Below are 86,517 nucleotides of genomic sequence, written 5' to 3' on the forward strand. Positions count from 1 at the left end.
GGTGTGCTTGCCGGCCATGGCCTCGTAGTCCTGCTGGGACGCGTACGAAAGGATCATGTACTTCATCGAATCTCCTTGATCGTGGGTCCTTCAGCGGAGACGTCGGAGCCGGGACGGCGTACCGGACATCATGCCCCCGGGTTCTTGTCACGTCACGGTGTGCGGGACCATCGGAGGCGTGCCTTACACGACCACCGCCGACGGTGTGAAGCTGTCCTACCAGGTACGCGGCGACGGGCCGCCTCTCGTGCTGCTGCAGGGGCAGGCCAACGACCACCGCTGGTGGGATCCCGTACGCGCGGATTTCGGGGCCTATCAGAGCATCACCTTCGACTGGCGGGGCACCGGCGACAGCGACAAACCGGACGTGCCGTACACGACGCGGGGGTTCGCCGCCGACGTGGCGGCCGTGCTCGACGCGGTGGGTGTGGGGCGGGCGCACGTGTACGGGACCTCGATGGGCGGGCGGGTGGCCCAGTGGGTGGCGGCCGATCATCCGGCGCGTGTCGGGGGGCTGGTGCTCGGGTGTACGTCGCCGGGTGGCGTTCACGGGGTCGAGCGGAGCAACGACGTGCGCAAGTCACTGGTGCAGCCGGACCGGGAGGCGGCCAGGCGGGCGGTACTGGAGCTGATGTACACGCCTGGCTGGCTGGCCACGCATCCAGGGCCGCACTACACGACCGGCGACCCCCGGATGCCGGCGCATGCCCGGCGGCGGCATCTGGCCGCGAGCGCGGGGCATGACGCCTGGGACGCGCTGCCCGGCATCGCCGCGCCGACCTTGATCGTGCACGGGACGGACGACGTGTTCAACCCGGCGGCCAACGCGCCGCTGCTGGCCGAGCGGATTCCGGGGGCGGAGCTGCGGCTCATCGAAGGGGCGCGGCATGCTTACTTCGAGGAGTTCAGGGAGGTGGCGAGCCCGATGGTGCTGGAGTTCCTGGCCGGGGTCAGCCCGCTGCTCGGGTGAGGCGGGCCGCCAGGGCGCGCAGGTGCGCGGTCAGCTCGGGTGGCTCGTGCACCTCGAACTCGCAGCCCAGCGTCGTCAGCCGGAAGGCCAGCCAGTCGAGGGTGTCGGCGTGCATGCGGACGCGGCAGGCCCGCTCGCCGATCGGGGTGACTTCGCCGAGCGCCCTGACCACCTCCGTGACGGGTGCCCGCAGCGTGACGACGGCCTCGTACGTGGCCGCCAGCGAGTAGAGCTGGTCCGCGACGTAGGCGGCGGCGTCACCGGCGGGCGGTTCGCGCGGCACGACCCTGGCACCCGTAGCCCGCACGTCGTCGATGCGGTCGATGCGGAAGATGCGCCAGTCGTCGCGGTCGTGGTCGTGGCCGAGCAGATACCAGCGCCGCCCGGCCGCCACCATCCGGTGCGGGTCCACCAACCGTCTGGTGGTGGTGCCGTCATTCGTCCGGTACGCGAACCGTACCCGCTCCTTGTTAGCCACCGCCGCCGCGAGCGCGGTGAGCCGCCCGGGGTCGACCTGGGGGCCCTCGACGGCGGGCATCGGCACCGTCGCGCCGCTCAGCGCCCTGACCCGGTAGCGCAGGCGGGCCGGGAGCACCTGCTCCAGCTTGGCAAGAGCCCGTACGGACGCCTCCTCGATGCCCTGCACCGGATGCCGGGCGGCGGTGGACAGGCCGACCGTGATGGCCACCGCCTCCTCGTCGTCCAGCAGCAGCGGCGGCATGGCCGCACCCGCGACCAGCCGGTATCCGCCGGCCGCGCCCATCGTGGCCTCGACCGGGTAGCCGAGGTCGCGCAGGCGCTCGACGTCCCGGCGTACCGTCCGGCGGCTGACCCCGAGCCGGTCGGCCAGCTCGCCGCCCGGCCATTCGCGCGGGGTCTGGAGCAGCGACAGGAGGGTGAGGAGGCGGGAGTCGCTCATGTCTTCCAGAATGCCCGACATGTAGGACAGGTTCTGACCTACTCCCGGAATAGCGTCGTTCGTAGGCATTCGCTTCCGCTTCCGTTGGAGGAAACCATGACCGTCAACCCGATCCCCGAGGGCTACACCACCATCACGCCGTGGATCATCTCCCAGGACTCGGCCGGGATCATCCGCTATCTCGAGACCGCGTTCGACGCCGTCGAACTGGGCCGGGTGACCGACGCCGAGGGGCGCGTCGGGCACGCCGAGGTACGGATCGGGAACGCCATCGTGATGCTGGTCGACGCCAGGGCCGGCGCGGCGCCCACCCCGGCCTTCCTGCGCCTGTACGTCCCCGACGCCGACGCCACCCACCGCCGGGCCGTCGAGGCGGGCGGGACGTCGGTCACGGAGGTCACGCACCTGTACTGGGGCGACCGGGTGGGCCGCGTCCGCGACCCGTTCGGGAACCTGTGGTGGATCCAGACCCGCATCGAGGAGGTCTCGGAGGAGGAGATGACGCGCCGGATGAGCGACCCGGAGTTCACGAAGGCGATGGAGTACGTGCAGAGCGCCCAATTCTCCGTGTGAGCCAGACGATTCCCGGGATGGGGAAGATCATGAGGTAGAGGTTCGGCGCCCACCAGGTCAGGTCGAAGTCGCCGCGCAGGGTCCAGAACGCGATCGCCATCAGCCCGGAGGCCATCGTCAGCACGAGCGACACCAACATCAGGGGCGGGCCGGTCGGCTCGTTCCGGCGGAGGAGGATCAGGCTCAGGAGGCCGGTGGCGCTGGCCGGCAGGTCGATCCAGAGGAACGACCAGTTCCAGGCGATCATCATGGGGTCGGCGTAGTCGGCGAACGCCCACTCCGGGGGGATCAGCCCTAACCCGGTGATCGCGAAGTAGACCACGAACCCCAGGTCGGTGACCAGCATCAGCGCCTTGGTGACGGGCAACACGGCCTTGGTGTCCGGTTCAGGGACGGGTGGCACGGTCGATCTCCTCCATGAGGTAGCGGCGGGTGCGCTCGTGCAGCGCGGGATCCGGCTCGCCGAGCCCGAGCAGCCTGACCGCCCACCACCCGTCCACGGCCAGGCGTACGGCCGTCGCGACGGCCGGGTCGATGCCGTCGTCGACGAGCCGCGCCTGCCAGGCCGCGAACCTCTCCCGCAACGGCTCCAGCCCGGCCGGATCGACCAGCACCCCGGCCAGCAACGCGGCGGTGACACGGTCGGCCGGGAAGTCGTGGACCGTGTCGTCGGCGGTGCGGCCGACGGCTGCGGCGGCGGTGTTGGGGTGTCGCTCGGGGATGGTGGCCGCGACGTAGGCCCGCAGGAAGTCGCCGGGGCGGTCGCCCGCGCGGGCCAGCGCGTCGTCGAAAGCCTCGGTCAGCCGCCGGACCATGCCGGCGACCAGGGCCTGCTTGGTGGGGAAGTGGTAGAACAGGCCGCCCTTGGACACGCCCGCCCGCTTGGCGACGGCTTCGAGGGTGAGGGATTCGGCCCCATCGGAGAGCAGCACTTCGGTGGCCGCGTCGAGCAGCCGCTCCTTGGAACTGGGTCGTGGCACGCCTATTACTGTACCGGCTGACCGGTACAGTTGATTCGACGCGGATCCGTGGGGTTGCTACCTTGGCCTTCATGTCCAGCCCCGAGGCATCAAGACGCTAGCCACCGGTCGTCCGGTGGCTGCTCCGCGCTGCCGTCCCGCCTGTCAGGCCGGGGCGACTTCGTTCGCGCCATCGGATCTGTGGATTTCGTAGCGCCCGGGTGACGCGTCGCACTTCGCGACCGCGTACCGGGCGCCTCGGCGCGGCAGGACGACCTACTCCCCCGCCGGCTGCTTCGGCACGGCGAATCGATCTCGCCTTCCGCCGAGTGCTTCGGCACGGCGGGTTGATCCCGTCTCCTGCCGGATGCCTCGGCGCGGCGGGTCGATCTTCACTCCTGCCCGCTTCCTCATGTCGATCCACGACGTGGTCGCGGAGTTTTGTCATGCCTTTCGCTGTTTACCTGCTCGGACTGGCGGTCTTCGCCCAAGGGACGTCCGAGTTCATGCTGTCCGGGCTCGTGCCCGGCATCGCGCGGGACCTGCACGTGTCCATTCCGGCCGCCGGGCTGCTGACCTCGGCGTTCGCCGCCGGGATGGTGGTGGGGGCGCCGCTGATGGCGGTGCTGAGCCTGCGGCTGTCCAGACGGTCCGCCCTGCTGACCTTCCTGGTCGTCTTCCTGCTCGTACACGTGGTGGGCGCCCTCACCACCAGCTACGAGGTACTGCTCGTCACCCGCGTGCTGGCGGCGCTGGCCAACGCCGGGTTCCTGGCGGTCGCCATGGCCACCGCCATCGGCCTGGCGCCCCCGGACGCCAAGGGTCGCGCCACCTCCATCCTGCTCGGCGGGGTCACCATCGCCTGCGTGGCGGGGGTGCCCGGCGGTGCGCTGCTCGGTGAGCTCTGGGGGTGGCGGTCGGCGTTCTGGGCGGTGGCCATCGCGCTGGTGCCGGCGATCGTCGCGGTCCTGAAGTCCGTACCGGCTGCTCGTGGCGTCCGCGAGAGCGGGGCGCGAGACGAGCTGCGAGCGCTGCGGCGGCCCCGGCTGCTGGTGCTCCTCGCGCTGGGGGCACTGGTGAACGGGGGTACGTTCTGCACCTTCACCTACCTCGCGCCGCTGCTCACGGAGGTGAGCGGGATCGGGACCGCGTGGCTGCCGGGCATGCTGGCGCTGTTCGGGCTGGGGTCGTTCGCCGGGGTGACGATCGGCGGGCGGATCGCCGACGTACGGCCCACGCTGTTGCTGGTCGTCGGCGGGCCGGCCCTGGTGACCGGGTGGGCCCTCTTCGCGGCTTCGGCCGGAGCGCTGGTGCCGGCCGTGGTGCTGGTCTTCGTCCAGGGCACGCTGTCGTTCGCGGTGGGCTCCACACTGATCTCCCAGGTCCTGTACGCGGCCACCGACGCGCCCACCCTGGCCGGCGGATTCGCCACGGCGGCGTTCAACGTCGGCGCGGCACTCGGACCCTGGCTGGGCGGGGTCGTCATCGGGGCCGGGTTCGGTTTCCGCGCACCGGTATGGGTGAGCGCCGGCCTGGTGGCGGCCGCCCTGGCCGTCGCGGCCGCCGCCCATCTGCTCCCCCGCCTGACCCCGCGCCTGGCCCCGGCCGACCTCCCTTCTGACCCCGCGCCTGGCCCCGGCCGGCCTCCCGTCTGACCCCCGCCTGACCCCCGCCTGAGCCACCTGCCTCTCCACCGGGCTCATCGCCGGTTCGACCATCGGCGCCAGGAGCCACACCCGGCCCAAAACCCGGTGGAGGCAGGGACACGGCCTGGGGCACAGTGAGGACCATGGAGCTTGCCGCACATTTCCACCGGGAAGTACGCGCATTCCACGACGCCGCCCGTCAGGCGGCCGACGACGGCGACGCGCCCGCCGTACCGTCATGTCCTGATTGGACGATGTCCGACCTCGTGGGTCACCTGAGCGGGGTGCAACGGATGGTGACCGCCGTCATCAGGGACCGGCTCAAGGGGTTCCCCGACCCTGCCCAGCTCATGGCCGGCGAGTTGCCGGCGGACATGACGGGCTGGCCCGCCCCCGACCGGTCGCCCACCTTCGGGCCGATCCCGCTCACGCTGCTCGACTGGTTCGCCGAGGGGGCGGACCAGTTGGAGCGGCAGTTCCGGGAGCGCGAGCCGGGTGAGTTCGCGTGGACCTGGTGGGAGCAGGATCAGACGGTCGGGTTCTGGCTGCGGATGCAGACGATCGAGGCCGCCGTCCACCGCTGGGACGCCGAGCTGGCCATCGGCGCGGCGCGGCCGATCCACGAGGAGATCGCGGCCGACGCGGTCACGCAGACGTTCGAGGTCATGGCGCCCGCGCGGCGCTTCCTGACGCAGGCGCCGGCGGGGGCGGGCGAACGGTTCGGCTTCCGGCGTACCGATGGGCCGGGTGAGTGGGTGGTGCACTTCGACGGGGAGCACGTGCGGCTGGGGGACGGCGGCGCGGCGGACGTGGAGGCGGCCGGTACGGCGTCGGACCTGATGCTGTTCCTCTGGCACCGGCTCCCGGCCGACGAACTCGACGTCCGAGGCGACAAGGCTCTGCTCGACCGGTACTTCGTCCTGGTTCCTCCCGTATGACCTAATCTTGCGGCATGCAGGTCAGGGACGTGAACGGCACCCAACTCGCCGTCCTCACGCCGGCGTCGGGCGGTTTCCCCCGGCACAGCCACGACGAGTACGTCATCGGCGTCAACCTCTGCGGGCGTGAGCGGGTACGGCTGGACCGGTCCTCGTTCGAGGTCGATCTGGACGAGGTGACGGTGTACAACCCCGGCCAGGTCCAGTCGTGCACCACGCACGCTCCGGAGGGGGCGGCGTTCACCTGTGTGAGCTGGTACGTCCCGCCATCCACCCTCACCGCCCTGACCGGAGGCCCACCACCGGACTTCGAACGCCCGGTCGTACGAGCCCCACGTCTCCGCGCCCACCTCCTGAAGACCGCCCACGACCTGACCGCGTACGAGGCCGGACCGCCGGCGACCTCCCCTGGCCCGGCCACGTACGGGACCGGATCGGCGGAGGCCACGCCGGATCTGGGTGTGACCGGGTCGGCGGAAATCCCCCTCGGCCTGACCGGGCCGACGAACCTGACCGCTTGGGATACCGGGCTGACGGAGGAGCGGCTGACGCTCGTGCTCCTCCGCCTGCTCGATCTGATCTCCGTCGCGGCCCGCCGGCCGGCCGATCTTCCGGCGGCCGGGGACGCCAGGATCGCCGCCGTGCTGGATCGGCTGCGCGGCGATCTGACCAGCGCGCCGCGCCTGGCCGACCTCGCTCACGAGGCCGGGATGTCACGCGAGCACCTCGTACGTTCCTTCACCCGGGCGACCGGCTGCCCGCCCTACGCCTGGCATCTGCAGGCCCGCCTCGCGGAGGGGCGGCGCAGGTTGCGGCGCGGTGAGCCGGTGGCCGAGGTGGCCCATGGGCTGGGGTTCGCCGACCAGGCGCATTTCCATCGGCACTTCCTGGCCGCGTACGCCATCACGCCCGGCCGCTACCGGGCCATCAACATCTGACAAGACTCCTCGGGGTCCGGCCGGGAGAGTGAACGTCATGTCCGAGATCTTCATGCTGGCCTTCTGGGTGGGGCTGGTGTTCAACGCGGCACCGGGCGCGGTGTTCAGTGAGTCGTTGCGCCGGGGTGTGCGGGGCGGGTTCCGGCCGGCGTTCGCGGTGCAGGTGGGGTCGCTGGCGGGGGACGCCGTGTGGGCGTTGCTGGGGCTGGCGGGCGTGGGCGCGCTGTTCACGGTCCCCGTCCTGCGTGTCCCGCTGACGGTCGTCGGGTGCCTTCTGCTCGGCTGGCTCGGCCTGACCGCCCTCCGTGACGCCGCCTTTCCCCGCCCTTCTACACCCACGGAACCGCACCCAGAGCCGGCCACGCAGGCCAACAGCGCCCTGGAGGGGGCCGTTCCTTCAGGCGCCAGGCCAGGGGACGGCGGGCCCGAGGGCGGTCGTCCGGCCCGTGACGTGCGTGGGGACGGCCGCCGGGGAGCGCTCGTGGTGGGGGCCGCCATGTCGCTGGGCAACCCGTGGAACATCGTCTACTGGTCGGGAGCCGCTGGGGCCGTCAGCTCCGCTTTGGGCCAGAGCGCGGGCCTGGGCGCGCTGGCCGTCTTCTTCGCCGGATTCATGACCTCCTCACTGGCCTGGTGTTTTGTCTCGGCCGGCCTCATCGCTCTTCTGCGCAGGGCTCTGCCGCCGCTCGCTGTACGGCTGCTGGAGGCGGGGTGTGGTGTCGCACTGCTCGTATTCGCCGTCCTCCTCGCCATCCGCCTCGCGTAGGCCGCTCCGACTCGCACGGGGCAATACGGACCGCATAGGGCGACCCGGCTCACGCAGGGCGATCCAGACCGCACAGGCCGATCCGGGCCACGCAAAGCCGACCCGGACCGCTCAGGGCGACCCGAGCAACGCAAAGCGGGCCAGGACCACGCAGGGTGATCCGGGCCCGCCAGAGCGACCCAGCCGCGCAAGGCGGCCCAACCAGGGCCTTCCTGATCATGTTCGATGGGGTGCGTCTTTGGGTCAGGAGGGTGACTGCCAGGAGGATTTGATCAAGGCTCGCTCCGTGGCGACGAGATGGGTGGCCGCAGCAAGCCAGGCCCGTACGTACCGGTCGGAGCCGGAGTCGGTCAGTCGTCCGAAGACGTCCCGTTCGCGTCGGTCGGCCTCCGAAGTGAGCGTCTTCGAAAGGTCGGCGGCGGACCGGAAGCCGGAGCGGCGGAGCGACACCTCCTGAGACTTGAAGTCACCGCTGCGCCCCGACTCCGCAACGGCGCGGCGGCCACCGGCGACGGCCAGCTCGACCAGGCGCCGGACCCGCCACAAAGGTGCGCCCGCCAACGGGTCCGTCTGGCCGCCCTGGCCCGGTGGTGTGATGGCGTCGGGTGGGGGAAGGTGGGAGCCCTGGAGGCGGTCGTAGCCCAGGTCGGCCCGGCCCTGCCAGTCGTCGGGCAATCTGAGAGTCGCCTCGGTGTCCGGTACTGGTCCCACCGCCAAGGGCTGCAGGGTGGCCGCCCGGTCGGGTTCGACTCGGCCCACGACCCGTACCCGCAGTCCTGGCCGGGAGGCGAGGCGCTGGAGGTTGGCGACATGGGCGAGGTCGGGGTGCCGGCTCGCGGGTACGAGGTGGATCAGCGGTCCGTCCGTGTCCTCCCCGTCCGTGAGCTCGCGGGCCAGCACGTGGTCCCCGGCCGCCCCGACGATCACCAGGTCGCAGCCGACCGGCTCGCGAGCCTCGTCCGCCGTGTCGTCCTCGCTCCAGGCCGCCCCGGACAACCGGGCTCGGGCCGCATCGCTCAGCGGACGTGCGAACAGGGCGGCCATCGGGCCCTCGGTCCACGGCATGCCGCTCACCGGCGTGGCGCGTACCCCACTGCCCGCCCCGAGACGGCCGTCCGGCGAGACCGTGGCGCCGGCGATCAGCAACCCGGCCCTGGCGAGTTGGGCGTGGCTGAGCATGGCCGTTCCGATGGCGATGGTCGCGGTGCCCGCGCCACGGGCGCGCGCCGACCCGCCGGGGCGCACGTCGGAGACGGAGAACCAGCGTCCGTCCGCCGTGACGACATGGGTGACGACGCCACCGTATCCGGTGGCGCTGATCACCGGTTCGCGGAAGACGCCGTAGACGCGGAGGCTGCCGCCCTGTTCGTAGTTCCGGCGAACGGTGCCGATCAGCGCCGGGTCGGCATCGGCCGCGGCCAGCCGGCCCGCGATGAGCAGGAGTTCGCGCAGTGCCGACACGAGGTCCGTGAGCCGGTGGCCGCCGTGCGCCGCACGCGCCGACCGCAGCCCACGCACGACGCGTACGGCCGCCGCCTCCGCCCTGGGCAGCCCCGCCAGACGCGCGGTATGGGCGGCCCTGAGCAACTCGGCCTGCGGCACCGCACCGGCCGCGGGCACCCCGGCAGCCAGCACGGCCGCCCCGGCCGCCCACAACCCGGCCCCAGCCGCCACCTGAGCCGCACTCGGTGCGACAGGCCCCACGACTTCCGTCTGAGCCGAAGCCGCTCCCACGGCCTCCGCCGCCGGCTTCCCACCGGCGATCGGCGCTGCACGCCCCTCCCCGGCTGTCGGCGTCCGGCCGATTCCGGCAGGCGCGTGCGGCTCACCGTCTGCGGCGGCCGGCCGTCCACCGATGCCGGCCGCCGGCTGCGCGCCGATTTCAGCGGCCGGCTGTGCGCCGGTTTCAGCGGCCGCGTGGCCACCTCCGGCGGGCGTGACGCCGCCCGCCGCCGGCCCGCCACCCATTCCGGACGGAAGGGGCGAGTGTCCGGTGCCGGCAGGGTCGGCCAGGGGTGGCTGCCCCGTGCCCTCCTCAGCGGCCGGGTCGGCCACCGGGCAGGCGCTCAGGACGGCGGCCCGATGCAGACACCGGGGTGCGAGCAGGCAACTGCACCGTACCTGGTCCTCCTCCGTGATCATCCCGAGTGAGAGCGTGACCACGGCGTCCTCGCCGCACTGGATCCGTACCCCCTCCCCTTCCACGACCTCGACGGGAAGAGCGGCGTACTGCTCGACCGCCGCATCCAGCTTCTTCCGCAACCGGGAGGTGAGCCCCTCCACGGCGGCGGCGACCACCTGCGGCGCCACGGGAGGCAACGGCCCCCCGTGCTCAGAAACGTCTGATGGATTCACCGGTTCTCTCCGCGAAGGCGATCGCCCACCCAACGGGCCAGGGCGAGCGGGCTGAGGGCGGCGACCGGCATCCCGGCCGCGACGAGTTGCTGGGCGACGGGCAGCGAATAACGCGGTACGCCACTGTCGTCCAAGGCGGCGCACCCCAGCAGGTGCACGCCGGACCCGGCCAGCGCGCGTACCTCACCGAGCAGGCCGCCGATCGGATAGCCCTCCTCGAAGTCGCTGACCACCACGACGAGCGTCCGGCTGGGCACGCTCACCAGCGAGCGCGCCTGGGCGAGCCCGGCGGCGATGTGCGTACCGCCGCCCACCCGGACTTCGAGCAGCAGTGAGAGCGGGTCGGTCACCTGGTCGGTCAGGTCGATGACCTGCGTGGAGAACGTCAGGAAGTGGGTGGAGAGGGTGGGCACCCCCGCCAGCACGGCGGCGGTCAGCGCCGACCAGATCACCGACGCCTCCATCGAGCCCGACACGTCGACCACGAGGATCAGCCGCCAGTCGGCCTCCTGCCTGGACCGCGTGCTGAACACCGGCCGCTCCGGCACCACCACCAGCCGCCCGTCCTCAAGGCGCCGGCTGTGCTGGAGGTTGGCCCGCAGGGTACGCGGCAGGTCCAGCCGCCCACCTGGCCGGCGGGTCGGGCGCGGGTTGGCCAGCCCGGTCAGCGCGGGCCGCATCTTCGTCGCCAGCTCGCGGGTGAGCTCGGCGACCAGGCGCTTGACGAGGGGCCGCAGCTTGGCCAGCTGGTGCTCGGGCAGGCCGCCGGCCATGGACAGCACCGAGGTCAGCAGTTCGACGGACGGCCGTACGGAGGCCGGGTCCAGCTCCGCCACCACATCGGTACGCCCCGCGTCGGCGGCCCTGGCCAGCACCTCCTCGCGTACGTCGGTCCCGAACAGCGCCTCCAGCTCCTCCGCCCATTCGCGGGCCGTGGGGAACGACTCGCCCTGGCCGCCTCCGTCCGGCGATGCGAAGTCGTCCGAGCCCTCGCCGCGTCCGGCTCCGTACAGCTCGTCCAGGGCTCGTGCGTAGGCCCGGGCGCTGGACGGAAGCTGGTCGGACTCCCGTCCGAGCAGCAGCCGCCAACGATCGACCGGTCCCAGCCGCCGCGCCTCGGCCCTTTCTCGATCCGGCCGCCCGCCATCGTCCGGACGGTCGTCGGTGAGATCCTCTGCGCTGTCCGGCACCTCGGCCATGGCCAGGCCGAGTGAGCGGAGGACGGCCAGGCCGGCGCTGTCGGCGGCGGTCCAGAGGCCGAGCAGTTCGGGTGGCGCGGTGAGCACCACGTCGAGCCGGTCTCCGAGCCGCTCCGACACCGTCCCCAGCAGCCGGGTACGCGCCGCCGGGGTCAGCGTGTCGAACCCGCCGCGCAACGCCGGCAGCCGATCGAGGAAGCCCTGGTCGGCGAGGTCGTCGATGCGGTCCATGAGCGGGTCGAGGGCCGCCGGCGCCGCCTGGAGCAGGGGCCCGGCGGCCGTCAGTACGCCGGTGAGCAGGCGGCTCAGCCGGCGGCGGCCGTCCTGGCCCGTGGCGTTGTCGATCCAGCCGGCCGCCCGCGCGCCGAGCTCGTCGGCCCCGTCCAGGTCCAGCAGGACCCGCGCCGCCAGCGCCGCCCCCTGCATGAGCGGCGACGCCGTACGCGCGAGCTCCCCCAGCGTGTCGTCCATCCGCAGCCCGAGCCGGTCTTCGCCCGCCCGGGTGGCGAGCGCGACCAGGGCGGCCGCGTCCTCGGGATCGTCGCTGCCCGCGAGGCCGGGCAGCGCGCGTACCGCGGCCTCCATCAGGGTGCCGCCCAGCTCGGCGGCCTGGTCGCGGCCCTCCGGCGTGGTGCCGGGCAGGTGCTCGCGGCGGAGCGCCTCCAGCAGGTCGAGGGCGTCGAGCAGTTCGGCGAACGTGGCGGTGGCGGGCAGCGCTTCCGCCGCGTCGCCGAGCCGGTCGGCGACCAGTTCGGGCAGGTCGCACCGGGCCGCTCCGCGCAGGTTGTCGAGGATCAGCCGGCACGTGGGCCCGCCCGCCGCCGACTCCCTCCGGTACGCCTCCCGCAACGTCCCCGCCGCGGCCTGGGCGAGCGTCACACCGCGGACGCCCGCCAGGTCCAGCAGCGCCGGCACCGCCGGGGTCCAGGAGAGCCGCCACTTGGTGCTGAGGGCGGCGGCGTCACCCGTGCCCGCCACCTCCAGCGGCTCGCCGTAACCGACTCCGCAGACGAGCAGGCGCTGCAGCAGGATCTCGCGGCGGGAGTCGAGGTCGGAGCGGAGCGGGTCGAGGCGTACTTCGCGCCGCTCCGGGTTGTCCGGGCCCGGCAGCCGCAGCTTGGTCAGCTCGGCCTCGACCGCGGGGCCGAGTCCTGAGCGCGGGGTGCCGGGGGCGGTGCGGCCGCGTTCCGTACCGACGAAGACCGTGTCGAGGGCCCGCGCGAGTGCCCGGCCCCGGCCCAGGGGTTCGCCCTGACCGAGCACGGTGGTCATCGCTTCGAGCAGTTCGCTCCGGCCGGGGGCGGGCAGGCCGCGCAGCCGTGCCAGGTCGCAGGCCAGGCGCAACGTCTCGACGGCCTCCCCGGTGCCGGCCGTGTGGCCGGCGGCCCGCATCTCCCTGCACAGGTCGGTGATCGCCCGGGCGGCGCCGTCTCTGACCCGGTCGGGATCACCTCCGGCTTCGAACACGGCCTGCTGCCACCTGGGGTCCCGGATGCCGGCGGGGTAGCCGGATCGGGAGTCGAGCAGGTCGAACGCATAGGGGACGAGCGAGGTCACCGGCTGCGCCGTCGCCGGCTTCGACGGGGAAGCGGCGTCCGTCGCGGGAGCGGCGGTGGTGCCCTCAGCGGAGGCGGTTCCCGCTGGGGCAGCGGTTCCCGCCGGAGTGGCGGTTCCCGCCGGAATGGCGGTGAGCAGGGCAGGGGCGTGGAAGGCGCCGATCACCGCCACGACCCGCCGCCCGTCCGCAGCCGCCCCCGCGATGACGCGGCGCATGTGGGACTCGCGGGCCAGATCCCGCTCCTGCACACCCCCACCCGTCTCCGCGTCCCTGCGCAGGGCCCAGCCGACGCCGAGCGCCGCCCGGCGTACCGCTTCGGGCTCACAGCCGGGAGCGAGGACCTCCACGGCCCTGTCCCACATGTCGTCGCCGTCGCGCCCGCTCGCGGAGGCGGCCAGCGCGTCGGCGAACGAGCTCCGCCGCTCGGATTCGCCGGGCGAGTCCGAGCGGGCCGGCGCCGCGTCCAAGGAGGCCGGCGCTACGTCCGAGGGGACCGGTGCCGCGTCCAGGGAGGCCGGTGCCGCGTCCGAGGGGACCGGTGCCGCGTCCGAGGGGGCCGGCGCCGCGTCCGAGGGAACCGGTGCCGAGTGCCAGCCCGGGTCGCCCAGGGGAAGGTCGCAGCACAGCACCTCCACTCCGCGCTTCCACGCCCACCGGATCGCCACCAGCTCGGGCGAGAAGTCGGCGAACGGGTAGAACCCGAGCCCGCCCTCCGCGTTCGTCCCGGCCAGCGCGACCGGCGCCACCGTCTCGGGCGCGGCGAGGTGTTCCAGCCACGGCTGGAAGTCCGCAGGCAGCTCGACGCACACCACCTCGGCGTCCGCGGCCTCCAGCAGCTCGGGCAGGACCGCGGCCAGCGCGGGACTGTGGTGCCGGACCCCCAGCAGGTAGGGCCGGGCGGACGCCGCCAGAGCGGCCACCACCCGCCGAGGGTCCTCCCCGACAACGCCCCCGGTCAACGGAGGTTCTCCCGCAGGTCCCACAGCCGCCGCCACATCGCCGACCCGTCCTCGGCCCGGCGCCGCACCGGCCCGTCCCAGTAGCCGAGCAGCCGTCCGTGGTCGGCGGGGTCGTCCTTGCGGACCACGCCGAGCAGGTGACCGGGCACCAGGTCGAGCACGTCACCGGCGGGCAGGTAGGCCACCGCCACCCCGAGGGAGGCGGCCACCTGCACGGCCTCGGCCGTGGACATCACCGTGCCGGGCCGCTCCACGTCCCAGCCCTCGTCGGACCGCCCCGACCGCAGATCGCGGAAGACGGTCACCAGCGCCTCGATCACGGCGTCGTCCACCCCGAAGGCGGCCCCGGCCCGCTCCACGACGGCCGTGGCCTGCCGCCGCACGAGCGAGGTCTCCGCAGCGGCGTCCGCGATGGGGCCCACGGTCTCGAAGTTGAAGCGCCGCTTCAGGGCGGCCGACATCTCGGAGACGCCGCGGTCACGCAGGTTGGCCGTGGCGATCACGGTGAACCCGGACGCCGCCGCCACCTGCGCGTCCTCGCTCCCGGCCAGCTCGGGCACGCTGACCCGCCGGTCGGACAGGATCGACACCAGGGCGTCCTGGACTTCGGGCAGGCAGCGGGTGATCTCCTCGACCCTGGCCACGCGCCCCGACCGCATGGCGGTGAGCACGGGCGAGTCGACCAGCGCCGTCCTGCTCGGGCCCTGGGCCAGCAGCAGGGCGTAGTTCCAGCCGTACCGGAAGGCGTCCTCGGTCGTGCCCGCGGTGCCCTGCACGGTGAGGGCGCTGGTGCCGCACACGGCGGCGGCCAGCAGCTCCGACAGCATCGACTTGGCGGTGCCGGGCTCGCCGACGAGCAGCAGCCCGCGCTCGCCGGCGAGCGTCACGACGCACCGCTCCACGAGCGCCCGCTCCCCGACGAACTTGGCCGGCACCCGCAACCGCGCGGGCAGGCCGTCGGCGCGGCGGTCCTTGGGCAGCTCCAGCGTCTCGTCGCCGCTGCCGCACACGAACGTCACCACCGCGCGCGGCGTCAGCACCCACCCGGGCGGCCGGGGGCCGTCGTCGTGGGCGGCGAGGAACGCCAGCTCGGTCGCGTACCGCTCCTCGGCCGCGAGCACCTGAGGAGCCGCCTGATCTTGAACCATGGTCATGGGGAAAGTCCTTAGGAAGTGAGAAGGGGGCTCAGCGCCGACGTCCGCGCTTGACCTGCAGTTGCTCGAACCGGGGTACGTCGCCCGCACGCACCCGCCCCCAGGCCCTGGCGTAGAGGGCGGCGGCGGGTTCCATCGGCACCAGCGGCGCGCGGCGGTCGGCGGAGGCGCGGAACATGGAGATCTTCCACTGCTCCACGGGCAACTGCGGGGTACGGAGCTCGGTCCAGCCACCGGGCAGGAAGAGACCGCGCCCGGCCCGGCTCCTGACGGCCTCGACCACGAGGTCGGTCGCGGCCAGCTCCGCGCGGGCGGCCTTCATGCGGGCGGGCTTCCACCCGGTCCACCTGGACAGGTTGCGGTCCGTCGGATCGGGCATGGCCAGCAGCATCAGGTAGACGGCCGCCGCGTCGCCGCCCAGCCCGTGTGTTTCGGCCACCTCGGCGACCAGCTCGGGCACTGAGCGCGTGGGGTCCTGCGGCCACCACGTGCCGTCGGCGTCGCGCTCGCCCGCCTTGGGGTCGCCGGGGTCGGCGAGCAGCGCCTCGAAGCCCGGGTCGCGGACCGTGCGCAGGGCCACCTCGGTGGGGAACGGCTCCTCCTCGGTCGCGAGCAGGGCCTTCAGGTAGGGGTCGTCACCGTGGAGCAGCGCGGTACGGATGCCGGGCGCCGGCCGTTCGTCGTAGGTGGCCAGGATGACCGAGCCGTACCGGACGAAACCCTCACCCGTCTCGGTCGGCTCTCCCGCGGCCTTGCGGAAGCCGGGCAGGTCGATGTAGCGGTCGAGGTCGAGCATCAGCTCGGGGTTGGCCAGCCGGTCGCGTACCGCGGCCAGCGCCCCGGGCAGCGCGGCCCTGATCGGGTCGCCCGCCGGCAGCCGGTGGGACAGCCACGACACCGTGGACACGACCATGGTGAGCGTGCTCCCGGTGAACCCGGTCGCGTTGTCGTCGGCCGGCCGCACCCGGTCGCCGCTGACCTTCCACACCAGGTCACGGCTCAGCTCGGGGGTGCCGGCCGGGTCGATGACCGCGCGCAGGGCCGAGCCGGCCTCCTGGCCCACCCGCAGGACGCGTACCGCCTCGCCGAGCAGCCATTCGGGCACCGCCGCCTGCCGGCCGACCTTGGCGTTCCACACCTCGGCCGCCGCGGCCACGTCGGGGCCGTCGGTCCAGAGCCGCGCGGGGTCCGCGGGCAGCAGGGCGGAGACGACCGCCCACCGCACCTCGGCGTCGAGGCCGCGGAGCTCGTCGCGGACGACGACGGTGTCGGCCACCTTCACGCCGAGCAGCGCGCGGTCCTCCTTCGTGAGGAAGTTCCGCTCGTATCCGTCCACCCGCGGCAGTCCGGCCACCACCAGCTTCGCGGCGGTCTCGGACAACCCGGTCAGCCGGGCGAACTCCGCCGCCGCCTCAGGCACCCACGGCGCCGGGCCGCGCGCGTCGAGCTCGGCCAGGAACGCCTGAGCCCAGCCCGCGTCCCTGGCCGCTCCGACGGGATCCGAGGACTTGACGGTGTAGGGCGCGGGCACCTCGAACCGGCCTGCCGGGTCGTGGAACAGGGCCGTCCACGTGGTGCCGGAATTGCCGTAGTCGAGCACGTTGATGAAGGCGATGAACGCCCCGCCGCCCAGCGGAAGCAGCCCGATCCACGTGCCGGTCTGCCAGCTTCCGTCGGGCTTGACCATGTGCCGATGGTCGAGGTGCACCGTCATCCGGCGCCACCGGGTGGCGTCGGCCGAGACCGGCAGCGCGCGAGCGTGCAGCTCGCCGAGCAGGGTGCGCAGCACGGCCCGGTCGTCCTGGCCCGTCGTCGCGGCGGTGGCGCGGAAGACCAGGGCCTCGGAGTGGTCGAGCGCCTGGTCCCAGCGCAGCGCCGCCGCGCCCAGCACGGGCAGCTCCAAGTGGAGCCGGCCGGGACCGGCGGGCGGCTGATCCTCGGCCGACAGCGCCTCGCCGATGGCCCTGATCTGCTGGAAGACGCCGTCGTTGTCCTCCAGGTGCCAGGAGTAGCTCGCGTAGCGGCCCAGCCCGCTGAACGCCTGGTCGACCGCCTCGTCGGGCGGCCCGGCGGGCGCCTGCTCGCGGTGACCGCCGGCCAGCGTCTCGGTGAGCCTGGTGACGATCGCGCGCAGCGACTCCTGCTGCTGGGCGGCGAAGCGGGCGATCCCGGCGATGCCCGCCACCAGCCCGTCGTGGCTCACTCCCGGCAGCAGCGCGCGAAGCTGCGCGGGCAGGTCGTCGCCGTCGGACTCGGCCGCCTTCAGCAGCGCGGCCGCGGTGTCGCGGTCGATGCGGCGCAGCACGGCGGAGCCTTCGGCGTCGCGGGGCTCCAGGTAGTTCCAGTAGCGCACCGGCGGCAGCATGATCGTGCCGGTGGCGAACGTGCCGGGCGTCCGGTCCGTCTTGACCGTGGCGGTGACCACGCCGTCGGGGTCGACCAGGAGCAGCCGGTAGCTCCCCTGGACGACGGCGCAGGCCCGCTCGGCGCCGGGGAACCTCAGTCCGCGGATCGGGGACTCGGAGTCGGGCGGCACGGTGACCGTGGTCCCGGCGAGGTCCTCGCCCCGCCTGGACCCGTCGGGCAGCCGGATCGTACGCCAGCCGAGCATGCCGCCGACGGGGGTGCCGATGGGGGTGGGCGCGTCGGAGGGGGCGGGCAGCAGCCAGCCGCCGAGGAACTTGCTGCCGTCAGGTGCCGCGCGCAGCGCGTCGGCGAAGAAGCCGGGCATGGTCCTGCGGCCCTGGGCGCCGGTGACCGGGTCGAACTCGTACCAGCCGGCGGAGTCGTGCTCGGAGCCGTCCCACGACCACACCCAGTAGGAGGTGCCGTCGGTGAGCACCGACCGCTCCTTGGGGACCGCCGTGTCGCCGCGGTGCAGCACGCCGTGACCGGTCGTCCGCCCGCCGCCGGGCAGCGCCAGCGTGGCGGCGTCGTTGTTGCGGTACCAGTCGAGTTTCGTGCCTCTGGTGCCGTTGTCGCTCTCGATCGGCCGGAGCCGGTCGGGGGCGGTGTGCCAGTAGCCGCGCAGCCCTCCGTCGAGGTCGCGCGACTGCCAGTAGACCAGCAGCTCGCCGTCCACGTAGTGGCAGCCGACGTCGCTGTAGCGGTCGTTGGCGGGCACGCGCAGGTCGTGGGTGAGTGCGGTGCCCTCGGGGCCGAGCACCCGCACCTGGGTGGAGCCGGACACGATCAGGTGCGGCCAGGCGTCGGCGACCACCAGATCGTCGACGTCCTTCCTCGGTACGAGGTTAGCCGCCGCGTCCTCCCAGGCCGGCCAGCTCAGCTCGTCGATCAGCCCGGTCCGCAGCGTGCGGGCGAGCACCTCGGCGACGTCGGCCGTGGCGGCCTCGCGCACCTCGTCTTCGGCCAGCACCAGCGCCTCGCCCGGCAGCCAGGCCAGCCGCGCCATGGCGTCGGGCAGGTCGGGCAGCCCGGCGGCCGACGAGCGCCGTGCCACTGCGCGCATCCACTCGGCCAGCATCGGCCGGCCGCCCGGGGAGCCGGCCAGCAGCCGGATCGTACGCCGGCCGCTGTCGTTGTCGCCGCAACCGTCGGCGGCCCGGCGGAACGCGTTGCGGAAGCGGCCGTCGGCCTCCAATGCGACCAGGTCGCGCTGGTCCTTGCCCCGCGCCCAGTTCTCCAGCCACAGGGAGGAGTGGTCCTCCGGGTCGGCCACCGGGATCTCCAGGGCGAGCAGCAGGTCGAGCAGGTCGACCTCGCTCGGCGCCCACAGCGGCCGCCGCCCACTCTCGGCCAGCTCGGCCCGCACCTCGGGGGCCAGCCGTTCGATGACCGCTTCGAGCTTGGGCAGGCGCGGCGGGATCCCGTAGGCGCTGTTGCGCGCGGTCAGGTAGCGCGACAGCCAGCCCGCCACGCCGTCCTGCGGCCGGGCCGCGCCGGTGATCAGGTCGTCGAGCGCGCCGGACGACTCGACGATGTCCAGCCAGACGGCGGCCAGCTCGTGGTCTCTGGCCTCGGGGACGACGTCGAGGAGCGCGGCGCGTACGGAGGCGTCGTTTCTGCCCAGCGCCGCGATGGCGCCCGCGTGGGCCTTCCACCAGCCGGTGGCGGCCCGCAGGGTGGCGGGCAGGGTGAGCAGCTCGCTGAGGTAGGCCTGCTCGGTGGCGTCGGCGTCCTTGCCCGCGGCGCGCGCCAGCTTGCGCAGGTCCTGGGCCATCTGGGCGGACGGCGGCAGCCCTCCCGCGGTGCGCCGCAGGCACAGCCGGGTGAACCGGTCGAGCGCCTCGTCGCCGGACAGCCGGGCGGCCAGCTCCTTGGCGTATCCGGACAGCACCTTGACCGGCAGCGCCCCGGCCAGCGCGTATTCGAGGAACACGGCGTCGAGCCGGTCTTCGTCGAGTTCGAGCCCGTGCCGGGCCTCGGCCTGGCGGGCGTGGGAGAAGAGCTGACCGGCGTAGGTGGCGTTCTCGACGCCGATGAACACGCGCCCGGCCTGTTCGTAGTAGGTGGGCAGGAAGTGCGGCACGGCCGCGGCGAGCCGGCCGGCGATCGCGTGGTAGGTGTCGAGGGCCGCCTTGGGCTTCGACTTGGCCTGGCGGGCGGCGCGTTCGAGCTCGGGGACGATGGCGAGCGCCGCGTGCCCGTCCTCGGGGTGGTGCACCAGGATCCATTCGGGGAAGCCGAGCGAGCGCCGCCGGCCGAGCCCGACCACGGCGGGCTCGCCCTCGGGCGCCAGCCCGAGGAACCCGGTCGCCAGGTCTTCGGCGGCGAGCAGCTCCTCGGCCACCAGCCGCACGACCACGCGGTCGTCCAGCCCGGGGTGCCGGTAGGCGCGGGCCACCAGCGGCACCGCCCGGTCGCCCGCGTCCGGGGTGCCGGGAGGCAGCACGGCCCCGGCCTTCAGCAGTTCCTCGGTCGTGTCCACTGCCGGCTGCTCGCTCATGACCCCTCCTCGACCTGACGCCCGGCGTAGAGCGCCGCGGCCATCCGCATCCCCTCGGACCACGCGACCGGCCCGACCTCGCGCAGCGGCAGTGTCCTGCCGTCCTGGTCGTGCCAGGTGAGGTTGCCGGTGTGGACCTCGCTCTCCCAGTAGGGCTCGCCGATCCAGACGGCCGCCTCGGCGATCCGACCGGCATCGCGTACGCGGCACGTGGCGTAACCGCCGGACACCCGGTAGCCGAGCTGCGTGGCCCTGGCCGCCAGCCCGAACCTGGAGACGAACTTGCCGCCGGCGAACTCCGTCACCGCGCTCGCCTTCTCCCCCACCTCGGCGGGCTTGCGCCAGATGGCCCGGTGGATCTGCTCGACCTTCTGCGTCACGCCCAGCTCGGCGGCGAACTCTCGCAGGTCGTCGAGGTCGGGCAGCAGCACCGGGTGCGGCAGCGTCACCGTCTCGGGCGACAGCCGCACGGTCTCGCCGTCGAGGTTGACCATCCGCAGCTCGCCCGAGCCGCTGGCGTCGCGCAGGAACCCGACCTCGTCGGGGTCGTCGCCGACCACGGCCAGGTCGCGCAGCGCGGTCTGCCACGCGTCGTCCGGCCACACCTGGGCCAGCACCCCGGTCGGGACGGGCAGGGACGACACCATCCAGGTGTCCACCTGGGCCACGCACGACGCGGCGTGCCGGTCCAGCCACTCCGCCAGCCGTCGCAGCCGGTCCACCTCGGGATGCTCACGCAGGGCCTTGGGCAGCGATTTGAGCCGCCGCCCCGCCGCGCGCCCGGAGGTCGGCCTCGCCGCCACCCGGCCTTCTATGAGGGCGACCTCGTATCCGTCGCCCGCCGCCAGCCAACCCACAGCGCCTGCCTTTCGTGGTCATGGAAATGCGGACCCCCACGGCTCCCGCCGCCCGCGATGCGCGGAACGTTAGCGGCCTCGACCGACAAACGAAGGGAGTCGGGAATCCCGCGGCTCACCGTGATCGACCGGCCGGCCGGGCCGGCGGCGGCAGGGGGAGAGGGGACGCTCCATGCCCGAGCATGCTAGGGCCTATCACTCCAGTGCCACGAATGACACATTTCGGGCACCAGCTAGCGCAGCAGCGGCAGCCGGCCCGTGAGCCCCTCGACCAGGGCGCGCGGGCCGAACAGGCTGACCGCGAGGTAGGAGGGCTCCTCCGTGCGGGCCAGTTCGGCCAGGTATTCGTCGTAGACGTTGGTGCGCTGGGCGAGGTTCGCCATGTCGCTGACGACCAGTTCGGACAGGGCGGCGGCGTCGTTCCTGATCCGGCCGACGATCGCGGCGGGGGCGGCGAGCACCGTGCAGCCCGTCCACGGCAGCCCGGCGTGCGCCAGCCCGGAGGCGTCCACGCCGCCGGACCCGACGATCGCCGGCACGGAGACGCCTACGGAGGCGGCCAGGCAGGCGGCGGCGTTGGCCTGCAGGCCGCGCGGCAGGTCACGGTCGATGATGATCGCCCACTTGACCGTGAGACTCTTGGTGGGCAGGTCGGTACGGCGTTCGAGCACGTTCATCGTGGGATCCCTTCTCCGAAGTTCACCCAGCAGGCTCACACCGCAGCCGTTATATCACCAACTCCATGACCTGATTTCCGAAGGAAGTTCGGAAAATCGTGCCAGGATACGTATGTGGACGAACTTGATACGGCCATACTCACCGAGCTGCAGCGCGACGGCCGCCAGACCAACCGGGAGCTGGCCGAGCACCTCGGCATCGCCCCCTCGACCTGCCTGGAGCGGGTGCGCTCACTGCGCGAGCGCGGCGTCATCGAGGGCTTCCACGCCGAGGTCAACCTCGACGCGATCGGCCGGCCCGTGCAGGCGCTGATCAACGTACGCCTGCATCCCAAGATCCGCGAGGCCGTCGAGGGCTTCCGCGACTACGTGGCCGGCCTCCCCGAGACGCTGGCCGTGTTCGTCGTGTCGGGCGGGGACGACTTCATCATCCAGGTGGGCGTACGCGACGCGGGCCACCTGCGCGACTTCGTGCTCGACCACGTGTCGCGGCACCGCAACATCGCCGACGTACGCACCTCGCTGGTCTACGACCACATCCGCAAGACGTCGGTCGAGGTGCTGCCGCCCGAGAAGCCCTCGCGCCCGCGCACCGGCCGCAAACGTTAAATAGGTGGTGGCCGAATGGCGCGGTAAGTACGGTTGTGGCAGGTCAGCGAGCCCGCGGCTCACCGTTCGTTTCGACTACGGCGAGGCGATGGCACCGGGGCACCGTCCTGTCCCCAGAGCCGCGGGTTCGCTCCCTACCGGGTGGCGAACTCGTCGACGGCCTCGAAGATGGCCTTCCGCATCGCCTCGCTGCCGGTGTGCCCCGAGTCCTCGATGACGACCAGCTTGGCGTCGGGCCAGGCCTGGGCGAGCTCCCAGGCGGTGATGAGCGGGCCGCCCATGTCCTGGCGGCCGTGGATCAGCACGCCGGGGATCCCGGCCAGCCGGCCGGCCTCGCGCAGCAGCACGCCCTCCTCCAGCCAGGCGCCGTTGGAGAAGTAGTGCGAGCAGATCCGGGTCATCGCCATGACGGCGTCGGCTGGCCGGTCGCTGTAGGCGTTCGGCTTGCCGTTGGACTCCATCGAGATCACCGCGTCCTCCCAGGTGATCCAGTCGATGGCGGCCTTCTCACGGACCTGGTCGTCGGGGTCGGACAGCAGCCGCGCGTACGCCTTCAGCAGATCTCCGTCGCGGTCCTCTTCGGGGACGCCCTGCCTGAAGCGCTCCCACGCCTCGGGGAAGAAGCGGCCGACGCCCCGGTAGAGCCAGTCGATCTCGGAGCGGCGGGTGGTCGTGACCGCGACGATGACCATCTCCGAGACCCGCTCCGGATGCGCCTCGGCATAGGCCAGGATCAGGGTCGACCCCCACGAACCGCCGTACAAGAGCCACTTGTCGATGCCGAGGTGCTCGCGCAACCGCTCCATGTCGGCGATCAGGTGGCGGGTGGTGTTGTTGGTCAGGTCGGTGGCCGGGTCACTGGCGTGCGGCCGGCTGCGGCCGCAGTTGCGCTGGTCGAACAGCACGATCCGGTAGCGCTCCGGGTCGAAGGTACGGCGCATGTTGATCGAGCAACCCGATCCGGGGCCGCCGTGGACGACGAGCGCGGGCTTGCCCTCCGGGTTGCCACAGACCTCGTAGTAGACGAGATTGCCGTCGCCGGTGTCGAGCATGCCGTGCTCGTAGGGCTCGATCGCGGGATGCAAAGGGACTCCTCTCCAGAATGTAACAGCGCTTCAATATAGAGGAGTCCCTTCGCCACGTGCTAGCCGACCTTGGAGGACGCAGCCGTCCAGGCGTTGCACGAGGCGGGGTCACCGGAGGCGAACCCGCGCTTCATCCAGTAACGACTGTTGGCCGCCTTCGGGATGATGGGCGGCTTCCCTGGGGGGGTTGCCCTGGATCAGGGTCACGAGTTCCTTCCAGTCCTTGGTGGAGCGACCCTTCAGCGGCCAGACGCTCTTCAGGAAAGCGGCGCCCAGGCACTCCGACTGAAGCGTCAGTAGAGCGGGTTCGCGGTGAGCGTGGCGTCATTGATGGGATATGACGTCGTTTCAGCGGTGGCCGTTCCAGCCGAGGGGGCCATCAAAGCGGCAGCCAGTGTGGCTACCGGTAGAAATTTCACGAGGCGTGACAATAGGGGCATTTGGCCTCTACAGCAACGCGGTAAAGAGGGCTAGATCCAACTATGAAGTAATTGAACCACCACTAAGGGTACTGATCGCAGCGATAAGCAGATCATCCATCTAGTGGGGGAGCATCATGTACAAGCAGGCCATTGCCGTATTCACCGCCACCTCCGCCGTTCTGGCGGCGAACGCCTGGCCGGCGCGGGCGGACGGCGGGAACACCGCCCTCGCCGCGCAATGCAGTAATCGCGATGCCATCAGCATCAACGTGTCGCCGCCTCCGCCATTGACGGGAACCGTCCGGGCCGAGGACATCAGAGGGCTGCTCCAATCGATGGTCGCGGGTACGTCCCTGCAGGGGTTCTTCTCCCCTGGGCTGGACATGCCGGACGTCGGCCTGGACGCGCCGGCGGCCCCGGGTCTCGCGCCGATCGCCCCGCAGCCGCACGCGACCCCGGGCCTGGCCCCCTTGGCCCCGCAGCCCTATGCGGCGGCGAGCCCGGGGGCTGACGCGGCGGCGCCCGGCGAGCTCTCCCCTGCCCGCACCATGCTGCAGGACCTGGTCAGGCGGGCGCTGGCGTGTGTCGGTCAGCCCGGCGCCGCCCCGGGCACGATGGCGATGCCGCCCTTCACCATCCCGCAGTTGCTCGAAGCCCTGGTCACCACCCCTCCGGCCGCCTGCGCACCGGCCACGGCCCCGGCCGCCTCCACCCCCGCCGCCGCCGGCGCCCCGGTAGAGGCTCCTGCCACCCCGGCCGCGAGTCCCGCGTCGGTGCTCGATGCGCTCGGCGTCCAGCGACTGCTCGACACGCTGCTCACCCACCCGGCGGCCTGCGCGAACCTCGCGCCGCCGGCTCCCGGCCCGGCCACCTCGCTGCTGGACGCCATCGGGATCACGGGCCTGTTCCACGAAATGACCGGTGACTGACTCCGGCCGCCGGCACTACCCTCGTGCACCTGTGACAGGGGACGAAGGGAACACGACATGGCGGACAGGCACCCCGTACTGGCCCGGCTCGACCCGCTGATCGGCCGCTGGACCGTCAAGCTGAAGGTGGACGGCATGGGCAGCGGGTGGACGGAGTTCGCCTGGCAGGACGACGGGATGTACCTGCACCAGCGTTCGGGCGTCGAGCCACTGCCGACCGCTCCCAAGGAGTGGCGGGAGGACGCGCCGTCCTCGACCACCTCCGTGATCGGGCTCGACGACGCCTCGGAGGAGCTGACCATGCTGTACGCGGACGCGCGAGGGGTCCATCGCGTGTACCGGATGACGCTGGCCGACGGCGTCTGGCGGATCTGGCGGAACGCGCCGGGGTTCTTCCAGCGCTTCCACGGGACGTTCAGCGACGACGGCGACACCATCGACGCGCGCTGGGAGATGTCGGAGGACGGCGAGAACTGGCACGTGGACTTCGAGCTGACCTACACGCGGTAGGACCCGGGTTCGCCGGATCTTCAGGGGGAAAACTGGGGTTATGAGGCTTTCCCTCGCGGGCGGCGTCGTCGCCAAAGCCGCGCGCCGGTCGAACGAGTAGCTCGATGGGCTGGACGGAAGCGGACGTCGAGCGGGCGCACGAGCGCCTGCTCGAACTGACCGCCGGGCTGCCCGGCGTGGTGGCCGAGGAGGCGTACGGGCACGTCGCGTACCTGCTGGGCCGCAGGCGGATCGCGTGGCTGTTCATCGACCACGGGGGCGACGGACGGCTCGCACTGTGCGTGAAGGCGCCGCCCGGCGAACTGGAGGCCCTCGTCGCCGCCGATCCGGCCCGCTACTTCCGCCCGGCCTACGCCGCCGGCTGGGTGGGCGTCGAACTGCACACCGTGACCCCGGACTGGGCGGAGGTCGGCGCGCTCCTGGAACAGGCGTGGCGCATGCTGGCCGGCCGCCGCGAACGCACCGCCTACGACGCCGAACACCCGTAGCGCGCGAACGGTCACGGGCGCCGGGCGTACACCTCGATTTCGATCTTCATGCGGGGGTCGGAGAGGCCGCACACGAGCATGGTGGCGGCCGGGCGGACCGGGCCGAAGCACTCGCGGAGGACGGGCCAGCAGGGCTCGAAGTCGGCGCGGTCGGGCAGGAGGTAGCGCACGCGCACCACGTCGGCGAAGCCGCACCCGGCCTCCGTCAGCGCGGCGCCGATGTTGCGCAGGCACTGCCGGGCCTGCTCCACCACGTCGTCGGAGATCGTCATCGTCGCGGTTTCCCGCGGTGCGCATCGAGATCCACGAGATGACCACGGCACCACAGCTGATCGCGCTGCGCGAGCGGCGGATCGACGCCGGGCTGCTGCGGGAGCCGCCGGAGGACGAGCCGGAGCTGGGGTTCGCGACCGTGCTCACCGAGCCGTTCGTGGCCGTGCTGCCGGCCGCGCACCCGCTGGCGGCGCGGCGCGCCGTCGAGGTCGCGGAGCTGGCCGGTGAGCCGTTCGTGCTGCTGCCGCGCGCGGAAGGCCCGCGGCTGCACGATCGCATCGTCGCGATCTGTGCGGCCGCGGGCTTCGTTCCCCGGGTGGCGCAGCGGGCGGTGGAGTGGCAGACCGTCTGCGGGCTGGTCGAAGCCGGGCTGGGCGTCTCACTGGCGCCCGCGAGCATCCGCCGGATCCGGCTGAAGGGGGTGGCCTTCCGCCGGATCGTGCCCGGCGCCCGTACGAGTGTGGCCGTCTCGTGGCGCGGGGATGATGAGAATCCCCTGGTCGCCGCCTTGCTCAGGACAATTGATCAGGTCGGCGGGCCGAGGGCGACGGGGAGTTCCACCGGGCCTTCGGTGATCAGCGACGTGGAGTAGACGATCTCGTCCTCGCGTACCGCCAGCCGTAGCTCTGGGAAGCGGGCGAACAGCGACGACAGCGCGATCCGCGACTCCAGCCTGGCCAGCGGCGCGCCGAGGCAGAAGTGGGGCCCGCGGCCGAACCCGAGGTGGGCCTCCGGCTCGCGGGCGATGTCGAACCGCCCGGCCGCGTCGCCGAACCTGGCCCGGTCCGTACCCGCGCCGCCGATCGAGACGATGATCGGATCACCGGCGGGAATCGTCGTCCCGGCCACGTTCACGTCCTGTATCGGATAGCGGAAGAGCACGTTGATCACCGAGTTGCGGCTGCGCAACGCCTCCTCGACCACCTGCGCCCAGGAGTCGTCCTTCCGCGCGGCGGCCAGTTGCCCGGGGTCGGTGCACAGGGCGACGATCGTGTTCGCGATCAGGTGCACGGTCGTCTCGTGCCCGGCGATGAGCACCAGCCACAGGATCCACAACATCTCGTTGTCGGAGAGCCGGTCGCCGTCGTCCTCCTGCGCCCGGATGAGGTCGGTGGTCAGGTCGTCACCGGGCTCGCCGCGCTTGCGCTCGATGAAGGCGGCCAGGTAGCCCGTCAGCTCGCCTCCCGCCTTGATGGCCTCCTCCGGCGTGGTCGTGTGCGACAGCAGCGTGTTGGTGCACGCGCGGATCAGGTACCGCTCGCCCTCGGGCACGCCGAACAGCTCACAGATCACCGCGACGGGCAGCGGCTCACTGAAGTGCCAGACGAGGTCCACCACGTCGGCCTTCTCGTCCGCCAGCTCGTCGAGGAGTTCGTCGGTCATCTGCTGAATGCGCGGGGCGAGGGACTGCACGCGTGCCGGCGTGAAGGCGCGGTTGATGAGGCTGCGCAGCCGCCGGTGGTCCGCGCCGTCCTTCGTCAGCAGGTGGTCGCCCTCGATGAGCTGCCGGATGGGCCAGTCGGGAGGGACGGTGCCGTCGTGCAGCGCGGTGAAGTTCCGGGGGTTCTTGCTGTACAGGATGCCGTCGTTGGCGAGGACCTGGTCCACCGTCTCGTACGACGACACGACCCAGGCGCCGACCTTGCCCGGGAGTTCGACGGGGATGACCGATCCCCCTTCGTCCCGGAACCGGCGGATCGTCTCGGACGTCCGTTCGCCAGGGACCGGCATTTGCCGAGGTTCCATAGAAGATCTCCAATGTGCGGTTTGTCCTTCAACTGTCCGCGCCGCCCCCGTACGGGCCAAGGCGCTTCGTTGTCACCGCCAAGGCGTCGGCACCTGTCGATCACGCCACATCCCGCCACCTCCGCGGCTACCTCCGCGAAAGCCGCACGACCGCGCTGATCAGCGGCGGGCCGCCGACGATCATGAGCGGGCCCGTGACTCGTCCGAAGCGACGCCGGGACCGGCGAGTCCGCATCCGGCCACCCGGGACGTGAACATTCCTCCGGTACGGAGGTGCGTAGGGTGTCCGGGTGGACACCATTGAGACCCCGCTCGTCGTGCTCCTGCCGCTGAGCACGGAGCACGCCGACGAGATGGCCGTGACACTCTCGGATCCGGAGCTGCACACGTACACGGGCGGTGCGCCGCTCACCCCACAGGAGCTGCGGGCCCGCTACGAGCGGCTGGTCGCGGGGCCGGAGGGGTGGCGCAACTGGGTGATCTGGCTGCGCGAGGAGAAACGCCTGGTCGGCTACGTCCAGGCCACGATCGACGGCCGTACCGCCGAGGTCGGCTGGGTGATCGGCACGCCGTGGCAGGGCCGCGGCCTGGCCACCGTGGCCGCCCGGGCCCTGGTCGGGTGGCTGGTGAAGCAGGAGATCGACACGGTCGTCGCGCACATCCACCCGGACCACGCGGCCTCGGCCGCCGTCGCCGCGTCGGCCGGCCTGCGCCCCACCGACCGGTGGCACGACGGCGAGGTGCGCTGGGAGCGTACCGGCGGGCCGGCGTGAACGAGATCGAGCTGATCGCAGCGGCCGGCGACGCGCCCCTTCCCTGGCGGCAGCCAAACGGTTCCTGGGCGCGAACACGGACCATGGACACGCGTAGTTCGCCGATCCCCTGGTTCGTGTTCACGGCCGCCTGTGGTCAGGTGGCGAGCAGGCGGAGCGCGGCCTCCGAAGGGGAGCCGGGCTCGGCGTTGTAAACGGCTACCCGCTGCCCGTCGTCGTTGGGCAGCGTCATGAACTCGGTCGTCAGCGCCATCGTGCCCACCAGCGGGTGGCGCAGGACGCGTGCGCCGGTCTCGCAGTCGGCCACCGGGTGGGCCGACCACAGGTCCGCGAACTCCGTGCTGGCCGCGCTCAGCTCGCCGACCAGGCGTTCCAGCTCCGGGGCGTCCGGGTAGCGGCCGGCGATCAGGCGCAGGTCGGCGACCGTGGAACGGGCCTTGCCGGGCCAGTCGGCGTACAGGTCGCGCATGCGGGGGTCGAGGAAGAGCAGGCGGGCGATGTTGGGACGGTCTGCGGGGCGGGCCGGGGCGTCGAAGTCGAGGTGGCCGGCCAGCAGGGCGTGGGCCATCGGGTTCCAGGCGAGCACGTCGGTGAATCGGCCCATGACCAGGGCGGGAACGTCGCCGAACGATTCGATCATGAGGCGGACGCCTGTTCTTACCTGCTCCGGCCCGTGCGTGGCCGGCTTGGGGCGGGCCAGCGTGTACAGGTGGGCGCGCTCGGCCTCGTCCAGCCGCAGGACGCGGGCGACGGCGTCGAGGACGGCGTCGGAGGCGTTCGGGCTCTGGCCCTGTTCGAGGCGGGTGTAGTAGCCGGCGCTCACCCCCGCGAGCTGGGCCAGCTCCTCACGCCGCAGACCGGGCACCCGGCGGCGACCCCCAAAGACGGGCAGACCGAGCTCCTCGGGACGCAGCAGCGCCCGCCGCGACCGCAGGAACTCCCCCAACTCCGTCTGCACCTGGCCATTGTCCCGCACAACGGGCCCGATGGGCCGTGCTGGTGGCCAAGGTGAATTAGGTCAGGTCCGTTACACCGCACACGTCGCAGCGGTACAGCGTGCCCCGGCCGTCCTCGCCGAACTCACTCCACGCGTGGGCGTTGCCCGCCAGGTTCAACGGGTCCCCGGTGCAGACGGGAGTGGGCACAGCGGTTGATGGCATGGAGTCTCCAAGACGTAGGGTGCGTGCGACGTGCGGACTACTGCCCAAATCAAGACATTTCAAACCTTAAGCACCGAATGTCGGCCGATTCAGGGGTGATTCCGCTCTCATCTGGCCCGTGCGCGATCGGCGTCACGGCCGGCGAGCTGCCGTCCGCCGAACTAACCGGAAGGTCAGGTAACCGCACGGAGGTTCTCGGCCTATGTTGCCGGTGAGACCCCACCTTCATCGGCAGAAGGAGTCGTACCGTGCGCATCACAGCGGCCCTGACCGAGACCCGAGGCGCGCCCTTCGCCCTGACCCCCCTCGAACTGGACGACCCCCGGCCGGGCGAGGTCGTCGTGCGGATGGTCAGCTCCGGCGTCTGCCACACCGACCTGATCATGCGCGACCAGTGGTACCCGGTGCCGCTGCCGGTGGTGCTCGGTCACGAGGGGGCGGGGGTGGTGGAGGCCGTCGGCGACGGCGTCGGCCACGTGGTGCCCGGCGATCACGTCGTGCTCACGTTCAACTCCTGCGGCGACTGCGGCATGTGCGACCACGGCCGTCCTGCGTACTGCGACGGGTTCTTCGGCTGCAACTTCTCCGGCGCGCGCCCCGACGGCAGCTCGCCCCTGCGTCGCGTGGGCGGCGGTAGCGTCCACGGCGTCTTCTTCGGCCAGTCGTCGTTCGCGACCCACGCCCTGGCCACCGAGCGCAACGTCGTGAAGGTGGACAGGGACGCTCCCCTGGAGCTGCTCGGCCCGCTGGGCTGCGGCGTCCAGACCGGCGCGGGCGCGGTGCTCAACTCGCTCGACCCGCCGGCGGGCAGCAGCCTCGCGATCTTCGGTACGGGCTCGGTCGGCATCAGCGCGATCATGGCGGCCGTCATCGCGGGCTGCTCCCCGATCGTCGCCATCGACCTGAACGAGCGGCGCCTGGAGACGGCCCTGGAGCTGGGCGCCACGCACGCGATCGACGCCGCCACCGACGACCCGGTGGAACGGCTGCGCGACCTCACCGGCGGCGCCGACTACACCCTCGAGACCACCGGCGTGGCGAGTGTGCTGCGGCAGGCGGTCGACGCGCTCGGCAACGGCGGCACCTGCGGCCTGATCGGCGCCGCCGCCCTCGGGACCGAGGTCTCGCTGGACATGTCCGCGCTGCTGTTCGGCCGCAGTGTGCGCGGCATCGTCGAAGGTGACAGCGTGCCGCGCCGGTTCATCCCCCGGCTGATCGACTTCCACCGGCAGGGCCGGTTCCCGTTCGACAGGCTGATCAGGACGTACGCCTTCGAGGACATCAACCAGGCGGTCGAGGACTCCGAGAAGGGCACCACGCTCAAGCCGGTCCTCACCTTCGCGGGCTAGGCCGGCTGTCGGCGGCGGCGTTCGCCCTGGTGAGCGGCCAGGCCGTGAGGAGCGCGACCAGCCCGCCGCAGATCATCACGGTGGTGACCTCGGTGGCGTCCACGACAGCGCCGCCGAGGAGCGCCCCCAAGGCGAAGGTCGCCTGGAACGAAGAGGTGAAGACGACGGTGGCGGCCTCCGGCGTCCCTGGGGCCGCGTTGATGAACCAGGTCTGGGAGCAGACGGGCACGCCACCGTAGGCCAGGCCCCAGACGACCAGCAGCACGACGGCGCCGGCGGGCGTGGTGCCGGCCAGGGGCAGCAGCAGGGTGGCGGCGGCGATCAGGCCGCCGCAGGTCAGGAAGGCGAGGCGGGGGCTGGTCGCGACGGCCCTGCCCGCCAGGAAGTTGCCGGCGATCCCGGCGGCGCCGTACACCAGCAGCACGCCGCTGACGGCGGCGGGATGCAGGCGCGTGACCTGCTCGAGAAAGGGCGTGACGTAGGTGTAGGTCCCGAAGTGCGCGAGGACGATCAGGAACGTGGCCAGCAGGGCGATCTTCGTACCCCGCTCACGCAACAGTCCGAGCAGCACACCTGAGCTGGTCACCTGGTGAGCCGGCAGCCGTGGCAGCACCCTCAGCAGGGCGAACAGCACCAGAACGGACAGCGCCGCCAGGACGGCGAAAGCGGTGCGCCACCCGGCCAGGTGGCCGATGAAGGTCCCGGCCGGCACCCCCAGGACGGATCCCAGCGGCACGGCCGAGAAGATCACGGCGGTGGCGGTGGCCACGGCGGACGGCGGCACGAGGCGCCCGGCCAGCCCGGCGGCGATCGACCAGAAGCCGCCGATGGTGAGCCCGACGAGCACCCTGGAGACCAGCATGACCCCGTAAGAGCCGGCCACCGCCGCCAGAACGTCGGCGACGGCGAGCACCGCCATGAGGGCGCAGAGCATCACCCGGCGGTCGAGGCGGGCGGTGGCCACGGTGAGGGCGGGGGCGGCGACGGCGGCGACGATGCCGGGCAACGTCATGGTCAGCCCGGCGACGCCGTCGGAGACGCCGAACTCGGCGCCGATGGTGGTCAGCAGGCCGATGGGCAGGATCTCGCTGGTGACGATGGCGAAGATGCCCAGCGTGAGGGACGCGACGGCGAGTTTGGTGGTGGCCATGGTTCCGTTTCGGACGAGAGCACGTGAACGATGGCAACCAGCCAATCAACCGTGAAACCCCATACACCGGCCGTTTTCAGACCACACCATGAGGCGTGCCAGGATGTCGCCATGGCGGATGGCGTGGTGAAGATCTGGAAGATGGAAGAAGGGTGGGGCGTGATCGCCTCACCTGACCTGCCCGCGGGGCACGACGCCTGGGCTCACTTCAGCGACATTCTGGCGGAGGGCTACCGGGCGCTGGAGGCCGGCCAACGGGTGGAGTTCGAGATCGTCCAGCGTGAGCAGGACGGCTTCGCCTACGTCGCGACCAACGTCCGCGCGCTCTGACCTCGGGCCCGATTCCCTGCCGACATCTGTGCCGTCACCTCGAAGAGGGAAAGGAAGCGCCTGTGAGCCGGAAGGTCATCCTGGACGTGGACACCGGAACCGACGACGCGGTCGCGATCATGTTCGCGGCGCTGCATCCCGATCTCGACCTGATCGGCGTCACCACCGTGAACGGCAACGTCCCGCTGGAGAACACCACCGACAACACGCTGCGGGTGCTCGACTGGATCGGCAGGTCCGACGTCCCGGTGTTCGCGGGCCTGGCCCGCCCCATCGCCCGGCTCGATTTCCCCTTCGACAAGCACTTCGAGCGAGACTCCGGCAACGACCCGCACGGCAGCGCGCTGCCCATTCCCGAGCCGCGCAGCACGCGCCAGGACACCGGCGCCGTCGAGTTCCTCGTCGAGACCCTGCGGTCGGCCACCGAGCCGATCACCCTGGTTCCGGTCGGCCCGTTGAGCAACATCGCCACCGTGCTCGCCATCGATCCCGCCCTGACGGACGCGGTCGACGAGATCGTGATCATGGGTGGCGGTCATGCGGTGACCAATGTGACCGCGTCCGCCGAGTTCAACATCTGGGCCGACCCGGAAGCCGCGAACATGGTCTTCTCCGCCGGTTTCCGGCGCCTCACCCTGGTGCCGCTCGACGCCACCTACCAGGCGCTCGTCACGCGCGACACCTGCGCCAGGCTGGAAAAGTCGGCGACGCCGGCCGGGATCGGGGCCGCCCGGTTCATCTCCCGGCGCATCGACGCCTACGACGGCACCGTGACAACCGCCGGCGCGGCTCCCGTACACGATGTCGTGTGCACCGCCTACCTCGTACGGCCCGAGGTCATCACCACGCGCCGCCTGCACGTCACCGTCGACACCACCAGCCCCCTCACTGTCGGCCGGACCGTGATGGACACCCGGCTCGGCAGCACCCAGGAGCCCAACGCGGACGTCGCCTTCGGCGCGGACCCGCGGCTGCTGGCCGACCTGCTCCTCGACGTCTTCACCTCTGTTATCGTGCGAACCGAAATAACCTGAAACAAGAAATTCCTGCCCGGTGATGGAGTCGGCGTGGGGGCGTGTGTCCCCGCTCCACGCCAGCACTGGACGGTTCCAGGCGATGACCACGGGTCGATGAGTTTTCGGGCGCCGACGACCCCGGGTGGCTCGCCCCGCCGGGCAGTCGAGGGGACACGCATGTCGTCGGCGACCTACCGTAATTTGCTGCGCGCTCCTGGGGCCGCGGCCTTCTTCCTGACCGCCGCCCTGGGCCGGGTCGGAATCGCGATGACGAGCCTGGGCATCGTCTGGCTCGTGTACGGCGCCACCGGCTCCTACGCCGTCTCCGGCCTCGTGACCGGGGGCTTCGCGGTCGCCGAGGCCCTGGTCGGGCCGCAACTGGCCCGGCTGATCGACCGCTTCGGCCAGACCCGGGTGCTGCCGCCCGCGCTGCTCGCCCACGCGGCGGCGGTGGGCGCGCTGCTGGCCGCGGTCCACGGTGACGTGCCGGCCTGGCTGATGACCGCGAGCGGTGCGCTGGCCGGCGCCACCATCCCGCAGCTCGGCGCGCTGTCGGCGGCCCGCTGGGCGACAATGCTGCGCGGCGAGCGGGCCGCTGAGTTGCGTACCGCCTTCTCTCTGGAGTCGCTCGCCAACGCGACGGCCTTTCTGGCCGGCCCGTTCCTGGTCAGCGCTTTGGGGGCGGCCGGGTATCCCACGCTCGGAACCCTGCTGGCCGCCGCGCTGATCTGCTCGGGCGGGCTCGCTCTCGCCACGCAGCGCCGTACCGCGCCGGCGCCGGAGTCCAGCGCGGTCGAGCGCCGCCGGGCGGGACGCTCGCTCGTACGGCCCGCTTTCGTCGTGCTGGTCGGCCTCAACGTCTCCATCGGCCTGTTCTTCGGGGCCTCGCAGGTCTCGACGACGGCCTTCACCGTTCAGCACGGCGCGGCGGACGCGGCGGCGCTGATCTTCGCGGCGTCCAGTTGCAGCGGCCTGCTGACCGGCTGGCTGTACGGGCTGTCCCGGTGGCGGGCGGCGTCGCAGGTGCAGCTCGTGGTGGCCGTGTCCGGGCTGGCACTGGCGAGCACGCTGCCGCTGACGGTGGGCTCGCCGCTCGGCCTCGGGTTCGTCAGCGTGCTGACCGGCGGGACGATTCCCCCGATTCTGGTGCTCCTCTCCGTGCGCGCCGAAAGGACCGTCCATCCGGCCGTGCTGACCCAGGCGTTCACCTGGCTGAACTCCGCCTGCGCCGCGGGCTCCGCCGCCGCGGCGGCACTGTCGGGCTGGGTGGCGGACGCGTCCGGCGCGCGCTACGGCTTCGCGGTCGCCACCTCGGGCGCCGTCGTGATGGCCGCACTTGCCCTGATCGGCTCCCGCGCGAAATCGCCTACTCCGTGATCCACGGCGCCAGTGCGATCACCCGGTCCACGGCCCGCGGGTGATCAGCACCCGGCGCCCTGGTCACGCAGCCTGCGCGCGGGCCGGCATCGGCCCCAGGACGGCTCCCCGGCTGATCCCGTCGGTGTATCCCTAGGCGAGGAAGGCCGCCACGTCGCTCGCGAACCTCTTGTGGCGGAACGTCCCGAGGTGGCTGGCTCCCGGATAGATCAGCACCTTGCCGTTCGGCAGGCCGTCCGCGGTCTCCCGGAACAGCTCCGGGCTGTAGGCCAGGTCGCGCTCACCCCCGACGACCAGCGTGGGCGTACGCAGGCCCGCGAGCCGGCCGCGTACGTCGAAGGAGTCCTCGGCCTGCGCGAAGCGCAGCATGTCCATGGGGTCGGCGGGGCGGATGGCCGGGTCGGCCAGCCACATCATCGCGGCGAAGAACGCCCTGGTGAGCGGGTTGCGGCCGGCCAGCGGGGCCAGGTGGTGTGCGCCCCGGCGGCCCGCCGCGACGGCCTCGGTGTAGCGGAGCTGGGCCCGCCCGGTGTGCTCGGGCAGGACGCAGGCGGCCCCGGCCACCACCATCCGGCGGACCGCGTCCGGATGGTCGGCGGCCAACTGCAGCGCCAGGGAGCCGCCCGAGGACATGCCCAGCACGTTCACCGGCCGCCCGAACCGCCCGGCCAGAGCCTCGGCGTGCTGTGCGGCGAGCTCGGCCATCGTGATGCCGGACGGCAGGCCCGGCGGCCTGTTGACCGCGTGCACCCGGAAGTGCCGGGCCAGCGCCTTCAGGACCGGCCGCTCGCCGGTGCTCAGTTTGGCGGAGTGCTCGGGCGCGAACCAGCGCAGCACCACCAGGGGTTCACCGGCGCCCAGCGCCAGCCAGGGGAGATCCATGTCCTCCAGTCTGCGCCCTAATCCGGGCGTTTCTGCTCGATGGCCGCGGCCACGGACGCCGCCGCGCGCTCGATGGCCTTGGCGCCGGATCGGGGGCCGGTGTAGCTGAGGGTGGCCGTGACGTTGGCCATGCGGAACACCATGTTGGCCGTGTACGTGCCGTTCCCCGCCCGGTGGACGGAGGCGAACGACTCCTCGCCGACCACGGGCTTCTTGAAGAACTTGATGTCCGGATGCTCGTCCCGGAGGCCCTGATAGGTCTGCCTCGCACCGGTGAGGTTGGCCTTGGCCGCCTTGATGGTGGGGACCCGATAGACCGCGACGGTGGCGTAAGAGCCGTTGACGCCGAAGTACTGGCATATTTGCGGACTGCGATCGTCTCTTTGGAGCCCGGCGCCGAGCAGCGCACGTACCTGAGCGGCTTTCAGCACGCAGGAACGCAGTCCGGCCCCGAACAGCGGCTTCGCGGCCGCCGTGGACGGTTTGGCGGTGTGGGCCGGCTGCTCAGGGGTCGCGCCGGGGACCTCGGGGCGGGTCATGCCCCAGATCACCGCACCCGCCGTCACGCACAGCGCGACCGCCACCGCACCGCCCACGACGGTGAGCCGGCGCCGCGCGGGAGCGGCCCGCCGCGCGGTGGGCCGGGTGACCTGGGGAGCCTCGCCCTGAAGCCACGCCGACGCCTGTTGCGGAGTGCAGCGCCGCTGGGGGTCCTTCTCCAGCAGCGCGGCGAGGACGGGAGTCAGCGGGCCCGCCCGCTGCGGGGGCGCGGGCTCGCGCAGCAGTACGGCGGCCATCACCGCCGCCGCGTTGGGCCCGGTATAGGCCGCTCTGCCCTCCACCGCCATGTACAGAGTGGCGCCCAGCGACCACAGGTCGGCCTCCGGGCCGTCGGCCTCGCCGCGCAAGCGCTCCGGCGCGATGTAGCCGGGAGAGCCGTTCAGCAGGCCGGTCTGGGTCAGCGCGGCGTCCCCCGCCACGGTGGCGATGCCGAAGTCGGTCAGCAGCACCCGTCCGTCCTGCGTCATCAGGACGTTGCCCGGCTTGACGTCGCGGTGCAGGACCCCCATCGCGTGCGCGGCGCCCAGCGCGTCGAGCACATGCCGCCCGGCCCAGGCGACCTGGGCGGGCGGCAGCGGTCCGTCCTCGCGGACGATCCGGTCGAGGGAACGGCCGTGGACCAGCTCCATCACGATCCACGGCCGGCCGCTGTCCATGACGACGTCGTGCACCGTGACGATCGACGGATGCGAACGCAGCCGCGCCGCGGCCCGGGCCTCACGCAGGGTCCGTTCGGTCAGGTCCCTCCTGGCCGCCTCGTCCAGGTCGGCGGGCAGCCGCACCTCCTTGACGGCGACCTGCTGACGCAGCAGTTCGTCGACGGCCAGCCACACCGTGCCCATGCCGCCCTGACCCAGTTGCGACATCAGCGAATAACGGCCCGCCAGCAGCATCGTCACTCAGCCCGCGAGTAAGGCGTTGGTCTCGGTGATGAACTTCTGCACGGCCTCGTCAGGGGTCATCCGGTTGAAAATGACCTCTTCTGAATAACGCCGGAGAATGCTCTCCATCGCGCTGGAGCCCTTCGGCGGGGCGGCCGGCGGATCGGCCAGTTCGTCCTGGATCTCCTTCACGAACGCCACCGTCTTCTGGTCCACGGGCGGCAACTTGGCGCTGACCGCCGCCAGCACCTTCTCATTGGCCGGCAGACCGCGGTCGCTGAGAATGTCCTGGCCGGCCTCGACGTCGTTGACCATGAAGTCGATGAACTTGGCCGCCTCGGCTGCGTGCTTCGACCTGGCGGAGGCGGTGTAGAACATGGCCGGCTGCAGGAACATGCCGCCGGTCCTGGCGCCCTCGATCTTCGGCATCCGCAGCAATTCCAGGTTCTGGCCCGACGCCTTGGTGGCCGCGCCGAGAACGTTGCTCCACATCATCATCGTCGCGCCGGTATTGGTGCCGATCAGCGTCTGCTCGATGCCGGCCTCATAGATTTCGGTGCTCTTGGCGGCGTTGGGAGAACCCTTGGTCTCGATCAGGCTCTGCGTGATGCCCCACCATTCCTTGATGGTCTGCGCGGACATCCCGAGTTTGTTGCCGTCGTAAAGCTGCTCACCCTTTTGCGCGGCATAGATCTGCAGGTACGCGGGGTGCCAGATCAGCTGTGTGCCCGTGATCTTGCCGCCGCCACCGGCGCTGACCTTGGCGCACAGCTCGACGTACTGCTCCCAGGTCCACGTCTTGTCATCGGGCATCGTGGCCTTGGCCTGCTCGACCAGGGCCGGGTTGATCACCATGGAGAAGGCGTTGACGCCGGTGGGGACGGCGTACTGCTTGCCGTCGACGACGCCGGTGGACAGCACCTCGCCGTCGATGTCGGCGGTGTTGACCTTGGAGGCCAGGTCGGCCAGCGTGCCGCGTTCGGCGTATTCGCGCAGCCCACGGATCTCCAGGGTCATGACGTCGGGCGCGTCCCGGCCGGCGACCTGCGTGGACAGCCGGTCGTAGTAGCTCGGGAAATCGGAGATCTCACCCTGGACATCGATATTGGGGTTCTTCGCCTCGAACTTCGCGATGGCCGCATCCGTCATCTTCTGGCGCGCGTCACTGCCCCAGTAGGAGAAACGCAACGTGACCCGGCCATCGGCACTCTCGCCACCGCCACCGCAGGCCGCGGTCACCGCCAGCACGGCGGTGGCGAGCAATGCCGCCGACCAGATCTTCTTGCCAGAGCTCACGGCTCGACCTCCTATGGGTCCTCTATTGGGGGGTGGAAGGGACTTTTTCGGCACTGCGCTGCCCATAGCATGGATCAAGGGACCGACGTTAGCGCGATGAACCGTGAGGATCCATACCACTTCGCTACCGAACGTCACTCTGGAACCGCGACCTCGGCGAGGTCAGCGATCGCCCGCCGCCTGAAAGGTGCGGCGGTACGCCTGCGGCGAAACACCGATCGCGACGTGCAGATGCTGCCGCAACGACGCCGCCGTCGCGAAGCCCACCCGCCCGGCGATCTGCTCGACCGGCAGATCGCTGGACTCCAGCAGCTCCCGCGCCCGGGCGACCCGCTGCTGGATCAGCCACTGCCCCGGGCTCATCCCCACCTCGTCCTGGAACCGGCGCGCGAACGTCCGCAGGCTCATCCGGGCATGCCCGGCCAGATCGGTCAGGGTCAGCGGCTCGTCCAGCCGCTGGAGCGCCCACTCCCGCGTGGCCGCCGTCCCGGCCGCCGACGGCTCCGGCACCGGCTGCTCGATGTACTGAGCCTGCCCGCCGTCCCGCCAGGGCGGCACGACACACCGGCCCGCGACACGGTTGGCCACCTGGCTGCCATGGTCCTTACGGACAAGGTGCAGGCACACGTCCACCCCGGACGCGGCCCCCGCCGAGGTCAGGACGTCGCCGTCATCGACGAACAGCACGCCCGCGTCCAGCGCCACCTCGGGAAACAGCTCCCGGAACCGGGCCGCCAGGTTCCAGTGCGTGGTGGCCGGACGCCCGTCGAGCAGCCCGGCGGCGGCGAGCGTGAAGGCGCCGGTGCAGATGGACACGATGCGCGCACCGGCCGGGAACAACGCGAGCGCCGCCGCCACCGGCGCCGGAATCCGCGCCGAGACCGCCGGCACGTACGAGCTGGCGGACGCGGCGAAGGCCCACGAACTCGGCGAGACGGGCCGCACGGCGGGAAAACTGGTACCGACTGTCCCGAGGGGGCGGCCCGGCGGAAACGACAAGATCCCCGCCCGATCAGGATGATCAGGCGGGATCCGTCGGCTTCAGTCCAGCCGTGTCAAGAAGAGTCCCCTGCCACGGGACCTGCCGCCCCTGGGCAGGGGACGTCGGCCGGGCGTGAAGAACACGCTCACATGCCGGCTCCCACCGGCACCTTCTCCAGCCATGCCTCCTTCCAGGTGTCCTCGTCGATCTTGCCGGTCACCGGCAGACCCTTGAACTCCTGTAGCTCCTTGCAGATCGTCTCCGTTTGAGAGCCGAAGTCCCCGTCGACCTTGAGGTCCTTCCAGCCGCGGTTGTTGACCTGCCGCTGCCACTTACGGACGTTGTCGCCCTTGTCGCCCTTCTTCAGGACGTGGTCGGGCGCCGGCGGCGCTTTCGTGCTGCCCGCGGTCCAGGTGGCGTTCCACGTGTTCTTGTCGACGTCGCCGTTGTCGGGCAGGCCGTGCTCCATCTCGAAGTTGGCGCACAGACGCCTGCTCTCCTCGCCGAACTTGCCGTCGACCACGATGTGCCAGCCGCGGTCCCTGAGCTGCTGCTGCCACACCCTGACCTCGGGCCTTTTGTCGATCGGCGGGAAGGATAGTGCGGGAGGGTGGAATTCCGGAGCCGTCATGGCTACCTCCTTGATGCCGGATGGCGGATCCCACGGGGCGGTCTGTCTCCTGCCGCCTAAGATCGCGGGCCGTCCATTTGTGCGGGGCTCCCAGAGGGTGCCCCGCATATCCAGGACATCACGGAAAAGTCGGAAAAACATCCGACATAGATGCCTTTTGGGGTGGCTGTTGCCATATTAAGGGACGCGACGTTAGGCATTAAAAAAGCGACCAGGACCGATTGCAAGAGGGCGCGCCGGCCACCGACCGGCGCGCCCTCGCATGGACTACCTACAGGTAGTAGTAGACGTCCACAGAGCCGTCAGGGCAGTTGGAGAAGGCGGCCTCGCCCGCACCCTGCGCAGGGTCCACGTTGACGAATGCCGCAGCGTCGTCACGATTCGGAAAATTGTCCACGTTCCAGACTTTGATGGACTGGTCGAGACCTTGACTCCTTTTGGTGCTGTTCGCACGCGAGCGCTTGTCGATATCAATGGAAGACGACATGGATAATTCCCCCCGTTGTTCGTTCTCTTACCGGTGAATACGCGGGCTCGCTCTTTACGGAGCCCGCACCAGGCCGACGCCCCGGTCCGCCACATCGACGCCGGTGGCCAGTGGGCTGACGACGGCGCCCGCGAGCAGCCGCGCGATGACCGTGGACGAGGTCGCCGGCAGCGGCGACTTCGTCACCTCCTCCCACCACAGCGCCGCGACACCCGCGACGTGCGGCGTGGCCATGCTCGTGCCGCTCAGGGAACGCAGGCCGCCGCCGTTCCGCGCGGAGACCACGCCCACTCCCGGTGCGCTGACCTGCGGGAAGGTGTTGGAGAACGGCGCGATGATCAGGCCATTGCCGGTGGACGACTGTGCCAGCGCACCCACGGCGATGACGCCCTCCGCGGCGGCGGGCAGCGACACGGCGATCTCGAAGTCCGGCCCGCTCTGGCGCTCGCTCTCGTTACCGGCGGCGGCCACGACGACGGTGCCGGGACCGATGGCCCCGCGCGCGGCCACCATCCGCATGAGCGCGTCGAAGAGCCGCAGGTTCGCCCGGTATGCCTCCAGGGCGAGCGACGTGGCGAACTTGGGCCGGCGTCCCGCGTCGACCAGCCGCTGGACCATGCCGGGGAAGTCGAATCCCAGGGACATCGAGATGACATGGGCACCCTGATTCAGCGCCCATTCCAGGCCGCGCAGCAGACCTTCGGTGTCGCCGCTCCCATCGTCGGCGAGCACCTTGCCGATCAGCGCCCGGGTCACGCCCGGAGCGACGCCGATCCGGGTGCTCTCCACCGCCCGGCCGAAGATGGTGCCGGCGCAGTGCGTGCCGTGTCCCTGTTTGTCGCCCAAGCCTGAGCCGCTGAAGTCCTCCTGAATGAGGGTCACTCCGGTGAAGGCGGAGTGGGTGGCGTCGATGCCGGTGTCGAGGACGGCCACGACCGTGTCCGCTCCCGTCCGGGTTGTGACGTCGGCGCCCACGGCCTTGACACCCCACGTCGCCGCGGCGGCGGCCGCTTCGGCCTCCGCCCGCCCATCGGCTCCGTCCTCGATCGGCTGGATGAGCATCGTCGGCATGACCGGTGCCACCGCCCGTACCTCCGGGTCACGCGACACGTCGCGCAACTCGTGCTTGGCGAGCTCGACCACCTCCACATGCGGTTCGCTGCCGACGGCGAACCCCTGCGACGGGCCGCCCGCCCGCGCCGACTCCAGCGGACTCGCCGTACGCACGCCGCTCATGTCGCGCAGCACGCTGTATCTCTCACCCATGGCCTTCTGCCCTCACTCGACGTCGTCCACCAGGAACGTGGCACCGGTCCTGTCGGCCCCACCGGAACATGCCCCTGACCGGTTCTGCCGGTTGCCAAGCCATGCTGAAATGCGCCCAATGCTTCAACGAAGCGGCACCGTGTCCGCGGGCCTGTCCTGGTGCGCGGCCAGCTCGCGGGTCAGATGCTGCTGGAGCTCGATGTGCCGGAACTGGTAGTACGGCCCCTCCGTGCGCAGCAGGCCCAGGCGGTGCGCGTCGTCGAGGAAGTCCATCGCCCGCAGCGGCAGGCTCCCCCTGGTGGCCAGGCGGGGAACGGTCAGGTTGAAGGCCAGCCAGGCGTGGTGCCGGCCCAGCATGAGCCCGAACAACAGGCCCAGCAGCCCGCCGATGATGCCCACGCTGAGGCTGAGCCGGCCCCACATGATGGCCGCCGCGGTGATCCCGACCACGAGCCCGCCGGCGATCCGGATCATGGTCAGTTTGCGGTCCGCGCGCCAGGTCGAGCGCGGGGATCTCGCGCCGGCGTCCGCGGCCGGACGCTCGACCCACTGGGTCAGGCTGAGCATGACGACGAACCCGATTCCCGACAGCAATCCGACCTGCCACGCGGCTGTCGCACCCGCCGTCGTACCCCTGAGCAAGGTGCCGGTCAGCCAGCCGATGAGCGCGCCCAGCGCGCCGACGAAGAGCCCCGGGCGCAGCACCCTGAACAGCTCGACGAACCGGCCTCGCACGTGGAAGTCCGCGTGCCCCGGCGACTCCCTGAACCAGGCGCCGGTCGTGAGCACGATCGCGAGCATGCACAGCGCACCGAGCCCGGCGGCGGCGTGCGGGATGCCGCCCGCGAGGGTGAAGGCCACGCACACCACCACGCCGACCGCGATCCCGCTCCAGAACCGCACAGACCGGTTGGGGGTGTGGCGGGCCAGATGCCACCATGCCAGGTCCCTCGTGTCCTCCTCGCTCACCGAGAGCTCACGGCACAGGTACGTCAGCCAGCGATCGACCTGCTCCGGCGTCCACGCGTGCTGCGGGCGGAAGGGCTGCGCGGGACCGTCGGCCGGTGGACATGTGCTCACCAGAGCGGGGATGAGACCGTCGCACAGGTGGTCGTGCAACTCGGCGGCGCTACCCCGCCCGTACTCCAGCAAGGGCGCCGGGTCCGCGCGGGTGGCGATGTAGGTGACACGGACCAGCCACAGGCCCAAGGAGGTCGCGGCCACTTCGGCCAGCGCGGGGGCGGACCCCGTGCGCAGCGACCGCAGCACGTCGGACCAGGCGGGACGGGGCACAGGGGGCAGGCAGGCCTGGAGATAGTCGGCCGCGGCGGCGGGGCCCATGGGCTGCGGCTCGATGACCGCCGCCGCCGTGAGGACGTCGCCGAGCTCATCGACCGATTCGGCGAACTGCTCTGTGCGGCAGGTCAGGATGAGCTGATCGTTCTCGCACATCGAACGGTTCAGAGCGCGCAGCATGTCGGTACGCGCGTGCTCAGGCAGTTCGTCCAGCCCGTCGATGACGGGCAGCACCTCGCCACGGGCCGCCAGCGCCTCGGGGATGCCGGGACCGAGCGCTTCCGCGCGCAACGCCGGATAGTCCGTCGTCATGCTCGACGCCAGCCAGTCCTGCAACCGCGGATGGACCTGATCGTCCCAGCGGGCGGCCGACAGCAGCACGGGCACGCGCTCGTCCGGCTCCCGCGTCCGGAGCAGTTCGAGCACCAGTTGCACGGCCAGGATCGTCTTGCCGGTTCCCGGACCTCCCAGGATGACCAGCCGCCGGCTGGGCAGGGCGCGGAAACCGCGCGCCATGTCCTTGATGTGCATCGCCAGGCCGGGAAAGGACACGGTGCCCTTGGCGATGATCCCGGGGTGGTCGACGAGTTCACGCCGCTCGGTGGAGCGCCAGGGCAGCGGCATGGGCTCGGGATCGCCCAGCGAGCGCAGGGCCGTCTCCCCCCGCCACTGCTGGGCCACCAGACCGGCGAGGACGTCCTTCGCGGTGTCGATGTCGGCGGAGGTCGGGGCGCGCGCGGGCGTACGGTATCCACGCCACGAGGACAGGAGCTGCGCGAAGCCGTTCCCCAGCATGATCACGCCGGTGATCGCGGTGAGGACCTGGAAGGTTCCCGCCGTGCTCGCCGGAGTACCGGAGAGCTGCATCGCGAGGACGAAAAGCACGAAAGTCACAGCAAGGAACAGGCCGCCCCAGATGAACCACCTGCCGGCCTTCCGCTGCACATTTTGTTCCGACATAAATCCATTGTGTGCATATATGACCCGGATAATGGGACTGGCATATGCATGCCCACGGTTGATCAATCGGAAAAACGGGCCAGGCTATTCAGCGAAATACCCATCTTTCGCGGCATCCCGTCCCCTGCGTCCAGGAACGACGAGGTTACCGTCGGTGACCAGCATGAATCTCTCCAGGCCCGGCACCATCACGTGCACGGCGACCACACCTCGCGGCAGGGCGCACACGACCCTGGCGTAGGCCGTGAAGCCCCGCGCCGCCAGCGTCGCGGACACCCTCCGCACCTGTACGCCGGGCGCCGCCGCCACCGGCTCGGCAGCGGGAAAGGGCACCACACGCGCCTCGCGCAGGACGTCGGTGAGGTCGAAGCGCCCGCACGCGGCCAGCACGGGATGCGCCGCCGGCCCACGGTGCGCGCCTCCGCCCAGAGTGGTCTGGACGAGCTCGGTGAGGGCTCGCCATGCCGCGTGGGCCGGGCTCAGCGACGTCCCTGAGCCGCGCCGGTGCGGATGGCGGGACGTGGGAGCCGTGTACGCCAGCATGGTCGGAACACCGAGGTCACTGGTGATGTCCAGCAGGTGGACCGGGGAGCCGGTCACCTCGGCCGCCGCCGCGTACGCTCGTGCGACGTCGTACGGCAACGTGCCCGGATCGATGAGCACCGGCCGGAAGGGGGGCCCGCCGAGAAAGGCGCGCACCAGCGTGAGGGACAGGGCGTCGCGCTCGATGGTCTCGTTGAGCGCGTGCAGCACCGCCTCCGCCGCGGTGACGCCGACGGCCGAGCCGCTGTTGCAGCTATAACGCATGAGGTGGGCGTAGTCGCAGTCGTCACCGGCCCGCTCGCGCATCGGCGCCGCGCCGGTCTCGACGTACCAGGGCGACGACAGGAACAGCGGCACCAGCGCGTCGTCTCCGCCGGTCAGGGCACGATAGCGCCGGCACGCCATCCGCCGTCCCGGCATGCCGCCCAGCAGCAACGCGCACACGTCCGCGCGCAGCGGCCCTGCGGCGAGCGCGGCGGCGGGGGCGGGCTCCACGGTGTCCGGATCGAACCTGGCCGGCCCCGTCAGGTAATGCTCGACGGCCTCGAACAGCGCGCCCAGCCGGGCCTCCCGCCTGCCGCCCTTGCCCATCCCGCAGGCCACCGGCAAGGACTCCGCCTCGCTCCGCAGCCCGCACCACCAGACGGCCGGATCGCGGCCGCCGCCCACGTCGAAGAGCTCCGCCCGCAGACCGAGCGCGCTCAGCGCCGCCGCCGAACGCCGTCCGGCCTCGGCGAGCGGCACCTCGCGCTCCATCGGGGGGCGGGCCGGCCTACTCCTCGTCATCTCCGGCCGTCATCAGCTCACCCAGCCGATCAAGCTCCGCCTGGGTGAGCTGCTGGCTTCGCCTGTCCAGGGACTCGGCGCACACGTAGTCGACGACGTTGCCCATGAGGCTCCCCTCTCTCCAGCACTTCCCACGGTAACCACGGACCCAGGAAAGACCAGAAAAGCCAGAACAAGTCATCCCAATGACATTTTTAACGACCTCACATGGGCATTGAACGCCGAAAAGCGAGTCAACCCGCGGTCAATTGACCCACGGGATTATGGACGAAGTTCCGGCACACCGCGCACATTCGAAGGGAGATGCCTGTTTCATGGCGAAAGTGACGAACTGTCATGGATATATCAAGCGAAGTCCGTAAAAGCCAGCAGACCAAGGCAGCGGCCGAACGCTATCGCTGGAGCGACTCCGACCGTGACGAGGCGACGCGCAGACGGGAGCGGGGCGAGGCGTTCCCCGACTCTCAGGAGATGCTCGCCGCCCGAACCGCCCGCCTCATCCAGCGCAACGGCCTCCCGGTCGAGGCCGCGCTGGAGGCGACCAGAGCCGACGCCCTCGACCAGCCGAGAATGTACGAGCGCATCCTCGGGGTGGCCAAGGACCTGCAGGCATGGAGCTTTCTGCCCCGTGGGGCACGGGCCGCGCGGACGGTCGCCCGGATCTGCGTCGGCGAGAACGGCCGCGAGCTGCCGATCGGCACCGGCTTCCTGGTCTCCCCCAGGCTGCTGCTGACCAACCACCACGTCCTGCCCGACGCCACGGCGGCCGGCTCGGCGTTCGTGGAGTTCGACGCCCAGGTCACCGTGGACAACACCCCTGAGGTGTCCCAGCGGTTCACACTGGCCCCCGAGGCGTTCTTCGTCGCCGACGCCACCCTCGACTTCGCCTTGGTGCTCGTGAGCCCGGACGCCGACGGCCGGGCGGCCGGGGAGACCTTCGGCTGGAACCGGCTCAGCGTGCAGACCGGCAAGCTGGTCGTCGGTGAGCCGGTCAACATCATCGGTCACCCCAGTGGTCGTCTGAAGGAGATCTCGATCCGCGAGAACCGGCTGGAGGCGCGCCTGGACAACTTCCTCCAGTACCAGACCGACACCGAGCCGGGAAACTCCGGCTCTCCCGTGTTCAACGACCAGTGGGAGGTCACGGCATTGCACCACAGCGGCGTTCCCCGTACGGACGGCCAGGGCCGGATCCTGCGGTGCGACGGGCAGCCGTGGCGTGAGGGAGACGGGGACGACGCCGTCGACTGGATCTCCAACGAGGGTGTACGCATCAGCGTCATCCTCAAACACCTGGCCGCGCTGCCCCTCGACGGCGCCCGGTCGGCGTACCTGACCGAGATGGGCCCCGAGTCGGGCCTCCAGTCCGCCACCGCCCCGCACCCGGCCATCACCGTCCCGCGGCCCGCGCCTCCGTCCGACGGGCTGTCCATCGAAACGAACCTCCCGGCCCCCGCCGCCTTTGGCGGAGACAGGCACCTGGTCTTCCTGCACGGCCGCGGCCAGGAGGGCGAGAATCCCGAACGGTTGCGCCGCTACTGGACGGCGGGGCTGAACGGCGGGCTCACCCGGGCGGGGCTGCCCACGATCGAGCCGGCCGACGTCCGCTTCCCGTTCTACGCGGAACAGCTCATCCAGTCCATGCGACCACTGGAGGCGCTCCCCCGCTCACCGCGTACGGCCATCGCCGATCCCGCCGAGGCGGCGGCACCGGCCCCCGGCTCCGCACGGCGGCTGTACGAGGAGATGATCGTCGAGGCGGCCGGCCGGGCCGGTATGCCCGCGGCACGGGCCGGGAACCTGGAAGGGCTGGGCGACGCCGTACACCATGGGTTGAGCTGGCTCGCCGACACCACCGACCTGGACCGGCTGCTCATCGCCGCGATCTTCGGTGACGTGGCCGCCTATCTGGACGACCAGCGGGTCCGCGAGGCCGTCCTGGACTGTGTGCTCCGGGACATGCCGCGCTCCGGCCGCTTGCTGCTGGTCAGCCACAGCCTCGGCACGGTGGTGGCCATGGACCTGCTCACCCGGCTCGACCCGGCGGTGGAGGTCGAGCTGCTCGTCACCGCGGGAAGCCCGCTCGGCCTGGACAGTGTGCACCGGCGCCTGCTCGTCGGCGGGCCGCACCGTCCGGACCGGGTGACGCGCTGGTTCAACGCCTGGTGCCCCATCGACCCGGTCGCCATCGGGTGCCCGCTGATCGACCACTGGCAGGACGGTCCGGACGAGAGCGCCGTCTCCAACCCGGCGGGCCGCGCTCACGACATCGAGGAGTATCTCGCCCACCCCGAGGTCGGCCACGCGGTCGGGATCTCGCTGAGATCACCGGTCCCGGTGGGACGTCCAGCCTGAGAGACGGGCTCGGCTCGCCGGTGTGCTATTCACTCACGCCTGTCCTCGCCGCGCAGACGCTCTTCGAGGGTCTCCACCAGGCCGGCGATCACTCCATCTGGGGAGGGGCTGTAGTGCGGGATCGCCCAGCGCGTGATCCTGGCGTCGATCACCGTGGGCCGGCCCGAGCCCAGCGCCGCGCGGAAGGCGTCCTCGAACTCCGCGATCGTCTCCACCCGGTATCCGTCCGCTCCACACGCACGGGCGTAGGCCGCGAAGTCCGGGTTCTCGAATTCGACGAGGCCGCTCTCAAGGTACGCCGAGATCTGGTACAGCTTGATCAGCTTGAACTCTTGATCGTCGAAGATGACCCAGATGACGGGAATGTCGTGCTCGACGGCGGTCATCAGCTCGAATCCGGACAGCGAGTAACACCCGTCGCCGCAGCCGACCACGACCGTACGCCCGGGCTGGGCGAGTTTCACTCCGAGCGCGCCGTTGACATGCCCGGCCATCGGCCCGAACGAGCCGGCCTTGCGGAAGTTCTGGCCCTCCTCGACGTCCACGTAATAGCCGAGCCACGCGAGATGGGCACCCGCGTCGGCCAGGAGGACGGCGCCTTCGGGAAGCATCCGGCCGATCGCCTGCGCGAGCATCCCCGGGTGGATCCCGCGGGTCAGATGGATGATGTGCCTGCGCTCGTAGTCCTTGCCCGCCACGTCCGCGGCGGGAACCGGGCCGACCTTCCGCTCCAGCGCCTCGGCCAGGGCCGCGACCGCCGGGCGCGCATCCGACAGCAGCGCGTGGTCGGGCTCGTAGGCCTTGTGGAACTCGGTCTCCCAGATGTTCACGTGGATGAGCACTTTCCCGTCGAACAGATCCTCGCGGTAGTCGAACGTGGCGTGCTGGTTCAGGGAATTGCCGACGCACAGGACGACGTCGGCCTCGCGGAAGGCCTTCCAGGCGCTCGTGTGACCGCTGTCGGCGAACACACCCAGTGCAAGGGGGTGGGTCTCCGACATGATCCCCTTGCCGTCGAGCGTCGTCAGCAGCGGGATCTGAAACCGTTCGACCAAGTGCTTGATCTGGGGCCCGGCGCCGCTGCGGACAGCGCCGAAACCGGCGAGCACGACGACGCGCCGATGCCGCCGGATGGCGTCCGCCAGCACCGAGGCGATCTCCTCCACGCGAGCCGGGTCGGGCAGGACCGGCGCGACGCCGAGCCGGATGGGGCGCACGTTCCCGACCTTGACGCCGCGCTCGGTCAGGTCGAGGGGGACATGGATGTGAACGGGGCCCGGCCGCCCTTCGAACGCGATGTTGATCGCCTCCTCGAGCACCTCGCAGGTGTCGGCGGCATCCTCCAGCAGGTAGGACTTCTTGGTCGTGGCGGCGAACATGGCCCGCGAGTCGGGGGTCCCCGCAAGGCCGGAGGTCTCGTTCAGCGAGCCCCGGCCCTGCCATTTCCTGGACGCGTATCCGGAGACGGCCAGGACCGGATAGGAGTCGGACATCGCCATGGCCAATCCGGAGAACAGGTTGAACGCCCCGGGCCCGGCCGTGGCGAAGCAGAAGCCCAGCTTCCCGCTGAACATCGCGTACCCGCAGGCCATGAACGACGCGGCCTGCTCGTGGCGGGTGATGATCGGCCGGATCCGCCGCGAGTGCTTCAACGCCAGCATCAGGCCTGCCGCGTTCTCCCCCGCGCCGCCGAAGGCCGCCTCGACCCCGACGTCTTCGAGCCCGGCGACGATGGCTTCGTACACTCTCATGATCGCCTTCTCACGCGTGCCATCGCGCGTCATGCCGCCGATGCGCCTCGGTCGTCCCGTTCGCGAAGAACCGCTCGTAGTACTCGGGCTCGATGTGATGGGTCTGCAGCCAGATGCCCGGTACGTGCACGGCGTCGGCGTGTGCGGGGAACCGGCCGTGCGTGGCGTGGATGTAGACGCAGATGTCGCGCGCGCAGTCGATGACCGCCTGCTCGTACGGGCTCGCCTCGGCCAGGTAACGCCGCCCGTAGTCGCCCTTGTAGATGTGGGCGAAGGTCGCGTCGTCGGTGTAGATCCCGCCCGGGCCGAACTTCGCCCGTACGACGCTGTCCACGGCCGCCTCCATCGAGGGATGGTTGGGCGGGCAGGCGGCCTTGATGAGATGCTCCCCCTCCACCCGCAGGCCCACGGGGTGGGAGCGCAGCGCGGCGTACTTCGGCAGCGGCACGTGCCAGCGCAGGACGTCGGCGAGGCGGAAGCGCGGCGTGACGAAGTCGAAGCCGAGCATCCGGCCGTAGGCCCGGGAGAACTTCGGGTCGCCCAGCATGATCTGCGGGTGGATCGTGCCGTGGATCCAGGCGCCCAGCCCCATCGCGTCCGCGGTCAGCATCAGGTTCTGCACCAGCAGGTCCGCCTCGATCTGGGTGCGCATCGACCCCATGGCTCCGAGTGGCAGCTTGATGTCCGGGTTGAGGAATCCGTTCTTGACCCATTTCGCCACGCCGGCCAGGCGATAGAAGTTGCGGTCGTCGACGATCGTCGGCCTGGCCCCGTCCGGCTGGGTGAGCAGGAACATCAGGCAGTTGATGTACTGGTGGGAGAGGTCCACCACAGGCAGGAAGATCGTGGTGCCGGCCAGATTGGACAGGAACCGGTTGGAGTCGAGGTAGGCCGGGAAGTCCCGCAGCCCCTCGGCCACGTCGAGACGGTGGCCGAGGACTCGGACCTTGGCCTGACGGGCCCGCTCGATCAGCGCGTCGGCGGTGAAGGGCCGGTCCGGAGCCGGGGGGAGCTTCCTCAGGTAGTACGTGCCGGAGTCGTTGATCATGAAGAAGTGCGTGCCCTGCGCGTTGTCGGGGCTGCCCGCCGTCCGGCCGGCCATGGTGAGGTTGGGCTTGGCCATGATGGGATCGCCGTTCCGCGGATCCTCGAACGGCCGGTCGGGCATGGTCAGCCCGGAGCAGCCGGTGAGCGCGATGAGCAGCGCCTCCTCCAGCTCCGTCAGCGGCATCGGCGGGTGGGGCGACCGGTAGCTCATCGAACCCGCCGGGACGGACGCGCCGCGGCTGACGCGGTGGGTCCGGCGTTTCCAGATGGTCTCCAGCAGGGGCCGGGCCAGAAGCTCCTCCAGCCCTTCCTGCCTGGTGGCGGATGTGGTGGCCATGATCGGCCTCGCTTTCAGTCGTGCATGACGCCGGTGTTCGCCTCGGGCATGGCCGGCCGCCACGGCGCGAAGGCGCTCGCGGTCCGGGGCAGCAGGCTCGCCAGTTCGGGGCAGTGCCGCAGGGTGACGCTCGTCATGCCGTTGCGGTCGATCCAGTCCATTCCCAGCGGGGTGTAGATCTCGGGTCGGAAATCCACGGTGAGGAAGCGGTCGCTCTGGAGCCGCCTGCTGGCCATGAGGATGAAGATGCGGAAAGCGGTGTCGCCGAAGCCGAAGTTCTCGGGCGGGTTCTCCGCGAAGAGCCCGACCATCGTGTCGATGTCGTCCACCGAACGGTAGACGTCCTTCAGCCGGGCCAGGGCGTCCGGATCGGAGGTAAGGTCCTCGAAGCGCCGCAGACGCGGCTTGTGCAGGCCGGCGCGGAAGTCGTTGTAACGCGGTACGGCGCGGCGGCGGGTGCGCACCAGGTCGACCACGGACAGGTCGATGATCTCCCCGTCTCGCTCGAACGCCTGCAGCGCGCGCGGGAAGTTGCGCAGCGTGATCGCGCCGGGGTGAGCGATGCCGAACGAGTAGAGCGAGTTGGCCAGGCCCGCCCGGCGCATGAGCGGCTCCGTGGCGGCGCCCCGCACGTCGTTGAAGCCGAGGCTCTCCAGCGGCCGGCCACTCCTGTGGTCGGCGATCTCGTAGTCGTCCGGGATCAGCGGGTGCATCCGGTAGACGGTGACGAAGTCCTCGGTGAGCGAGTACGGCGCGCCGTGGTGGTCCGGCAGCGTCCGCGGTATCCCGGTGAGCGCGTGCGTGTCGGCCAGCCACAGCCCGAGGTGGGTCAGCCAGTTCTTCGGCGGCCCCTGCCAGTTGGCCGTCAGCCCGATGTCGATCAGCTCGGTCGCGAGGATCGCGGGCGTCCACTCCACCGTGTGGATCTTGGCGATGAGGGCGGAGACGACGAGCCTCGCCGTGTGGTACACCGACTCCTCGTCCATGCCGGGGTACTCGTCCCGTAGCGCCCGGCACACGGCGTTGTGCTCGCGGGCGAAGAGGGTGTGCATGACGCTGAGCCCCAGCCACCAGTTCTCGCGAAACCCCGTGATCGGGATGCCGTCCGGTCCTGGCGCCAGGTGGCCGTCCTCCAGGCGCAGCGAAGCACCGCCGCCCGGCTCGCGCAGGGACTTGGCGACGCTCTCGTCGCCGCCATAGACCTCCGAACCGTCCCACCAGTGGGAGGCCGCGTTGGCCGACAGAATCGGCGACCCCGCGCCGCCGGCCGGGCGCAGATCCTCGTTCTCGGCGAAACGCATCACCCTCTCAGGTGCGCCTCCGGATGAGTTGACCCAGGTCATGCCATGGGGAAGCGGCACCTCGACGTTCTTCGTCCCGGGTGGGCAGCGCTTGTGGTCGACCCAGTCGTGCACCTGGAACTGGATCCAGGCGGCGGCGAGGACGTTCAGCGACCTGGCCGGGATGAAGGTCTCACGGTGGAGCAGTTCTCTGCTGACGACCACCGGGTTGGGCTCGTCGAACAGGTCCGGCCGGTGCACGGGCGCGAGGTTGCGGCCGAAGGGTGAGCCGAGCGCGCCCATCGTGGGCGCGGACAGGTCGTTGAAGGTGCCGTCGTAGGTCCGCCGGACACGCACGTGCTCATCGATGGGCGGAGGCACCGGGTGCGCCGCGGGCGGGCCCTGCTCCGCGTCGGTGTCGATGAGGTTGTCCCGGCGCAGCACCTGCCGGATGGTCGCGACATTGAGCAGGCCGAGCCAGGTCGGCAGTCTGTGCCACGGGACGAAACGGCTGAGGACGCCGAACCCGGCGCGCAGCAGCGCGCCGACGACGAGGTTGCGTTCCGGCGGCGGCGTCAGGAAGCGGAGTCCGCGCCGATGGGCGCTGCCGGCCTCGTAGGCGGCCTTGCGCGCGCGGTTCAGGTTGCCGAGAGGACGGAACTCGCCGGTGGTGTTCCACGGGTCGAAGGCGAGGTGGTCGATGCGTGCCGCCGTGGCGCGCGCCTCCGCGGTGTCCAGGTTCTGGCGCGGGATCGTCAGCGTGGCCACGGGGACGACCGGCACGTCCTCGTCCGGCCAGTCCGCCGCGCCGTTCTCGACAGGCGTGAGCCGGACGTCCTCGAACCGCTGCACGCACAGGTCGAAGACGACGTCCTGCCTGGCCAGCCGGGCTTCGAGCTCGTGCGACAGGTAGTCGTCATCCCCGCTTGGGGGCGGGGGCGCCGCCGGGGCTCCCGAGGCCGGCCGCAGCCGGTAGCGCACCGGCCCGGCCGCGCCCCACAGGATGGCGCCACGGCTCCAGTACGTCTCCAGAGCCAGGCTGCGCACCTCACGGCGGGACCCGGCGAGCACGTTGCGCCGCATACGAGCGGCGGTGGACCAGCCCAGAGCCCAGGGCAGCCTGGCGTACAGGGCCACGGCCTTGCGCACGTTGGTGCTCGCGCCCGCCATGACCTGCGCGAACACCACGAACTCGCGCGCGTTCCGCGCGTGGGAGACCGGATGGTTCGTCATGAGGAGGTCGTGGGTCTCATCCGGCCCCACCTGAACCCGCAGTGCCGCGCCCCGCAGGTCCGGGGCGAGGTCGGGCTGGCGGGTGCCGCTCGCGTTCGACAATCGGACGATGACCGGGTACTCGGCGCCGGGCTGCGCGAATCCGGTCCGCAGGTCCTCGGGCAGGGCGGTGTGGAACCTCAAGGTGGCGTTCTCGACGCCGAGGATCGCCTTGGCGTGGAAGGCCCGGTCGATCCCGGGGGCGCGGCCGCGCTCCTTGATCTTCAACTGGACCCGCATGAGATCGCGGGCGAGCTTCTCGAAGATCACCCGTTCTCGCTCGGGCGTGCCCCCGACATAACGCTCGTACGACTCAGGCGCGGGCGGCTCGCGCAGCGCCGGAGGCTCGCCGGCGAGATGCTCCTGCTGCTTGGCCATGTGATCTCCCCCGAGATGCGGCCGCGTCGGCCATGAGCGGTCGCGGCGCGAGAACCTTCGTCCGGTATTCCCAAGCGCGATGGGACGATGCCCGCCTTTCCCTCAGCACTGCCCATTCTTGAGAGAACGGCTATCCGCGCGCGACATGGCTGATCAGGGGTTGTCCACGCCGCGAGAGCTATCCCGGACATTCCTGAGCACGTTCTGGCCCTGCTCGTCCACCAGCCGCGTGATGAGCTGCTGCGCGGCGCCGAAGAGAGCCGCCCAGCCCAGGATCTGCGCGCTGGTGTCGAGCTCGCTCAACCCGGGGACGAAGCGGGCCTGGATCAACATCAGCCCGATGACCGCGGACACGGCCCCGGCCGGAAGCTTCAGCAGCGCCAGCACGATCGGCAGCGTGTAGGGAGCCGAGGTCCCGTGGATGTGACGCAGGCCGATCGCGCCCACCAGCGATGCCGCCGACAGGCCGACGAGCTCCACGATGGCCACGTCCCAGGGGCTCGGGAGCCGCCCGATGGGGCACGCTGGCCCGGTGGAGGGATCGTTGAAGCAGAGTTTGATCGCCTGAGGGTGGAGCGCCCCCACCACGGACAGGGCCAGGGCGACGACGGCCATGACGGCGGTGGAGATCAGAATCGTGTTGCGGAAGCTGCGCAGCCGCACCTTCTCCTGCTGCGCGGCGATGTTGGCCGCCTGAAGCGTGATCACCGCCAGAGTACGGTCCTGCGGCGACAGCTTGCCGTCCTGACCACCAAGGTGCTCCTCCAGCTTGGCCCTGCGCGGATCCTGCGGCCCCAGGTGCTGCAACGCACGCGCGAGCACGTCACTGCCCCACCAGGGGAGCTCCATATCCGGGATCAGCTTCAGCAGGGCGACCTCGACCTTGTTGATGTTCGCCCAGGTACGGTCCACGGCGAGCCCCGACCACGCCCCCTTCAGGCTCGGCTCGGCCGCCGCGGCCTCACGCGCCGCGTCGAGATGTCGCTGCGCGCCCCGGGCAGGAGCGGACCCGTCGTTGTAGCCGTCAAGCTGGCTCTGCAGTTCGGCGATGTACGCCAACGCGCGCTGCCGCCACGAGAATGCGTTCTTTCCGGCCACATCCTGTGTGGGGTTCATCGTTGTGCGTCTTTCCGCGTGCGGGCTCGCTGTCCATTGACGAAATGCCCGGGATCGTACGCGGCGGAACGACCGCTTGTTCAACGACGATGAAGTCTGGGCGCGTTGTTGACCTTCGCATCTGGCAACGAGCCGAGATCATCGATCGTGCGGCGGCAAGGCATCTTCGCACCCACCGGCTCTGGCGCGGGGCAGATGGTTCCGCACTTCATCGCCATCGTCATCGAGAGGTAGGTGTACATCCTCGCGGTCGTCATCTACGAGGTCAGCGGCCCAGCAGTGCCGCCGACGTGAACCGCTCCGGTGCGCCGATGACCGTGAACAACGCATGGGCCTGCCCCCAAAGGCGCCGGGACTCCGTGCCTTTCACGGCATGACCGAGGGTCATCAGGGCGCGTGCGTGATCCAGGCGCTGCCCGGATCGCCGTGCGAGTTCCAGGGCCCGCGCGCACGCCTCGACGCACCGCTCGTCGTCGCCCATCGCCAGGTGGATGGCGGCGAGCAGGCCGTGCAGCCGCGGCAGGTTCAGCAGGTTGGACGTGTGCGCCAGCTCCAGCGACCGGTGCGCCGCGTCGCGCGCGTCTTCGTACCGGCCCTGGTGGTAGAGGAACTCCGCGCGGCCGAGCAGCACGTGGTCCAGGTCGATGGCCGTGTGCTCGGCGAGCTCCAGCGCGGCGTCGAGGTGGGCGAGCGCGCCCTCCGCTCTGCCGAGCTCCAGCTCCGCTGCCGCCATGCCGGTCAGCGAGGCGATCTGGCACCGCCGGTTCTCGACCTCCTCGGCGATGGCCAGGCTCCGGCCGAAGGCGTCGATCGCCCGCTCGTGGTCGCCGGCGTCGCAGTGCACCGAGCCGAACGTCTCGTAGGTGACCGCCTCGGCGTATCGCAACCCGTCGGCCAGGGCCAAGGCCTCGCGAAGGGACTCCAGCGCCTCGGGGAACCGGGCCTGCATCTTGCGTACGAGGGCCAGGTTCACCAGGGTCAGCGTCTGGAGATGCCGGTCGCCGGACGCTTCGGTCAAGGGCAGGGAGGCCCGCAGGCATTCCTCGGCGCGGTCCAGCCGGGCGAGCATGAGGTAGGCGGACGCCAGGTTGTTCAGCCCGCGTGCCTCGCCGCGTACCGACCCGAGCGCGTGGTGGATCTCCACCGACCGCTGATACCGCGGGATGGCCTCGTGCGGCTCTCCCATCTGTTTGAGCACCACGCCGCAGCCTTGCAGGGCCCTGGCCTCGCCCAGCGGCCAGCCCGCCCGGCGGGCCAGCGCCAGCGCACGCTCGTAGTGGTCCATGGCGCTCTTGAGGTCGGCCATACGCCATCGGGCGAGTCCTAGCGAATGGTGCATCCCGGCCTGCCCTCTGAGGTTCCGCTCGTCCTCGGCGGCGGCCAGCGCGATCTCCGCGAGACGCAGCCACTCCCCGCGGGTCCGCCGGTGGTGCAGGATGTCCGTCAGGGCCTCGACCAGCAGCCACGCGTACTGCCGCGGGCCCTGCTCGGCGGCGTACGACACGGCGGCCACGAGGTTGTCCCACTCGGTGTCGAGCCAGTCGAGGGCGTCGGCCGCGGCGTCGAAGGTCGTCGGAGTGACCTCGGGCCGAACCCCGTCGCGGGCGAGCTCCGCGACTTCGAAGCCGGCCACCGCGGTGGCGCCGACGACCGTACGCAGGTAGTAGTCGAGTAGCCGCCGGACGGCGGCCCACCGCTCGCTCGCGGAGTCCTCGGCGAGGCTGCGCTGTGCGGCGTACTCCAGCACCAGGTCATGAGCGGCGAAACGGTGCGGCCCCGTCTCCTTGATCAGGTGGATCCGCGCCACCGTACCCAGAAGGTCCTCCGCGTGGTCGCGCCTGGTCCGCATCAGGGCTGCCGCCGCCGCAGAAGTGATGCCGCTCCCCCGCGCCAGGCCGAGCAGGCGGAACATCCGCTGCGCCGCCGGCGGCAGCGCATTGTGCGACAGGTCGAGAGCCGCCTGTACGGCCACGCTGTCGTCGCCCTCCACGCGCAACCGCACCAGCCGCCCCCGGTCCGCGAGCTGGCGTACGTAGTGGCCGATCATCCGGTGCCCGTGGTCGCCGATCCAGGACACGGCTATGGACAGAGCCAGCGGCAGCCGGCCACAGAGCGCCACGAGCTCGTCGGCGGCGTCCGGCTCCCGGAGCAGGCGGTCCTCGCCGATGCCCTGAGCGAGCAGTTGACGCGCCTCCCCATGGTCCAGTACGTCCAGCGTGAGGCGCTCGATCCCGTCCATGGCCACCAGGCCGCCCAGCCGGCTGCGGCTCGTGACGACGGCCCGGCACCCGGGGTCCGCGGGCAGCAACGCGCGTACCTGCTCCGGGTCGGCGACGTCGTCCAGGACCACCAGCACGCGCCGGCCCGCCAGGAGCGAGCGGTAGAGCGCGATCTGTGCGTCCAGCTCGACCGGTATGTCCTTCGCCGCCGCGCCGAGCCCCTGTAACAGCAGTTGCAGCGCCTCGGGGAGGGACATGGGCTCGCGCTGGTCGAAACCCCGCAGGTCGAGGAACAACTGCCCGTCGGGAAAGAGCTCGCTCGCGTGGTGTGCCCACCGGATCGCCAGCGCGGTCTTCCCCACGCCGGCGGGGCCGACCACGAGCGTCACCCGGCCGGCGTCCATGCGCCGGAGCTCCGCGGAGCGGCCCACGAAGCGGCTGGTGGCGGGCGGCAACTGGCGCGGCATCGGTGCCGGCCCGGCCGCCGGCTCTTCTTCGAGCAGGCTCTGGTGCAGCCGCTGCAGCTCGCCGCTCGGTTCCACCCCGACCTCGCGTACGAGCTTCGTACGGAAATCCCGGTAGACCTCCAGAGCGTCGGGGAGACGGCCGTCGTCGCGGAGCGCCCGCATGAGCAGCGCGTGGGGCCGCTCACGGAGCGGCTGGTCGGCGAGGAGCCGCGTCAGGCCGGGGATGGCCGCCCGGCTCCGCCCGATCCCGAGCAGCGCGGCGGCGTGGCCCTCGGCCGCCTCACACCTGAGCTCCGCGAGCCGGTGGCGCTCCGCCTGGGCGTCCGGGTCGGCCAGATCGGCGAAGGGGTCGCCGCGCCACAGCGCGAGAGCCCGGTCGTACAGATCCAGCGCGGCCTGACCGGCTTCCTGCCGCGCGCTCTCCACCAGGGAGGCGAACTCCTCGGCGTCCACCGCGGCCGCTCCGGCGGGGATCAGGTATCCCGATCCCGGGCTCCAGGTGAGAACGACGTCCCGCCCATGAGGGCTGAGCGCCCGGCGGAGCTCCGCGACCAGCGCGCGCAGCCGTGCCGGGGCGGAGGGCGGTGGATCGTCGCCCCAGAGACGGTCGGCCAGCCGTTCCACGGACACCACATCGCCGGAGTCCAGGAGCAGGGCCGAGAGCAGTGCCCGCTGCCTGCCGGTCAGGTGGACGGGCCGGCCCTCGACGAGGATCTCCAGGGGGCCGAGGAGCAGGACTCGGACACCGAGGGAGATCACGGATTCGACGCTAACCCACACCTCCCGGCAGCAGCAATGTGCGCCCATGCGCGATCCATGCGGCGTCCATGCGCGCGGCTGCCACAGTGTTGCCAAATCCCCCCCTCAGAGATTGGCTGACGCACCGATGAGGCCACGGCTGAAAGGCATCTCCTGGGAGCGGGTCGGGGATGAGCTGCGGCTGGTCTATGACCCACGTGACCAACTGCTCCTGGCCGACCCCGACGGGATCGTGGAAAAGCTCGTGGGCCTCCTCAGCGAAGGAGGCAGGACCGTCGCCGAGATCGCGGACGAGCTGTCGCTGGACGTGGCCGACGTACGGGACGCCGTCGCGGCGTTCGACGCCGAACGGCTGCTGGAGGACGGCGACCGCCTCGACCGGCTGGAGCCCGCCGAGGCCGAGCGGTACTTCAGCAACCTTGCCTTCTTCGAGTCGTTCAGCACCCTCGACCGCAGCCGGGAGGACCTGCAGCGCCACCTGCGCGAGTCGCACGTCCTGGTGCTCGGCACCGGCGGCCTCAACTCCAACACCATCCCGCACCTCGCCGGGCTCGGCGTCGGCGCGATGACGCTGCTCGACCGGGACGCCGTGGAACCGCGCAACTTCGCCCGGCAGTACCTCTACCGCGCGAAGGACATCGGCGAGCGCAAGGTCGAGCGCGCGGCGGCATGGGTACGGGCCTTCGACCCCGCCATCCAGGTCGAGTGGGTCGAGGCCGACGTCGCCGGCCCTGAACAGCTCACCGAGCTCATCCGGCGGGTCCGGCCCGACGTGGTGGCCTCGGGCATCGACCGGCCGAAGAACATCGACCTCTGGGTCAACGAGGCGTGCGTACGCAACGGGGTGCCGTTCGTCCGCGGCGGCATGTCGGTCACCACCGGCACGGTCTGGTCGGTGAACCCGGGTGTCAGCGCGTGCCGTGCCTGCGTACCGGCCGACCCCTCGAACCCGGCGCACTTCCCCGACCCCGGTGACCCGGCCATCGCCGGCGCCATCGCCGCCACTCGCCTCTTCGTCAGCAGGCCGCAGCCCAACCGCGGGATCGGGCCGGTCGCCGGCCTGCTGGGGGCATTCGGCGCCTTCGAAGTGCTGCGCTACCTGACCGGTTTCGAGCCACCGGCGTACGCCGGCAGGCCACTCGACATCGACTTCGCGCATGGTTGTGCGACCAGTCGGGCCGAGTGGCCGCGTGACCCCGCTTGTGCGGTATGCGGAGGGAGGTGATCGCTATGAAGATCGAGATCGTCCGCGTCGAAAACGCCCGTCTCACGCAGAACGGCACCGATTCCTAAGAATCGGGCCAAGGGCCGCACTCCGGGAGTGCGGCCCTTCCCCTTCCACTTTCATGGCTATGGAGTGATATGGCCGCGTCCCTGGATGAGGAGCTGCGCGAGCGGGCCGCCCGGCTGACGGTCGCCTTCGACGGCGAGGCCTGGATCCTCGGCCGCCCCGAGCTGGGCGTTTTCGTCGCGGTGCCGGAGCCTGGCGCGGTCTTCGTCACCACGCTCCAGGAGACCGGCTCGCTCGATGAGGCCACCGCGCGGGCCGGTGAGGTCGCCGGCGAGGAGGTGGACGGCAGAGACTTCGTCGACGGCCTCACCGCCGCTGGACTGCTCGACCCGCCGGCCGATGCGGGCGGAGCGCGCGGGCGGATCAAATGGATCGAAGGGGTCAGTCCCCGATCAGCGGCCCGGCTGTTCGGCCCCGCCGCCTGGTCGTGTTACGGGGCCGCCGCGGTCCTCGCCGTCTCCCTCCTGCTGATCCGGCCCGATCTGCGCCCCTCCTGGCAGGACGCCTGGTTCCTGCCCAGCCCCGGCCTGTCCGCGTTCGGCTGGCTGCTGATCGGCATCGCGTTCGGCGCCCTGCACGAGGCGTGGCACTGGCTCGCGGGACGGGCGATCGGCGTACCGGCGATCTTCCGGGTCAGCTATCGGGGCATATACGTCGTCTTCGAGACCGATCTCACCCAGATCGTCACGGTGCCGCGCAACCGCCGTCACGGCGTCTACCTGGCCGGAATGGCCATCGACACCGTGGTGCTGGCCGCCGCGCTGGGACTGCGGCTGCTCGACCCGCCCCGCGCCCTCGACGATCTCCTCGCCGCCGTGGTGCTCTCCCAGATCGTCGGCATCGTCTGGCAGTGGGCCGCCCTGCCGCTGCGCAGCGACTCGTACGCCCTGCTCGCGAACGCCCTGCGGTGCCACAACCTCTATCGGACGACCTGGCTGACCGCCAAGGCCACGCTGTTCCGGCTCACCCAGGCGGAGACCGCCGAACTGTCCAGGACAAGCGCGCGCGATCGCCAGGCCGGGCGGTGGTTCGTGGTGCCGTACCTCGCGGGGATCGCGGGCATGACCTGGATATTCGTCACGGGCGTGCTGCCGCTGGTCGTCTCGCTGGGACAGTGGGGGCTGACGCAGTTCGGCGGCAGCGCGCTCGGCTCGGCGGGGTTCTGGGAGGCGGTCGCCGTGAGCGCGTACATCGTCGTGCAGCTCGGTCTGCCGCCGCTCCTGGCCCTTCGCGAACGCCGCCTGCGCCGGACCGGCGAACTCCTCTGAGGCTCCGCGCGGTCAGTCCCGTCCTGGCACGTGTGGCCGCCCCAGCCGTGGCACTGGCGCGCCTCTGGACGGAAACCCCATGGTCGGGCACGGCAGACCTTGTCGATCAGTCCGCCGTGCGACAACGATGCTGTACGCCCGGCGGCGGGCCCTCGTATCGTCGGATCATGGGATCCCACGAGCTCCATCTGGACCGCGCACGCGCCACGTCCTTCGGCTCGGTGGCCGCGCAGTACGACCGGTACCGCCCGGAGTCCCCGGACGCGCTGATCGACGAGCTCATGGCGGGCAGTCCGGCTCGCGGGCTCGACGTCGGGTGCGGCACCGGCAAAGTGGCCCGGACGCTGGCAAGACGAGGGCTGACGGTGCTGGGGATCGAGGTGGACGAGCGCATGGCGGGGGTCGCGCGGGGCCATGGCATCGAGGTGGAGGTCGCCCCGTTCGAGACCTGGGATGACGCGGGGCGTCGCTTCGACCTCATCACCTGCGGTGACGCGTGGCACTGGATCGACCCCGAGGCCGGCGCCGCGAAGGCCGCACGGGTGCTGGCCATCGGGGGCACCATGGCGTGGTTCTGGAACTCCTCGCAGGTCGAGGAGCCGATGGCCGCGGCGCTCACCCGCGTGTACGCGCGGCACGCGCCCGAGATCGTCTGGGTCTGGGGGCCACGGGACACGACCCGTTCCGAACGCGTGCCGCCGTCGGCCCGCGACGCGTTCTCTCCAATCGAGGAAAAGGTCTACCGGCAAGAACGCGTTCTGACCGCCGATCAGTGGACCGGGCTCGTCGCCACGTCGAGCGATCACCTCCGGCTCGGCGCCGAGCGACTCACGGCACTGCTGCGGGTGGTGCGCGGCACGATCGAGGCCCTGGGCGGTCATGTACGCCTTCAGCACGAAACCACGGCCCTGATCTGCCGACGACGACCCACTCCGCCACCCGGCTGAACCTGCCGGGGGCGCTGTCCTGGCCTCTGCCTGAGCTGACGAACGAGCAGTGCACCAGGGCCGAGACGCATGTCGCCGCGGCTCAGCCTCCGCCGGACGAGACCGGCCACAGCCGGATGCCCAAACCGGCCGCCAGTTTGGGCGATCGCGGCGACGTCGGCCGGCAGCGCCCGGCTGCCAGGTCATCGATGGCCTTCCGGCGGCCGGACATGGCCTGAACGGCGACAGCCGTATGACCGTTCCGGTGCTCGGTGACGCGCTCGGAGTCTGCCGGGACGGCGTGGTCACTCCGCTGACCTCCCAAAATGGCGAGAGGCCGCCTCTCCAGCTAAGGAGAAACGGCCTCTGACCTGGGTGGAGATGAGGGGATTCGAACCCCTGCCCCCTTCGATGCGAAGCATTCGAGTTGATCGCTCCACCTTGTGCATTGCCAGGTCAAACGTCTGTTCATGTGCATCGTAGTGTGCCGCCGGGGACACTCTGGGCACCCTTGGTGTCACTCACTTTGTCACTTGGGTGAAGCATCCGAGGGGATCGATTGAGCACATGTGTTGTCTGGCCAGGCAACCGCACTACTTCGTCACACGCATCACTTTATAGACGGCGAGGCGCGGATTGGACGAGCAATAGTACTTCTTTTTCCCCAAAAAATTGAGCGCGTTAAGAGTCTTGGCGGCCTTGTAGCACGCCTTACTATTGGGGTAGTAGGAATGGACAGTATCTGCGCTGGCCGGGGCCGCGTTGACCGTCAGCGTCAAACACGTCGCTGCTGCCAGCATGGCAATCGTAAAGAATCGCTTCACAAAACGCCTTCCCTTGAAGTTGATACTAGAGGCTAGTTCAACGATGACCGAATAAGTGTCGAGTGAACACCCGACAATCACCGGATGGCATCCCGGATGTCCTGCCAAGGTTGTGGATGTAACCATAGGGTGCGGCGGTATATTGCTGGTATGTCGTGGATACGTTGGCGACGGCTTACGAAGGATGCGCATGTTCCCGCCAGCATCACCCTTGGCCTGCCCGTCTGCGGGCCAGCCGCGGGCTACCCCGGCCGCGCCCGGCGCCCAGGGCCGTGATGGAGCGAAGGCGGCCCCGCGGCTGGTCTGCTAGGGCTTGCCCTGGGACGGCGGCAGGCGGGCAGGCTTCCACGCCAACCCACTCAGACGGGAAGGGAACGATCTTGGCTGCCCGGAGCCGGAGCGCCCCCGCCGGAGGCAGGCAGTAAGGCCAACACCGTGACCGTGCACGCGTGCGCTTACCAGGTCGGCCCCGTGACCGGAGAAGTGCGCTCCCCTGTGATCAGATCTGTACCGCCGCACGGCGGCCCCCTCCACTCGTCCGCGCCAGCCGTCCGGCGTGCTTTTAGCCGTCCGCCGGGAGCGCCAGCGTGAGGCGGCGGCGTGCCGAGACGGCGGCGCGTGCGGCCCCCGTGGGGCTGCTTTAAGTTTGTAGAGAAAGTTCTCACAGATTCTACGGCCGTGTCGCCGTCATGCTGGGTTGTCGCCAATGGGGATGTGGATTGCCTTAGTCCACTCGTACATGCGGCGATCACGGTGGAACACCATGAGTGACACGTCTGAGATCGTGACCTCGATGGCGTCCGTGTCGGTCGTGGTGAGTGCCTGCGCGATGCGGTCCGTTGGACTCTCCCCATTGACGTACGCGATGCTGACATGCGGACGATATGGGCGTGAGTCATGATCTATGGTCTGTGTCTCGAGTACGGTCTCACCGGCCGTGATCCGCAGACCATAGAGACCAATACGATCCTGTGCCGAGTCCATATCTTTCCTGACCTTGGCGCACGTAAGCTCAAGGATCTCAAGGCCACGGAGGTCGAGAAGTGGCTCAGGATCAAGGCTCGATCGCTTAGCACGCGGACCCTACAAGCCCTCTACTCCGCGTTTAACCGCATCGTCAAACGCGCCATGGCTCGCGAGAAGGTGAAGCGCAACGTCGTCGAGCTCTGCACCATCCCCAAGGGCCAAGGCGGCAGACCGTCTCGATCACTGACCTTCCGGCAAGCCCTTGCCATCCTCAGTGCGTCTAAGTACCACCGCATGCATCCCTACATTGTGGTCTCCCTCCTTACCGCACCGAGGAACTACGTGACCTTCGCTGGGGCCACGTTGACCTGAAAGGCAAGCCAGCGTCCTTCGGCAAACCGGCGATCCCCCCGCACATCGCCGTATGGCGGTCAGTCAGAGCAGGCGGCGATACCAAAACCAAGAAATCACGACGCACCCTTGCCTACCCGCGCGGGCCGTGGAAGCGCTCAAGCAGCAAAGGCGCCAGCAAGCCAACGAACGCAACGCGACCGGTCAACGGTGGAAGGAACACGAACTCGTCTTCACCAGTCGCATCGGCACACCGCTTGACGCTCACAACGTACGGCGTGAGTTCCGCAACGCCATCAGAGGCATCAAGGGCATCTACGCCGACGCGTGGACACCTCGTGAGCTACGCCACAGCTTCGTGTCCCTGCTCTCCGACGACGGCGGTCTATCCATAGACGAGATCGCAAAGCTGTGCGGACACGCCAGCACAACCGTGACCGAGACCGTGTATCGCCACCAGATTCGGCCAGTGATCCAAACCGGCGCGCTGGCCATGGACCGCATCTTCGACGACATCGCGGACGCGTAGTCCGCCAACATGTCACTCAGAAGATCACAGAGGCCACTTCCGATCACTGGAAGTGGCCTTTGACCTGGGTGGGGTGTTCACGAGTGACCCTGGCCTGGGATGCAGCAGAGGCTTCAAAGGTCGCTTCCCGAGTTCCACGTGATCGTTTCCCAGGTCGGATGAGGCGCTCGCCTCGATGTGGTTGGCGTGACCGTGGTTACGAGATCCGAAGGCGGTCTAGCTGAGGGTCGTAGCAGTGCAGACCGAGTTCGGCCGCAACCTGGACCGCGTACGCCGAGGCCTCCTCCGCACGGCGGTACACCATGGGGAAGTAGATGTAGGGGCCTGCCGCCTCTCCGATCAACGGAGATGTCGACCAGGGAATATCCTCATAGCCGTCCTCGTCCTCGTCCACCTCGTCAAGGTCCGGCCAGCGCCGCAGGAGCCGCTGCACGAATTCTGCGATCAGAGGGGTCGGCGGAATCTCGATGTCCGCGTGAATGTACTGGTCATACAGGGCGGAATGCATCTCTCCCGCTTCTTGATCATTCGCGGGACGCTCACCCTCCCACACCGCAAGGTCATAGCTCATGCCGGGATGATGTCACTTTCGGGGTTCAAGGTACTGGTGCCTCGGTTCGCGCTGCCGCAGCCCACATGATGGGCCATTCACGTCTTCATCCGGTCGGCCGCTGGGCGGCGACCCCGGATGACGGTGAAATTGTCGCCCACGCGATGGGGCCCTGTCTTCTTCGGGCGGTTCGGTTAGGGATCTTGCAGTCTTGGGGGTCAGCGATGCCAGTGCCGCCTACAGTTTGGAGTTGCAGCTATGCGTTGGGTGATGGTGATGGTCTGAGGATTGCCGCGAGGGAGGCGACGGTGACGTCACTGCTGACGAAGTTGGAGCGGGCCGAGGAGTCCGCACGGCAGCAATGCGCCGAGCTGTCCGGGCAGATGGAGGAGCTGCAGGAGCGGCTGGCCGTGGCAGAGCGTCGCCTGGAACGGCTGTCCATCGCACGTGAGGAGCTGACCGCGCTGGAGGCGGCCGACGAGCCGGCTGATGCGGAGGCCGGGCAGGCCGCCGACCCCCATCCTCATGGTGCCGGCGACACCACCCCGGAAACTGCCGGGCACGCGGAGGCTCCCCAGGAGCGTTCGGTCCTGCGGGGGTTGCGCAAGGACGCGGTGGTGTTGCTGGCCAGCTCCGACAAGCCGTTGCGGGCACGGGATGTGGTGCGGGCGCTGGGTCAGCAGGATGTCCGCGGTCAGGTGGAGGGGATGCGCGCACGGCTCAAGCGGCTGGTGGACGATGGCTGGCTGGCCGAGCGGGAGCAGGGCCTGTTCACGATCGCGGCCGGGGTGAACGGGTTCGCCGGCGAAGGGAGCTCCGCCACGAGCTGAGCACGGCTTGCCGGTCTGGCGACCGGGACAAACAGTGGTGCCGCCGAGTTGCAGCTCGACGGCACCGGGTTGCGTGAGCGCCCAACAGGTCCTAACTCTTTGAAGGCTCGCGCCTTCTGAACGTAACGCGCTAGGTGATCGCTTGGAGGCTGTCGAGCCAAATGACGGCTGCTCCTGCCCGGATGTCCGGGTTGCCGGGGCGGCGGAGAGAAGGCTCGATCATGCCGTCGAGGTCATCACGGCCGAGATCATCACGGCACTCGGCACCGTCATCGGGGCGCCGAAGCGCTGTCCGGCCACAGCCGGACAGCGAGCGCGGCTTCCAGCAGGGCGATGGTGGCCACGTCCGGCCAGGATCTTCCGGCCAGCAGGTCGGAGATGGATTGGCGGTTGACGCCGGAGGCGGCGGCCAGTCCGCGCAGGCTCAGGCGGCGTTCGGCCAGGATGCCAGCCAGGGCGGCGGCGATGGCCTGGACGACGGCGGCGGCGGGGTGGCGGGCCAGGTCCGCGTGGGGCCAGGCCTGCGGGTTCTCGGCCAGGTCCCGGGGGCGGCCGAGCGCGCGCATCCTCCGACCATGACAAACCACTCCTTTCGGTGGATGTCGTCGCGCTGCGTAACGGCTGCTTGTCCTGCCGCTATGGATGGAGTGTGACGCTCGATGCCGCGACCTCGGCCAGGATCACCGGTTACTGGCCGCAGAATGCGCCGCCGGAGTGGGACCGCATCTGCGGGCATGTGCGGATGTTGGTCGCCGCCAGCGCCGACCGCTCCCCTACCGGGTCGAGCGGCTGCTCACCGCGACCACCCGCCTGGCCGTGTGGTGTCACCGCTCCGGCCTGCCGGACGACCCGGAAGTGTGGCTGCGGCACGAGACGATCGACGCATTCGTCCTGACCGGCTGCACCGACCTGGCGCCGAGTTCGGCACAGACCTACCGCAGCTGGCTGCGGCACATGCGCGCCACGCTGGCCTGGCTGGAACGTGGCGAGCAGGCGCCGCCGCCGATGAAAGCCCCCAAGAAGGTCAGCCCGCCGTACTCGCCGGCCCAGCTCGGCCGCCTTCGCGGCTGGGCCGAGCGCCTGCCCGGCCAGGCCAGAGGCGACGGGCTGGCGTTGATGGCACTCGCCTTCGGTTGCGGCCTGACCTCTGGAGAAGTGGCCGCCGTCCAGACCAGGCATCTGCGCCGCCTGGACTGCGGCGCGGTCGTAGTGACCGTCCCCGGCACAGAGCGATTGATCGTCTGCCGCGCCGCTTGGGAGGACGTCCTGGCCCACGCCGCCGACCAGCCGGGCGACCGGTTCGTGTTCCGGCCCGGGCACACCGCCCGGCACGCCAAGAACCTGTTCAGCTCCTGGACCGCCCGCCACACTCCGACCGGCGGCCTGCCCGCCCTGTCGGTGCGCCGGCTGCGATCCTCGTGGATCGTCGAACTGCTGAGCGCCCGCATCGATCTGGGGGTGGTGGCCGCCGCGGCCGGGATGAGCGCCTCCGCACTGGCCCGCTATCACCGCTTCGTCCCCGCCCTGGATGAACAGACGACGGTCGCGCTGCTGCGCGGCCGTGCTTGTTGAGTACGACGACGCCACGCGCCTGGCCGCCGCGCACCACCCGAGCCCGAGCCACCCGACCCCGGCCTCCTGCCAAGCAGACCGCCCAGATCCCTGATGCCGTCATCAGCCACTACGCCCGGCTGCTGGACGACTCTGGCGTCATGGCGTTGATCGACGCCGAGCTCGGCCTGCGCCCCGGACCTCCGGGAGCGCCGATCCGTGCGGTGCTTGTCTGCCTGATGGTCTCGATCCACCACAGCGGCAAAGCCACCCTGGCCGAAGCCTGGCGGCTGGCCGCCTTCTGCCTGTCCCCGGCTGCCCGACAGCAGCTGGGCCTGGACGCCGACCGGCCACCGGCCGACGATCCACACGCCTGCCTGGCCGACAACCGCCGTTTCTACCGCGCTTTTGACCGGCTGACCAGCCTGCTGGACCCGGCCCGGCACGATCGCCGCACCCGCCTGCCCCAAGCAGAGGCCGATCACCTGGCCTCCGCCTGGGCAGATGACGATGCCGATCACGTCCGGCTTCGGGACCTGCTGCAGGACATCGTCACCGCACTCGTGCTCACCCCGGTCCGCTGGGCCAAGGGCCGCGGCTACCTGGCCAGATTCCGTGGCGACGTCGGCATCGACACCACCGCCGCCCCGGTCTTCGCCCGCCCGCCACGAGCGCGCCGCTCCACCGGCGAACTGATCGCCTCCACCGAGATCACCGCAGGCTGGCACCACCCGGCCGGCAACGACCCACCCGAATACGGCTACAGCGCCACCCTCACCGTCGCCGCCCGCACCCGCCCGGCGCTCGGCCCCTTCCCGCAACTGGCGCTCGGCCTCGTCCTCGACACCCCACACAAACGCATCGGCGCCAACGCCATCACCACCCTCAAACCCCTGGCCACACTCGGCCTGCCCGCCGCCTTCGCCGTCGTCGACCGCGCCTACACCGACCAGCAACCCGCCCACTTCGCCCAACCCGCCCGTGACCTCGGCTACCGGCTGGCCCTCGACTACAAGGTCGACCAGCGAGGAGTCCAAGGCAGCGTCCACGGCGCGCTGCTCATCGACGGCTCCCTGGCCTGCCCGCTGATTCCCGACCGGCTCGCCCAAGCGACCACCGGCCTGGACGATGCCGCCATCCGTGACCCCTCCGACGAACTGGCCGCGTTGATCACCGCGCGAGAGCCGTACTTGCTGCGCCTCAAACAGAGCGCGAACGCAGGCACCACCGACCGCTTCCAACGCCCGGCCGCAGGCACCTCCCCGTCGCTCACCTGCCCCCGCTTCGACCGCCTCCACCAGCACGAGCCCAACCGCCCAGCCCCAGTTGACCTGACCGACTCCCGGCAGCGAGCCGCCCACCCAGCCGCAAAACCCCGCGTTCTGCCACCCGTCCCCGACACCAAGAGCAGCGAACTGCCGAAAATCTGCCGCCAACACAGCATCACCCTGCGCAAAGACGACCTCGGCCACCTCGACAAGTTCCGCCAGGATCTGGCCTACCTCAGCCCCGCCTGGATCACCACCTATAAAAGTGCTCGTGCCATGACCGAGGGCCTCAACGGCCGGCTCAAGGGACACGACCTCGACCTCGGCGACCCCAAGAACCGGCTCGCCCACGGCCGCGTCGCCCAAACCCTGTTGATCGCTCTCATCGTCACCGTCGCCAACGACCACTTCCTCGACGTTTGGCGTCACCAGCACAATCCCGGCCGCGCCGTCCATCACGACGACGTCCCCGATGACGGACATCCGAGCGTCCCGCCCGCCGAAGCTGGAAAACCCCCACCAGACCCTTAAACCGCAATTCGGGTCATCGACATCCAACACCGTCCCGGCCGAGGGCTTCGCCATGCCCACCAGGCCATTCACCACGCCCACACGACCGCGTGATAGCACCCGAGCCACTCATCTCGCCGACTCTCGGGCCCCAAACCCGGACGAACCAGATTCGGGAAACCCCTGAAACGACAAGATCCCGCCCGATCGCGATGATCAGACGGGATCCCGTCAACTTCAGTTCGGCCGTTTCAAGAACGGCCCTGGGTGGAGATGAGGGGATTCGAACCCCTGACCCCTTCGATGCGAACGAAGTGCGCTACCGGACTGCGCTACATCCCCAAGGACTTGATTAGGTTAGCAAACTCCGGAGGGTCCTCGCGCCACCGTTTCAGTCCCCCACCGCCCGCCTGGGCGGTTCCGCGTACTGATCGAACAGAACATCCGATTGCACAGCGGCAAGATCGATGACCTCGGCCGCCTCCACCTCGGCCGCGACCCGCCGCTGCTCGCGTGCCCGCCGCTGCCGCTCAGCGCGCGCCAGGCGCCCGCGTTCGCGCCGTTCCATGTCCACCTGTACGGCGATGCGCAGAAACGCCATGTACGCCAGCATGATGACGATCGAGGGCGCCACGCCCCACCACGGCAGCATCTGCACCGAGGCCGTCACGATCGACGCCAGCACCAGCAGGAGGGTGAAGAAGAGCAGGCGCCGCCGGCGGGCCACGATGATGGCGCGGCGGCGGAACCGGAACTGGCGGACGTCGACCTTCTCGACCTCGGCGACCGTGGCCCCGTCGTATTCGTCGGCGTCCGAAGGTGCCAGATTTTCAAGATCGGGCAACTGGTGCTCGCCGGTGTAATACTCTTCGAGCTCGGCCAACTCCGCAAGGTTGGTCTTGTCCTTGCGCAGCCACATCGGGATGAGGACGCAAAGCCACATCAGGACGATGGCCAGATAGAGCAGGACAGGGCTCACGACCACCTCCGGGCAGCATGAAGACGCGGATGTCCTCGTTGCGTCTTCAATGTGCTCACGTCACGCACCGTAAGACCGCGTGTCACTGATTGACGAGCATTCGGTGCGGTGTGTCGCGAGATCGTCAAACCTCTTCGACAGAGGACCCCCCGCGAGCGGCTGACTCACGCGCGCGACGCCACTGCACGAGCAGCCCGCCAGGTACGTCCTCAACGGTCAGCGCGTAGCAAATGTGGTCGCGCCAGGCTCCGTCGATGTGGAGTTGGCGACGCCGAATGCCTTCTTCCCTGAATCCCAGCTTCTCAACCACTCTACGGCTGGCTTGATTCTCCGGCCGGATGTTCGCTTCCAGCCGATGCAATCCGGTGGTGAAAAAGCAATGGTCAACGGCCATGGCGAGGGCGGTGGGGGTGATCCCCCGGCCGGCCACCGCACCGTCGATCCAGTAGCCGACCTGGGCGGAACGGGCAGATCCCCACACAATGGCCCCCACGGTCAGCTGCCCCGCGAAGCGCCCCTCGTACGTCACCACCCACGGCAACGCCAGCCCCTGCCTCGCTTCGCGGCGCAGGGTGCCGACCATGGAGACGTAGGGCCCAAGCCCGGTCCTGAACAGCGGTGTCTCAGGATTGCTGGGCTCCCACGGACGCAGCCAGTCGGCGTTGCGCAGCCGAGTTTCGCGCCACACGCGCACATCGCTCAGCCGCAGCGGCCGAAGGCCCACCGGACCTTCGTTCAGGGTCACCGGCCAGCCACGAAGTCGATCCACATCTTTCATCATCCCCCCAACGGGCAGGATGTCGCCACGGATCACCGATTCGTTGGTCAGCGCGGGTGATCGCCTCCCCGAATCTGATCTACGGCGTGCCGCAGAATGGGCGCCAGTACGGCCACACCGTCCCGTACGCCGCCCGATGATCCGGGCAAATTAATGATCAAGGAATTGCCCGCCTGGCCCGCCAATCCCCTGGACAGTACGGAAGTGGGCACCTTTTCCCGATTCGCCAGCCGGATGGCTTCGGCAATGCCGGGAATTTCCCGTGAAATCACCCGAGCCGTCATCTCCGGCGTCAAATCCATCGGCGTCAGCCCGGTGCCCCCGGTCGTCACGATGACGTCGAAGCCGCCCGCCACCCCCTCACGGAGCGCCTGCTCGACCGGCTCGCCATCGGGCACGACCACAGGTCCCTCGACCTCGCAATCGGCCTCAAGCCGCAGCAGCTCGGCCAGCAGCGGCCCGGATTTATCCTCATAAATCCCAGCGGAAGCCCGGTTCGACACCGTGATCACCAGCGCCCGCGTCATGCGTCGTCCCGCGTCCACCGGCCGGTCTTCCCGCCCAGCTTCTCCTCAACGCGCACATCGGTGATCACCGCGCCCGGATCCACCGCCTTGACCATGTCGATCAGGGCCAGCGCCGCCACCGAGACCGCCGTCAGGGCCTCCATCTCCACGCCCGTACGGTCGGCCGTCTTCACCCGGCACGTGATCGCCACGCCCCAGTCTTCGACGTCCAGCGTGACCTTCACCCCGTGCAACGCGATCGGATGGCAGAGCGGGATCAGATCGGGCGTACGTTTCGCCCCCATGATCCCGGCGATCCGCGCCACCCCCAGCGCGTCGCCCTTGGGCACCTCGCCCGACCGCAGCAGCTCCACCACCTCGGCCGACAGCAGCACCCGGCCGGTCGCGGTGGCGGTGCGGGCCGAGACGTCCTTGGCCGAGACGTCCACCATGCGCGCCGCGCCGGTCTCGTCGATATGGGTCAGCTCACTCACAGCCTGATCACCTCCACGGCGGTACCGCCGGCCACCTCGGTCACGTCTTCGGGCACCACGATCAGCGCGTTCGCCGAGGCCAGGGCGGCGAGCTGGTGAGAGCCCTGCCCGTGCAGCGGCGCCACCGTTCCGTCGGCCGCCAGCCGTCCGCGCAGGAACGACCGTCGTCCCGACGGTGAGCGCAATGGCCCGGTGACATACGCGGTGACCGTCTCCGGCATGCCGCCGGGCAGCCCGCGCATCCTGTCGAGCGCCGGACGTACGAACAGCATGAACGACACGAAAGACGACACGGGATTGCCGGGCAGCGTGAAGATCGGCACCTGGTCCTCGCCCAGCACGCCGAACCCCTGCGGCATCCCCGGCTGCATCGCCACCTTCTCGAACCGGACCGTGCCCAGCGGCGACAGGGCCTCCTTGACCGGCTCGTACGCCCCCATCGACACCCCGCCGCTGGTGATGATCGCGTCGGCCCGTACGAGATGCGTGTCCAGCCGATCGAGCAGCACCTTCGGATCGTCGCCGACGGAGCCGGCGCGGAACCCCTCGGCTCCCGCCTCCCGTACGGCGGCCGTCAGCGTGTAGCTGTTGGAATCCCAGATCTGGCCGCGCGCCAGCGTGCCGCCGGGCTCGACCAGCTCCGAGCCGGTGGAGATGACGACGACGCGCGGCCGCGGCCGCGCCAGGACGCGCCGCCGCCCCACCCCGGCGATGATCCCCAGCTGGGCCGCGCCGATCGCGGTGCCCGGTTCGAGCACGACGTCACCGGCCTGTACGTCCTCGCCGGCCCGGCGGATCGCGTTGCCCACCTCGGCGCGGCGATCGATCCGGACGGTGATCGTCCCGCCGTCGGTCCACTCCACCGGCACCACGGTGTCGGCCCCGGCGGGCATGGGCGCCCCGGTCATGATCCGCACGGCGTGCCCGGCCCCCACGGCCCGCAACTCCTCGGACCCGGCCGCCACGTCGTCGATCACCGGCAGAGTGACCGGAACGTCGGTGATGTCCTCGGCCCGCACCGCGTAGCCGTCCATGGCCGAGTTGTCGAACGGCGGCAGCGGCACCGGCGACGACACCGCCTCGGCCAGGGTCGTCCCGAGTGTCTGTTCCAGCTCGAGTTCGAGGGGGGCCAGCGGACGTACAGTGGCCAGGATCTCGGCCAGATGCGCGTCAACTGATTTCATCAAGGAACTCCCGCAGCCACGGCACGAACTCTGGCGCCAGATCCTTGCGATCCGCCGCGAACTTCACCACCGTCCGCAAGTAGTCGAGCTTGTCGCCCGTGTCGTAACGCCGCCCACGGAACAGCACGCCGTGCACCGGCCCGCCGTCCTCGGGACCGAGCGTGGCCAGCGTGCGCAGCGCGTCGGTGAGCTGGATCTCGTTGCCCCGCCCGGGCGGCGTGTTCTCCAGCACCTCGAACACCGCCGGATCGATCACATATCGCCCGATGATCGCCCAGTTGGACGGCGCCTCGTCGGCCGGCGGCTTCTCGACGAGGTCGGTCACGCGGACGACGTCTTCTTCGGAGGTGGCCTCGATGGTGGCCACGCCGTACAGCGAGACCTGCTCCCTCGGCACCTCCATCAGCGCGATCACACTGCCGCCATAGGTGTTGCGCACCTCGATCATGCGCTTCAGCAGGTGGTCGCGGTAGTCGATGAGGTCGTCGCCGAGCAGGCAGGCGAACGGATGATCGCCGACATGCTGTTTCGCGCAGAGCACAGCGTGGCCGAGCCCCTTCGGCTCGCCCTGGCGTACGTAGTGGAGCGTCGCCAGCGAGGCCGGCTCGCGGACCTGGGACAACCGTTGCTCGTCGCCCTTGGCCTCAAGGGCCTCCTCCAGCTCGAACGCCCGGTCGAAATGATCCTCAATAGACCGTTTGTTCTTGCCGGTGACCATGAGCACATCGAGGAGCCCAGCGGAAGCGGCCTCCTCGACGACATACTGGATCGCGGGCTTGTCGACGATGGGCAACATCTCCTTGGGTGTCGCCTTGGTCGCCGGAAGGAACCGGGTGCCCAGACCCGCGGCGGGCACGACGGCTTTCGTCACAGGGTCGAAGTCAGCCATGAGTAGACCCTAGTGGAGGGACCTGTGGACAAGCTGAACCTCCGTCGCGAGGTGAACGCGGCGCGTAGCGACCTCTCCCCCGAACAACTTCGGGCAAACTCCATCAAGGTCCGCGAAACTCTGCTTGAACAACCGTGGGTCCAGATGGCCGGTCTGGTGGCCTGCTACTGGTCGGCGGGGTCGGAGCCGGAGACGCACGGGCTGGTGTTCGCTCTCTGGAAACATGGAGCCACAGTTATCCTCCCGATCCTTCAGGAGGACAATGACCTGGATTGGGCGGTTTACGACGGGCCGGACACGCTCGCCCCGGGCCGCTACGGGATCATGGAACCGGTCGACGCCCGGCGCGGCGTCGACGCCGTCCGTACCGCCGCGCTCGTGATCGTGCCGGCGCTGGCGGTGGACGCCCGCACGGGGGTGCGTCTCGGGCGCGGTGGCGGCTCATACGATCGAGCCCTGGCCAGAGTGGGTCCGAACGTACCGACCGTGGCCCTGCTCCACGACGGCGAACTGATGGACGATGTCCCATCCGAGCCCCATGATCGCCGGGTCCGCTATGCCATGACGCCATCGGGACTCACTAGGCTTATGTGAACGCAGGTACGAGAGGGGAGCCAGATGACGCTTGATATCTGGCTCCTTCTTGGTGCCGGAATCGTGATCGCGGCCATCGCGTCCGTACGCATCGCGCATCGCACCGGCCTGCCCAGTCTTCTGGTGTTCCTGGGCTTCGGTCTGCTCTTGGGGGAGTCCGGGTTCGGCATCCCTTTTGACAGTCCTGAGCTGGCTCAGCAGATCGGCCTGACCGCGCTGGCGGTGATCCTGGCCGAGGGCGGTCTCACCACGACCTGGTCCCATGTACGCCGTTCCGTCCCCTTGGCCCTGGTGCTGGCGACGTTGGGGGTGGCGGTCAGCATCGTCGTGGTGGCGCTCGTCGTACAGGGACTTCTCGGCATGGATCCGGCGACGGCCCTGATTCTGGGCGCGGTCCTGGCCTCCACGGACGCCGCGGCCGTCTTCTCCGTGCTGCGCAGGCTGCCGCTGCCCCCACGGCTGGCGGGCGTGCTGGAGGCGGAGTCCGGGTTCAACGACGCGCCCACGGTGATCGCCGTCGTGCTGCTCAGCGGGGCGTCGAGCTCGTCGGCCACCTTGGGAACGTTCCTGGTCGAGACTTCGGTCGAGCTGATCATCGGCGCCGCGGTCGGTCTCGCCGTCGGCCCCGCCGGTGCGTACGCGCTGCGCCGCGTCGCCCTTCCCGCCTCCGGCCTCTACCCCCTCGCCGTGCTCGCGCTCACCTTCGTCTCGTACGGCGGCGCGGTCCTGCTGCACGGATCCGGCTTCCTGGCCGTCTACCTGACGGCGTTGATCCTGGGCAATTCGCGCCTGCCGCACCGGGCGGCCACCAGGGGATTCGCCGAGGGCGCGGCTTGGCTGGCGCAGATCGGGCTGTTCGTCATGCTCGGCATGCTGGCCAGCCCCGAGGAGATGCCGTCGGCGATCGTGCCCGGCCTGATCGCCGGCACCGTCCTGGCGCTCGTGGCGCGCCCGCTGTCGGTGATGGTGAGTTCGCTGGTGGCGTGGGCGCTGCGGCTGGGCCGGGTGAGCTGGCGCGAGCAGGCGTTCTTGTCGTGGGCCGGGCTGCGCGGCGCGATCCCGATCGTGCTCGCGACCATCCCCTGGGCGGCCGAAGTCGACGGCTCCAAGGACATCTTCAACCAGGTCTTCGTGATCGTCATCGTGTTCACCCTGCTCCAAGGGCCGACGCTGCCGTTCGTAGCGCGTAAACTCGGGGTGGCCGCGCCTGGGGAGGCCCACGATCTCGAGGTGGAGTCCGCGCCGCTGGAGGAGCTCAAGGCCGACCTGCTGCAGCTCAAGGTGCCTCCCGGCTCGCGTCTGCACGGCGTGGAGATCTTCGAGCTCCGTCTGCCCGCCGGCGCTCAGGTGACGCTCATCGTGCGCGACGGCAAATCCTTCGTCCCCTCCGCCACCACCCGGCTCCGGGCGAACGACCAGCTCCTGGTGGTCGCCACCGCCGCCTGCCGCGACCAGGTCGAACGCCGCATGCGGGCCGTGAGCCGCAGCGGGAAGCTGGCCGGCTGGTACGGAGAGCGGGGGTTGGAATAGGTGTTTGACCCAATCGGTTACCATTAGCAGTCGCATCGCTCGAGTGCCAGAGCTAGAAGGAGGAGCGCGTGCCGACCTACCAGTACGCCTGCAACGACTGCGGTGAGCAGCTTGAGGCCGTTCAGAAGTTCACCGACGATGCGTTGACGGTGTGCCCCGCTTGCGAGGGCAAGCTGCGGAAGGTGTTCTCCGCCGTCGGCATCGTGTTCAAGGGCTCCGGCTTCTACAAGACCGACAACCGGTCTTCTTCGTCGACCTCGACCACGTCCACCGGCTCGTCGCCGAAGCCCGCCGAGACCAAGTCGGGCGACTCAGGTTCGTCGAGCTCGTCGAGCTCGTCCACGACCACCCCCGCCCCCGCCGCGGCCGCCAACTGACCTCACGGGCTCCAGGCCGCCCCGGCGGCCTGCTCACCACCCTGGGTACGCCTTCGGCTCCCCGGGCTTGATCGGGCTGCACGCCGCTACCTGAGACATCCCCGGCTGTACGCGCCACCACCCGGACGCCCTCGGCTGTCCGCCGCCGCTCCGGGGGCATTTCCGGCTGTACGCCCGCCATCCCGGGGCATCTCCAGCGGTATCACGCCTTCTCGGGTTTTCTTCGGGCTGAACGTCGCCTCCGATCCACCCTCGGGCTGACCGATGCCCCCGGTCCGCCCTCGGACCGAACGCCGCCGCCACCCCAGAACATCTCCGGCTGTCCGACGCCCCGCCCAAGCCCTGATCACCGAAGCCCGGCAGGAGTTCCCCGACTTCGACCGTACGATCGAGGAGCTGTGCCGCTGAAGCGCTGTGCCATCGAAGCCCTGTGCCATCGCCATCGAAGCACTGCGCCTCTAACGAGGCCGATCGGCATGGGCCCCCAGCAGTTCGGGCGCGATCCGATCGACGAGCCGTTCGAGCTCCGGATTCGGCCCCCAATCCGCCACCAGCGCGCTCAGCCCCTCCCGTGCGCACCGCAGCAGCCCTAGCGCGGCCTGCTCCCCTTCCGGCGTGAGCCGCAGCGCGTCGCCGTCCGCGGACCGCTCGACCAGCCCCGCCACCACCAGCCGATCGGCGTACGGCCGCCCGTACTCCCTGCTCACGTTGGCCCGCTCGGCCAGCTCCTCAGCCCTGACCCACCCCTCCCCACCCAGCCTGGCGATGATCCACACCCCTTGCGGCGAAATCCCGTCCAACCCCGCCAGAGCCCCCAGCCGGTCGTAATACCCCCGGCGCAGATCCGCGTCCGCGAGCCGCATGAGCCCCCTCTCGACTTCGGCCAGCGACGACCGCTCAGCGGACGTGGCCCCCAGCCCCTCCCCCAGATCAGCGGCCTTCGTCGTCTCCCTGAGCCGCGCCTGCGGTATGAACCAGCTGAGGACGAACGCCCCGAACATCACCGGAGCCGCCACCCGGAAAACGGCCGCGATCGCATCCGCGTACACATGCAGGAAGTCAGCGGCCAGCTCCCGCGGCAACCGCTGGATGACCGTCGGATCCTCCTGCACCCTGGAAGCGTCGAACCCGGGCGGCAACCGAGCCCCGCGCGCCACCTCGCGAAGGTCGTCGTTCAACGTCGCCGTGAACACCGACCCCAGCGCCGCCACCCCGAACGACCCCCCGATCGACCGGAAGAACGTCGCCCCCGACGTGGCCACCCCGAGATCCTTGAAGTCGACCGCGTTCTGCACCACGATCACCAGCACCTGCATGGTCATCCCCAGCCCCACGCCCAGCACCAGCAGGTATACGCCCAGTGTGAACAGACTGCTCAGCTCGGTCATCGTCGACAGCAGCAGCATTCCCGCCGACGCCACGGCCGTCCCGGCGATGGGCAAGAACCGATATTTCCCCGTTTTGGAGATGATCTGCCCGCTCACGATCGACATGGTCAGCATCCCGGCCATCATCGGCAGCAGGTAGATCCCCGACGCCGTCGGACTGACCCCGTGCACGACCTGCAGATAGAGCGGCAGGTACGTGAGCGCCCCGAACATCCCGAACCCCACCACGAACCCAACGGCCGACGCCATCGTGAACGCCCTGCCCCGGAACAGCCCCAGCGGCAGCACCGGCTCGGCCGCCCGCCGTTCGACCACCACCCAGGCGACCAGCAGCGCCACCGCCGCGCCCACCAGCCCCACGATGACGGGATCGCCCCACCCGTACATCGTCCCGCCCCAGGTCGTGACCAGCACCAGGCACGAGGTCGCCCCGCCCAGCAGCACGACGCCCGCGTAGTCGATCCGATGCCTGGTACGCGTGCCGTCTCCCGGCAGCACGGCCACGATCACGAAGAGCGCGACCGCTCCCAGCGGCAGATTGATGTAGAAGACCCAATGCCAGGACAGGTGATCGACGAACAGCCCGCCCAGCAACGGCCCCACAATGCTGGAGACGGCGAAGACGGCGCCGAAGAACCCCTGATACTTCCCCCTCTCCCGAGCCGAGACGACGTCCCCCACGATCGCCTGCGCCAGCACCATCAACCCACCGCCGCCCAGCCCCTGGACGGCGCGGAAGGCGATGAGCTCTCCCATGTTCCGGCTCAGCCCGCAGAGCGCCGAGCCGGCCAGGAAGATCACGATGGCGGAGACGAAGAGCCTCTTGCGCCCGAATTGGTCGCCCAGCTTGCCCCAGAGCGGCGTCGAGACGGTCGAGGCGAGCATGTAGCCCGTCACGACCCACGACAACTGCTCCAGCCCGCCGAGGTCGCCGACGATCGTCGGCAGGGCCGTGGACACGATCGTCTGATCGAGCGCCGCCAGCAGCATGCCGAGCATGAGCGCGATGATGATGAGTCCGAGGCCACGATGCCGCATGCGGCGATCCTACTCTTCGTACTGGTGTGCGTACGCACAGCGATCGAGTTATCCACAGAATCGCGTTCTAGCCACTCCGGCCCCTCGCCACCCCGGCTACTCTCTCCGCCATGGTCACTCGCGCAGACATCGGCGTCATCGGCGGTTCCGGCTTCTACTCCCTGCTCGACGACGCGGAGGAGATCGAGCTCACCACGCCCTACGGGCCGCCGAGCGACATCGTCACGGTCGGGCACATCGGCTCGAGATCCGTGGCGTTCATCCCTAGACACGGCCGCGGCCACCGTTTCCCGCCGCACCGCATTCCCTATCGTGCCAACCTCTGGGCACTGCGCAAACTCGGCGTCCGCCAGGTGCTCGCGCCGAGCGCCGTAGGTTCGCTCAGAGCCGAGTACGGTCCCGGCGCCCTGGTCGTCCCCGATCAGCTCGTGGATCGCACTTCTGGCCGCGCACAGACGTACTACGACGAGGACGGGGCGGTCCATGTCTCGTTCGCCGATCCCTACTGCCCGTCCGGCCGGGCCGTGGCGGTCGAGAAGGCCCGTACTGGCGGCTGGGAGACCGTGGACGGCGGCACGCTCGTCGTCATCGAGGGCCCCCGCTTCTCCACCCGGGCCGAGTCCCAGTGGTTCGCGGGCAACGGCTGGTCGATCGTGGGCATGACGGGTTTCCCCGAAGCGATTCTGGCCCGTGAGCTGGCCCTCTGTTATACGTCCCTGTCGCTGGTGACCGACCACGACGCCGGGGTGGAGGCCGGCCAGGGGGTGACCCATGACGAGGTGCTCAAGTTCTTCGCCCAGAACGTCACCCGCATGCGCACCTTGGTGTCGGAGGCCGTACAGGCCCTGCCCGAAGAGCGCACCTGCCCCTGCGGCACGGCGCTGGACGGCATCGAGTCCTCCTACGAGCTACCGTGATCCAGTCCTGGCTGGGCCGCCACGGCCGTCGCCGCCGCCTCGTGGCGGCGGCGCTGGCCGCCCTGTCCGTCATATCCGCCTACTGGGCCACCCGCCCCGCCACGGTCGCCCCCGTCCTGGTGGCCACCCGCGACCTCGCCCCCGGCCCGATCCGCCCAGCCGACTTCCGCCCCATATCCCTCAGTCACCCACCAACCGGGGCACTACGCACCACCCCCACCGGCCAAACCCTGGCGACTCCCATGCGCAAGGGAGAGCCCCTGACCGACGTACGCCTCCTGACCTCATTTCCCCTCCCGCCGGGCCTGGTCGCCACCCCGGTCCGCATAGCCGACGCCGCAGCGGCGGCCCTGGTCTCCCCCGGCTCCAGAATCAACCTCCTGGCCGCCCAGGAAGGGAGCAGCACGGCCCACTACCTCGCCTCAGACATAACCGTCATAGCCACCCCCGCCACCAAAACCGACAGCGCCTTGCTGGTCCTGGCCACCACACCCACCCAAGCGGCAGACCTGGCAGCCGCCCAGAGTCGGGGAAGTCCCCTGTCGATCACGATCAAACCTAACCAACAGTAATCGTTCAGCTACGATCCATCACCATGAACGGTTTCAAGAAATTCCTCACGCAGGGCAACGTCATCGACCTGGCCGTGGCGGTGGTCATCGGGGCCGCCTTCACCGCGCTCGTGCAGGCGTTCGTGGGCAACCTCCTCACCCCGCTCATCTCGGCGTTCGGCAGCCTGCCCGACTTCGCCTCGCTCAGGTTCACGATCGGCGAGTCCACCTTCATGTACGGCACTTTCCTCAACGCCGTCATCTCGTTCCTGATGGTGGCCGCGGTCATCTATTTCCTGGTCGTGAGGCCCTACGCCCACATCAAGGAGCGCACGGCCGCCAAGGTCGAGTCGAAGACCCGCGAATGCCCCGAATGCCTGTCAGAGATCCCCAAGCCCGCCTCACGCTGCGCCTTCTGCAGCGCCCAGGTCACTCCCGCCCAGACCGCGTAGATCGACCGTCGTCAGAGCAACGAATCAATCTTGGGGTCATACTCCCAATGCCACGGCTCGAACGGGCTGCTGTAGGCCCAGGAGGGGTGGAACCACCCGTACCGCTTGGAGTTCTTCTCCATCCACACGAACTCCGCAGACCCGGACCTTTCCACCCCACCACACAGGTCCACAGCCAGCCCGAGCCCGTGGTTGCTCCGCCCCGGCACAGCCGCGAACCCAGGCCGCCGGTAGTAAACGGACTGCTGCTCAGCGAGGTTCCGGTAGGCGTCGGTCACACAAATGGCCTTCCCGAAGCGCTGCCGGTACGCCTCGTTCAGGCTCACGAAGGCGATGGTGGCGTCGGCCCTGAGGCTGTTCCCCTTCTGCTGCAACGGGCAGAGCATGGCCTTGGGGATCAGCCCGTTGGGATAGTCCCCGGCCGTCGCCGCCCGGAGCGGATTGCACCCCAGCGCCGCCCGGCCCACCTTGTCGATCTTGATCCCCAGCTTCACCAGGGCCGCGGTCAACGACTTCACGATCTTGTCGGACCGCTGCCGCAACGTGTCCACCTCGGCCGCCAGCTGCGCCTCGGCCAGCAGGTTGCCGGCCCGCAGCTCCTGCGCCTCGCCGGCCAGCCGCTCGGTCTCCTTGTACAGCGCGCTGGTCTGCTCAACGGCCTGCTGCCGAACGGAAACGATCTGAGTGACGTCGGTCAGGGCCCGCAGAGTCTTCTCGTCCGCGTTCCCAGACAGAAACGGTATGACCGAATCAGCCGCGATCGGCTGCTCGTACAGCAACTCGACCATCTGCGACACCGGCTGCCGCATCACCGCCAGCCGCTGCTCCATCTGCTGCAGCGCGCTCAGCTTGCCCTTGAGCTCCTTCTCGGACCCCGCGATGACCGCCCGGCGCTTCTCGAGCGCCTTGGTGGCCTCCTCAAGCTCCTTGGCCGACCGCTCGGCCTCTTTCCGCAGCTCAGTCAGGTTGGACGGATCCCGCCGCTCAACTCGCTGCGTCTCGACCTGGCCCTGAACCTGGACCTGGACCTGGGTCTTGGCCTGGGCCGCCACCTGCCCGGAGGGCACGACGAGAGAAGCCAGAGCCATGACAACCGCGATCAGACCCGCTGATCGAGGGGCTGGCACGTTCGACTCCTCCGTTTGCAAACTCGTTACCCGGGTCAGGCACGCACGTTACTACAGCCCCCCGAGTGCCCGGACCGAACTCCGAAGAGCTGTTATGAGACAAATAACCCTCTTTGTACGACCAGCCACACCAGTTCGCCCACAGAAGCCGCAGACCGCGAACCCACCACGCCCTCGACCTGCTGCGAACGCCCTCAAGAACCAGTACGCCCACCCGCCACCAAAAGGTTCATATCCCCGACGCCAACCCCTCCTCGGCCTCGTCCGCCGCCGCCTCCTCCTCCCGCTCCCGGCACAACTCCCACAACCACGTATCCACCCATTCCCCCGCACACCCGGCCCGGGTCCGCACAGGAGCAGGCGTCACCGGCTCCTCAACCACGACCACCGGCACCTCCCCCCGATCAGCCTGTTCCGGCTCCAGCTCTGGCTCCGACTCCGGCACGGCCCGCACAGGCGCCAGCACGACCCCCTCGTACTCCCGATCAGGATGAGCAGGCGCAGGCACCAGCACCGGCTCAAGCACCAGCCCCTTACCCCCACCACCCACCGCCCTGGCAACCCCCGCCCCCTCCTCAAACCCCCGTATCTCCCCCGCCAACAACCCCCCGGCAAGAATCGCCGGCGCCAGCAACGCCCCGAACAGCACTACGGGGCGGCGGCGGGCCTGCGTACATCGCCTCCTGGTCACAGGCAGACGGTATCCACGCACGTTGAAGTGGAATCTGATCACTTGTCATGCCTTTAACCGCAGCTCAGAGCACCCATAACCAACCTCGCCAAACTCACCTCGGCCCCACGTCCCACGCAGTGCCAGACTTTCGCTAGGCTTACGAGAGTCCGCCTCCGTAGCTCAGGGGATAGAGCACCGCTCTCCTAAAGCGGGTGCCGCAGGTTCGAATCCTGCCGGGGGCACTCACCTGAACAGGCATTTCGGCGCCCGACCTGCGGTTTCACAGCCGCAGGTCTTTTACTTTGTGGACCTTGATAGGCAGCCGACGGTGCCCACATGCAGCCGTAAGACCATGATCAGGGGACATATGGGGGATGATCTTGAGTGCGTTTCCCCAGGTCAAACCCTAGTTACGGGCCATTCTGGCCTCCGGCAACCCGCTACGACCACCCGGGCATGCGACGAATACCGCCGTTGATCGCGCCAAATACGTGCGTGCATCCCTAGCGTCACCTCGCTGCACAAGCCCAATTCGGCCTCCCAGTTGGATCGCGTCCGGTGGCTATCGCGGCGTTGGCCGATCTTGAGCGTGCGCTGCCTGTGCACGCCGGTGCTGGTGACCGACAACGATGGCGATCCCGCCCCTCTGGGATGGCCCGCAAGATCGCCGAGGTCATCGACCCAGCTGACTGACCAGCCCTCGCGCTGACCATGCGGTGTCGTTAGCGGTCCACCAAGGCCTTCCACGCCTGGGCGGTCTCGTCGAAGATTCATCGTGGTCGTCCGTGGCGGGTCTCATCGATCCCCGGCACCGCCACCGGCTCGGGCTCGTCCGGCAGGACGCGGGCGGTGTGCGCGGTGAACGCGGCCGAGGCCACCGGCCAGGACACGCCGTGATCGGGAGCGGACTGCACGATGGTCCGGCCGCCATCGGCCACCGCCGCGCCGCTGACCCGCCGTAATCGAAGTGTGAGCCGGGAACGAGCGGGGATCTGCTCCACCTGCTCGATGAACGACCGGCGCGGGCGCTGTTCCTGATCATCGCGCCAGCGGCGCTTGCGCCACAGCATCGGGCAGATGCGATCTGCCACCGGCAGGTCACGCGGTCGGGTCGTCACCCACTCCTTGATCCGGTTGGCGTATGTCCCGCACGCTGGGCAGGCACGTACTCGTTCATCGGCCGTCTCCAACCAGATGACAGGACCCTGACCTGTACTCTCATCTCCCGTCAATGACCTTGGTGGCCGCCACGCCTCCAGGCCCAGCAGCCGGGTCGTAACATTGATCACGCTCGCGGCTCTTCTGTCGTGATCCTCTGTCTCGACAGCAGGAATGATCAACGAGAGCCGCGAGCCCCCTCAAGACGCCGACCACACCACACCCGCCACCATCGGCCACCCCTCACCGCTCAACCACGACTAACTTCGAAGAGCCCGCTTCGATCGGAGGGCGCGGCCGTGTGGAGGTGATACAGGATGCTGTGGCGGCGACGTTGCCAGGCCTTCTGAACGTCATAAGGCTGGGCGACCTCGATGGGACGAGGAACGAACAGCTTCTCACCTTGAGTAACGTGGGCCCTGATCATCACGGAGGCGCATTGACGCTTGAGGCCTCCGAGATCTGACCAGCCAGCGTGGAGCTGAGAGGTGATGACGTCCCACGGCGCTGACTCACGCCAGCAGCAGCGCACCTGCCGCGCTGATCAGCGCGGTGAGGAGCAGGAACCAGGCGCTCAGGGGCAGGCGCACCCTGCGCCGCGGCGCCTCCCGGCGCGGCCGGGCGGTCGCGGCCGGCAGCTCGGCGGCCCGGACGGTCATGGCGACCGGCACGCCCCGGTACCGCTGCTTGGCCAGCGCCTCCCACATGACCCACTCCTCGTCCTCGTGCCCCAGGTGCTTGAGCAGGTCGCCCCGGTAGACGTCGAAGGTGACCTTGACGTGCTCGCCATACAGGCGGGCCGGGCCTAGGGCACACACGTAGCTGAGCAGCGCCACGGCCGCCCCTCCGGCGTGGTAGAGCAGGAAGAGCCCCGCCGGTGCTCCGGCGGCCAGCAGGAAGAGGCCCGATGCCGTGAGAAGAAGGCGGCCAGGCTGGAGACGGTGAGGAAGAACTCCAGGTCGGCACGGGCGGCGGCGAGCGTGGCGCGGTGGTCGGCCGGGATCAGGGGTGTTCAGGCGCGGCCAGACCAGCGCGGCGTCGATCCCGTACAGCTCTTCCGGGTAGAGGGCGGCGTTCTTGAGGATGTTGCCGAGCCTGGTCGGCATGACCTCCTCAGCATCCTGGGGGTAGCTGGTGTAGAGGCACTGGTAGTGGCCGAGGTCCTTGGGGCGCAGCCGGGAGAACACGCCTGTGTGCCAGCCGCGGCCCGCCCCGGCGAGCCAGCGCCACGAGCGGCGGTTCCAATCGCCTTCGTACCAGCGCAGCAGCGGCGCGGTCAGGCCGGACAGCCACGTGGCGAGTAGGACCACGACCGCCGCGAAGGCGACCGAGCAGAGGGCCTTCAGCAGTGGATCCTGCCGGTTCCACGCGGCAAGCCCGGCCTGCGGCCCGACCGTCGAGCCGACCACGACGGCGCCGAAGAGCACGATGAGCACGAGCGCGGGCAGCAGAGAGCGTTGAGCAGGAACCGGTGCTCGAACAGCCCGGTCGTCTCCTTTCTGAGGCGAAGTACGCGCTGACCACGCCGACCGGCAGGACCGCCATCACCTCCGCACCTTCGAGTAGCACCAGGGCGCGCCCCGACGTTGAGCAGCGTCACCGCTGGGGACGCACCGAACTCGGCGAACGTCACGTCAGCGTCCGCCAGGATCGCCGGGGGCAGCGAGGCCAGGACGGGCCGAAGGTCGGGGACGCCGTCGAGTCGTGCGAGGTCCGCCTCCGTGACCGTCGCCACCACCTCCCCGGAGGCGTCGCGGACCACGCCGATGATGCCGTCGGCCAGCGTGGCGCGACCGCGGCATGATGCTTCTATGGCTTGTCAAGATGGGGCGGACGATGCGGCCGCTGGCGCCGACGGGCGGATGATGATCTTGTAGAGCTGGCGGGCGACATATTGCTTCAGACAGCGGATCTCTCTCTTGGACAGCCCGTCGGTGGTTCTGCGCTCAACGTAGGTGCGGGTGGATGGATCGCAGGACATGCGAGACAGCACGATGACGTACAGGGCCCGGTTGGTTCTGCCGGTCACCGCCATGGTTGAGCCGGTGGCGTCGTGTTTTGCCGCTGGAAGCCGGGACCGGCGATACCCCGCATAGGGCGGCGAACGATCCCTCGGAGCGCAGTCGATCAGGGTTGTCGCCGCAGGTGGCCAGTAGTTGCGCGGCGGTCTCAACACCTACGCCTTGGGCGGTGAGCAGCTCGGGCCTGGCCTGTTCGATCAACGCCTTCAACTGGTTGTAGATGGTGTCGATCTCGGCGCTGAGGGCGCGGTAGCGAGCAGCGAGGTGTCGCAGCGCCGCCTTGACGCTCTGAGCTGGGTCGGCCAGATCGGCGGATGGCCTTAACCGGAAGCAGGCGTCGGCGAGCCGGGCCTTGGATGGAACTTCAGGATGTGGCCGTCGCGAGGTCGGCTCGCTCGCCCATCCCGTCATTAGCGATAAAAGTCCTGGCTGGCGGGAGAAAAGGCTGGCCCCGCAGCGCGGCAGGGCCCAGCGGGTAACCAACTCCTGCTTTGCGTAGTGGGTCTCGCCGAACACTCAGCCTGAATCCACGGTGTGACTTGGCCTGATCATTTTTCGGTCCAATTCCTCGACGAGGGCCGGATGTGCAGGTGAGGGCGCGCTTTTGGGCATGGTGAAGCCGCCGCGTGCGGGGTCGCGGCCTGTCCGGTGTCCTTCAGGGGTCGGAAGCGAGGGTGGGCGCGGCAGCGCGGGTGTCGGTGCGGGACCGTCGAGGGCGGCGGTGACCTGGGGTTCGGCGGGTCAGGCCGGGTGTGCGGGTGGGTCGTGGGTGGCGGTGAAGGCGTTCAGCCAGGCGGGCTGCCGGTGCCATCCGGCGGGCAGGTGCAGGGTGAGGTGTCCCTGCCCGCCGGGTC

79 protein-coding genes and 2 tRNA genes (1 of these 81 cut by a window edge) are annotated in these 86,517 nt (G+C 70.2%); 33 read left to right on the forward strand and 48 right to left on the reverse strand.

Translation table 11 applies throughout. The features are described from left to right. Nucleotides 1-66 carry the 5' end (the start) of a YciI family protein gene (locus C4V41_RS36415; protein WP_103960515.1) on the reverse strand. The gene continues 351 nt to the left of window position 1, outside the view, so 66 of the gene's 417 nt are visible here — the first part of the coding sequence; its start codon is at nt 64-66; its stop codon lies beyond the left edge, outside the window. 112 nt (nt 67-178) lie between these two features. Between C4V41_RS36415 and C4V41_RS36420 the strand changes: the two genes are divergently transcribed. After that, complete coding sequence (locus C4V41_RS36420) at nt 179-970, forward strand: alpha/beta fold hydrolase (RefSeq protein ID WP_103960516.1); 792 nt, start codon at nt 179-181, stop codon at nt 968-970. Here C4V41_RS36420 and C4V41_RS36425 read toward each other — a convergent pair. Beyond that, nucleotides 951-1,889, reverse strand: a complete 939-nt coding sequence (locus tag C4V41_RS36425; RefSeq protein WP_103960616.1) for a helix-turn-helix transcriptional regulator — start codon at nt 1,887-1,889, stop codon at nt 951-953. The genes C4V41_RS36420 and C4V41_RS36425 overlap by 20 nt on opposite strands. 96 nt (nt 1,890-1,985) lie before the next feature. Between C4V41_RS36425 and C4V41_RS36430 the strand changes: the two genes are divergently transcribed. Then, nucleotides 1,986-2,462, forward strand: a complete 477-nt coding sequence (locus tag C4V41_RS36430) for a VOC family protein (RefSeq protein WP_103960517.1) — start codon at nt 1,986-1,988, stop codon at nt 2,460-2,462. Here C4V41_RS36430 and C4V41_RS36435 read toward each other — a convergent pair. Beyond that, entirely contained in the window at nt 2,416-2,865 is a 450-nt protein-coding gene (locus C4V41_RS36435; RefSeq protein WP_200824458.1) for a DUF5360 family protein, read from the reverse strand. The genes C4V41_RS36430 and C4V41_RS36435 overlap by 47 nt on opposite strands. Continuing rightward, nucleotides 2,849-3,442 (reverse strand): TetR/AcrR family transcriptional regulator, encoded by a 594-nt coding sequence (locus tag C4V41_RS36440; protein WP_103960518.1) that lies wholly within the window; start codon nt 3,440-3,442, stop codon nt 2,849-2,851. The genes C4V41_RS36435 and C4V41_RS36440 overlap by 17 nt, the downstream gene beginning before the upstream one ends. Nucleotides 3,443-3,867: 425 nt before the next feature. On the opposite strand from C4V41_RS36440, the gene C4V41_RS36445 reads away from it, so the two are divergent. The 4 genes from C4V41_RS36445 (at nt 3,868) to C4V41_RS36460 (ending at nt 7,709) form a co-directional block, all read left to right on the forward strand. Beyond that, the gene (locus C4V41_RS36445; protein WP_103960519.1) at nt 3,868-5,076 is read left to right on the forward strand and encodes a Cmx/CmrA family chloramphenicol efflux MFS transporter; all 1,209 of its coding nucleotides are present in this window, start codon (nt 3,868-3,870) and stop codon (nt 5,074-5,076) included. A 134-nt stretch (nt 5,077-5,210) separates the two neighbouring features. After that, on the forward strand, nt 5,211-6,005 hold the full coding sequence (locus C4V41_RS36450; protein ID WP_103960520.1) for a maleylpyruvate isomerase family mycothiol-dependent enzyme: 795 nt from the start codon (nt 5,211-5,213) through the stop codon (nt 6,003-6,005). 14 nt (nt 6,006-6,019) lie between these two features. Continuing rightward, nucleotides 6,020-6,943 (forward strand): helix-turn-helix domain-containing protein, encoded by a 924-nt coding sequence (locus tag C4V41_RS36455; RefSeq protein WP_103960521.1) that lies wholly within the window; start codon nt 6,020-6,022, stop codon nt 6,941-6,943. A gap of 37 nt (nt 6,944-6,980) precedes the next feature. After that, complete coding sequence (locus tag C4V41_RS36460; RefSeq protein WP_103960522.1) at nt 6,981-7,709, forward strand: LysE family transporter; 729 nt, start codon at nt 6,981-6,983, stop codon at nt 7,707-7,709. 243 nt (nt 7,710-7,952) lie between these two features. Here C4V41_RS36460 and C4V41_RS36465 read toward each other — a convergent pair whose 3' ends face one another. From C4V41_RS36465 to C4V41_RS36490, 6 genes are all read right to left on the reverse strand, one after another. Then, nucleotides 7,953-10,019, reverse strand: coding sequence for an SWIM zinc finger family protein (locus C4V41_RS36465; protein ID WP_235030607.1), 2,067 nt, complete (start codon nt 10,017-10,019; stop codon nt 7,953-7,955). A 41-nt stretch (nt 10,020-10,060) separates the two neighbouring features. Then, nucleotides 10,061-13,744, reverse strand: coding sequence for a vWA domain-containing protein (locus C4V41_RS36470; protein WP_235030596.1), 3,684 nt, complete (start codon nt 13,742-13,744; stop codon nt 10,061-10,063). Nucleotides 13,745-13,776: 32 nt separating this feature from the next. Further along, nucleotides 13,777-14,934, reverse strand: coding sequence for an ATP-binding protein (locus C4V41_RS36475; RefSeq protein ID WP_103960525.1), 1,158 nt, complete (start codon nt 14,932-14,934; stop codon nt 13,777-13,779). A gap of 31 nt (nt 14,935-14,965) precedes the next feature. Then, entirely contained in the window at nt 14,966-19,840 is a 4,875-nt protein-coding gene (locus C4V41_RS36480) for a DNA-binding protein (RefSeq protein WP_103960526.1), read from the reverse strand. After that, nucleotides 19,837-20,697, reverse strand: a complete 861-nt coding sequence (locus tag C4V41_RS36485) for a DUF4132 domain-containing protein (RefSeq protein ID WP_103960527.1) — start codon at nt 20,695-20,697, stop codon at nt 19,837-19,839. Before C4V41_RS36485 ends, C4V41_RS36480 begins: the two co-directional genes overlap by 4 nt. Before the next feature lie 233 nt (nt 20,698-20,930). Next, nucleotides 20,931-21,374: a DUF2000 domain-containing protein gene (locus C4V41_RS36490; RefSeq protein WP_103960528.1), complete on the reverse strand. Its 444-nt coding sequence runs from the start codon at nt 21,372-21,374 to the stop codon at nt 20,931-20,933. Between the two features lie 114 nt (nt 21,375-21,488). Here C4V41_RS36490 and C4V41_RS36495 point away from each other — a divergent pair, with 114 nt between their 5' ends. After that, nucleotides 21,489-21,983 carry an Lrp/AsnC family transcriptional regulator gene (locus tag C4V41_RS36495; protein WP_103960529.1) on the forward strand — a complete coding sequence of 165 codons (495 nt, stop codon included), beginning with the start codon at nt 21,489-21,491 and terminating at the stop codon, nt 21,981-21,983. Nucleotides 21,984-22,117: 134 nt separating this feature from the next. Here the strand turns inward: C4V41_RS36495 and pip are convergent, their stop codons facing one another. Next, entirely contained in the window at nt 22,118-23,068 is a 951-nt protein-coding gene (pip, locus tag C4V41_RS36500; RefSeq protein ID WP_103960530.1) for a prolyl aminopeptidase, read from the reverse strand. Nucleotides 23,069-23,624: 556 nt separating this feature from the next. Between pip and C4V41_RS36505 the strand changes: the two genes are divergently transcribed. The 3 genes from C4V41_RS36505 to C4V41_RS36515 all read left to right on the forward strand — a co-directional run bounded on the left by C4V41_RS36505 (nt 23,625) and on the right by C4V41_RS36515 (nt 25,417). Beyond that, nucleotides 23,625-24,419, forward strand: coding sequence for a hypothetical protein (locus C4V41_RS36505; protein ID WP_103960531.1), 795 nt, complete (start codon nt 23,625-23,627; stop codon nt 24,417-24,419). A 57-nt stretch (nt 24,420-24,476) separates the two neighbouring features. After that, a complete protein-coding gene (locus tag C4V41_RS36510) occupies nt 24,477-24,929 on the forward strand; it encodes a hypothetical protein (protein ID WP_103960532.1) in 453 nt (150 codons plus the stop codon). 104 nt (nt 24,930-25,033) lie between these two features. Further along, a complete protein-coding gene (locus C4V41_RS36515) occupies nt 25,034-25,417 on the forward strand; it encodes an MmcQ/YjbR family DNA-binding protein (protein ID WP_103960533.1) in 384 nt (127 codons plus the stop codon). Nucleotides 25,418-25,428: 11 nt separating this feature from the next. Here the strand turns inward: C4V41_RS36515 and C4V41_RS36520 are convergent, their stop codons facing one another. Continuing rightward, nucleotides 25,429-25,689 (reverse strand): Rid family hydrolase, encoded by a 261-nt coding sequence (locus C4V41_RS36520; protein ID WP_200824460.1) that lies wholly within the window; start codon nt 25,687-25,689, stop codon nt 25,429-25,431. 17 nt (nt 25,690-25,706) lie between these two features. Between C4V41_RS36520 and C4V41_RS36525 the strand changes: the two genes are divergently transcribed. Then, entirely contained in the window at nt 25,707-26,282 is a 576-nt protein-coding gene (locus C4V41_RS36525; protein WP_103960534.1) for a LysR family substrate-binding domain-containing protein, read from the forward strand. Here the strand turns inward: C4V41_RS36525 and C4V41_RS36530 are convergent. Continuing rightward, on the reverse strand, nt 26,216-27,421 hold the full coding sequence (locus C4V41_RS36530; RefSeq protein ID WP_160150509.1) for a cytochrome P450 family protein: 1,206 nt from the start codon (nt 27,419-27,421) through the stop codon (nt 26,216-26,218). The genes C4V41_RS36525 and C4V41_RS36530 overlap by 67 nt on opposite strands. A gap of 305 nt (nt 27,422-27,726) precedes the next feature. On the opposite strand from C4V41_RS36530, the gene C4V41_RS36535 reads away from it, so the two are divergent. Beyond that, entirely contained in the window at nt 27,727-28,209 is a 483-nt protein-coding gene (locus tag C4V41_RS36535; protein WP_200824461.1) for a GNAT family N-acetyltransferase, read from the forward strand. 136 nt (nt 28,210-28,345) lie between these two features. Here C4V41_RS36535 and C4V41_RS36540 read toward each other — a convergent pair whose 3' ends face one another. Together C4V41_RS36540 and C4V41_RS62205 are read right to left on the reverse strand one after the other, a co-directional pair. Then, on the reverse strand, nt 28,346-29,167 hold the full coding sequence (locus tag C4V41_RS36540) for a helix-turn-helix transcriptional regulator (RefSeq protein WP_103960536.1): 822 nt from the start codon (nt 29,165-29,167) through the stop codon (nt 28,346-28,348). A gap of 55 nt (nt 29,168-29,222) precedes the next feature. Next, entirely contained in the window at nt 29,223-29,369 is a 147-nt protein-coding gene (locus C4V41_RS62205; RefSeq protein ID WP_160150510.1) for a hypothetical protein, read from the reverse strand. 248 nt (nt 29,370-29,617) lie between these two features. Here C4V41_RS62205 and C4V41_RS36545 point away from each other — a divergent pair, with 248 nt between their 5' ends. Beyond that, a complete protein-coding gene (locus C4V41_RS36545) occupies nt 29,618-30,718 on the forward strand; it encodes an NAD(P)-dependent alcohol dehydrogenase (protein WP_103960537.1) in 1,101 nt (366 codons plus the stop codon). On the opposite strand, the gene C4V41_RS36550 is transcribed toward C4V41_RS36545, so the two are convergent. Further along, the gene (locus C4V41_RS36550; protein WP_103960538.1) at nt 30,702-31,868 is read right to left on the reverse strand and encodes an MFS transporter; all 1,167 of its coding nucleotides are present in this window, start codon (nt 31,866-31,868) and stop codon (nt 30,702-30,704) included. The genes C4V41_RS36545 and C4V41_RS36550 overlap by 17 nt on opposite strands. A 111-nt stretch (nt 31,869-31,979) precedes the next feature. Here C4V41_RS36550 and C4V41_RS36555 point away from each other — a divergent pair, with 111 nt between their 5' ends. The 3 genes from C4V41_RS36555 to C4V41_RS36565 all read left to right on the forward strand — a co-directional run bounded on the left by C4V41_RS36555 (nt 31,980) and on the right by C4V41_RS36565 (nt 34,591). Further along, nucleotides 31,980-32,198 carry a cold-shock protein gene (locus C4V41_RS36555; protein WP_103960539.1) on the forward strand — a complete coding sequence of 73 codons (219 nt, stop codon included), beginning with the start codon at nt 31,980-31,982 and terminating at the stop codon, nt 32,196-32,198. Between the two features lie 62 nt (nt 32,199-32,260). After that, entirely contained in the window at nt 32,261-33,232 is a 972-nt protein-coding gene (locus tag C4V41_RS36560) for a nucleoside hydrolase (protein WP_103960540.1), read from the forward strand. A 159-nt stretch (nt 33,233-33,391) separates the two neighbouring features. Next, complete coding sequence (locus C4V41_RS36565) at nt 33,392-34,591, forward strand: MFS transporter (protein WP_103960541.1); 1,200 nt, start codon at nt 33,392-33,394, stop codon at nt 34,589-34,591. A gap of 132 nt (nt 34,592-34,723) precedes the next feature. Here C4V41_RS36565 and C4V41_RS36570 read toward each other — a convergent pair whose 3' ends face one another. From C4V41_RS36570 to C4V41_RS36610, 9 genes are all read right to left on the reverse strand, one after another. Next, entirely contained in the window at nt 34,724-35,473 is a 750-nt protein-coding gene (locus C4V41_RS36570; RefSeq protein ID WP_103960542.1) for an alpha/beta fold hydrolase, read from the reverse strand. A 17-nt stretch (nt 35,474-35,490) separates the two neighbouring features. After that, entirely contained in the window at nt 35,491-36,927 is a 1,437-nt protein-coding gene (locus tag C4V41_RS36575; RefSeq protein ID WP_103960543.1) for a serine/threonine-protein kinase, read from the reverse strand. 6 nt (nt 36,928-36,933) lie between these two features. After that, nucleotides 36,934-38,349 (reverse strand): ABC transporter substrate-binding protein, encoded by a 1,416-nt coding sequence (locus tag C4V41_RS36580; protein WP_146103921.1) that lies wholly within the window; start codon nt 38,347-38,349, stop codon nt 36,934-36,936. A gap of 24 nt (nt 38,350-38,373) precedes the next feature. Continuing rightward, the gene (locus C4V41_RS36585) at nt 38,374-39,156 is read right to left on the reverse strand and encodes a GlxA family transcriptional regulator (RefSeq protein WP_235030597.1); all 783 of its coding nucleotides are present in this window, start codon (nt 39,154-39,156) and stop codon (nt 38,374-38,376) included. 182 nt (nt 39,157-39,338) lie between these two features. Next, on the reverse strand, nt 39,339-39,824 hold the full coding sequence (locus C4V41_RS36595; RefSeq protein ID WP_160150511.1) for a peptidoglycan-binding domain-containing protein: 486 nt from the start codon (nt 39,822-39,824) through the stop codon (nt 39,339-39,341). 271 nt (nt 39,825-40,095) lie between these two features. Continuing rightward, entirely contained in the window at nt 40,096-40,311 is a 216-nt protein-coding gene (locus C4V41_RS61000; protein ID WP_146103922.1) for a hypothetical protein, read from the reverse strand. A gap of 54 nt (nt 40,312-40,365) precedes the next feature. Next, nucleotides 40,366-41,577, reverse strand: coding sequence for a S8 family peptidase (locus tag C4V41_RS36600; RefSeq protein ID WP_103960546.1), 1,212 nt, complete (start codon nt 41,575-41,577; stop codon nt 40,366-40,368). Between the two features lie 123 nt (nt 41,578-41,700). Next, on the reverse strand, nt 41,701-43,767 hold the full coding sequence (locus C4V41_RS36605) for an NACHT domain-containing protein (protein ID WP_160150512.1): 2,067 nt from the start codon (nt 43,765-43,767) through the stop codon (nt 41,701-41,703). Nucleotides 43,768-43,917: 150 nt separating this feature from the next. Further along, on the reverse strand, nt 43,918-45,120 hold the full coding sequence (locus C4V41_RS36610; protein ID WP_160150513.1) for a YcaO-like family protein: 1,203 nt from the start codon (nt 45,118-45,120) through the stop codon (nt 43,918-43,920). 378 nt (nt 45,121-45,498) lie between these two features. On the opposite strand from C4V41_RS36610, the gene C4V41_RS36615 reads away from it, so the two are divergent. Next, complete coding sequence (locus C4V41_RS36615) at nt 45,499-47,517, forward strand: trypsin-like serine peptidase (RefSeq protein ID WP_103960549.1); 2,019 nt, start codon at nt 45,499-45,501, stop codon at nt 47,515-47,517. A gap of 29 nt (nt 47,518-47,546) precedes the next feature. Here the strand turns inward: C4V41_RS36615 and C4V41_RS36620 are convergent, their stop codons facing one another. From C4V41_RS36620 to C4V41_RS36640, 6 genes are all read right to left on the reverse strand, one after another. Further along, the gene (locus tag C4V41_RS36620; RefSeq protein WP_103960619.1) at nt 47,547-49,268 is read right to left on the reverse strand and encodes a thiamine pyrophosphate-binding protein; all 1,722 of its coding nucleotides are present in this window, start codon (nt 49,266-49,268) and stop codon (nt 47,547-47,549) included. A gap of 10 nt (nt 49,269-49,278) precedes the next feature. Further along, the gene (locus C4V41_RS36625; RefSeq protein ID WP_103960550.1) at nt 49,279-50,652 is read right to left on the reverse strand and encodes a hypothetical protein; all 1,374 of its coding nucleotides are present in this window, start codon (nt 50,650-50,652) and stop codon (nt 49,279-49,281) included. Between the two features lie 14 nt (nt 50,653-50,666). Next, nucleotides 50,667-53,582, reverse strand: a complete 2,916-nt coding sequence (locus tag C4V41_RS36630) for a peroxidase family protein (RefSeq protein WP_103960551.1) — start codon at nt 53,580-53,582, stop codon at nt 50,667-50,669. 153 nt (nt 53,583-53,735) lie between these two features. Then, nucleotides 53,736-54,698: a hypothetical protein gene (locus C4V41_RS36635; RefSeq protein ID WP_146103923.1), complete on the reverse strand. Its 963-nt coding sequence runs from the start codon at nt 54,696-54,698 to the stop codon at nt 53,736-53,738. A gap of 80 nt (nt 54,699-54,778) precedes the next feature. Then, the gene (locus C4V41_RS62210; protein ID WP_160150514.1) at nt 54,779-54,940 is read right to left on the reverse strand and encodes a hypothetical protein; all 162 of its coding nucleotides are present in this window, start codon (nt 54,938-54,940) and stop codon (nt 54,779-54,781) included. 23 nt (nt 54,941-54,963) lie between these two features. Further along, a complete protein-coding gene (locus tag C4V41_RS36640; protein WP_160150515.1) occupies nt 54,964-58,143 on the reverse strand; it encodes an AfsR/SARP family transcriptional regulator in 3,180 nt (1,059 codons plus the stop codon). A 127-nt stretch (nt 58,144-58,270) separates the two neighbouring features. Between C4V41_RS36640 and C4V41_RS36645 the strand changes: the two genes are divergently transcribed. The 3 genes from C4V41_RS36645 to C4V41_RS36655 all read left to right on the forward strand — a co-directional run bounded on the left by C4V41_RS36645 (nt 58,271) and on the right by C4V41_RS36655 (nt 61,649). Beyond that, a complete protein-coding gene (locus C4V41_RS36645) occupies nt 58,271-59,368 on the forward strand; it encodes a HesA/MoeB/ThiF family protein (RefSeq protein WP_103960554.1) in 1,098 nt (365 codons plus the stop codon). A 137-nt stretch (nt 59,369-59,505) separates the two neighbouring features. After that, the gene (locus C4V41_RS36650; protein ID WP_103960555.1) at nt 59,506-60,702 is read left to right on the forward strand and encodes a hypothetical protein; all 1,197 of its coding nucleotides are present in this window, start codon (nt 59,506-59,508) and stop codon (nt 60,700-60,702) included. Between the two features lie 167 nt (nt 60,703-60,869). Next, a complete protein-coding gene (locus tag C4V41_RS36655; protein WP_103960556.1) occupies nt 60,870-61,649 on the forward strand; it encodes a class I SAM-dependent methyltransferase in 780 nt (259 codons plus the stop codon). 572 nt (nt 61,650-62,221) lie between these two features. Here the strand turns inward: C4V41_RS36655 and C4V41_RS61005 are convergent. Both C4V41_RS61005 and C4V41_RS66205 read right to left on the reverse strand, forming a co-directional pair. After that, on the reverse strand, nt 62,222-62,560 hold the full coding sequence (locus C4V41_RS61005; RefSeq protein ID WP_200824462.1) for a hypothetical protein: 339 nt from the start codon (nt 62,558-62,560) through the stop codon (nt 62,222-62,224). A gap of 579 nt (nt 62,561-63,139) precedes the next feature. After that, entirely contained in the window at nt 63,140-63,436 is a 297-nt protein-coding gene (locus C4V41_RS66205; RefSeq protein WP_407670115.1) for a 2'-5' RNA ligase family protein, read from the reverse strand. On the opposite strand from C4V41_RS66205, the gene C4V41_RS63310 reads away from it, so the two are divergent. Both C4V41_RS63310 and C4V41_RS63315 read left to right on the forward strand, forming a co-directional pair. Beyond that, nucleotides 63,350-63,790, forward strand: coding sequence for a hypothetical protein (locus tag C4V41_RS63310; RefSeq protein ID WP_200824463.1), 441 nt, complete (start codon nt 63,350-63,352; stop codon nt 63,788-63,790). The two genes, C4V41_RS66205 and C4V41_RS63310, sit on opposite strands and share 87 nt — an antisense overlap. Nucleotides 63,791-63,842: 52 nt before the next feature. Then, a complete protein-coding gene (locus tag C4V41_RS63315) occupies nt 63,843-64,298 on the forward strand; it encodes a tyrosine-type recombinase/integrase (protein ID WP_200824464.1) in 456 nt (151 codons plus the stop codon). 196 nt (nt 64,299-64,494) lie between these two features. Here the strand turns inward: C4V41_RS63315 and C4V41_RS36665 are convergent, their stop codons facing one another. Continuing rightward, nucleotides 64,495-64,869 (reverse strand): hypothetical protein, encoded by a 375-nt coding sequence (locus C4V41_RS36665; RefSeq protein ID WP_103960557.1) that lies wholly within the window; start codon nt 64,867-64,869, stop codon nt 64,495-64,497. Nucleotides 64,870-65,156: 287 nt separating this feature from the next. On the opposite strand from C4V41_RS36665, the gene C4V41_RS36670 reads away from it, so the two are divergent. Further along, the gene (locus C4V41_RS36670) at nt 65,157-65,678 is read left to right on the forward strand and encodes a hypothetical protein (RefSeq protein ID WP_103960558.1); all 522 of its coding nucleotides are present in this window, start codon (nt 65,157-65,159) and stop codon (nt 65,676-65,678) included. A gap of 269 nt (nt 65,679-65,947) precedes the next feature. On the opposite strand, the gene C4V41_RS36675 is transcribed toward C4V41_RS36670, so the two are convergent. Next, nucleotides 65,948-66,244: a helix-turn-helix domain-containing protein gene (locus C4V41_RS36675; protein ID WP_103960559.1), complete on the reverse strand. Its 297-nt coding sequence runs from the start codon at nt 66,242-66,244 to the stop codon at nt 65,948-65,950. A 148-nt stretch (nt 66,245-66,392) separates the two neighbouring features. Here C4V41_RS36675 and C4V41_RS36680 point away from each other — a divergent pair, with 148 nt between their 5' ends. Together C4V41_RS36680 and C4V41_RS36685 are read left to right on the forward strand one after the other, a co-directional pair. Beyond that, a complete protein-coding gene (locus C4V41_RS36680) occupies nt 66,393-67,250 on the forward strand; it encodes a hypothetical protein (protein WP_146103925.1) in 858 nt (285 codons plus the stop codon). Nucleotides 67,251-67,390: 140 nt separating this feature from the next. Further along, nucleotides 67,391-69,028 (forward strand): hypothetical protein, encoded by a 1,638-nt coding sequence (locus C4V41_RS36685; RefSeq protein ID WP_103960561.1) that lies wholly within the window; start codon nt 67,391-67,393, stop codon nt 69,026-69,028. A gap of 247 nt (nt 69,029-69,275) precedes the next feature. On the opposite strand, the gene C4V41_RS36690 is transcribed toward C4V41_RS36685, so the two are convergent. The 7 genes from C4V41_RS36690 to galU form a co-directional block, all read right to left on the reverse strand. Then, nucleotides 69,276-69,349 (reverse strand) — tRNA-Ala (locus C4V41_RS36690). Nucleotides 69,350-69,398: 49 nt separating this feature from the next. Beyond that, a complete protein-coding gene (gene sepX / locus C4V41_RS36695; protein ID WP_146103926.1) occupies nt 69,399-69,986 on the reverse strand; it encodes a divisome protein SepX/GlpR in 588 nt (195 codons plus the stop codon). A 124-nt stretch (nt 69,987-70,110) separates the two neighbouring features. Continuing rightward, nucleotides 70,111-70,764: a GNAT family N-acetyltransferase gene (locus C4V41_RS36700; RefSeq protein WP_200824477.1), complete on the reverse strand. Its 654-nt coding sequence runs from the start codon at nt 70,762-70,764 to the stop codon at nt 70,111-70,113. A gap of 47 nt (nt 70,765-70,811) precedes the next feature. Next, nucleotides 70,812-71,291, reverse strand: a complete 480-nt coding sequence (locus C4V41_RS36705; protein ID WP_103960563.1) for a MogA/MoaB family molybdenum cofactor biosynthesis protein — start codon at nt 71,289-71,291, stop codon at nt 70,812-70,814. Beyond that, nucleotides 71,288-71,764 (reverse strand): cyclic pyranopterin monophosphate synthase MoaC, encoded by a 477-nt coding sequence (gene moaC / locus C4V41_RS36710; RefSeq protein WP_103960564.1) that lies wholly within the window; start codon nt 71,762-71,764, stop codon nt 71,288-71,290. The genes C4V41_RS36705 and moaC overlap by 4 nt, the downstream gene beginning before the upstream one ends. Continuing rightward, complete coding sequence (gene glp / locus C4V41_RS36715) at nt 71,761-72,948, reverse strand: molybdotransferase-like divisome protein Glp (RefSeq protein WP_103960565.1); 1,188 nt, start codon at nt 72,946-72,948, stop codon at nt 71,761-71,763. The genes moaC and glp overlap by 4 nt, the downstream gene beginning before the upstream one ends. Then, a complete protein-coding gene (galU, locus tag C4V41_RS36720; protein WP_103960566.1) occupies nt 72,935-73,837 on the reverse strand; it encodes a UTP--glucose-1-phosphate uridylyltransferase GalU in 903 nt (300 codons plus the stop codon). Before galU ends, glp begins: the two co-directional genes overlap by 14 nt. Before the next feature lie 24 nt (nt 73,838-73,861). Between galU and C4V41_RS36725 the strand changes: the two genes are divergently transcribed. From C4V41_RS36725 to C4V41_RS36735, 3 genes are all read left to right on the forward strand, one after another. Beyond that, on the forward strand, nt 73,862-74,431 hold the full coding sequence (locus C4V41_RS36725; RefSeq protein WP_235030599.1) for a 5-formyltetrahydrofolate cyclo-ligase: 570 nt from the start codon (nt 73,862-73,864) through the stop codon (nt 74,429-74,431). 24 nt (nt 74,432-74,455) lie between these two features. After that, nucleotides 74,456-75,961, forward strand: a complete 1,506-nt coding sequence (locus tag C4V41_RS36730) for a potassium/proton antiporter (RefSeq protein ID WP_103960568.1) — start codon at nt 74,456-74,458, stop codon at nt 75,959-75,961. 68 nt (nt 75,962-76,029) lie between these two features. Next, the gene (locus tag C4V41_RS36735) at nt 76,030-76,338 is read left to right on the forward strand and encodes an FmdB family zinc ribbon protein (RefSeq protein WP_103960569.1); all 309 of its coding nucleotides are present in this window, start codon (nt 76,030-76,032) and stop codon (nt 76,336-76,338) included. A 458-nt stretch (nt 76,339-76,796) separates the two neighbouring features. Here C4V41_RS36735 and C4V41_RS36740 read toward each other — a convergent pair whose 3' ends face one another. Then, on the reverse strand, nt 76,797-78,764 hold the full coding sequence (locus C4V41_RS36740; RefSeq protein WP_103960570.1) for an MFS transporter: 1,968 nt from the start codon (nt 78,762-78,764) through the stop codon (nt 76,797-76,799). Between the two features lie 110 nt (nt 78,765-78,874). On the opposite strand from C4V41_RS36740, the gene C4V41_RS36745 reads away from it, so the two are divergent. The 3 genes from C4V41_RS36745 to mscL are packed head-to-tail and all read left to right on the forward strand — an operon-like array spanning nt 78,875 to nt 80,684. After that, nucleotides 78,875-79,681, forward strand: coding sequence for an S-methyl-5'-thioadenosine phosphorylase (locus C4V41_RS36745; protein ID WP_103960571.1), 807 nt, complete (start codon nt 78,875-78,877; stop codon nt 79,679-79,681). Beyond that, a complete protein-coding gene (locus tag C4V41_RS36750; RefSeq protein WP_103960572.1) occupies nt 79,678-80,253 on the forward strand; it encodes a CpaB family protein in 576 nt (191 codons plus the stop codon). The genes C4V41_RS36745 and C4V41_RS36750 overlap by 4 nt, the downstream gene beginning before the upstream one ends. Nucleotides 80,254-80,276: 23 nt before the next feature. Then, entirely contained in the window at nt 80,277-80,684 is a 408-nt protein-coding gene (gene mscL / locus C4V41_RS36755) for a large conductance mechanosensitive channel protein MscL (protein WP_103960573.1), read from the forward strand. Nucleotides 80,685-80,695: 11 nt separating this feature from the next. Here mscL and C4V41_RS36760 read toward each other — a convergent pair whose 3' ends face one another. Together C4V41_RS36760 and C4V41_RS36765 are read right to left on the reverse strand one after the other, a co-directional pair. Beyond that, nucleotides 80,696-81,736 (reverse strand): M15 family metallopeptidase, encoded by a 1,041-nt coding sequence (locus tag C4V41_RS36760; protein ID WP_235030600.1) that lies wholly within the window; start codon nt 81,734-81,736, stop codon nt 80,696-80,698. 304 nt (nt 81,737-82,040) lie between these two features. Next, nucleotides 82,041-82,544 carry a hypothetical protein gene (locus C4V41_RS36765; protein ID WP_146103927.1) on the reverse strand — a complete coding sequence of 168 codons (504 nt, stop codon included), beginning with the start codon at nt 82,542-82,544 and terminating at the stop codon, nt 82,041-82,043. 109 nt (nt 82,545-82,653) lie between these two features. On the opposite strand from C4V41_RS36765, the gene C4V41_RS36770 reads away from it, so the two are divergent. Next, nucleotides 82,654-82,726 (forward strand) — tRNA-Arg (locus C4V41_RS36770). A gap of 528 nt (nt 82,727-83,254) precedes the next feature. Here C4V41_RS36770 and C4V41_RS36775 read toward each other — a convergent pair. Then, nucleotides 83,255-83,773 carry a transposase family protein gene (locus tag C4V41_RS36775; protein WP_268808729.1) on the reverse strand — a complete coding sequence of 173 codons (519 nt, stop codon included), beginning with the start codon at nt 83,771-83,773 and terminating at the stop codon, nt 83,255-83,257. A 381-nt stretch (nt 83,774-84,154) separates the two neighbouring features. After that, nucleotides 84,155-85,078, reverse strand: coding sequence for a hypothetical protein (locus tag C4V41_RS36780; protein ID WP_103960577.1), 924 nt, complete (start codon nt 85,076-85,078; stop codon nt 84,155-84,157). Between the two features lie 35 nt (nt 85,079-85,113). On the opposite strand from C4V41_RS36780, the gene C4V41_RS36785 reads away from it, so the two are divergent. Next, nucleotides 85,114-85,446, forward strand: a complete 333-nt coding sequence (locus C4V41_RS36785) for a hypothetical protein (protein WP_103960578.1) — start codon at nt 85,114-85,116, stop codon at nt 85,444-85,446. Between the two features lie 142 nt (nt 85,447-85,588). Here C4V41_RS36785 and C4V41_RS36790 read toward each other — a convergent pair whose 3' ends face one another. Then, on the reverse strand, nt 85,589-86,179 hold the full coding sequence (locus C4V41_RS36790; RefSeq protein ID WP_103960579.1) for a transposase: 591 nt from the start codon (nt 86,177-86,179) through the stop codon (nt 85,589-85,591). Between the last annotated feature and the right edge of the window lie 338 nt (nt 86,180-86,517).

This window comes from Nonomuraea solani (genome assembly GCF_900108335.1).
GTDB lineage: Bacteria > Actinomycetota > Actinomycetes > Streptosporangiales > Streptosporangiaceae > Nonomuraea > Nonomuraea solani.

Excerpts from the sequence above, each read along its gene's own strand:
- C4V41_RS36425 (WP_103960616.1), bottom strand. The coding sequence starts at position 1,889 with ATGAGCGACTCCCGCCTCCTCACCCTCCTGTCGCTGCTCCAGACCCCG.
- C4V41_RS36430 (WP_103960517.1), top strand. The coding sequence starts at position 1,986 with ATGACCGTCAACCCGATCCCCGAGGGCTACACCACCATCACGCCGTGG.
- C4V41_RS36445 (WP_103960519.1), top strand. The coding sequence starts at position 3,868 with ATGCCTTTCGCTGTTTACCTGCTCGGACTGGCGGTCTTCGCCCAAGGG.
- C4V41_RS36450 (WP_103960520.1), top strand. The coding sequence starts at position 5,211 with ATGGAGCTTGCCGCACATTTCCACCGGGAAGTACGCGCATTCCACGAC.
- C4V41_RS36455 (WP_103960521.1), top strand. The coding sequence starts at position 6,020 with ATGCAGGTCAGGGACGTGAACGGCACCCAACTCGCCGTCCTCACGCCG.
- C4V41_RS36460 (WP_103960522.1), top strand. The coding sequence starts at position 6,981 with ATGTCCGAGATCTTCATGCTGGCCTTCTGGGTGGGGCTGGTGTTCAAC.
- C4V41_RS36475 (WP_103960525.1), bottom strand. The coding sequence starts at position 14,934 with ATGACCATGGTTCAAGATCAGGCGGCTCCTCAGGTGCTCGCGGCCGAG.
- C4V41_RS36480 (WP_103960526.1), bottom strand. The coding sequence starts at position 19,840 with ATGAGCGAGCAGCCGGCAGTGGACACGACCGAGGAACTGCTGAAGGCC.
- C4V41_RS36490 (WP_103960528.1), bottom strand. The coding sequence starts at position 21,374 with ATGAACGTGCTCGAACGCCGTACCGACCTGCCCACCAAGAGTCTCACG.
- C4V41_RS36505 (WP_103960531.1), top strand. The coding sequence starts at position 23,625 with ATGTACAAGCAGGCCATTGCCGTATTCACCGCCACCTCCGCCGTTCTG.
- C4V41_RS36510 (WP_103960532.1), top strand. The coding sequence starts at position 24,477 with ATGGCGGACAGGCACCCCGTACTGGCCCGGCTCGACCCGCTGATCGGC.
- C4V41_RS36515 (WP_103960533.1), top strand. The coding sequence starts at position 25,034 with ATGGGCTGGACGGAAGCGGACGTCGAGCGGGCGCACGAGCGCCTGCTC.
- C4V41_RS36520 (WP_200824460.1), bottom strand. The coding sequence starts at position 25,689 with ATGACGATCTCCGACGACGTGGTGGAGCAGGCCCGGCAGTGCCTGCGC.
- C4V41_RS36530 (WP_160150509.1), bottom strand. The coding sequence starts at position 27,421 with ATGCCGGTCCCTGGCGAACGGACGTCCGAGACGATCCGCCGGTTCCGG.
- C4V41_RS62205 (WP_160150510.1), bottom strand. The coding sequence starts at position 29,369 with ATGCCATCAACCGCTGTGCCCACTCCCGTCTGCACCGGGGACCCGTTG.
- C4V41_RS36550 (WP_103960538.1), bottom strand. The coding sequence starts at position 31,868 with ATGGCCACCACCAAACTCGCCGTCGCGTCCCTCACGCTGGGCATCTTC.
- C4V41_RS36555 (WP_103960539.1), top strand. The coding sequence starts at position 31,980 with ATGGCGGATGGCGTGGTGAAGATCTGGAAGATGGAAGAAGGGTGGGGC.
- C4V41_RS36565 (WP_103960541.1), top strand. The coding sequence starts at position 33,392 with ATGTCGTCGGCGACCTACCGTAATTTGCTGCGCGCTCCTGGGGCCGCG.
- C4V41_RS36570 (WP_103960542.1), bottom strand. The coding sequence starts at position 35,473 with ATGGATCTCCCCTGGCTGGCGCTGGGCGCCGGTGAACCCCTGGTGGTG.
- C4V41_RS36575 (WP_103960543.1), bottom strand. The coding sequence starts at position 36,927 with ATGCTGCTGGCGGGCCGTTATTCGCTGATGTCGCAACTGGGTCAGGGC.
- C4V41_RS36595 (WP_160150511.1), bottom strand. The coding sequence starts at position 39,824 with ATGACGGCTCCGGAATTCCACCCTCCCGCACTATCCTTCCCGCCGATC.
- C4V41_RS61000 (WP_146103922.1), bottom strand. The coding sequence starts at position 40,311 with ATGTCGTCTTCCATTGATATCGACAAGCGCTCGCGTGCGAACAGCACC.
- C4V41_RS36600 (WP_103960546.1), bottom strand. The coding sequence starts at position 41,577 with ATGGGTGAGAGATACAGCGTGCTGCGCGACATGAGCGGCGTGCGTACG.
- C4V41_RS36615 (WP_103960549.1), top strand. The coding sequence starts at position 45,499 with ATGGATATATCAAGCGAAGTCCGTAAAAGCCAGCAGACCAAGGCAGCG.
- C4V41_RS36620 (WP_103960619.1), bottom strand. The coding sequence starts at position 49,268 with ATGAGAGTGTACGAAGCCATCGTCGCCGGGCTCGAAGACGTCGGGGTC.
- C4V41_RS36625 (WP_103960550.1), bottom strand. The coding sequence starts at position 50,652 with ATGGCCACCACATCCGCCACCAGGCAGGAAGGGCTGGAGGAGCTTCTG.
- C4V41_RS36630 (WP_103960551.1), bottom strand. The coding sequence starts at position 53,582 with ATGGCCAAGCAGCAGGAGCATCTCGCCGGCGAGCCTCCGGCGCTGCGC.
- C4V41_RS36635 (WP_146103923.1), bottom strand. The coding sequence starts at position 54,698 with ATGAACCCCACACAGGATGTGGCCGGAAAGAACGCATTCTCGTGGCGG.
- C4V41_RS62210 (WP_160150514.1), bottom strand. The coding sequence starts at position 54,940 with ATGTACACCTACCTCTCGATGACGATGGCGATGAAGTGCGGAACCATC.
- C4V41_RS36645 (WP_103960554.1), top strand. The coding sequence starts at position 58,271 with ATGAGGCCACGGCTGAAAGGCATCTCCTGGGAGCGGGTCGGGGATGAG.
- C4V41_RS36650 (WP_103960555.1), top strand. The coding sequence starts at position 59,506 with ATGGCCGCGTCCCTGGATGAGGAGCTGCGCGAGCGGGCCGCCCGGCTG.
- C4V41_RS36655 (WP_103960556.1), top strand. The coding sequence starts at position 60,870 with ATGGGATCCCACGAGCTCCATCTGGACCGCGCACGCGCCACGTCCTTC.
- C4V41_RS63310 (WP_200824463.1), top strand. The coding sequence starts at position 63,350 with ATGATCTATGGTCTGTGTCTCGAGTACGGTCTCACCGGCCGTGATCCG.
- C4V41_RS66205 (WP_407670115.1), bottom strand. The coding sequence starts at position 63,436 with ATGGACTCGGCACAGGATCGTATTGGTCTCTATGGTCTGCGGATCACG.
- C4V41_RS63315 (WP_200824464.1), top strand. The coding sequence starts at position 63,843 with ATGGCGGTCAGTCAGAGCAGGCGGCGATACCAAAACCAAGAAATCACG.
- C4V41_RS36665 (WP_103960557.1), bottom strand. The coding sequence starts at position 64,869 with ATGAGCTATGACCTTGCGGTGTGGGAGGGTGAGCGTCCCGCGAATGAT.
- C4V41_RS36675 (WP_103960559.1), bottom strand. The coding sequence starts at position 66,244 with ATGCGCGCGCTCGGCCGCCCCCGGGACCTGGCCGAGAACCCGCAGGCC.
- C4V41_RS36685 (WP_103960561.1), top strand. The coding sequence starts at position 67,391 with ATGGCGTTGATCGACGCCGAGCTCGGCCTGCGCCCCGGACCTCCGGGA.
- C4V41_RS36700 (WP_200824477.1), bottom strand. The coding sequence starts at position 70,764 with ATGAAAGATGTGGATCGACTTCGTGGCTGGCCGGTGACCCTGAACGAA.
- C4V41_RS36705 (WP_103960563.1), bottom strand. The coding sequence starts at position 71,291 with ATGACGCGGGCGCTGGTGATCACGGTGTCGAACCGGGCTTCCGCTGGG.
- glp (WP_103960565.1), bottom strand. The coding sequence starts at position 72,948 with ATGAAATCAGTTGACGCGCATCTGGCCGAGATCCTGGCCACTGTACGT.
- galU (WP_103960566.1), bottom strand. The coding sequence starts at position 73,837 with ATGGCTGACTTCGACCCTGTGACGAAAGCCGTCGTGCCCGCCGCGGGT.
- C4V41_RS36730 (WP_103960568.1), top strand. The coding sequence starts at position 74,456 with ATGACGCTTGATATCTGGCTCCTTCTTGGTGCCGGAATCGTGATCGCG.
- C4V41_RS36740 (WP_103960570.1), bottom strand. The coding sequence starts at position 78,764 with ATGCGGCATCGTGGCCTCGGACTCATCATCATCGCGCTCATGCTCGGC.
- C4V41_RS36745 (WP_103960571.1), top strand. The coding sequence starts at position 78,875 with ATGGTCACTCGCGCAGACATCGGCGTCATCGGCGGTTCCGGCTTCTAC.
- mscL (WP_103960573.1), top strand. The coding sequence starts at position 80,277 with ATGAACGGTTTCAAGAAATTCCTCACGCAGGGCAACGTCATCGACCTG.